Origin of the sequence: Pseudoalteromonas sp. SG44-8, from assembly GCF_014164125.1 — a bacterium.
Lineage (GTDB): Bacteria > Pseudomonadota > Gammaproteobacteria > Enterobacterales > Alteromonadaceae > Pseudoalteromonas > Pseudoalteromonas rhizosphaerae.
The window spans coordinates 115,344-230,686 of sequence record NZ_JACJEQ010000004.1 but is presented as its reverse complement, the minus strand read 5'-3'; the positions used below and the strand labels follow the sequence as shown (position 1 = coordinate 230,686).

Genomic DNA, 115,343 nt, shown 5'->3' with positions numbered 1-115,343 from the left:
GTAATGTGCTTGAAACCGAAGCGGTTATGGCAGGGGAAGATTTTGGTTTATATGGCCGCACAGATAAAAACATCCCTATCACCTTATTTTGGTTAGGTGGTGTAGAGCAAGCTCAATATCAAGCGGCACAAACATCAGGGGCAACTTTACCTTCACTACATTCAAGTAAATTTGCACCTGACTATAAAGTTGCAATCCCCACAGGTATCACTGCGATGAGTAACGCTGCGGTGGCTTTGTTTAATCAATAATCTTAGCAATGGATGACTAAGCCGATTTTGTTTTTGGTTTAGTTTTTCTTGTAAAACGCCGCTTTTGCGGCGTTTTTGGTAATTGTGCAAATACGTTGCTATCACAATTTTTGGCAAGTTCCACAAAAGCCGCTAAATCCACTAATAAAGGATTTAAAAATTGTTGATAACTCATTTGTTGTTCTGCTATGTCGCCCAACGATGCTTCCCATTTTGCGGTTAGGTCTGGGCTGGCTAAACCATGCGGTAACGCACTGATCAATGCTTTACCTGTATCGGTTGCTAAAATGAGTTTACCTTGACGTCTTAAAAATTGTCTTCTAAATAATAACTCTAAAATACCCGCTCTGGTTGCTTCGGTTCCTAAGCCGTCTGTTTCTTTGAGTATTTTTTTGATTTCTGGATCTTTAACGTACCGACTAATACCTGTCATTGCACTAAGCAGCGTTGCATCATTGAAATGAGCTGGCGGGCTGGTCATTTTATCAATTACTTCACCGCGTTCACACTGCAACTGTTGCCCTTTAATTAATGGCGGCAATATCTGCTCATCTTTTAATGCGGTTTTTCCCATTAACGCTTTAAAGCCTAAACTTACATCTTGTTTTGCGTTGGCTTTAAAGATACCACCATTAATTGTTATTTCAGCCTTTGTTTCATTGTAAATGTAGTCTGGATAAAACTGGATCAGATAATGACGGCTAATAAGACCATACACTTTACCTTCTTCAACGCTCAAACTTGCTGACTTTTGCTGCTTAGCGGTAGGAATAATGGCGTGATGCGCAGCCACCTTAGCATCGTTAAAACACTTACTGCGTTTACTCACATCTGCGCCTTGGCAATGAGTGTCATTTTGCCCGCCATTGATGGCAATTGCCTTTATTATACTGGCTGCTTCTTGGTGATGATCTTTGGGCAAGTAACGATTGTCTGAACGTGGATAGGTAATTAGCTTGTGACGCTCATATAAATTTTGACAAATATCCAATACCTTTTGTGCAGGCATTGAAAAAGCTTTCGCAGCATCAATTTGTAACGCTGACAAATTATACGGCAAAGGTGCTTGTTGCTTTTTCTGCTTTTGTTCAAGCGCAGTAACTTCACCTGATTGATTAGAAATTCGCGACGCAACATTCTCAGCAAGGCCTCGATGGAGCACTCGCCCCTCTTCATCTTGATAAGGTTCACACGCTTTGCTTGGTTGCCACTTTGCTGTAAACGGCTCTTTATTTTCGGTACTTAAATGAGCTAATACTTCATAAAAAGGTTTTGGCACAAAATTAGCAATCTCGTTATCACGCTGGACAACCAATCCTAATATCGGTGTTTGTACACGCCCTACTGATAATACATTACCAAACCCTGCTTTTTGACCTGCAAGCGTATAGGCGCGCGTTAAATTCATACCAAACAGCCAATCAGCTCGCGAACGCGCCAAAGCAGATACACTAAGTGGAATAAATTCACGGTTAGAGCGAACGTTTTGCAGCGACTTTTTAACCGCGCTAACATTCAAATCACTGATCAATAAACGTTGAATTTGCTGTTTTTTGGCTTGGCTAAGTTTAACTTGCTCAATCACCTCATCAACAAGTAATTGCCCTTCTCTGTCTGGATCACCAGCATGAACAAGTTGATCAGCTTGTTTGATTAACTTTTTAAGTACCGTAAGTTGCTTACGAGTTTTAGATTTTGCTTTTAACTGCCATTGCTGTGGGATAATCGGTAAGTCATCAAAGCGCCATTTTTTATATTGCTCATTATAATCATCAGGCTCTGCTTGCTCGAGCAAGTGACCTATACACCAAGAAACACAATCGCCATTAGCCACTTCAATATAGCCATCATGTTTTTTATGAGGCTTTGGTAGCGCATCAGCAATGGCACGACCTAAAGATGGCTTCTCGGCTATATAAAGTTTCATAGGGCACTATCAACAACTGGTTATTTACACAGTAGTTTAGCACACGTAATTTAATCTACAAATAGTTAATGATTAGCTCTTTAGACTGCGATTTTTTCGCATAAATAAATACAACAGAGGAAGGTAGCACACTACGACAGTGCCAATATTGATTAACGGTAATAACGTTTTATATAGCATAGTGCTATACGATAAATCCCAAAGGTGGCGATCCACTAATCTAAATAATTGTAAGATAGGCGCACTAATTACAACCAACTGACCAATCACACTTTGCCAAAGATACACTTTATCTTTAATAGCCCAGTAAGCAATCAAAGCCATCCAAGCAATATCATTAAAAGCCCAAACTACATAACGCCAAATATAAGGGTCATCTAACTCTCTAAGGCTATTATGTATCAAGGTTCCATATAAAAAAAATAATGCAGTCGTTAAGGTAAAACGCAAAGCAAGCCAATCTTTGCGAAGATAAAAAACAAAAATAGCTGGGCTTAAAATAAACACCCAGCTTTTAGTTAGTATTGATATAGCACTTATAAACCAATCAGGCATTAGCTAGTCTGGCTTTTTATCATCGTCACCATCACCATTGCCCGGCATATAGCTATATTTATCAACGTTTTTCATCAGACACTCCGTTACACTTGTTAAAAAACTACTTTAAGCTAAATTAGGTACTTTGCCAAGCATCTTAACGCACATCTATCGGATCTGATTCCTTAGCCTTGCCTTGCATTATTGAAATTTCCACGCGGCGATTTCGTCGTCTATCCGCATCAGAATCATTTGGAACAAGTGGTCGAGTTTCGGCATGACCGACAACAACCATTCTGGTTTTATCAAAGCCTTGTGCTTTTTGCATTTCAGTTGCAACCGCAACTGCACGCTTCGATGATAAATCCCAGTTATTAGTATACAGCTCATTCGAAACTTGAAAATCATCAGTATGACCAGACACCGTAATTTCACCTGGCACATCTTTTAGTAACGCAGCTATATCACGAATAATTGGTTTAAACTTAGGTTGTAAAAATGCACTCCCAGATGGAAATGAACCATTTTCACGAATACGAATAATAATTTGCTGACCTAATGATTCCAACTCAACAGCACCATCCATGATTTGTTGTTCCAATTGCTGGGCTATCTTTTTAACTAACTCATTAACCTGCTCTTGATCAGCTGCAGAAATAGATTGTTCTGATGCTTGTTGTTGCGCCGTACTTTGTGACTCACCGCCACGCTTATTACCGCGTTGCTCTTGACGACCGCCAGCTGAGCTTTCATCACCAGCCTGAAACTCAAGCATTTGCTGGGTCATTTCGACAGTTTGCTGTTGAATGGTTTCGATTGGAGTAGGTTCAGGTTTACCTGGGGTGAACTCCATCGCGATAACGGATGTTCCTTTGGGAATATCTTTTACTTCTATTTTATTTTGTACACCAAAGGCAAACTTCATTGAGCCTGCGATTTGTTTAAATTTAAGTACATCCATTTCTGAAAACGCGAGTAAAAGTACAAAGAAGCACATCAATAGTGACATCAAATCCGCGAAGGTACCCATCCATGCTGGTAACCCGGGTGGTGGACACTTGCACTCTTGATCTGACATGCTTACTCCTCAGTATCCACTTTTCGTTTTGATTCAGCTAGGTAGTTTTTCAAAATACCTTCGATGACTTTTGGGTTTTGGCCATCTTGTATACCTAATACCGCATCTAAAATTAGCCGCTGATTCATTGCTTCTTCGTCTTTACGCAATTCCAATTTTACTTGGATAGGAATTGCCACCACGTTTGCTAAAAACGCACCATATAATGTTGTTAAAAGCGCTACCGCCATCGCAGGACCAATCGCTTTAGGGTCATCCATATTAGACAACATCGCAACTAGACCAATCAAAGTACCGATCATACCCATCGCAGGCGCAATATCGGCAAGCGCTTTAAACAAACCGGCCCCCGATTCATGACGAGTAGAAGTAAGAGAAATATCTTTTTGCAAGGTGGCACGAACAACATCAGCGTCATGACCGTCAACAAGCATATCAACCCCTTTACGCATAAACGCATTGGGTATTTCTGCTTCCTCTAGTGCTAAAAATCCGCCTTTACGGGCCGAGTCTGCAAGTTCAACTGCTTTTTCGATAAGCTCTTCAGGTGACTCTATTTTGAACATGAAGGCTTTAGCCGCGACTTTACCGATACCGAGGAATTGACTCATCGTATAGTTTGATAACACTATAAAAATCGAACCACCGAAAACAATAACCACCGATGGCGTGTTATAAAACATAGCCACTTCGCCGCCACTACTTAGTACCATTGACATAGCAATAAGACCAATAGCTCCGAGAATACCTATAATGGTTGCTAAATCCACTTACCCCTCCAGAGGAATCGATGCTTTGTTGCTACCAGCAACAAATTTTTATTATTAACAGCTTATCGGCAATCTATTGAATTACTTAAACCATTTAATGAAAAAAATGAAATGAAAGTTTTCAACCCTATTTGGCATTTTAAGCTACCATTGATAACCTGCAAGGTTTAAGCAAAGGTATAAATAATTAAAAGTGGCAAGAAAACAATTAATTATTCAAAAAAAATGCATCACCCTTTGACCTAGTTTAGCATTCCCCCTAAAATTGGCCTCACATTTCTATCATCTAAGTTAAATCAGTATGGCGACGAAAAAACCAGAGAACCTAAGCTTCGAGCAAGCGCTTGATGAATTATCCTTAATCGTCACAGAAATGGAGCAAGGAGAGCTTTCCCTTGAGCAGTCATTAAAACAGTTTGAACGCGGTATTGCTTTAGCCGGCGCATCTTCAAGTAAGTTACAACAAGCTGAACAAAAAGTAGCGATTTTAATGGGTAGTGATAGTCAGTCACCACTTACTAACTTTGATAATGATTTGGAATAACGAGTGTTAATAACAGAGCAAATAAAATGTGCTCAACAAGATGTTGAAGCCACTCTCAATCGGTATTTTGAGCAACCGCTCGATACCGAGCAAAGCATCAAACAAGCCACCCACTACAGCGTTTTAAATGGCGGTAAACGATTACGGCCATTTTTAGTGTATGCCACGGGAAAAATGCTTGGCGCAAATAAACAAGATTTAGACGTGTTGGCTGCTGCTATTGAATGTATTCATAGTTATTCGTTAGTTCATGATGATTTACCCGCGATGGATGACGACGACCTGCGACGTGGTAGACCGACTTGCCATATTGTCTATGGCGAAGCTCATGCTATTTTAGCTGGTGATGCGCTGCAAACATTAGCGTTTGATTTAATTGCTAACCATTCATTTAACGTTCCTGCACAGCAACAGTTAAAAATGATTGCAGCACTTGCCAAAGCATCGGGTATTGAAGGTATGGTCGGTGGTCAAGCACTGGATATTGCAGCGACTGACAAATTAGTCAATTTAGCTGAGCTCGAACGTATCCATAAATTAAAAACAGGTGCTTTGTTAAATTGTGCAATAACTTTAGGTGCATTATGCGCAGCTGATACAAATCAACAAACATTATTACAATTAAAACAGTTTGGTGATGCAATTGGACTGGCTTTTCAGGTGCAAGACGATATTCTTGACATCGAAGGTGATACCCAAGTCTTAGGTAAACCACAAGGCTCCGATGTTGCAGCAAATAAAGCGACCTACCCTGCTCTACTTGGGCTTACAGGTGCAAAACAAAAAGCACAATCATTACTAAAATGCGCACTCGATGCGTTAGCAGCAATAGATGCTGACACTTCTGAGCTAGAAAACTTGGCAAAATACATTGTTGAACGCGATTATTAATTCTAGGCTCTAGCTTGAGCAAGTAATGATGTACAAAATAACTAAAGAATCAGAGTAATATTACGCTATAATGACCTCTGGTTAGCGAAGGATGTATTAAAAATCATGACACTTGATAGTAGCAAGTATCCATTATTAGGTTTGGTTGACGAACCAGCCCAGTTGCGTGATTTAGCGCAAGACAAATTACCTGCTTTTAGTAATGAGTTACGTGATTACTTACTAAACTCAGTCTCGCAAAGTAGTGGTCACTTAGCATCAGGTTTAGGCACAGTTGAGCTTACTGTAGCGCTTCATTATGTATATAACACCCCTGAAGATCGCTTAGTATGGGATGTAGGCCATCAAGCATACCCACATAAAATTCTCACAGGGCGCCGTGATAAAATGCACACGATCCGCCAAAAAGACGGTTTACATCCGTTTCCATTTCGTGAAGAAAGCCACTACGACACTTTTAGTGTTGGCCATTCAAGCACCTCGATCTCTGCTGCTTTAGGCATGTCAATTGCGGCGCAAAAAGAAGGCAAAGGACGAAAAACAGTAGCGGTTATTGGTGATGGTGCGATTACCGCGGGTATGGCGTTTGAAGCAATGAATCACTTAGGTGATGTTAAATCTGACATGCTGATCATATTAAACGATAACGAAATGTCGATTTCTGAAAATGTCGGTGCACTAACTAATCATTTCGCTCGTATCTTATCAGGCAGTTTTTACACTAACATTCGTGAAGGTAGTAAAAAGCTGCTATCTGGCGTGCCACCAGTAAAAGAATTAGCCAGCCGCATGGAAGAGCACTTAAAAGGCATGGTTATCCCAGGCACCTTTTTTGAAGAGTTAGGCTTAAATTACATTGGCCCAATTGATGGTCATGATGTAAACATGTTGGTTGATACACTGCGCAATATGCGTAACCTAAAAGGGCCGCAGTTACTGCATATCAAAACCCAGAAAGGTAAAGGCTATAAACCAGCAGAAGCAGATCCAATAGGCTATCACGGCGTACCTAAGTTCGACCCTGCGATTTCCAGCCTACCAAAATCAAAACCAGGCGCTGCGACTTTTTCTAAAGTATTTGGCGATTGGTTGTGTGACATGGCAAGTCAAGATGAAAAGCTTATGGCAATCACCCCAGCTATGCGTGAAGGTTCAGGCATGGTGCGTTTTTCAAAAGAATACCCTGAGCAATATTTTGATGTTGCCATTGCCGAGCAACACGCGGTTACTTTAGCCGCAGGTTTTGCCTGCGAAGGCTTAAAACCAGTTGTCGCTATTTATTCAAGCTTTTTACAACGTGCCTACGATCAGCTTATTCACGATGTTGCTCTGCAAAACTTACCCGTGTTATTTGCAATTGACCGTGCTGGTATTGTTGGTGCTGATGGCGAAACTCATCAAGGCGCATACGATTTAAGCTTTATCCGTTGTATCCCCAATATGATTATCATGGCACCGAGTGATACTAATGAATGTCGTCAAATGCTGTACACTGGTTATCGTTGTAACAGCCCTGTTGCAGTTCGTTATCCTCGTGGTAGTGCTGGCACAACTGAAATCTGCGAGCAAATGACTGAGCTTGAAATTGGTAAAGGTCGTGTGATTAAACAAGGCGCTAAAATCGCAGTTTTATCCTTTGGTACTTTACTTGAAAACGCTCAACTGGCAGTCAATGAATTAAATGCTAGCCTCGTTGATATGCGTTTTGTTAAACCTCTTGATAGCGCACTAATCGACACTTTATTAGCCGATCATGACGTCATTGTAACCCTTGAAGATAACGCGATTGTTGGTGGTGCAGGCTCTGCTGTTAATGAATATTTAGCAGCTATAAAAGCAAAAGTAAGCATCCTTAATTTAGGTATTCCTGATGAGTTCATCAAGCATGGAACACAAGAACAAATGCATGATGAAATGGGCTTAGGTGAACAAGGTATCTTAACCTCAATCAAAGCCTTTATAAGCTAACATCCTATTTAATAAAAAAAGGAGCCGCTGGCTCCTTTTTTATTCTCACGTGATTAGAGCTAGCGCATCCACACTTTGATATCTGCTAAACCATTGGCTTGTAATACGCTCAGTTGTTGCTCAACATTATTGGTTTGCTCAAATTCAAAGGCATCTAACTGTTCATCAAAGGTGATGTTTGCAATACCATCGCCACCGCGCTTTTTAACTTGATGTAGCGCGATATCCGCTAAGTTGACAGAGGTTTCCCAACCAATAACCTGACCACCTAATAATGGTAATGGGTAAAATGAAAAGCCAATCGATGCAGTCAAGTTTATACTGTCACCACTGGGCAACTTAAATGTGTGATCAGCAATTACTTTACACAGCTGTGCAACATAACTGTCGATTGCAGTGCGTTTAAAGTCACGTAGCAGTAACAAGAATTCATCACCACTCCAACGGGCAACATAATCGGATCCCTGCGTACGAGAGTTAAGCAATGCAGCCATTTGCTGCAAACAACTATCACCACCAATCGGTCCATAAGCGTCATTAATGCGGCTAAAATTATCAAAATTAATGATTAGCAACACCAAGGATTTCCCCTGCGCTTGTAATGATTGTGAGTTACGCTGGAAGTGCTCTATATCTTTTGGTAGTTGATCAAATAAGAAGCGGCGGCTTCTCAGCCCAGTAAGTTCATCAGAGTGACTCATAAGCTTTAGCTGAGAGTTAACTTGATTAAGCTTATCATTAGCTTGGCGCAGCTCCCCGGTGCGTTCTGTGATTAAACTTTCAAGCGCGGTTTGCTTACGGCGTTCTTGCTTTCTAAATACCCAAAACACTAAATAAAATAATAAAATAAAACTACCAGTGATCAACAGCCGAAAATAAATTGTTTCATCAAACCGTCTTGGTACTACAAATGAATATTCCGTACTTTGCGCTTTTTGCCAACCTTCACCTTGTCGTTTAGCCTCAAGTTGAAACAAAAATGCACCAGGCGGTAAATTGGTATAAATAGCTTCACGGCGGGTATTAGCATAACGCCAATCGCTGTCTAAACCAGTTAAACGATAGCGAAACTCAATACTGGTCGGTGCATAATAGTCTATCGCAGTGTATTTAAGGGTGATATCACGCTCATCGATTTCTAATTCAGGATTACGCCCTAATGCAGCTGTTGCAAGTTTACGTATCCCAGTATTTAAACTCTCAACCTTTGGCTGTAATGGTTTAACGCCAAACAGCTCAATATCTTTAGGGATCTCCACGACCCCCTGTAGGCTCGGATACCACATTGAATTGCCTAACTCCGCCACAGCATCATGGCCAAGGCCGGTACAACACTGGCTGGCCTTACCGTCTAGTTGACGATCGTATGACGAAATAACCTGCTCTACTTTTAAGCTTTCAATATCGTTACTAAACTGCTCAACCGGCATTCGGTAGACACCTTTCATGGTACTAACCCATATGCGCTTGAGCTTTTCATCATAACGTAAACTAAAAATAGAACCGTAAGGTAAGCCATTGGTAGCATCTAACTGACGCCAATGCCCTTGTGTGCTTCGATAAAATAAACCATCATTTAATGAGCCGATTAATATACCAACTCCATCAATGTTTAAGATGCTTGTAACATAAGCACTTTCAAGACTCGTTTGATCGCCAATTTTTTCAATACCACGATCAGTAAAGTAGTAAGCGCCTTTGCTAGTGCCAATTAAACCAAAATTAGCTTCATCAACGACATAAGTAATAAACTTACTGCCTAAAAATGCGTTATAAGCAAATGGGGTTAAACCACCGTAACTAAGCCGATACATACCCCGGCCAGTACCAAGCCAAAAGCCTCCTTTGCTGGAGCGACTAATCGCAAACACCGGGTTATCTTTTAAAGCGCGTCCAGGGACAGTGAACAAGGTGTTGTTTTCATAAATATACACACCACGCCCAGTGGCGATATATAACCGTGAGCCATCAAACTGTAAATCATGCACGGCTGCACGTCCGTATTGATTACTTGGGATTTGATTGATAAAGTTTTTATCTAAATCAAAGTAGCCTACACCACTGCGGTTAGCGACCCACAATCTCCCATCGGGCGCTTGGCTAATGGCCATAACCGCTTCGGTCATTTGTGATATAGCTGAGTGACGTTCTATTCTGCCTTCGTGCGCAAGCCATAATCCTTCACTAAAACTCGCAAGCCAAATATTATTATCATTATCGCGATATAAATCAGCAAACCAAATACTTTGGTCAAGTTGGCTCGGCTCAACCCATTGCCAATCGCCGGAGTTGTCTCGAAACAGTAAGCGCCCATAGGTCGAAATCCACAGTGCTCCATTTGAGTCACTCATAAATTTATAAACCGCTGAGTTATTCGCATTGGGAAGTGGAAAAGGCCTTAACTCGTCATCTAAATCTAAAAAGTAAGCACCGAGCTCTGACGCTAAATATAAGTTTCCTTCCAGCCATGCTAAATCGTGAATAATCGTTTGTGCTAAACGCTCAGGTATCGATACCTTAGCAGTTAGTTCTAAGCGTAACTTTGCAAAATCAGAGGAGGAATTAGTTAACCGTAGCAAGTATCGTTCATTCACCAGCCAGATCCCTTCTGGCGATAATGCCAGCTGACTGACAGTACCAACAATCTGCTTTACTGAACTGGCACTCATCACAGGGACTAGTAAGTCATGCACTGCGCTGACATTGATCTGATTGCGAGATACAAAGTACAGGCCATTCGCTGCTATCCAAATACTGCCTTTCGCATCTTCGATAACATCGCGTACAGGGCCTTTTACACTAAACTCTTGCGCTGCCATAGTGGTGGGATCGATGACCACAATACCATCTTTAGTACCAATCCATAAATAGCCTTCGCTATCGACAAGTAATTTATTAATGCCGTTACTGGGTAAAAAATTACTATTTAAGGTATTGTAATTAGTGAATGTATTGCCATCAAAGCGACTGAGGCCAAACTGAGTTCCCAGCCACATATAGCCTTGCTTATCTTGCACGACACTTTTAAGTGACTGCGATGGTAAGCCATTTTGCATATTCCATTGTTTTACAACATAGTCGGTAATTGACGCCTTACTTGGCATACTGCAGAACAGCACAATAATAACCAATAAAAATCGCATCATAACGTCAATACCTCGTTGCAAAACTAAGGTTAAAAGGGCAAATAACCCATTTTAAACAATGCCTGAACACAAATTAAAGAAAATATACCAGCTAAAACATCATCCGCCATAATACCTACACCACCATGAACCCGCTTATCAAGAAAGCGAATAGGACCTGGTTTAGCGATATCAAAAAAACGAAATAACAAAAAACCCACTAACAAAGACTGCCAACTTAATGCAGCTCCGATCATGGTAATGTAAAATCCGGCAACTTCATCCCATACAATCGCGGGATGATCATGTACGCCCAGATCATCAGCGGTTTTGCCACATGCCCATATACCAAAAATACTAATAACCACCGCAAATACAATTTGTAACCACAGCGGGAAATACATAGTAGTAAAAATAAACGGTAGCGCAGCAAAGGTACCAAACGTACCCGGCGCTTTAGGCGCTAACCCTAAACCAAAGCCCAAACCAAAAAATTGATGAGGGCGCTTTAAATTAAATAATGCAGGTTTATTCAAACCGACTCCTTGGTGAAGTGTTCAAAACCAGCATCATCATATGCTAATTTTTCGCCATCGAGCATCAGCTCAACTTCGCCTTCACCACTTTTTATTTGTCCAATGCAGGCTGCATCTACACCATACTGGCGCAATTTCATTTCCAGCATACTTTTATTGCTATCAGGTACCGTAAATAACAACTCATAGTCATCGCCATAATTGAGGATAAACGGCAGTTGTTGATCTCGTTCTAAAGTAGCACGCAATGCATCCGAGGTTGGTATTTTATTCACATCAATACAAGCGCTAACTTGCGACAGAGCTAAAATATGTCCAAGATCTGCCAATAGACCATCTGAGATATCAATCGCTGATGATGCTAAACCGCGTAATACTTGCCCCGCAGCAACACGCGGAGTTGGGTAATCAAATCGTTGATTAACGTACCTTAAGTGCTCTGGAGCAATCTTAATATCTTGCTTACGAGCTTCAATCGCAAGCCCGGCATCACCTAGCGGCCCTGTAACATAAACCCAGTCACCTACTTTAGCACCGCTTCGGCGCAGTGCTTTACCTGCAGGCACTGTACCTTTAGCACAAATAGTAATTGTTAACGGCCCTTGCGTGGTATCGCCACCAATGATTTGCACATTAAAATACTCTGCGATTTCATGCATGCCTTCGGTGAATTCTTCCAGCCACTCAACATCAATATTTGGCAACGTTAAAGCAACCGAAACCCACGTAGGCTCAGCCCCCATAGCAGCTAAATCACTTAAGTTTACGGCAAGAGCACGATGGCCTAATGCACGCGGATCGATGTCATCAAAAAAATGTACGCCTGCTACCAGTGTATCGGTGGTAATCGCTAACTGACAATTTTCAGGAACAGTAACCAATGCACAATCGTCACCAATCCCTAAATTAACATCGCGACGAGTTATGCCACGACCTTTAAAGTAGCGATTTATTAATTCAAATTCCTTCATACACAAAAAAGCCGGCCTATGCCGGCTCTCCTTTTACGGTCGCATTACTTACGTAAATGCTTTACCGCTTTATCAAGTACACCATTAACAAATTTATGGCTGTCTTCAGCGCCAAATATCTTAGCAAGCTCAATACCTTCGTTGATAGCAACCTTATAAGGTACATCTTCACGGAATTTCAGCTCATAGCTGCTTAAACGTAAAATAGCGCGTTCAACTTGGTCTAACTCGTTAAATGGACGAGTTAAATGTGGCGATACTGCTTCGTCTAGTTGCTTATGATTTATAGCAACACCACGCGAAAGATCTTTAAAGTATTCAACATCAATTTTAGTCACATCGTTTTCGATCAACATTTGTTGTTCGATATCGGCAATGGCATTGCCACTTAATTGCCAAGAATAAACGGCTTGAAGTGCTAAGATACGTGCTTTACGTCTTGCTGCTGGTTTCACAAAAATTCCTTAAACTTAAATTTTATCTAACACATTAACCATTTCAAGTGCGCCTAAAGCAGCTTCGCCGCCTTTGTTGCCCATCTTAGTGCCAGCGCGTTCAATCGCTTGCTCAATGCTTTCAGTGGTTAATACGCCAAATGCAATCGGGATATCATACTCAAGCGACACTTGCGCTAAGCCTTTATTTGATTCGCCAGCGACAAGATCAAAATGTGGTGTACCACCTCTGATCACAACGCCTAAAGCGATGATTGCATCATACTCTTTTTTTGCTGCAACGCGTTTCGCCGCTAAAGGTAATTCTACCGCACCTGGTACATAAACTACGGTAATATCATCATCAGATACACCACCAGTACGTTTTAATTCATCAACAGCACCAGCTAATAGGCTGCTACCAATAAAGTCATTAAAACGAGAAATAACGATAGCGAATTTCTTGCCAGGAGCGTATTTATTACCTTCAATAATTTTCATTCGATAACCCTAAAAAATAAGTTCAAGCGGTTGCGATTGCGCAAAAATTGCTGCGCATCATACCATATAAATAAAATAATAGCCTAGTTTAAGCGTTGTGCTTATTGTGGCTCTACGTAGTCAACCACTTCTAAGTGAAAGCCCGATAACGCATGATACTTTTTAGGCAAGCTCATCAAACGCATTTTTTCAATGCCCAAGTCAGCTAAAATTTGTGACCCTACGCCTACGGTGCGTGAAGTACCTTGGAATTTACGATGCGCTACCGTCTCACCAGCATCTTCTGCAGCAAACGCTTTGACTGTCGCTTCTAGTTCTTCGGTGCATTCTTGCTTACCTAGAATAACTAACACACCTTGATGCTTTGCAATATAAGCCATGGCATCTGACAAGCCCCAGCTTCTATCGGCACTGCGATCAGATAACAAAATATCATTGAAGGTACTTTTTAAATGAACCCGTACTAAGGTTGGTTCATTAGTTTTAACCTCACCATTTAACAGCGCATAATGTAACTGGCCGTCAATGGTATCTTTATAAGTAACTAAATCAAACTCACCATGTACGGTTGGCAACTTACATTTTGCCACTTGCTCAATGGTGGTTTCATTCATGTTACGGTATTCAATTAAATCAGCAATAGTGCCAATTTTGATATTATGTTGCTCAGCAAATACTTCTAAATCAGGACGACGCGCCATGGTGCCATCAGCATTAAGAATTTCCACAATTACTGATGAAGGCTCTAAACCGGCTAAGCGGGCTAAATCACAACCGGCTTCAGTGTGACCGGCACGCGTTAATACGCCACCTGGTTGTGCCATAATAGGAAAGATATGCCCAGGTTGAACGATATCACTTGGTACAGCACCTTTGGCAATCGCAGCTTGCACAGTACGAGCGCGATCAGCAGCAGAAATCCCCGTAGTCACACCTTTCGATGCTTCAATCGACATCGTAAAGTTAGTCGAAAATGCCGCACCATTGTTTTTTACCATTAATGGTAAATCAAGTTGCTCACAGCGCTCTTGAGTCATTGTTAGGCAAATTAAACCACGACCATGAGTGGCCATAAAATTGATCGCTTCAGCACTAATGTGCTCGGCTGCGATAATTAAATCGCCTTCATTTTCTCTGTCTTCATCATCCATTAAAATAACCATTTTACCGGCTTTAATGTCATCAATAATTTCTTGTGCGCTGTGTAAATTCATAATCTGCTCGTGTAAGTTGTGGAGTGCGTTTATTTAATAAAACCGGCTTGGGCGAGTAAACTCATTGAAATATCTGAACTAGCTGGCTGCTCTGCCCCTTTGATCAAACGCTCTAAATAACGCGCGATTTGATCTACTTCTAAGTTCACTTGCGTGCCTACTTTAAAATCAGCAATAGTTGTTTGCTCACTAGTGTGCGGCACAATTGTCAGTTTAAATTTATTATCTGCTACTGCATTTACTGTTAGGCTGATACCATCAATGCATACCGAGCCTTTATAAGGAATATATTTCATTAGTTGTACATCGGTGCTTAACCAGTACTCAACGGCACGCGCATTAGGCGTAATTGCGGTAATAGTCGCGATGCCATCAACATGTCCTGAAACTAAGTGACCACCTAAACGAGATACTGGCTGCATGGCTTTCTCAAGGTTTACAGTTTGCCCTTGTTTATAGTGAGCAAATCCCGTTAAACTAATAGTCTCATTTGATAAGTCAGCGCTAAATCCATCACTGTGCTTGGCCACAACCGTTAAGCAAACCCCATTAGTTGCAATGCTATCGCCTAAATTTACATCGGCCATATCAAGGTTATTACTTTTAATGCGGATAGCTAAATCGCCTTGCTTTTGTTGTAACTCGCTAATAGTGCCCGTTGCTTCGATGATCCCAGTAAACATAGTGGTTACTCTTTAGTTATTTGGTTTAGATGAGGCTTTGCGTGGTGTCGCCGTGATACGAATATCGTCACCGATACACACACACTCATTAATTGATAAATTAACAACGTCCTGCATACTTGTCAGCTCTGTAAAGTTTAGTAAGCTTTTGCCGTCATTCCCTAACAACTTCGGCGCCAGATAAACAATATATTCATCAATTAAATTACATTCAGTCATTTGGCCCGCTAAGGTTGCCCCTGCCTCTAACCAAATATGATTAAACTGTTGCTGCGCTAAAAGTTTCATGGCAGCCACTAAATCAACTTTATTATTTTTTTCTGGTACTACAATATGGCTTACGTAATGAGGCCATTGCTGTGATTTATCAAGTTCAGTGGTAAGAATAATTACTTCACTGGCAATGCTAAATAATGCTAGCTCAGGTGTTAAACGATTTTGTGAATCAATAATAATACGTACAGGTTGGCGTACAGGTAATTGCGTTGGTAACGGCTCTGGCAGCTCATCAACACGAACATTGAGTTTTGCATTATCAACTAATACTGTGTCCGCGCCGGTTAAAATAGCGCAGCTTTGTGCGCGCTGTAGTTGCACATCTTGGCGAGCCTTAGGGCCCGTTATCCACTTACTTTGACCGTTTTTAAGTGCCGTTTTACCATCAAGGCTTGCGGCCATTTTGCAGGTAATAAATGGCATACCTTGCTCCATGCGCTTTAAAAAGCCACGGTTTAACAGCCTTGCTTGTTGTTCTAACAAACCTGACGCAACCTCAATGCCCGCGTCCGCTAAAATAGCTAAACCTTTACCGGCTACCTGCGGGTTTGGATCAACCATAGCAGCAATTACTTTTACCACGCCAGCAGCTTTTAAACCTTCGGCACACGGCGGTGTGCGACCAAAATGGCTACAAGGTTCAAGCGTGACATAAGCAGTTGCACCAAAGGCTTGGCTACCCGCCATTGCTAATGCATTCACTTCAGCATGGCCTTGGCCGGCAACTTGATGAAAACCTTCACCAACAATAACGTCATTTTTTACTAATACACAGCCAACGTTTGGGTTTGGGGTGGTAGTAAAGCGTCCTTGTTTGGCAAGCTCAATCGCTCGGGTCATATAAGAGAAATCTTGTTCGCTAAACTGATATTGGTTCATATCACTCTCCCAAACGGGCAATTTCTTCACCAAATTCACGAATATCTTCGAATGAACGGTATACCGATGCAAATCTGACGTAAGCGACTTTATCGAGTTTTTTCAACGCTTCCATAATGCATTCGCCAATCAGGTGACTGGAAATCTCACGCTCGCCGGTGGCACGTAATTGCGATTTAATAATATTGACCACTTCATCAACTTGCTCGGTACTGACGGGGCGTTTTTCTAATGCGCGGTGTAGACCATTAAGGAGTTTATCTTCATTGAAAGGTTCACGGCTACCGTCTTGTTTGATCACCCGAGGCATTACAAGTTCTGCGCCTTCAAAGGTAGTAAAGCGTTCATGACATTCATTGCATTCACGGCGTCGCCTTACTTGGTGGCCACCTCCCACTAAACGCGAGTCAATCACTTTGGTATCTTTTGCGGTGCAAAATGGACAATGCATAGGTATCAGCTTCCGTTAAAAACAAAAAAGGCCGCTTTTAGGCGGCCTTTATAATAGCAAAAAACTAAGCTATTGTGATCTAAATTACTGTTTGTAACTCAATTAAGCGTAAACAGGTAATTTTTTACAGATTGCTTTAACTTTCTCTTTTACTTGTGCTTGTACTGACTCATCGTTGATGTTGTCTAGTACGTCACAGATCCAGCCAGCAAGCTCTTTAGACTCAGCTTCTTTAAAACCACGGCGTGTGATTGCCGGTGAACCAATACGTAAACCAGACGTTACAAACGGTGAACGTGGGTCATTTGGTACTGAGTTTTTATTTACGGTGATATTAGCATTACCTAAAGCCGCATCTGCGTCTTTACCAGTGATGTCTTTATCAATTAGATCAAGTAAGAACAAGTGGTTTTCTGTTTTATCAGATACGATCTTATAACCGCGCTCTTGCATTACTGCAACCATAGCTTTAGCATTTTTCACAACTTGAGTTTGGTATACTTTAAACTCTGGTTGTAATGCTTCTTTAAATGCCACTGCTTTGGCAGCGATAATGTGACATAAAGGACCACCTTGACCACCAGGGAATACTGCACTGTTAAGCTTTTTATAAATAGCTTCGTCGCCACAAGCAGAAATAATCAAACCACCACGAGGGCCGGCTAATGTCTTATGCGTAGTTGTAGTAACAACGTGTGCATGTGGTACTGGGCTTGGGTAAACACCAGCAGCAATAAGACCTGCAACGTGAGCCATATCAACAAACAAGTAAGCGCCTACTTTGTCAGCGATTTCACGGAATTTAGCCCAATCAACAATACCTGAGTATGCTGAGAAACCACCGATGATCATTTTTGGTTTGTGCTCAAGTGCAAGTGCTTCAACTTGTGCGTAATCAATCTCGCCAGTCGCTTCGTCAAGTCCGTATTGGATTGCGTTATAAAGCTTACCAGAGAAGCTTACATGTGATCCATGCGTTAAGTGACCACCATGAGCTAAGCTCATACCTAACACTGTATCGCCAGCATCTAATAAAGCTAAGAACACAGCAGCATTTGCTTGTGAACCTGCGTGAGGCTGAACGTTAGCATAATCTGAACCAAACAATTCGTTTGCACGGTCAATCGCTAGTTGTTCAACCACGTCAACATGCTCACAACCACCGTAGTAACGCTTGCCCGGATAACCTTCAGCATATTTGTTTGTTAGCTGTGAACCCTGCGCTTCTAGTACGCGTGGGCTACAGTAGTTCTCAGATGCGATAAGCTCGATGTGTTCTTCTTGGCGAGCAGTCTCTTTAGTGATTGCTTCAAATAACTCTGGATCGAAATCCGAAATATTCATGCTACGTTCTAACATGGGGGCTCCTAGGGCAACGTGTATGGTATTTTGAAGGCTGAATTATACGCTGAAAACGTCAATTTGCCTATGGTGTAAAGATGAACATATTTAAACAGGGATTGAATTTAATTCACAGTGTTTTTGTAATGATATTTTTTTATTAAAGCATCAGAAATTTTAATGAATAAAAGCAAATAACATTTACATTATTTATACCTTAATCTGTTGCATTCGCGATTGTTTACACTATTATGATACCAATGTAATCATGGATGATGAACTAATTTACTATGCTATCTAAACCTATCTACGAATCAATTCCTTATTGTTATGTCATTGTTGGCGGACTTTGCATTTTACTTTTCAGTACTGTTTTACCAACAGCCATTGGTATTTTTTTATTCTTCAATGGTGCCAACATTTGGCGATTACGCTCAAATTCACGGCGTAAAGATCATAAAGTAAATCGCATTAAAGTTAACAAACACTTTTATTATTATGAATTTAAACCATTTATTTTATTTATGTGCGGATTACTCCTAATCCATTGGGTAGCGAATGAATTAGTTATACTTGCAGGGATTATGATCTGCCTTATAGCCATTTTAATTTTTTGTTTACGAGTGCTAAACCGCCGTTCACGTTCAATAGTTTAATTTTCCATTACTGCTATTAAGTACAATTTAAAGCAATAAAAAACGACATTGCTTTCACATATGCCGTTTATTTTTAGTTTTACTGAGCGGGTAAAAACTAACCTAGTTTAGCTAATAATATTTCACGCAGGATATCGTAATCATCTGCGATATCTTCGGCTAAGCATGGTTTAGCTAATGCATCAGCTAGTGGTTTTGGCATTTCAAGTTCAATATTTAAAATCTCTTCAACACTTTCTTTAAACTTAGCCGGATGCGCTGTTGCCAGAAAAACACCAGCAGAATCAGTTGCTAAGTTAGCTTTTAGGCCCTGATAAGCAATCGCTGTATGTGGTTCAGCAACATAGCCTGTTTGATGAATTTTTTTCATCACTGCTTGGGTATCATTTTCATCAACACTAGTTGAATAAAAATCATCATAACTAAACCATTTGTTATCAAGCATGGTTTGTACACGTGGCCAATTATTAGGTTTACTCACATCCATGGCATTAGACAATGACTCGATTGTGGCATTAGGCGCCCAGTTTTTATCAAGGATAAAGCGCGGTACAGTGTCATTTTGATTGGTTGTAGCGCTAAGTTTAGCGACCGGTAAACCAATCACCGCACCGATCATCGCCGCACATACATTACCAAAGTTACCACTAGGTATTGAGATATGTGCTTTGGCGCGCTGCTCTTTTGGTAATTGCGCTATTGCTTCAAAGTAATAACATACTTGTGCAACAAGGCGACTTATATTGATAGAATTAGCTGAATTTAAACCTAAGCGAGATTTAACTTCATCATCTAAAAAGGCATTTTTAACCATCGCTTGGCAATCATCAAAGCTACCATCTACAGCGTAGCAATGGATATTATTACCCAAAGTAGTAAACAATTTTTGCTGTGCTAATGAGATTTTACCTTTTGGATACAGGATAACCACATCAATATTTGGCTTGTTATAGAACGCATGCGCAACTGCTGCCCCAGTGTCCCCTGAGGTTGCTGTGAGTATTGTGGTTTTTTCACCTTGGCTAAATTGTGCCAAGCACTCAGCCATAAAGCGACCGCCAAAGTCTTTGAATGCAAGCGTTGGCCCATGGAACAACTCTAAACAATAAATATTGTCTTCAACTTCAACTAATTTAACAGGAAAGTTAAAGGCATTTTGCACCATTTGTGCAACCGTATCAGCAGGTAATTCATCACCAATCAAATGCGATAAAATCTTACTGCTACGAGTAACAAAGTCCATATCGAGTAAACTATCAACATCAGCTAAAGGCGCGAGCGATTCAGGGAAAAATACCCCTTGATTACGTCCTAAACCTGTTTTAACCGCTTCAACAAACGACACTTTTTGAGAATCATCTTTTAAATTATGTAATTGCATTATTAGTTCCTTAAATTCTTATAGCTGACGCGTGCCGGCGTTATCGAGTTTACAAATGTGGCAGAAGCCTTGCTCATTAATATAGTTTTGTTCAAGCCACTGTGCGCATTGCTGTGCAGCTTCAAGCGTTTTGCACACGGTAAATAATGTAGGACCAGCACCTGAGATACTGACAATCTCAGCACCAAACTCTGGCAGCGCCGCTTTAGCTTCACTAAAACCGTTGATCAGTGGCGCACGATGCGGCTCCGCTATTTCATCACTCATGATGGAGAGTGCTTCATCAAATCGGCTAGTTAACAATAAAGTACTAAACGCTGATAAGCGCTGCGCAAATTCAACGCTCGCATGCATACTTAGCTGTTTTGGTAACACTGAGCGCGCTTTAGCGGTATTAAGTGAAAAACCAGGAAAAGCCGCTACGTAATACCAACGCTCATCAACCGGTAAAGCAATTGATTTATTTGGAATTAAATCACCAGTAAGCTGCAAACCACCCAAGTAACACGGAGTGATATTGTCGTAATGACGACCGCCACTGACAATCGCTTCAAAATCAGCCATTAATTCAATTAACTGCACTTGGCTCAGTGCAGTACCTGCAAACTGATCCAGCGCCGCAAATGTGGCTACTACAGAGCAAGCACTTGAACCAAGACCCGAGCCAATTGGTAAGTTCTTTTTTAATTCCAGTTTAACGCTTGGCATGGTTGGCGCTACATGTTCACGAAAATGCACTAAACACTGATACGCTAAATTTTCACTGGCATCGCTTGGCAGTTTATCTGCGTAATCGCCAGAGCATATAAATTCATCACGCTCGCTAGGACTTACCGCAACAACATCACCTAATAACGTGCCATCAATAGGAGCAAGCGCAGCACCTAAGGCATCAAAACCAACTGCAAAATTACCGATTGAGGCTGGAGCATATACTTCGATCATTATACTCTCCTAGCGCGATAACGTTTTTAAAATGTCAGCAAATACCCCGGCCGCAGTCACTGCTGAGCCGGCACCATAACCACGAATAACAAATGGACGTGGTTGATAGTATGCACTCAAAATTGCTAAGGCATTTTCGCCGTCACGAATAACAGCCAGAGCATGCTTTTCATCTACCGCTTCAATACCTACTTTGCAGTGGCCTTGTTTGATAGTACCAACATAACGCAACACTTTGCCTTCACTTGCAGCACTTTGAATACGGTCATTAAACGCAGCATCTAAACTTGGCAATTTAGCCATGAATTCGTCAACGTTATCACCTTGAGCAAAGCCCGAAGGAAGCACTGATTCAACTTCGATATCGCTCAACTCTAATTTCATACCTGCTTCGCGGGCAATAATTAATAACTTACGCGCGACATCAGTGCCCGATAAATCATCACGTGGATCTGGCTCAGTAAAACCACTCTCTTTTGCTTTAATGGTTGCCTCAGACAGTGATAAACCATCTTGCAATGCGCCAAACATATATGACAATGAACCGGATAAAATTCCGCTAAATTCAAGTAACTCATCGCCAGCACCAAACAGTGACTGTAAGTTATCGATTACTGGAAGACCTGCACCGACATTTGTTTCGTATAAAAACTTACGATTATTTTTTTGCGTTGCTGTAATTAAATCTTGGTAATAAGCATATGAACTTGTATTGGCTTTTTTATTTGCAGCCACAACGTGGAAACCGGCATTCAAAAAGCCTACATACTGAGCCGCTAAAGCATCTGAAGACGTACAATCAACCAGCACTGGATTGATTAAATGATTTTGCCTAACAAATTGTTCAACCAGTTTGAGGTCAAACGGTTGTTCTGATGCTGCCAACTTTTGCTGCCAATCGTCAAAAGCAATTCCTTCGCTATCAAGATGTAATTGACGTGAATTAGCAACACCATACAAGTTTAGTTTGATATTACGTTTTTCAAGCCATGCTTGCTGACGCTCTAACTGCTTAATAAGTTCTTGGCCAACTAAACCACAGCCTAATAAAAATACATCAATTGATGGGATATGAGTGAAGAAGTTTTCGTGACACACTTTTACAGCATCATTACACAGCTCGCCGTCAATCACTGCTGAAATTGCACTTTCAGTTGAATCCTGGGCAATAGCGACAATGTTAACTTGTGCTTGGGCAAGTGATGCGAAAAATTTAGCAGCTAAGCCTTTATGAGCGCGCATATTATCACCCACTAAAGTAACGATTGCTAAATTACGCTGCACTTGTACAGGTTCAATTAGTCCCGCCTGTGATTCAAGCTCAAACGCAGTTTGCAATGCCTCAAGAGCCAATGGCAAATCTGATTCATGGACACAGAAGCTGATACTAAATTCACATGACGATTGAGTGATCAGTACAATCGAAACATTATCGTGAGCAAGGGCATTAAAAACTTTTGATGCCATGCCTACTTTACCTTTCATGCCGGGGCCTGAAACCGTTAGCATCGCAAGATTTTGTAAACTAGATAACGCTTTTACCGGCTCCGATGACACATTATCATTACTGATCAGTGATCCTTGTGCATCCGGATTATGGGTATTTTTAATTTCACACGGCACGCCAGCTTTAGCGCACGGTAGAATTGTTTTAGGATGGAGAACTTTGGCACCAAAGTAAGAAAGCTCCATAGCTTCTTTATATGATAAAAAATCAACTTTAGTGGCTTTTTTGATATAACGCGGATCAGCACTGTACACACCATCAACGTCAGTCCAAATTTGACATACTTCAGCTTCTAAACACGCTGCGGCAATTGCGGCTGAATAATCTGAGCCATTACGTCCCAGTGTAGTTAGCTGGCCTTGTTCGTTGCTAGCTGTAAAGCCAGGCATAATATAAATAGTCGCAGGATTAGCTTTTAAAGCCGTTTGAAAACGAATTTTACTCGCCACTAGATCAGCTTCTGCATCAATATGACCATTAGTTGATGCAATACAATCGGTTGCTTCGAGGTAGTGGGCGTTATGTGAGCTTAATAGACACTGCATCAGTGATACACTGATGCGCTCACCAAAACTAATAACATAAGCACGCACTTGATCTGGACAACATTGGATGAGTTTGACACCCGCTAGCTTATTTTGCAGTTCGTTTAAATCAGGCCAGTTTTGAACACTACCATATTCAGCTTCAACGGCTGCTTTTAAGCTTTGGCAACGCTCAATTAATGCGTGCCACTGTGTATCATAATCAAGTCCTTGTTCAGCAGCGCTTGCCAGTGCAACCAATGAATCGGTCATGCCACCTGGAGCCGATAGCACCAATAACATTTCGTCTTTTAATTGTGCTTTAACTAACTGTGCTACCTGTTGTAGGCAGGCAAAGTCAGCAAGTGACGACCCACCAAATTTTAATACTCGCATTTTTTATGTTTCCTCATCCCATAAAACGAAAAAAGGCCTGTGTTCGTTGTGAACACAGGCCTTTAAATTTGTTGCACCGACCTATGCCACTATCCAGTAAGAATGGTGGTTGTAATAATAATGGTCAATGCGTGATTATTTGTTTTCATAGCCCTTAGACTGCCTTAAACAGGGCTATTCTGTCAACCCCAAATAAAAAGATAAATTATGCCTTTTGATTATAAAGAAATCTAATGAATGCCAAATTTATGCAGTATTTCATTTAATCTTGTTTTATCTATCGGCTTATCAACGAAGGCTATAGCTCCCAACTTAGCGACGCGTTGTTTCATTTCAAGTTGAATATCTGCCGAAATTACCAGCACAAAGCATTCAATTTTTTGTGCTTTAATACCTTCAAGAACTTGTACTCCATCAACTTCGGGCATAGTTAAGTCAAGACACAGTAAATCGAAGTTATGTATATGCATTAACTCTAACGCTTCACGGCCATTTTTTGCTTGCATAATATCTGCTGAGATACACTCATTTAAACAGCGTATAACTTGTTTGCGTGCTACTGTTGAATCATCACACACCAGTACGGAAAAATTCATAATATAGACAACTAAAAATACGGATAATAGATTACTGAGCAGACAACTTATCACTCAATAAATAACGATGTTGTAGTAATGTTGTGATTTTATAACACAAAAATTTAACAGCGATAAGCTTAAGTTTTTGCTAAAAAAAGAAAAATTAACAATGTTTGTACTGTTAAATAAGATTATTTTATTTATTTTTAAACATTTATTAGCTAACTTTAATACTGAGTGTACTCGTTGCTAGGGTATTAATTAAGCTTTGTAAAAAAAATAAAGGAGCTATAGGCCACCGATGCTACAAAAAAGCCTATCAAAAAAGCTACTTACCAGCGTGTTATCCGTCTACTTTTTATTAACTTTTGTAGTCACGTGCGGGCAAGTTATTGCAGAATATGTAAACACGAAAGATTATATACGTGACGAACTGACGACCTTACAAAAAACATTTAGTCGTAGTTTAACCCGTGCTATTTGGGAGCTAAACACTAAACAAACCATCACCACAGCAGAAGGCTTATTAGCAATTCCAATGATTGAAGGTATTATTGTACGTGATGATAGCGGCGAGATAATCTCACAATTAGGTCGCTCACTCGATATTCGCGAGCTATATAGCCAACAATTAGTACAAGAAGAAGCGATTATCGAAGATACTCCATCTGGCTTATTCGGTTATACCTTTCCATTGATCTTTGAATTTTCTGGCCGCGCCACCCAAGTTGGTGATGTCACGCTATTTTCGAGCCGAGAAGTGGTATTTAGTCGCATTATGATCTCAATTTATTTTTTAATTGGCAATGCGATGATCAAAACTACATTTTTAATCATCTTATTCTTAATGGCATTTAGAAAACTACTCACTGAACCTCTAGCACAACTAACAGAGCAAATTGAAGATCTTCAATTAGATGACCTCGAAGGTCAACATATCGAAATTGAAACAACTGAGCACAACGAATTAAAAGTAATGGAACAATCATTCAATAAGTTGATCGATAAAGTTGTGCAATACCGCAAAGAGCTTGAACAAACTCAAAAAGCATTGATAATAAGTAACGAAAAGCTCGATCAGCAAAATCTACAACTTGAACAAGAAGTGGCACGTAAAACATCAAATTTAAGTCAAGCTATGATGGATTTACAGCAACAAAAATACGAGTTGGAAAAACAAAAACTAACGCTCACCGAAGAAGTTGATTTGCGTCGCCATACTGAGCAAGAGCTACTAACTAAACAAACTGAAATGCAACGTTATGTTGATGAACTCAATATGGCGCAAGAGCGTTTAGTCAGCTCAGAAAAAATGGCCGCTTTGGGTGGTTTAGTTGCCGGTATTACCCACGATATCAATACCCCGGTCGGTATAGGGGTTACTGCCACATCCTTTTTGCAAGAGCGTTTAATACAAATTGAAAACGCTTACAAAGAGAAAACACTCTCGCCTAAAGCACTTGAGGAGTTTATTAATGATGCCAAACAAAGTACTAGCCTATTAACCACTAACCTAGACCGTGCTTCAGAGCTGGTTGCCAGCTTTAAGCAAATTGCGGTTGATCAAGCCAGTGAAGCTGTGCGAACTATCAACCTAAAAGAATATCTAGGTGAAATTATTCGCTCATTACACCCTAAGATAAAAAATACCAGTCATCATATTAATTTAGATTGCCCGGTAGATTTAACCTTAAATCTACCTGCTGGTGCTATCAGTCAAATTTTTACCAATTTGATTATGAATTCATTGATCCACGGATTCGATGGTGTCAGCAATGGCATTATAGACATTGCTATTAAAGATGAAGATGACCAAGTGATTATCGACTTTAAAGATAATGGCAATGGCGTTACCGAACAGCAACTTGAAAAACTGTTTGATCCGTTTTTTACGACTAAACGCGATCAAGGCGGCAGTGGTCTGGGCACACACATTACTTTCAATTTGGTCAAGCAAACCTTGAGCGGCGAAATCGATGCGACAAGCTCACCGGGGAACGGCTTGCATTATCATATTAGTTTCCCTAAAGACATGCCAAAACCTTTGTCTATATTTAATAACTAATGCGCCGAGACTGTTTGCCTAACACTTTGCTTAATTGCTAAACGTTTGGCCAATCAGTCATTTGCGCATCAGCTTTTTATTGTTATGATTGGGTAAATTTACCGAATGGATCAATCTCCCTATGTGGTTTAGTAACCTTATTTGTTACCGCTTTAAGCAAGACGTGTCGTACACCCAAGAAGACTTTGAGAAAGCCTTAGAGCAAGATTTATTTCGCCCTTGCGGTAGTCAAGATTTAAGTACATTTGGCTGGACCAAAGCCTTTGGTAAACATGGTGATACCCTTTCCCATTTCTCGCAAAAGAGTATTTTGGTTTGTGCTAAACGTGAAGAAAAAGTACTTCCTGCATCCGTTATCAACGATATGGTTGCTGAAAAAATAGAACTTATCGAAGCAGAAGAAAATCGCCCTGTTAAGAAAAAAGAAAAAGACGAGCTCAAAGAAAATATCCTCCATAGCTTATTACCGCAAGCCTTTAAAAAGTCGAGTTTACAGTTTGCCTTTATTGACCAAGAAAATGGCTGGGTAGTCGTCAACAGTGGTAGCTTTAATAAAGCAGAAGAGTTACTAGCACTACTTCGCAAATCACTAGGTACATTGCCGGTAGTTCCTGCATTTGCAAACTATGACTTAGATGTGTTTTTAACGGACTGGTTAACTAACTTCAGTACACCTGAGGGCTTTGCTATTGGCTCTGACGCAGAGCTTGAAGAAGCAGACGATAGCGGTGCTCAAGTTAAGCTTAAAGGCCATGATTTAGCCTGTGATGAAGTTAAATCGCACCTTGAAAGCGGTAAGCGAGTAACAAAACTTGCACTAGATTGGCAAGAGCGCCTGAAGTTCATGCTGCAAAATGATGGCTCTATTAAGCGCTTAAGCTACTCTGAAACATTAAAAGAAGAAAACGCCGACATCCCTAAAGAAGATATGTTGGTCAAACTTGATGCTGACTTTATTCTCGCCTCTGAAGAAATTAAACTAATGCTAGAAGAACTTACGGCTGGTTTAGGTGACGTGGAAGATTTAGCCTAAATTTTGACTAAGTTTTAAATACTAAAAAAGCGCCCTATTGGCGCTTTTTTTAACTGACGAATTAACTTAACTAAATACCGATTTCACATCATCGAGCATATCGTTATATTCATCACTTGAGAAGATATCAAGTGATGGGATCACACCTTTATCAATATAAGTTTGTAATGCTGCAGACTTATCTGAAACTTGTAAAATACCTTCCATAATCGCGCCAATACGAATGAAATCAACATAGCTAATATGCTCTGGGCGATAGTTAGGATTGGCCCAGCTTTCTGCTACTTCAACAAATTCATCAGTAAACTCCCAAGCACGCATGATGGCTCCCCCTACTTTACCGCTAAGCTTTTGAATCGCATGCGCTAAAAAGCTTGGATTGGCAAATACTTCCGGGTGACGTTCCGCTTCAGTCAAAATAGGCAATACACCAATATTATAAACTAGTGATGCCAGTGTAATGGTGTCACGATTCAATGAGGTCTGCTTGTTTTTCTTAAGGAAAAACTCCATCACAGTAATTGAGTGACATGCTACTTTTAAGGTCTTCTGCCATGCCTTATCCATGTAACCTTTGATCAGCTCATTATTTGAAACAAACAGTTGCTCCATCGCCATTGCTGTTGCGATATTTTTGATTTGACGCAGACCAATACGCGTTACCGCTTGATTTATATTAGAAACTTTAACTGTTCGCCCCATAAAAGCACTATTTGCGACTTTTATCATCCGTGCTGCTAATGCCGGATCATGAGAGATCACATCAGCCATTTGCGCTAAGTTTACATCTGGATTATCGGCAGCTTGACGTACACGAACCGCAACCTCAGGCAAGGTGGGTAAAACTAACGTGTCATTATTTATACGATCAACCAAAATGGTCAGTAGTGCGTTTTCTGTTGACATAAATGTGCCATCCTTTTGTATTGATTTGTTAATACACCCAAACCATGGAATGTTTATTTTTTATAAATACAGTATTGTCTAAGTTACCGCTAAAGTTAAGAAAATTACAGAAATTATATTAGTTTATTTTTCTACTACACTTTATATCCCTTCGCTAAGACCATCACAACACAGGAAACTTGCTATTTACGCATAAGATTTGCTTTAATGCTGGCATAACAAGGAAGCGAAATACCCTCTCAAGGGTATCTATAATTAAACTTACTTTTTAACAGGCAATATAATGACTCTCAATAAAATTAGCCAAGCACTTATTCTCACCGGTGCCGTTTTTCTTAGTGCATGTTCAGATCAAGCCAGCGCACCTAAAGCGTCAACTGACGCAGCAGCCTCAATTAAGCAAGTACAAGATAGCGGCCCACAACTTGTTAACGCTGACACTAGTCGCCTTGATATCTATACCGATTTTAGTTTAACGACTGATTTATCACATTTAAGCGACAACCAAAAAGCGTTAATAGCAAAACTTATTGATGCGTCTAAAATTATGGATGATCTATTCTGGCGCCAAGCATTTGGTGAAGATAAAGCGGCATTTTTAGCCAAAATCAATGATCCTAAAGTACAAAAATTTGCCGATATTAACTATGGACCATGGGATAGATTAAATGGCGATCAAGTCTTTTTGTCAGGCTATGAAGATAAAACAGCCGGAGCTCAATTTTATCCAGCCGATATCACTAAAGAAGAGCTAAACAAGGCTGACGTAGCAGATAAAAATGGCCTGTATTCAGTCATTAAGCGAGATGAGCAAGGCAAGCTATATAGCGTTGCCTATTCGGTTGAATATGCTCAAGCCCTTGAAAAAGCGGCTAACTTATTACGTGAGGCGAGCAAGCTTGCCGATGATAAAGAGTTTGCTAGTTACCTGAATTTACGTGCAGATGCACTACAAAACGATGATTATCAAGCATCAGACTTTGCTTGGATGGACATGAAGAACAACCCCATCGATATCGTTATTGGTCCAATCGAAACCTATGAAGATCAATTGTTCGGCTCTCGCGCAGCCTTTGAATCGTATGTATTAGTGAAAGATTTAGCTTGGTCAGAGCGTCTTGCTAAATTTGCAGCATTTTTACCAGAACTACAAAAAGGCCTCCCTGTTGATGCCAAATACAAACAAGAAGTGCCTGGCTCTGATGCGGACTTAAATGCATATGATGTTGTTTACTACGCAGGTCATTCTAATGCTGGCAGTAAAACTATTGCTATTAACTTACCAAATGACGAACAAGTACAACTTGAAAAAGGCACTCGCCGTTTACAACTGAAAAATGCTATGCGCGCTAAGTTTGATAAAATATTGGTGCCAATCGCTGAGCAGTTAATTGTTCCTGAGCAACGTAAACACATTACTTTCGATGCATTTTTTGCCAATACCATGTTCCACGAAGTCGCTCATGGTTTAGGGATCAAAAATACTATCACAGGTAAAGGCACTGTTCGTCAGTCTTTACAAGAACATGCCAGTGCTTTAGAAGAAGGCAAAGCCGATATCTTAGGCTTGTACATGGTTGAGCAGTTACTCAAAAAAGGTGAGATCACTGAGGGAACACTTGAAGATTATTACATCACTTTTATGGCCGGTATTTTCCGCTCAGTGCGTTTTGGCGCATCAAGTGCCCATGGTAAAGCAAATATGATCCGCTTTAACTTTTTCGCAGAAGAAGGTGCATTCTCTAAAAATGAGCAAGGCCTTTACAGCGTAAATATGGAAAAAATGGGCCAAGCAATGGCCAAGCTATCTGGTTTGATCTTAACCTTACAAGGTGATGGTGATTATGAGAAAGTTGATCAACTGATTGCCACACATGGTGATATCAAAGTGGAACTTGCTAAAGATTTAGAAAAACTAAGCCAAGCAAATATTCCTGTAGATGTCACATTTAAACAAGGTAAGAAAGAGTTAGGTTTAGAATAATATAATTAATACTAAAAAGGCGTTTTAGGGGCTCACCTAAAACGCCTTTTTTAATTCAATATTGCTATTACGGGAATGCTAAACCATATTTTTCACTCATTTTTTTTACTTCACCATTAGCAATCATATTATTTAATTCTTTATCGAATGAGATAATAAACTCATTTAAATTACGTTTTTTTGAAAAACCAAAATAGCCTTTATTAACAATTAATGGTGGCTGTAACTGTTTCACTTGATTGGCTAAACTTAACTGCTTAATAACGGGCTGTGCGGCTCTTGGATGAGTCACTATAATATCGACACGGTCATGAATTAATTGCAAAAAACTGGCTTCAACAGTACCCACTTCAGAAATTTCTAACTGACTTTTATATCGCTCAAAATCGTCACCATAGTTCCAACCTCGGGTTAACCCTATCGATAACTCTTTTAATGTCTCTAAATTATTATGCCACTGAAATTCATTACTATTTTTGACATAAAAAACCAGCGGGTCTTGATAGAAAGCAGCCTCACTATAAACCATATACTGCTCTCTAATAGCCGACTTATAAGGACCTATGAATGCATCAGCCTTACCAAGCTCAACCATTTTTAGCGCCCGTTTAAATGGCAAAATATCAATTTTAATTTGGCAACCTAAACGCAGGCAAATTTCACCTGCGATGTCGGCGCCTAAGCCTTCTATTTGACCTTGTTCATTTTTTTCAAGTACCGACGGAAAGGTGGTACCAACAAAGTAAAATATATTTGCAGCACTGTGATGCGAAAATACACTTAGCAAGGTAAACAATACAAAAGCTTTCATCAGTTAGTTTGCAATCCCTATATACTGAGTGTAATAAACAGCCACGATTTAGTGACCCTAAGCATAGTCTATTTTCACCCAACTAAAAGTCATAATTCCATGATAAAATTCTGTTATATAAACACTCAACCACGATTAAAAATGTGTTTTTAAACGTGCCAATTGCTCTTCACTGTAAGGCACGGCGGGATACTTCCCCCATACTGGCGCAGGCCATGCGACATCGGTTTTATAGCGGGCAATATGATGAATATGTAACTGTGGAACCATGTTACCAAGAGCCGCGACATTTAGTTTATCTGGATTAAGTACCTCCTTGAGTAGCCGACTTAACTTCGCTGACTCTTGCATTAGCAATACCTGTTCAGACTCGCTTAGATCAATGCTCTCTTTTAAATTCGCTTTACGAGGCACTAAAATAAACCACGGGTATTGACTATCATTCATAAGTAACACTTTGCATAATGGCCAATCGGCCAGTTCAATACAATCACGTGCAAGTTCTGGGGCTAAAGAGAATTCAACGGTCATTTTTATTCCTTACAAATTAAGTGCATTACATTTTCGCTACTTTATAGCATTTAGTTGCAGTTGCCCACGCTTGGCTTTACCATCGTTGCAGTTTTTATTCGAGCGAAGGTAAACACGTGTTAAAAAAAATTAAACACCTCTCATACTTGCTACCTTTGGTGGCAACAGCCATCACAGTGCAAGCTAAGCCTCTTACTTTAGAACGTATTTTTGATGATCCAAGTTTAGCGGGTAAAGCACCTGTACAGCTTAAGTTTTCACCAGACGGTAGCCGAGTTACCTACCTGCAAGGTAAAAGCGACGATTACAACCGTTATGATTTATGGGAATATAATTTAAAAGATAACAAAAATCGTATTTTAGTCGACTCTGCCAAACTTTTTTCAGGCCCCGAAAACCTCTCAGACGAAGAAAAAGCACGCCGTGAGCGCCAACGTATTTTTGGTAAAGGTATTTTAGAATACAAATGGTCTAAAGACGGTAAAGCCTTGTTATTTCCACTTAATGGTGACCTCTATTATTACGAGCTAGGAGCAGGAAAAAGCCGTAAACTGACCGATACTGAGGCATTTGAAACCGACGCACGCTTTTCACCAAAAGGAAACTTTGTCTCGTTTGTCCGTGAACAAAATCTTTATGCGCTAAATCTTAAATCAGGTAAAGAAATTCAGCTGAGTAAAGATGGCGGCGGTGTGATCAAAAACGCCATGGCGGAGTTTGTCGCGCAAGAAGAAATGGGCCGAATGACAGGTTATTGGTGGTCTGGTGATGAATCAAAAATAGCCTTCACTCGCATTGACGAAAGCCCAGTTAAAGAAGCTATCCGCAATGAAATTTACGCTGATGAAGTGAAACTGTTTAACCAACGCTACCCATTTACCGGCACTAATAATGTAAAAATTCAACTTGGTGTGGTTAAGCTCGATAATCAAAAAACTGATTGGGTTGATTTAGGTAAAGACGAAGACATTTACATTGCCCGTGCAAAATGGTTAGAAGATGACAAAACCCTATCATATCAGTGGCAAAACCGCTCACAGCACAACTTAGAATTGCGCTTTTATAACAGCGAAACAACAGAGCAAAAAGTCGCCTTAACAGAAACTAGTGATACCTGGATCAACTTACATTTTGATCTACAGTTTTTGAAAGACAAAAAACATTTTGTTTGGGCCTCTGAGCGCAATGGCTTTAAGCATTTATATCTATATCGTACCAATGGTAAGTTAGTGCGTCAGATCACCGATGGTGACTGGGTGGTTGATAGCTTAAAAGGTATTGATGAGAAAAAAGGCATTGTCTACTTTGCCGGACGCAAAGACACGCCTTTGGAAAGCCAGCTATACAGTGTTCCACTGTTTAAAAAGGGCGATATTAAACGTATCACTGAGCAAGGTGCTTATCACAATGTGGTAATGGCAAAAGACAGTAAAACTTTTATTGATAACAGTTCATCGGTCAACAAGCCAAACTCAGCTGCACTGCGTAAAGTAAACGGTGAATTTGTTACTTGGTTAGAACAAAATAAACTTGATGAAAACCATCCTCTGACCCCTTATCTTGCTGATCTAGCTGAGCCTGAATATGGCACTTTGACTGCTGATGATGGTCAAGTGATGCACTATCGTTTATTTAAACCTGCAACGGTAAATGATGGTAAAAAACACCCTGTTCTTGTCAATGTCTATGGCGGCCCGCACGCACAACGCGTAACCAATAGTTGGCGCAGCAAAAACTTATATTTCCAATATATGGCACAGCAAGGTTATGTAGTGTTCCAATTAGATAACCGTGGTTCGTATAATCGTGGTAAAAAGTTTGAAGATGCCATTTACAAACATTTAGGTGTGGTTGAAGTGGCTGATCAAATAAAAGGCGTCGAATTTTTACGTACGCTTGATTATGTTGACCCACAACGTATTGGTATTTATGGTCACAGTTACGGTGGCTATATGGCATTAATGACCATGTTTAAAGCTGGTCATTATTTTCAAGCAGGCGTATCTGGAGCGCCAGTGACTGATTGGGCACTGTATGATACTCACTATACCGAGCGTTATTTAGGACATCCTGATACAAATGCCAAAGGCTATGTAGACAGTGCGGTATTTCCATACGCAGATGGCTTGAAAGGGCCATTAATGATCTACCATGGTATGGCCGACGATAACGTATTGTTTACCCATGCCACTAAGTTATTTAAACAATTGCAAGATAACGAAAAGCAATTTGAAATGATGACTTATCCTGGTTCCAAGCACAGCTTACGGGGTAAACAAGTGCAAACTCACTTGCATCAAACAATCACTAACTTCTTTAATCGTCATTTTGATGTAGAGTAAATCAGTAATGACCGCATAAAGGCTGATTGAAAAATCAGCCTTTTTTTTGACTTAATGATAATCCTATTTATTTAAAAACTTTAGACCAAAACAAGGGACAGTTAACTAGATTTTAAAGTAATATTTACTACGCTTAATATATGCGCGCCTTCTGCGAGCACTTCTAAAGGATTTTTTATGTCGTACCTACGCCGTTTTACTATTTTTCAGCGCTTAGCTATTTTGGTAAGTTTGGTCGTTGTTGGTTTACTTTTTTTAAGTATTACTAGTTTAACTCAGCAATATGGTTCACTCAAAGCAGGCCAATATACGAAAACTAAAAATCTGGTTGAAGCTGCTTATAGCGTTATTACCCATTATCATTCATTACAACAAAGCGGCGAACTCACCGAGCAACAAGCCCAACAAGGTGCTCTAGCTACAATAGCTAGTATTCGCTATGACAATGACAATTACTTCTGGATCAATAATTTTCAGCCAGCCATGGTTATGCATCCTTTTAAACCAGAATTAAACGGTAAATCACTCAGCAACAGTAAAGACCCAGATGGCGTACCGTTATTTGTTGAAATGGTTAAAATAGTTAAGCAAAGTGGTGAAGGTTTTATCCCTTACAAATGGCCTAAACCAGGTAAAGATCAACCAGTTGATAAAATAGCCTATGTGAAAGGTTTTACCCCGTGGCAATGGATAGTCGGTTCAGGTGTTTATATTGATACTATTGATAACGCTTTTGCCAGCTTACGGAATTTAGTTATTCTCAATGCCGCAGTGATTATTTTGCTATTAATTAGTTTAAGTTACTTAATCGCCAGAAGTATTTTACTGCCAACTCGGCTTGCTGCAAATATGATGAAAAGTATCTCTCAAGGTGAAGGGGATTTAACCCAAACCTTAGATGAAAATGGTAATGATGAGGTATCACGATTATCTCGCCACTTTAATTTATTTACTACCAAAATGCGTGAGTCACTTAAACAAGTGGCAAATAATGCCAATGATGTTAACCAGCATGCCCAAACAGTGGATGATGCGAGTAAAACCAATCATTCTTTTATTGAACTGCAAAACGATAGCTCAACGCAAGTCGCTGCAGCAATGGAGCAAATGACCCACCAAATTCATGATGTAAGTCGCAATGCCGAAGCGGCTGAACAAGCCGCTAACCAAGCCGCGGTGAATGCATCTGAAGGTAAAGAAGTCGTTGCTAAAACAATTCAATCCATAGAAACACTGTCCAAAAACATTGAAACTGTGAGTCAAGTTACCGCTGATTTAGCTCAAGAAAGTAATAATATAGGATCGGTACTAGACGTGATCCGCGGTATTGCGGAGCAAACCAATTTACTGGCACTCAATGCTGCAATCGAAGCGGCACGTGCTGGCGAACAAGGCCGAGGGTTTGCCGTTGTAGCTGATGAAGTACGCACTCTTGCAAGTCGCACAGGCAAGAGCACAGACGAAATTCAGGCGATGATAGCCAAATTACAAAAAGGCGCACAGGCGGCTGTAGAGGCGGTAACAGCTAGCCAACAATTATCCACCAGCACAGTACAACAAGCTGGCTCTGCCAATACCTCATTAACTGAAATTGAACGTCTGGTGTCGGTTATCACCGATATGAATGGTCAAATAGCCCGTGCGACTGAGCAACAATCAAGTGCTGCGGATGAAGTCAATTTGCGAATTAATGAACTATCGCAATCAACCGAACAATCTCTGGCCAATACATCACAACTTTCTGGTGCAAGCGATAATCTTAAACACAGTAGCCAACAGCTAACTGATGTGGTTAATCGCTTTAAATTAGATTAATTAACAAAAACAAATTACAAAAAAGCCCCGTCATTTTATATGACGGGGCTGTTGTATTTAATACTGCTTATTATAAGCAGTAACGAGCAAATAAACTGCTTAAGCCTGCTGCAGTTGGTTTACCGTGCTGCCAATCACCACCTTCAACACCACTACCGGCAATATCCATATGCACATAAGGTAAAGGCTGTGCTGACTCACAACCATGCTTATCAAGGCCACCAACAATAGCTAAAAATGCCATAGGGAACTGATGACCACGTGCGGTAACTGCTGATGCTGCATTGTTACTTGATAATACGTCATCAGCTAAAGTACGCGGTTTAATAAAATCATAGTCTTCGCGACGGCTGCGAGAAACTTCTGCACCATCAGCCCATAAGTCACCACTGTCAGCCAGCTTACGAGAAATATTAGCCGCACGTGCAGGGCCATTTTCAACGTATGCACTGTAAGGTCCCATTGCACGAGCTGCATGTCCGGTTAACGTTGCGACCGTAAAGATTTCAGGATTAACTTCTCCTTTTGCTAAATCTTTCATCTCGCTGAGTAAATCCCCCATAGCTAAGCGCCCTTCTGCATCCGTATTACCGATGCGAACACGTACGCCCTCACGGCTAGTAATAATTTCATCTGGTACAAAACAATCAGAACCAATTGAATTACGAACTACCGCTAAGTAAGCAATAACTTTAACTCCTTGTGGTTGAAAGTCTGCCACTGATTTCATAAAACCAGCAACAGAGGCTGCGCCGCCTTTATCACGGCTCATACCGGCCATATGCCCGCCCACTTTTAAATCGGCACCACCGGTGTCATATACTAAGCCTTTACCGACAAACATTAAGGTACGTGTTACTTCGCCCTCTGGTACATATTCAAGTTTTACAACACGAGGGTGATGACGCTCAACCGCATATGAAGCGCGAGCCACGGTACTCATCATCGGGTACTCTTTATCAATCGTGGCAATATCTGCAATCACTGCAACATTGACCTTGCTGCCTTTAAATAAATCTACACAGTAATCAGCAAAACGTGGTGGCGCCATACGCTCAGGCTCAGTGCCACATAAATCACGAGCAGCATACTGCCCTGCGGCAATGGCATTTACTGCTTTAATTGTTTGCTCATTAGCACCAAACAAGGCTATTTGAGTGATCGGTTCAATGCTTTCACCATGAAACTCGCGCGCCTCAAGCGGCTGCCACAACGCTTGGCAAGCACCAAGATAAGCAACTTCTAAGGCATACTGATAACGGCTATCTTGGCTTGCTTGTGGTAAGTAAATAGCAGGTTTTGTACTGCCTGATGCTTTAGCTTCATTGATAGCCAATTTAGCTGCATCAAAATAACGACGTACATCGTCATAATCACGATTTAATGGACCTGTCGGCGCTAAAATTACCCTTTTAGAATCAACAACAAGCAGCGTGACTTGCTTACCAATACGTGCATCAACCGCCATTTGCGCTTTAATAGCTTGGCTTAGATTCGGGTCGTCTAACTCAGAAAAGTTATCGGCAATAATAATAAGCGCATCATGTTTTGCGTTATCTAATTGCGGGGCTGCAACTGCGTGAGGATATGCCATAAAAAAAGGTCCTGTTGTCAAAATACGTAGGAGCTTATTATCATTGATTTAAATAGCTATTGCCAGCAATGTACGACGAGCTAACATAACGCTGGCAACTTGGAGTTACAGTGTAAAATACAGCAGTTACTCACTGCCCACTTATCATTTATTGAAGCAAATAGCGCGCAGTATCTTAATCTAATATACTCAGCTGTACATGTTGCTGCGGTTCATTTTTAACACCGACCCCTACACCGAGTAACCGCACTGGCTGCTGCAAGCCACGTTGATATGCTTTGCTCAGCAGCTCAGCCAAGATAGTTTCATCAAGTCGGTGGCAAGTTTGATCGGCCGATGTCACCACAAAATTAGCAAACTTCACTTTGACACTGAGTTTATTTATGCGTTGCTCTAATTGCTGTTTTGTTAATCGACGTTGAAGCTCAGCCAATAATATTGGCAATTGATCTAAACACGCTTGTAAGCTGGTTTTATTATATTCATAGGTATGCTCAACACTGAGCGATTTACGGGTACGTTCTGTGGATACTTTACCAATATGTAAACCGGCACATTTTTGATACAGCGAGACCCCAAAGTTACCAACGTGTTGCTGCATCCAATTAACCCCTTTAGCGCGCACATCAGCACCGGTGTATAAGCCTTTTAAATTGAGTTTTTCAAGGGTAACCTTACCGACCCCGGGTATTTTACCCAAAGGTAATTGCGCTAAAAAGTCATCCACTTGCTCAGGCAATACTACAAATTGACCATTCGGTTTATTTTCATCACTGGCAATTTTGGCAATAAATTTTATCGGCGCAATTCCAGCCGAAGCAGTTAAACCGGTGGCTGCAAAAATATCGGCGCGGATCTGCTCTGCCATTAAGGTCGCACTACCATGGCATGCATTACTGTCAGTCACATCAAGGTAAGCTTCATCTAAAGAAAGAGGCTCGATAAGGTCGGTATAGTGCTGAAATACAGCACGAATTTGCGAAGAGGCTTGTTTATAAACTTGCATACGCCCTGGTACAATCACTAAATCTGGGCATAATTGTTTAGCACGGTAGTTAGACATCGCAGAGCGCACACCGTATTCGCGGGCGATGTAATTTGCTGTAGAGAGCACTCCACGGCGACTATTGCCACCAATTGCCAAAGGTACATTAGCAAGCGCGGGGTTATCGCGCATTTCGACCGCTGCATAAAAGCAATCCATGTCAATATGAATAAACTTTTTCATTCCTCAAACCAAGCACTGTACAAATGAACAGTTATTATTCATTAAGTTTGATTTATTAGCAAGTCATCAGCTCGATGATTCTTGCTGTGAGGATTTTTTACGATTAAATAACCTCGCACCGAATAACCAAAAAGCACCTTCTAAAATAAAACCAACTACGATTAGTATCACCATCCCAGAAGCATTACTCATCGCATAACAAACGAATGCCAAACAGATCACCACCAGTAGCGCTAAGCGTTTCATTATTTTTGCTGTCACTGTATTCATAATTAGCTCCTTTAAATCAGATTAAAGTATTCATTTACGTAACCGTGAACTACTAAAACTAGCACATTTTCACTGTTTTCCTAATTTTCTTGAGCTAAACAGCACCAATTGCTAATCTACGTTTTTACTTTAAAGAGCTGTCGAATATGCAATCATTCATAGAACAACATCCTATCCATACAGCAATTAATGTTGCTTGGGGAGAAATGGATGCCTTACAACATGTCAATAATGTGGTGTATTTTCGTTATTTTGAAACTGCTCGAATTGATTTTTTTAATCAAATAAATTTACTCGAAGATTTACAAACAACAGGTATTGGTCCTGTGATTAGTGAAAATAACGCGCGTTATAAACGCCCAGTCACATTTCCTGATACAGTGTTGGTAGGCGTTACCATCAGTGATATTCAAAAAGACCGTTTTATGATGCACTACAGCGTATTTAGCCAAGCGCAAAATGCCTTGACTACATTAGGGTCATCGCAAGTGGTGATGTTTAATTTTAAAACGGGTAAGAAAGCACAATTAAGTGAGCCATTATTGGCTGCATTACATAAGTACAGCCGAGAATCATAAAAGTAAGGAATCATTATGCGTTACAACCCACTTGGTAGCAGTGGTCTAAATGTGTCTCGTGTATGCTTAGGCAGCATGACGTGGGGCGTACAAAATAATCAAGCAGATGCTGATGAGCAAATTGCTTATGCCTTAGAGCATGGCGTAAACTTCATTGATACTGCAGAAATGTATGCCATACCTCCCACTCCTGATACCTACGGAAAGACAGAGCAAATTATCGGTAATTGGTTAGCGCGTAATCCAGGTAAGCGAGACGATATTGTGCTCGCCACTAAAATTGCTGGCAATGGCCTAGCTTGGATACGCGATGGCGGCGATATTACTCGTCAAGCAGTCGTTCATGCAGTTGACGAGTCATTAAAACGCCTACAAACCGATGTAATTGATTTATACCAACTGCATTGGCCGAATCGTCAATCACCGCACTTTAGCAAACATTGGCCAGGTATGATCCGTTTTAGTGACGCTAATACAGAGCAACACACAGCGGGTATGCTCGATATTCTTGAAGGTTTAAACGACTGTGTTAAAGCTGGTAAAATTAAACATTGTGGTCTCTCTGACGACACGCCATGGGGTATTAGCCAATTTTTACGGTTAAGTGAACAACACAATTTACCGCGCATGGTCTCTATTCAAAATGAATTTAGTTTATTACACGCTAAAGATTGGCCTTATCTAATAGAGCAATGTATTCACGAAGATATTGCTTATTTACCTTGGTCACCCTTAGCAGGCGGTATGTTAAGTGGTAAATATTTAAATAGCGCACGTCCCGATGGTAGCCGCTGGACACTGGTGCAGCGTAATGGTTTATTCCGTGACACAGCGCAATCTCAACAAGCAATCAGCCACTATGTTGAAATTGCCCAGCAATACCAAATAACCCCAGCACAATTAGCGCTTGCATGGTGTGACCAAGTTGATGGCGTTACTTCTTCAATTATTGGTGCAACCAGCTTGGTACAACTAAAAGATGACATTGCCGCGTTCAACATCGAATTAAGTGAACAAGCTCTAACTGATATCGGTAATGTATTTAAGCAATACCCAATGCCATTTTAATCAATAAAGCCCAATCATTATCAATGCTTGGGCTTTCCACCGGATTAAAATACTTGAAAAACGACTTCTCACAAATAGTGAATCAAAAAAACACCACTAAAGTATTAAAAAATCAACTTACCGTAATAACTTACCAGTCTTTAGTAGCGCAAAATATTAGTTATTGTATACTCGATTTAAATTATTAGCGGATAAAGTAAATATAGCTATGCGTATTGTCTATTACATCGTTGCATTATTCTCTTTTTTTTCAAGCGTCTATGTACTTGCTAATACTACCGATGAAGTAACCCATATAACTTGGCTACAAAGCAATACAGCGCCTTTTCATCTGGCCAAAACAGCACAAACTCCCGATGGTGGCTTATGTGATTACTTAGTCGAACAGCTCATCAGTGAATTACCCGATATAAAGCATACCCGCCTCATGTTGCCGCAAAAACGTATAGGTAAGTACCTCGATGAAGGTCAACAAGCATGTTTCCCTTGTATGATCCATCGTAAAGTTAACACCCCGCGAGTGTTCTACTCGGTGCCAACTACGGTGTACCCACCATTTGCTATCATTGCCTCAGCTAAAACAGCGAAAGTAATTAGCCAACAACACAGTTCACCGATAAATTTAGTTAAACTACTGACAGATAATAAATTTATTTTTGGTCAATCCGCTGCGCGTAAATTTACTCCAGAGTTAAATACCATCGCTCGAAATACTAAAAGCGACCAACATACATCATTAAGTTGGAACAGTGAAAACGAAAGCAGCTCGGTGATCAATCGGCTCAATCATGGGTATATTGATTACACTATCGACTATCCTTTTTTAGCCGATTACTACAACCGCTTCAGCGAATTTGATAATGTAGTAACCTTACCTATTGCCGATCACGCCGATAAGCTGGTTTTAGGTGCGATTGGCTGCTCAACCAATGCCCCTAATAATTTTGCTAATAATGCTTTAAAAAAAATAAATCGAGTGCTAACAAATAGCATACTGCCGTCTGCAAAGTACCAGCAAACACAGCGTGTATTGCTTGAAAATACCTTTGCAGAGTTTGATCAACAATATCAACAACAGATATTAAAACTTACTCAGCCAACCACTCTTGCTGAACCAATAAGTCTGAGCCCAAGTGTAACTGAGCAATAAATTTACTTCCTGCGTTCACAGCTCCTACCCCTGCAGGTGTGCCAGTCATAATAATATCGCCATCAATTAAAGTCATAAACTCACTAACTTGGGCTGAAATAACCGCAGGTTTATAAAGCATTAACTCAACGCCGCCTTGTTGTCGCACCTTATTATCTATCAGTAAGGTTAAGCTTAAATGCTCAATAGCTTGTTCGTCTATTTGTACAAACTCACTAAACAATGCAGAGCCATCAAAGGCTTTCGCGCGTTCCCACGGTAAACCGCTGGCTTTTAATTTACTCTGTAAATCTCGCTTAGTTAAATCCAGTCCCACCGCCACAGCAGCTAAACAGCCATTGTTAACTTGAAAACAAATTTCAGTCTCAAAATGTAATTGCTCATCCTTATGAGTACACATTAAGGTATTTGTTATCGCGCTTGGCGGCTTTAAAAACACCACCATTTCGTCTGCCTCTTGATTACCAAGCTCAGCAATATGCGCAGCATAGTTACGACCAATACAAATGACTTTTGATGGATTCACTGGTTTCATTTCGATCTTTCCTATTCAATAAAAAGCAGCCTAGACTACTTTTTATGACGTTTATTGGCAATTAACTTCGTATTGCTATTTATCTAGATCGATGTCACTGGTATTAAGATCAACAAAGGCATTACTGGCATGAAATAACCTCAGTAGATACATGCTCGCTGGTGATGTTGAGTTTCGCAATCGATACCTGCCATGGCGCAGCTGTACTTAACTGCCAAGGTGAAAATACTTGACCTAAATTAACACCTTGCTGTGCAAAACACCGTAAATCAATGTTTAAAGTCTGCCATTCGTTGGTTGCATTTAGCTGCTTAGCAATATCCAATTTACCTTGGCAATCATCACCACATTGCATACCAAGCCAAAGCGGGGCATCGGCACTTTGCTCAACCTTAATTTGCATTTGTAATTGCCCTGCTTTTTCAACAAACGAACGTAAATCAGATGGGAATGCCGCACTTAAACGCACTGCTGCTAGTTCATCGCCGCTGAAGGTAATTGCACGCGCATCTTCTTGAACGTCTTTATCAAAGGTTTTAACGCTAACAGCTCCGATTGATTCGCGACTACTTGCCATCACTTTTTGCTGCTCACCACTTTGTAAATGCAGACTCCATGGCGCTTTAACCGCGCGCTCAAACAATACTAAATCATCAAGCTGCTGTGATATTCCTGTTTGCTTAACAAGATCATCTTGCAAGGTGTTTTTATCTGAATAAGTTAAGCCAAAACCATACGGTAATAATGGCGAATAATCTTTATCACCACGATTTTCGTTATCAACTGGGTTATTCGGCCAAGAAAACGACAGCTTGCCTTTAAAATCATGATTTACTGAGCCATCTACATTTGCAAATAACACATCGCTAATTGCATCCCCTTCGCTACCTGGCAACCACGTCGCGACAAACGCATCACTGGCATTAAGTTCTGCGTTTACCCACATTGGGCGGCCGCTAATAAATAATGATACAACGGGAATACCGGCTTGCTTTAATTTTCGCAGTAGCGCTAAATCCGTTTTATTACCCCGCTGATATTCAAGATTATCTAAATCCCCATTGCCTTCTGCGTAAGGTTGCTCACCAAATACTACAATAGCGACATCTGGACGAGTATTGAACTCACCGTTTAAGTCATGCTGAACTTGCCCGCCCGCTTGCTTAACAGTGTGTTCAATACCATCCAAAATCGACGTGCCACCTGGGAAATCGCTATTTTGATTCCCCGTACCTTGCCAAGTAATGCTCCAACCGCCAGATTGCATACCGATATTATCAGCACCTAGACCAGCTACTAACACATTTGCTTTTGGCGAAAGCGGCAGTAACTGTTGTTTGTTTTTTAGGAGTACTAAAGATTCGCGAACTGCTTGTTTTGCGATTTTACGATGTTCAGCACTACCAATGACCTCTGTTTTTCCTGAAAGTGGACGATTTGCAGGACTTGGTTTATCAAATAAACCCGCACGCATTTTTACTCTCAGAATACGCGTTACCGCATCATCAATTCGTGATTGCGCAATTGTGCCATTGTTAACTTGTGCGATAAGGTTTTCATAAAGTGGCTTCCATGCATCAGTAGGCACCATGTATACATCAAGGCCGGCATTAGCGGCTTGTGCACAGTTTCCATTGGTACAACCAGGAATTTGTCCATGACCATTCCAATCACCCACAACAAAGCCATCAAAACCCATTTTGCCTTTTAGCACATCAGTTAAGAGATATTTACTGCCATGGATTTTTTCGCCATGCCAGCTATTAAACGACGCCATAACTGTTTGTGCTCCAGCACCTAAGCCTCCCACATAACCTTGCGCATGAATGGTAAATAACTCTGCTTCGCTGGTAATATTATTACCTTGGTCATCACCGCCTTGTGTACCACCATCACCAATAAAATGCTTAACCGTACTGATCACCCGTTTATCTGATAAAAAGTCTTGATCAACTGCGCCTTGTAAGCCTTTTACTATTGCGGCTGAATAATCTCTAACAATTTGTGGATCTTCTGAATACCCTTCATAAGTGCGGCCCCAGCGGTCATCTCGTACCACAGCAACGGTAGGTGCAAACACCCAATCTATACCGGTTACCATCACTTCTTGCGCGGTCGCTGCAGCAATTTTTTCAATCAATTGTGGATTGTTAGCCGCACCTAAACCGATATTGTGTGGAAATAACGTCGCACCAATAACATTATTATGACCATGAACTGCATCGGTTCCCCACATAGTTGGGATACGGCTACCATCAAGGGAATCATCTACTGATGCTTGGTACATTTTTTCGGCTAGTTCAATCCAATCAGCAGCCGTGGCATGTTTATTATTATTAGGAAAAGCCCCACCGCCATTAAGGTAAGAACCAAAACCATATTGACGCATATCTTCCACTGTAATATCGCGAATTTCAGGTTGGATCATCTGGGCTATTTTTTGTTCTAAGCTCATTGAGCCGAGCAAGTCAGCAATTTTTTTCTCCATATTGGCATCGTCTTTAACACCGCTTTTGATCATCGGCCAAATATCATTGGTCGCTGCTGTTTGTTCTGATTGCGAACAGCCATTCATCGCCATTGCTGCAATCATCATTACCAAAAGAGTACGTGGTTTTGTTATTGTCATGTTGTCCACCTAGTTATCAATGACGAGTTGAGGTTGTTACTTTTGAGCCAAATAGCGCAAAGTAAGTAATATATAAATAGCAGCCGATCGGCAGTAATAGTGCTAATTGCACACCAAAATTGTCAGCTAGGACGCCTTGTAATAATGGAATAATTGCACCACCGACAATAGCTAAGCATAAAATACCTGAACCCTGAGAGGTATATTTGCCAAGGCCTTGTAGGGCTAAACTGAAGATGGTTGGGAACATAATTGAGTTACATAATCCGACCAACAAAATAGCCCACATTGCTAATGCCCCTTGTCCTGTCATCGCCATTAACACCAGTACCATGGCAAGTAGTGCATGACATGCCAATACCTTACCTGCATTGAGTTTTTGCATGATGGCAGCACCAATAAAGCGACCTATCATGGCGCCAGCGAAGTAATAACTAATATAATGTGCTGCTTGCTGCTCAGTAAAACCCGCAATATGATCTAAGGTTAAAAAGCCTACTAAAAAGCTGCCGATTGCGACTTCAGCACCGACATAAACAAAAATGCCAATGGCTCCTAAAATTAAATGGCGATACTGCCAAACACTACCTAAATCAATAAAGTTCTCAACATATTGATTTTCACTCTCAGCATCTGCTGCTTTGCCAAGTTTAGGTAATTTTAAAAAAGCAAAAATAACCGCAAGTACCAGCAAGCTTGCTGAAAGCATTAGATAAGGAAGTTTAACTTGCTCTGCGGTTGCTTGGCTGACTTCGGTTAGAATAAGCCAGCCACCAAAGATTGGCGCAACCGTAGTACCTAACGAATTAAATGCTTGGGTCATGGTTAAACGCGACGACGCTGTTTTTGCAGCGCCAAGTACGCTTACGTATGGATTGGCTGACACTTGTAAGATGGTAATCCCCGAGGCCAGTACAAATAGCGCCAATAAAAACAGCTCATAAACATGCGCTACGGCTGCGGGATAGAATAATGCACAACCAACCGCTGCCACCACCAAGCCCACCACAATACCAAATTGATAACCTATTTTACTCACCAACTTACCAGCGGGTATCGACATCACAAAATAAGCCCCAAAGAAACAAAATTGGATTAACATCGCTTGGGTATAATTGAGTGAAAACATCCCTTTTAAATAGGGGATCAGAATATCGTTTAGACACGTAATAAACCCCCACATAAAAAATAAGGTGGTCAACGACGTTAAAGCAAACGTTTGTTTGCCCATTGGTTGTAGGCTATGTTCATTCGTTGCCAAATTGTGTGTGACGTTTGCCATATTAAACTCTCTAATTATTTTAATTATCAGTTCGTTACGTTTATTAAAGTACTTTTTCATTACTTAAAAAAAGCAAATAATAGTTGCAACATAAAATGTAAGCGCTTACATTTATATCATATAAATCGAAATTAGCAATTTATTTACAAACATTCTGTAAGCGCTTCCATTTTAATAACTATGCTGCGCTTAATGTAAAAGTAATTGCCAAAACTGAATGTTAAAGGATGCACCTAATCGTGTTTAAAACTATTTCTCTGCCGCCTAGCTCTGCGCTACTTAAACCTCAGTTTACCTTTGGTGTAGCCACAGCCTCATTTCAAATTGAGGGAGCTCGCAACGCACGCCTGACATCTATTTGGGATACTTTTTGTGACCAACCAGGGGCTATCACCGACAATAGCAATGGCGATACAGCCTGTAACCATGTTGAACTATGGCAACAAGATATCGCAATGATTGCTGACTTAGCCGTTGATGCGTACCGATTATCTATTTCATGGCCGCGCGTATTGCATCAAGATGGCAGTATTAATCAGCAAGGCATTGGCTTTTATCGTGATTTATTAACGGCTTTAAAAGCACGCAACATCAAGACCTATGTCACCTTATATCACTGGGATCTACCCCAACACTTGGAAGATAACGGTGGCTGGTTAAACCGTGACACCGCCTATGCATTTGCTCACTATACTGATTTAGTTACCAAGCAGTTGACAGGTTTAGTTGACTCTTATGCGACTTTAAATGAACCTTTTTGCAGTGCCTATTTAGGCTATGAAGTGGGTGTACATGCACCCGGTATTAAAAGCCAACAAGCAGGTCGTCAGGCGGCTCATCATTTATTGTTAGCCCATGGTCTTGCCATGCAAGTACTGCGCGCCAATTGCCCTAATATAGAAGCTGGTATTGTTCTTAACTTCAGCCCAGCTTATCCAATGACAGAAAACGATACACAAGCAGCATTATTAGCCGATCAATATCACAATCAGTGGTATATCAAAGCAGTTTTAGAAGGTCAGTATCCGGCGCTTTTAAATAGCCTCAGTAGTGAAGTGCAACCCCATATAGCTGCTAATGATATGGCGATAATCAGTCAAAAAATCGACTTTATTGGCGTTAATTACTATACCCGCATACACTACAAAAACACTGATGATAACTGGTTTGCCGAAGCACAAATCAACAACATAGCTGTGACTGACATGGGCTGGGAAGTCTATCCACAAGGTTTAACTGAGTTGTTAGTATCATTAAATGAGCTATATCAACTACCTAAAGTTTATGTAACTGAAAATGGTGCGGCCATGGCAGATACACTACGAGATGGCCAAGTACTCGATACAGAGCGCGTTAGTTATTATCATACCCACCTCAATGCAGTGCATGACGCAGTTGAGCAAGGGGTTGATATACAAGGCTATTTTGCATGGAGCTTAATGGATAACTTTGAATGGGCATACGGCTATGAAAAACGCTTTGGTCTCGTTTATGTTGATTATGAAAACCAGCAACGCATACTAAAAGAGAGCGCAATACAATATCGCGCATTGCTCACACAGCGCAAAAAATAATAACAACATGAGTGCCAATTATGCTAACTAGAAAAGAAAAAATAGCCTATGGCTTAGGTGATACTGCAAGTAACATCATTTTTCAAACCGTGATGCTATTTTTAACTTTTTTCTATACCGATATATTTGGTATTTCTCCGGCCATCGTTGGTACTCTGTTCCTAGTGGTGCGAGTTATTGATGCAATCACCGATCCGTTAATGGGGGCGCTCACCGATGCAACCCGAACCAAATATGGTAGTTACCGGCCTTACCTATTGTGGCTCGCGATCCCGTTTGGGCTGGTTAGTGTAATTACTTTTACCACACCAGATTTAAACGCGACAGGAAAAGTCATCTACGCGTTTGTCACCTATACGCTATTAATGCTGGTTTATACCGCAATTAATATTCCTTATTCAGCTTTGGGTGGAGTACTAAGTCGCGATCCGAGTGAACGCGTATCCATTCAATCTTATCGTTTTGTATTTGGTATGCTCGGTGGCTTACTCGTCAGTGCTTGCACATTGCCATTAGTAAGCTGGTTTGGTAAAGGCGATAATGCTCTTGGCTATCAGCTTACTATGATACTGATGAGCTGTTTCGGTGTGATATTATTTTTGACCTGCTTTCGCTTTACTAAAGAACGCGTGGTTGCACCACAGCAACAAACCCTTAGCCTCAAAGCACAAATGGCAACGTTGTGGCAAAACGGTCCTTTTAAAATACTCTGTGGTGCTGCCATTATGCTGCTCACGAGTATGGTGCTGCGTACGACTTTAGCAATTTATTACGTAAAATATGTTCTTGGTGAAGGCGACTTAGTTACGCAATTTGTTACCTTGGGAATGATCGGTAATATCCTTGGCTGCGCCTGCGCACAACCACTGAGTAAACGGGTTGATAAAAAAGCAGCATATATATATCTCCAATACATCTCTGCGGCCATAAGCTGTTTTGCATTTTTCTTATCTGACGACCAATTAGTGCTCGCGTTTGCTGTCTATTTTTTATGGTGTTTTTTCACCCAAATGGCAACTCCATTGTTATGGGCAAAAATGGCAGATGCAATTGACTACGGACAATGGCAAAATGGCCATCGGCTAACTGGCTTGGTCTATGCAAGCGTGGTGTTCTTTATTAAACTAGGCCTTGCATTGGGCGGAGCTATTGCTGGTTGGTTACTGGCTTACTATGGCTATCAGGCTAACACTGAGCTTAATGAAGCAACTAAAGCCGGTATTTTAACCTCGTTTACACTGTTTCCTGCAATTGGTAGTGTACTTGTCGCGTTGATCATGAAAAGGTATATTCTTGATAATAATACCTTAGAGAAAATAAACGCTGATTTAGCCCAAAGAAGTAGTACTTAACAAGGAATATCATGGCGACCATTTATGAGGTGTCAAAACTTGCTGGGGTCTCATTAGCGACCGTTTCAAGGGTAATGAATAATAATACTAATGTCAGTGATGCAACGCGAAAAAAGGTAACCGTTGCGATGACACAGCTTGGTTACCGGCCTAATTCCATTGCACAATCTCTCGCATCTAACTGTTCAAATAGTGTTGGTTTATTAGTTTCCGAACTACAAGGCCCTTTCTATGGCCCAATGATGAGCGGCATTGAGACCGCTTTTCGTAAACAAAGCAAGCATGTGATCATTGCTGCAGGTCACAGTGACGAAGAACGTGAACAACAAGCAATCGAGTTTTTAATTAGTCGTAATTGTGATGGCTTAATTTTGCATGTTGAAGCAATTAGTGATGACTACTTAATAGAGTTGAGCAAAGGGAAAACTCCTTTTGTACTGATCAACCGATACATTCGCGAACTAGCATCGCGCTGCATTATTTTAAATAACGTAAAAGGCGGTTATTTAGCGGCTAAACACGTATTAGAGCAAGGCCATACGAATATCGCTTATATCAGCGGCCCACTGTGGAAACAAGATGCTCAAGATCGCCTTGCAGGGCACAAACAAGCTCTAGCAGAGCACAACATTAGTTTTAATGAGCAATTACTATATCAAGGTGATTTTATGGAAGACAGCGGCACTGCAGGCTTTCAGCATTTATATAACGGTAATTCAAAATTTACAGCGCTAATTTGTGCCAATGATGAAATGGCAACCGGCGCTATGGCCAGTGCCCGTGAGTCATCATTAATCTTGCCTGAGCAACTTTCTATTATGGGCTACGATAACGTATTTTTTACCCGTCATGTGTATCCACCACTTAGTACCGTCAATTACCCAATCAACGAAATGGGCCAAATGGCTGCTAACTGGATTTTAAGTGAGGTGTATAAAAAAACCACCCCAGCTTTACAAACTCTTTTTGAACCTGAGTTAGTGGTGCGTCAATCAATTATTACTAACCCTCAATAAGTTGGGTTAGTAATGCTAAATTAATCGGTTTAAGTAATACTTGCTCTATCTCAAGGAGTTCAATTTGCTTCGGATCTGGCTGTATACCACTGACGATTACTCGCTTTAGATCTGGATAATACTGCTTTGTATAACGAGCTAAATCCAAGCCACTGCCATCAGGCAAATGCATATCTAATAACACTTTATCAAATTGAGAGTCATTTTTTAGAATTGCTAAAGTATGCTCATAACTAGTTGCAACAACGGTTTCAACCCCTAAACTTTCCAGTAATAACTGGGTGATTTGCGCCGCATCTGCATCATCTTCAACCAATAAAAAACGCGCACAACTTTTTACTCGCGCTGGTTGCGCTAATTTATCAACGGGCTTATTAGCCGCCATAGAGTAATTAGTTAAGCACTGATAAAGTAAGCTTGAATCAACAGGTTTGCCTATCACATCGTTAAAACCCAGCGCCAATAACTCGCTATGTATACCTTTCATCGTGGCAGCAGTAAGCGCTATTACCGCCCCCTTAAAACCCATTTTTCTAAGTTCAATCGTGGTTTCTTTGCCCCCCATCACCGGCATATGAATATCTAAAAATATAATGTCGTACGGATCACCTTGCTGTTGTGCTTTAGTTACTTTATCAAGTGCTTGCTTACCGTGTTCAGCATAATCAACCTTTGCACCAGCAGAAGAGATCATATGCCCAACTAACACCCGTAAATCTCGTAAATCATCCACCACCAATACTCGGCCACTGACTTTACAAGGGGCCATTTTTTGCTGCATATTAGGTGTCAAATCGAGCTTTAATACACTGCGCTCTACATATTGAATATTGCCCGGATACACTGAAATAGTAAATTCAGATCCATGACCGATAGCAGACTCTAATGTGATCCCGCCCTGCATACGACTCAACAATTCAGAGCAAATAGCTAAACCTAACCCCGCGCCGCCAACTGAGCGCGATTCTACATCGGCTATTTGTTCAAATGGTTTGAATATAAGTGCTTGTTTCTCAGGGGCAATACCCATTCCAGAATCTTTAATACTAAAAAACAGCATTTCACGGCCATCAATAACTTTTGTCCATGCGCGAACAATGATATCGCCTTGCTCGGTGAACTTAATCGCATTATTGATGATATTAATTAAAATTTGCCGAAACCGTGTCGCATCAATACTAATTACAAGGGGCAAAGGTTGTAATGACTCAAAACGCAGCGACAGCCCTTTATCCAGCGCAGATACTCGCATTAAGGTAAACACATCAGCCATTAAACTATCAAGGTTGACATCACTGCAGCTGAGCTCCAGTTTATCGGCAGCTATTTTTGATAAATCGAGAACATCATTTAACAAGCTAAGTAGATGCTTACCATTACGATAAATAACCCCTAACTCATTATTGGCATGATTGTTAAATTCACTTTGCATAAGCAACTCGGTATAGCCCAAGATTGACGATAACGGAGTGCGTAGCTCATGGCTTAAATGTGCTAAAAAGCGGTCTTTAGAACGATTTTCGGCTTCTGCTTTGAGTCGTTCAAGGCGTTCATCTTCAACATCGCGTCGGGCTAATGCGTAGCGAATAGAGCGGGCAAAGCGACTTGAACTCATTTCACTTTTTACGAGGTAATCAACAGCTCCGGCATCCAAAGCGGCTAAATCAAGGGCGTCGTTTGATTGCCCTGTGAGCATAATGATAGGGCCATTAAAACCATTTTCTACAGCTTGCTTTAAAACTGCTAAGCCGTCTGAAGCCCCTAAGCGGTAATCAAGCAGGCAAATATCGTGCTGATTTTTACTCAGTACCTTAACTGCCTGCTTGGGATCACTGATCCACTCTATATCAAATGTATGCGAACTCAGCTGCTCTAGATAATCACAGGTTAAAATATAATCATCTTCATCGTCTTCAACAAGTAACAGTCTGGTTGCCTTATCTAACATAGCGTCTCCAGTTTTTTATTTAGTCATTAAACGTACTAGGTAACTCTACAAACTCCACCCAATACTTACCTAACGTTTTCATTAGTTCAACTAAGCCATCAAACGTAACTGGTTTAGTAATGTATGAAGCCGCGCCTAAATCGTAACCCTTAACCATGTCTTCCTCTTGCTTAGACGTGGTTAAAATAACTACAGGAATACCTTTTAAGTTTGAATTGCCTTTAATCGCTTGCAACGCTTCGCGTCCATCCATGCGTGGCATATTCAAATCCAATAAAATCAACCCAGGTCGTGGCGATGAGTTTTTGTCTTCAAACTTACCTTTACGCTCTAGGTACTCCAAAAGCTCCACACCATCTTCAACAAAGTATAACTCGTTTAATACACGGCTTTCAGCGAGTGCGTCTTGCGTTAATAAACGATCATCTTCATCATCATCAGCCATTAAAATGGTGATTGGCTTTACTTTAGAAAATGGCATTTAAGCCTCTCCTTGCAATGTGAAAAGCTCGCTTTCCACAGGTAGTTTTATGATGAAGGTTGCTCCCTCACCGGTTTCACTTTGTGCCGCTATCGTACCGCCGTGACGCTCTACAATACGTCGGCACACGGATAAACCAATCCCCGTGCCTTTATATTGCGAACGCCCATGCAGACGTTGAAACGGAACAAAAATTTTGTCGGTATATTCTGGCGCAAAACCAATACCGTTATCTTTCACTGTAATGATTTGCCATTCCAGCTCTGTATTATAATCATCATTAAATTCAGTATGATGCTGATACTCAATAGTGATAATTGGTGCCACATCTGGACGTCTAAATTTCACCGCATTTGAAATCAAATTCAAAAATAGCTGCTGCATTTGGCTCAGATCAGCTTGTATTACTGGCATTTCACCCACGTTGACCTGCGCATTTGACTCTTTAATCGCAATTTCTAAATCGCTTAGCACATCATCAAGTACTTGCTTTAAATCCGTATCGGCAAAGTCTTTACCACGTGTTGTCACTCGCGAAAACTCTAACAAGTCATTAATTAAATTAGACATTCTTTGCGCTGCATTTTTCATACGCGCGATATAATCAACACCTTTTTCACCCAATTCGTCTTTAAACATGGTTTCTAAGCGATCACTAAATGCTTGAATTTTGCGCAGTGGCTCTTGCAAATCATGACTCGCTACAAAGGCAAACTCTTCAAGCTCACGGTTACTGCGACTTAGTTCATCAGAGTACAAGGTCAGCTCTTGTGTACGCTCGGTCACTTTACTAGCCAGTGTTTCGTTTTGATATTCAAGTTCCTGCTGATATTTTGCCGCTGTATGTAAGTTAATACGCGTGAGCATAAACATACCAAGGATCAATAAAGCACTGGTTACGGCAGTAATTGCAAAAGTGAGTTTAGCTTCTTTTTTAATTTGCCCTAACTTTCGAAACTGCACAGTTTTAAAAGCAGATTCCGCATCTTGAATTTCATCAGCTAACACTCTAATTTGTTCGTAAAGCTTACGGCCTTGATGCGTCTCTAGTAAATAATGGGCACGTCGTTCTTTATCTGCTAACGCTAAATCAACGGTTCTGGTTAATACCGCAACTTTATCATCAACCAAAAATAGTAAACGCGCTACTTTATCTGCTTGGCCTGCAATTTCAGTACGTAAATTTTTAACCAGTGTAGCTTGTGAATTGAGCTGCATAATAGCGTCGTTGTAGGGTGCTAAATAATCTTTATCGCCCGTTAATAAGTAACCACGTTGTCCTGATTCTGCCTGCACAATTGAAAGGTGAAGCTTCTCAATTGCGGTGTTTAACATATTAGTATCATCTAAACGCTGTTGGGTTTGAGTCAGGCTTTGAATGGTATTCATTGCCAAAATCGCATTCCCCACCACAATACACAGCAGCACCGCGATAAAACTGGCCCAGGTTACCTTGACCTTACCTTGTTGCTTTTGCAGCTTCATTTATAATCCTTTTATATTATCTTATTCAACGACGCCGAGATTCGATATTTGTTCCAAGCTGTCACTGCATTGCTGACAATTACTTATTATTTTATCAAGTGCTGCCAATGCTTTTTCTTTTGGCATATCATTTTCTAGTACTAATTTGATCAATTCTGCATTCATCGATATACGATTCAGTGGTCCGCGTGCATCATGAATCAACTTATTGATTTTATCGTTATTAGCCATGCTACCCCTTTGTTGATTACTTGAGTTTAATTTAGCTATATTCGCCAATGCCACCATAGGCATTTAGACGGTTGTATAAAGTTTTAGTACTTATACCTAGCATTTGTGCTGCAAGCGTTTTATTGCCTTGTACTTTCTCCAACGTAGCGTGGATCAGCTCTTTTTCAACTTCTTCGATAGTTTGCCCTGCAGTCACTTGATTTGCTTGAGTTTGCTTATTCACTCGTGAAAATGGTGACTCTAAGTTATCTGGCAAAGTAATCGCTTTACCTTTTGGATCACTCATAATAAAAGCACGATGAATGCCGTGGCGCAGTTCTCGAACATTGCCTGGCCAATCATAGCTTTCAAGTAACTTTAATTGTGCAGTTTGCCATTGAAAGTCAGTATTATTTTCTTCGTTTAATTGATTTAAAAAAGCATTGGCTAATAAGGCAATATCTTCTTTTCTTTCACGCAATGGTGGAATATCAATAGGAAATACCGCTAACCGAAAGTAGATATCTTCACGAATAACATTATTTTGCGCTAAATCTTCTAATGAGCGGTTAGTCGCAGAAATAACTCGGCAATCTACCGCACTTTCTTTACTGCCACCTACTCGGGTTACTTTTTTAGTTTCTAACACTCGCAATAGATTAGGCTGCATATCTATTGGCATTTCAGTCACTTCGTCTAGAAATAATGTTCCGCCGGTTGCTTGTTCAAACACCCCATCTTTACGGGCAATAGCGCCAGTAAACGCGCCTTTCTCATGGCCAAATAATTCGCTACCAATAAGTTCTTTCGATAACGCACCGCAGTTAGTAGCCACCAAAGGTCCTGTACATGCGCTAGCATTATGAATCGCTTGTGCGACAACTTCTTTACCAGCACCACTTTCACCCATTAACATTACGTTGGCGTTGGTGTTAGCAACGCGCTCAATCATGGTATACAAATGCTGCATTTGCGGCGATTCACCTATTAAGGTGCCAAAATGCTTTTTAATACTTGGCTCGGCTTTTTTCTTAGCCGTGGTTTTTTTAGGGTTGAGAAGGCGCTCAATATCTTCGCGCTGCAAGGGCTTAACTAGATGACCAACGTTAGGCTCACACATTTCAGCCAACTTACCTTTGACTGAAGGATGACCTGAAATAAGGGTTATTTTTGGTTTTTGACCAATACTTTTAAGATGCTCAACCAAATGTAAACCACTTCCGTCAGGCAGCATAAAGTCTAACAATACATGGTCAAAGGTATTATTTACAAACCACTGCTCAGCCTCTGCTAAATTAGCAGCAGTATTAATGTTATGTCCTAAAAACTCTACGATATGACAAACGACATCACTAAACTCGCTATCATCATCAACTAACAGTATGTTTAACATGATAAATCCCTATGCTTATTATCATTGCCCAGCCCCACATCTTAACTGCCTTATTCTACAAAATCGATGCTTAACTGGAAATTTACGCTATCTAAATAGATTTAGATCTTTTTTGAGATATAATTTTTAAATTAAATTTTAAGGAACATTCTGATGCGCTTACTTAAAAGCACCGTTCATCCCAGTGTGAGTGCCAGCGAACCACGTCAATTTACTCGCCTAACGAGCCGTGCTATCGCCTTAAAAGGCACTGATATTTTATTAATGTACACTGCCCGCTATGAAGATTTCAGCTTGCCTGGCGGCGGCATTGATGAAGGTGAAAGCATAGAGCAAGGATTAATCCGCGAGCTACAAGAAGAAACTGGCGCACAAAACATCAAAGTACTCGGTGAATTTGGGCTTTATGAAGAATACCGCCCTTGGTATAAAGACGATTTTGCAGTGATCCATATAAAGTCTTATTGCTATTTTTGTAGTCTTGATACGCAATTAGGGCAAGCCCAACTAGAGCATTATGAGCAACAAAATGGCATGGTTGCTAAATGGGTTAACATTCATGATGCTATTGCTCATAATGAGCGAACGCTGGCAACCAGTGATAAACAAGGCCTATCAATCCTGCGCGAAACCTATTTACTAAAAGAGATTGCCAAACATATTACTAATTATTGATAACTATCACGCAGTAATAAGTTAGGGCTTTGACTCATTTAAACCAATCACTTTTTCATAAGTAAATGAGTGATCTCTACCGCCGACATATCAACACGAGGCACATGCTTTTGGCCACACCAAAGTGGTGAAAAATCATCGCGCCCTGCTTTTTCAGCGCTTGCTCTAAGTGCCGTTATCGCGGTACTGGCATGAGGGAATTCAGGCACACCTATAGCCAAAGCGCCTAACTCATTCATTACACGATTTTGAATGCCTCGTGCCGCCCGACCAGAAAATAACGTAGTAAGCGCAGTATTATCCGTTTTCTGATTTAAAATTGCTTGCTTATGAGGCACTGACGTTTGCGCCTCGCGACATAATAAGTAAGCACTCCCGACTTGCACAGCGGCTGCACCTAAAGCTTGCATTTGCTCTACATCATCAGCGGTTGCAATACCGCCTGCGGCAACAATAGGCAAAGAAAGACGTGCCACACAGTTTTGAACTAACTGCACAGTTGATTGCTGCAAACTTAAATCCATTGATAAAAAATGCCCTCGATGGCCACCTGCTTCTAAACCCTGCGCAATAATAGCATCAGCGCCATTTTCACTCAGCCAAATAGCTTCATCTAAAGTGGTAGCAGTTGAAATCACTTTAGTGCCCCAGCTTTTGATTTGCGCCATAATCGTTTGCTCGGGTAAACCAAAATGAAAACTCACCACTGCGGGTTTATAAGGGGCAATAATATCAACAACCGATTGACTAATAGGTTGACGAGAAGCCCCTGCAGTTAAGCTTTCAGCATCAATACCATACTCATCAAAATAAGGCGCTAGCAAATTATGCCATTGCTGCTTTTGTTGGCTGGTGTAATCACCGACCGTATGACAAAAAAAGTTAAGGTTATAGGGATTACTTGTCGCTTGAGTCAGTTTATCAAGCTCGCTCACTAACTGTTGTTTTGAGAGCATTGCACAGGGTAATGATCCTAAACCACCTGCGTTACTCACCGCAGCAGCTAAACGAAAATCTTGCACACCCGCCATCGGCGCTTGAATAAGCGCTAAATGCGTATTAAAAAAAGATAACGCCACAACATACTCCTTGTAACTTTTTCAGTCGCCTGCACTTTTTACCGACATAAAACTAAATGATCACTAAAAATAATAATAGAATGAATCAAAAATTATAAAAAAACCAATAATTACAGCACATTAAAAATATAAAACAAATTAATACATAGTTGGTGTTAGCTTTGCACACTCCCTACATACTATTCGTAAGGAGATTATGATGACTAATACAGTAACAACGATCAATCCAAGTACTGAACAACCCATTGCAGAATATACGCTGCTTACTTTAGCACAAGCAAAAACCGAGATAGATAAAAGTCATGAGGCTTTCTTAGATTGGCGTCATATTTCACTCACTGATCGTGCCAAGTATTTAAACCAGCTAGCCTATCTGTTTGAACAACACAAAAAATCATTAGCCACACTTATGACTAATGAAATGGGTAAGTTGTATCAGCAAGGTTTGCAAGAGGTCAAGCTCTGCGCAGCAATTTGCCGCTACACCGCCGAGCACGGTCAAGTTCAATTGGCTGATGAAGAACGCCCAATGGAAAATGGTCACGCCGTTATTAGCTACCAGCCAACAGGCGTTTTATTAGGCATTCAACCTTGGAACTTTCCGCTATATCAAGTTGTACGTTATGCCGTTACTAATATCATGGCAGGCAATACCACTGTACTAAAACACGCTAGTAACGTGTTTGGTATGGCTGAAAAAATCGAAGCATTGTTTATTGAAGCAGGCTTTCCAAGCCATGTGTTTAAAAACTTATTAATCGATGGCAAAACTGCCAGCGAGCTAATAAGCCATAAAGCAATCCGTGGTGTTACCTTTACTGGCAGTGATGGCACTGGTAAAAAAGTAGCTGAACACGCTGGTAAACACGTTAAAAAAACCGTATTAGAACTTGGCAGTAACGATGCCTATTTAGTGCTTGATGATGCAGATTTAGAGCTTGCGATTAAAACCTGTGTGCAAGGGCGGATGATTAATAACGGGCAAACCTGCGTATCAGCAAAACGTTTTGTGGTAGTAGAAGCCTTATACGATGAGTTTAAAAAAGGCATAACAGAGCAATTTAACGCCTTAATAGTTGGCGATCCTATGGATGAAAACACCGATCTTGGTCCAATGGCACGCGAGGATTTAAGAGACAAAATTCATAAACAAGTAATGCAATCAGTTGAGGCTGGTGCGTCTATTGTGACTGGTGGCGAAATACCTAAGCAAACGGGTTATTTCTATCCAGCCACATTACTTGAGAACCTCTCTCCCGGCATGCCGGCCTACGACGATGAACTATTTGGCCCGGTCGCTTCACTTATCAAAGCTAAGAATAATGGAGATGCAATGCGTATCGCTAATGACTCACGTTATGGCTTGGGCGGCGGTATTTTTTCTAAAGATGAAAAGAAAGCCATTGAGCTTGCTAAAAAGCATTTTGATACCGGTATGGTTAACATAAATGGTTATGGGCTGGCCCAGCCAAACTTACCATTTGGTGGTGTTAAAGACAGTGGTTATGGTCGTGAGCATGGCGGCTTTGGCATTCGTGAATTTGTTAACATCAAAACCATTATGATCAATAGCTAATAACTCTCAATAAAAAATACTCTAAAGGGCCTTAATTGGCCCTTTTTTTATGACTAAATAAGTTAAGTGTACAATAACGGTTATTAGCTATATTTTACTTACTTCATCATTAAAGGTAGGCACTTCTCGGCTAGAAGTATTCTCCATTTGCAATTCATTAACCGCCTTTTGAATATCCATGTCGTCATCTAGTTGCTGGTTACTATTATCAGGCTTATGCACTAACTCAGTTAAAAGAGCAAAATGATCCGAGCCATATTTTTCTAGCCTTTTTATACGTTTAACAGTAAAGCCATGGCTATGGAATAAGTGGTCAAGCGGCCAGCGCATAAAGAAATACCCAGCATGAAAGGTATTAAAAAAACCTCGGCCTTTGCGTGGGTCTAAAAAGTCACTGATTTCCATAAATAAACGGGTACTTCTTGACCAAGCAACGTCATTTAAATCGCCAGCAACAATTGTTGGACGTTTGTTGTTCTTTAAAGCCTTAGCAAGCAAAATAAGTTCGGTATCTCGTGGCCTAGAGGTATCTTCTTCAGTAGGACTTGGAGGAGCAGGATGAATAAAATGACCTTGTACTTCAAGACCTTCTACAGTCTCAAATAGAACGTGAATTGAGGGAATATCGTTTTCTACAAGCTCACATACTTGTTGTTTTTTTATCTTATATTTACTGTATAAATGCATGCCGTAGCGATTATCTTTCGGGCAAAATATTTTGTATGGATAATCTTCTTCAATGGCTGCAAGTTGCTGTTGCCATTTAGTATCTGACTCAAGCGTAATAAGTAAATCTGGCTGGTGTTCATGGACTAAATCTATTAAGTCTTGGTAGCGAGTGTTCGACATCAACACATTAGCCGACATAATACGAATACTATGCCCACTGCCTGCGGGACTTTGCGCCACTTCTTTTTTAGCAAGCCAAGTATAAGGATATATCCATTTACCTTGAATAAGCAAAATTACAGTTGCCATGATTAGCGACGATACAACCAAAGGCGATAGTCCACTTAATGCAAAATAAACACCTAAAAGCAACCCAGCCAATGCAAGATAAAAAACCTGTAAACGAACAAAGTCGCAACTACGAATTAAATAATGCTGGCTGAAAGACATAGGTAAAAGTGTCACAACTAATAACACACTTAATATACTTACCAGCACAATTAGCATTCAATAATCCTTTATTAATAACGACTTAAAATTGACAAAATTTCGCGAGTATCATGCACCATATGAATGATGGTATCGTCTATTTCAATCGTAATACGACCATCACGGTCTATCGGTTTTACTACTCGACCATGGCGATAGATATCGTAATCTAATCTGTCACCTTTGTGGTACTTTTTTTGCCAACCAGGAGGCAATTGACCACCATTATCAACTTTTTTTTGTAATCCTGGCGGTAAACTCCCTTTACCTTTATTTTTGTCTTTGTCATGGTTATCATTTTTTGCAAAAGCTGCGCCGCTGCAAAGTACTAAGCCAAGCAAAGCAGTAGATAGAAGTGCTTTCATATTTTACTCCCTATTTAGTTCATTTAAAGAATAGCAATAATTCATGAACTCGTTATGAAGTAAATTAAATAACCCTACATCAAGTTGTGACTTGGTAAAAATTTAGTGACGAGTAACAATAGAGAGAATCTCTCGAGTGTCATGCACTAAATGAATTAGCTGATCATCAACTTCCAGTAAAATTATCCCCTTTCGGTCATGACGCTCAACAACTCGACCACGGCGGTAAATATCTCTATCAAGGCGATCGCCGCGATGATATTTTTTATACCAACCCGGCGGTAAGCCATGCCCGTAGCCTACTTTCTTGTATAAACCCGGCGGCAACTTTTTATAATCTGCTGACTTATGGTGTTTTTTATAATATTTTTTATGGTACTTTTTACTGTGCTTTTTATGCTCATGATGATGCTCATGGCGATGTTCATAACGATCATGTTCGCGCTCGTGCTTAGCATTTGCTGCAAACGGTAATAGGCTCAAACCAAGTACAGCCAAAGACAGAGGGATTAATTTATTCATAGCTACTTCCTAGCATAATCTGTGTGAATAACTAAAGCCTAACAAGTCAGCCTGAATGAAAGATGAAATGAATTGTAAACTTTGTAAAGGTAGTGAGTGCTTACAGTTTTGTGTTTTAACAAACAATTAGTTAGCTATATTAAAGAGAATAAATAATAAAAACTGGCTGACAGCTCACAACATATTCGTATATTATTAACTCACTTACCTTACTGGAGTTTGCGCATTAATGAATAACTAACACCTGTTGAAATTCGTTTTATTTTTTGAATTTACAGGGTTAGTGGGCGCAAAATTCGTCATATATCTTGCTATCGACTTAACGATACCTAATTAATTTTAATTGCTTTGCGCGCCATGCCCTGAACACTCCAGAGGCATTATGCATACATTACACATCCACAATTTAAGCTATCAACACCCTGATGGCCAAACTCAATTTAAACAACTTAGTTTTTCAATAAATGAAAAGCTCACCGCGATCATTGGTGCTAATGGCAGCGGTAAATCAATATTGTTGAGTATATTGGCAAACCAACAACAACCTAGTACGGGACATGTTGAATTTAGTGGTACTCGCGTGCTTATTTCACAGCAACAATTAAGTGAGCAGCACCTTCAAACATCGTCATCCACAATTGCACAACTATTAGGAGTTGATAAAAAGTTAGCCGCCCTTAATCGTATTGAGCAAGGAAGCTGCCATGAGGCTGACTTTAACCTAATCAATGATGATTGGTTATGCGAGCAATATTACAAACAACAACTTTTAGCCCTTGCTATTGATACCTCATTAAACCAGCCAATTAAGCATTTAAGCGGCGGTCAACAGCGGCGTTTAATGCTATTTTGCGCGTTGCAAACAAAGCCTGATTTACTGATTTTAGATGAGCCAAGTAACCATTTAGACCAATCAGCAAAGCAATGGCTAATTGACCAATTACATGCGTTTAAAGAGCAAGTAATTGTAGTAAGTCATGACCGCCAATTACTTAATCAATGCGATGCTATTATTGAGCTCAGCAGCCAAGGTGTTCATTATGAAACGGGTAACTATCAGCATTTTTGCCAACAGAAATCGCTGCAACAAACTGCGCTTACAAAGCAAATTAATAATCTTGACAAGGAGCGACAAAAACACCTTCAGCAAACCCAGCTTAATCGTGAAAAAGCCCAACAAAGAGCAGCACAAGGTAATAAAAAACGTAACACCACCAGCCAACCAAAAGTGATGTTAGACTTTAAGAAAAACAGTGCCCAAGCAAGTAAAGGCGCTTCTGAGCGGCTAGCCTCAGCCAAACGCAAAGCCCTAACCGAAAAACGCCAAACACTTCAACAGAAGTTACCAAATAGTAAAGCTAAAACAGTAAAGTTTACGCAACCGACTAGCAATAAACGCCTACTATTTATTGAAAAACTTACTTTGCCATTTTCAAGCGCTAATAAAGCAATCACCCTGCAAATTTTTAGTGGTGATAAGTTACACCTAAAAGGAGCCAATGGCAGCGGTAAGTCAACATTACTCCGGATGATTAATGACTCGGCAAATTCACCAGTATCAACAGCGCTTCAATTAAATAGTAAAGTGCTTTATATCGATCAACACAGCTCTTTTTTAGGAGCAACAGACACTTTATGCAATGCATTAGAAAAACACTGTCAGCTAAAACAACAAACAGTACGCCATTTGCTTGCGAATATTGGCTTTAAGGGAGAGAATATTTATCGGCCAATTAGTCAATTAAGCGGCGGCGAGAAAATGCAATTAGCCATGCTTATAGCGGCGCAAAATGCGCAGCACTATTTATTGTTACTCGATGAACCCGATAACCACTTAGACTTGGCTAACAAGCAACATCTTGCGCAAAATCTGGCTGATTTTACTGGCAGCTTTATATTGGTGAGCCACGATGAGGAGTTTATTAAGCAATCTAATGTACTAACTAACATTATCTTAAAATAGCACAGTGAGAACTTTTTCATCGTTCAAGGTTCAAACTCATCGGATCACTTAATTATAAAAAGGAATAATATGAAAACTCTAAAATTGGTTTTGGTGATTGTAATTACTTCGTTAGCTGGCTGCAGCACTATGCTCAGCCAAAATGCGAATCAAAAAACGCGCTCAAGTAGCTTGGTGGATTTTCTATACCCTGATGAACAAAGTCGCCAAGCCCATCAACCAAGCGTGCCAACACTCAACTTACCTGCCACTGTAGGTATTGCATTTATTCCTAACCAATATGACTCTGGCATTCGCAGTAACGACGAAATCGCCTTGCTTGAGAAAGTAAAAAAACAGTTTATGCAATATGACTACATTGACCGTATTGAAGTTATTCCTAGTAGTTATTTAAAAGGAGGTCAAGGATTTACCACTCTTGAGCAAGTATCTAGATTATATGACGTTGATATTATTGCGCTGGTATCATATGACCAAGTATCACAAACTCTCGAAAATAATGCTGCATTCTTATATTTAACAATTGTGGGGTTATACGTTATTCCTGGCAACGAAAACACCGTACAAACTTTTGTTGATACAGCTGTTTTCGATGTGAAAAGTAGAAAAATGCTGTTTCGAGCTCCGGGAATTAACAAAGTAGAGCAACGCAGTACAGCCGTCGGTATTGATGAAACCTTAAACGAGCAGTCGCAAGGCAGCTTTAGCTTAGCTGTTGATGACATGATCACAAACTTAGATGCTGAACTTGGTTCATTTAAAACCCGTGTCAAAGAAGACAAAATAGCCAATGTTAATCATAAAGACGGCAGCAGTGGTGGCAGTTTATATTTCTTATTAATGTTACTAACTGCTATGTTAATTTTAAAACAACACGAGCAAATAACTAAACAGCTCTACATTAAACTAACAAGCGTTTATCGCTAAAGCTTTAGAATTCCTAAAAAAGGTTATATCCTGCCCTTTTGAAATATCTTAGATAAAGGGCTTTCATGCTTTCTCGATTATTATCTCTGGCGCTGATCACACCTACAGCCTTTAATTCTTTCGCCGCGCAAAACGACATTGAACGCATTACCACTACAGCATCTCGTGCTGAGGTACGCGCCGATCCTCTTCCTTTAGTAATAAGCAGCATCACTAAAGCACAGTTAGATTTAATCGCACCGACCCATATCGAGCAAGTGTTAAAGCAAGTTGCAGGTGCCAATGTGCAACATGGTAACGGTCAAGAATATTTGCCCGCACTGCGCTCTCCGGTGCTTTCTGGCGCTGGCGCCTGTGGCGGTATTTTAACAGCCGAAGATGGCATCCCCCTGCGTGCGGCAGGCTTTTGCAATATTAACGAATTGTTTGAAACGCACACCGAAATGGCGCAGCGTATTGAAGTTTTAAAAGGCCCAGGCTCTGCCCTTTACGGCTCAAATGCTGTGCATGGCGTAATTAATGTGATCACCCCAGATACCACTTATGATGAACATTTGCTCGGCGTTGATTTAGGCTCTTACGGTTACAACCGATTCAAACTGCGCAGCGGAAAAGATTTAGGCAATCAAGGATTTGGTATCAATGCCAGTATCACTCGCGATACCGGATACCGTGATGATGAAAGCGTAGACCAAGAAAAGCTCAATCTGCGCCATCGCTATACAAGTGATGATCTATCCGTCACAACAGGATTGAGCTATACCCACTTAGATCAAAAAACTGCCGGATTTATTGAAGGCTTTGAAAGCTATAAAAACGATGAAATAGCCCAGCAAAACTTTGATCCTGATGCATTTAGAAAAGCCCGCTCATTTCGGCTTTGGTCAAAAACACAATGGCAAACAGCAAAAGATACGCTAACCATTACCCCGTATGTGCGCAATCAAAGTATGACCTTCTTTAAGCATTTTTTACCGGGCACACCGCTTGAAGAAAACAGCCAAAATGGCGTTGGCGTGCAATCACTTTGGCAGCATGCGTATTCAAACGAATTAACTGTTAATTTAGGGCTAGACAGCGAATACACCCGTGCAGATTTTTTGCAATATCAAGACGAGCCAACTCAAGGTTCAGCATTTTTAGTAGCAACTGTGCCACAAGGTAAGCATTACGATTACGATGTAACCAGCACCCTACTCGCCCCTTTTATTAGCCTTGATTGGCAATGGCAGCAACTCGCTATCAGTTTAGGCGCACGCTTTGAGCAGCTTGATTACGACTACACCAATAATATGCTGGCTGGTCGCACTGACGAGAATGGCAGCGAATGTGGATTTGGCGGTTGTCGTTACTCGCGCCCGCCAAGTAGTAAGAATACCTTTACCAATACATCGCCTAAACTTGGCTTGAGTTATCAATTAAGTGCTGATAATTATTTATATGCAAACCTATCTCGCGGTTACCGTGCGCCGCAAGCGGCTGAACTTTATCAGCTACAGCGCGAACAACAAGTGGCTGATCTCGAATCTGAAACAGCAGACAATCTAGAAGTGGGCCTCAAAGGGCAATATCAACAACTGCACTATGTAGTCTCTGCGTATGCGATGAATAAACAAAACGTGATTTTTCGCGACAGCGACTTTTTCACCATTAATGATGGCCAAACTCATCATCGTGGCATTGAGCTGGAGCTGGATTATCAACTTACTCAGTCGATTCAACTTGCCCTAGCAGCAAGCCATGCAATACACACATACGACTATGACCAAGTTTTATCTGAAGTAAACATTAACGGTAACGACATAGACACAGCACCGCGTAATATCGCCAACCTACAAGCTAACTGGCAAGTCACCAATAACACCTTAATTGCTATTGAGTGGCATCATGTCAGTGACTATTTCACCGATCCTGAAAACCAACACAGTTACGCAGGCCATGACTTACTAAATTTACGCGCAGCATGGCAACTGACTGAACAATTGAAACTAACCGCGCGCATTAACAATCTATTTGATACCGCCTATGCAGAGCGTGCCGATTACACCAGCTTTACTGGCGACCGTTATTTTCCTGGGCGACCACGTAATATAATGTTCTCAGCAAGTTACGCTTGGTAAATATTGAATTAAGTGATTTCTGCTATTACTCAAACTTTTTCTTTTTATCATGGCGATATGATTTTGAGTTGTAAGTTGCAGTCATCACTTTATCAACTCCAGCTAAAATCGACTCTTTTAAACCACTTAAGAGCAAGGCTTCATGTGAGCTCGAAACATATTCGATAATCCCTTGAGCTAACGATTCAACAATCTCTTGCGCATTCCTAATTACGATATACCCTTGATTAGCTAGCTTAATTAAGTGCTCACAGTCTGGGAACTCTTTGCTCTTACAAATATTAAGTGCCATTTTATTATTAATGGTTGGATAAATTAATGTATGAGTAATATCAAAAGGTGGAGAAACAAAAATATTGCTCATATCTGGCGTGTACTGCAGCGCAAAATTTTTAAGATGGGCGTCACCGTTACCAATTAAACAACTGAAAACAATGTACTTATACATTTTTTCAACTTCGAGCATATTATTCGTGTACAAATAGGTTGCTTTCAGTAAGGTTTCGTAACTTCCTCGATATTTTTCATCGGGATCTGAAGAACGCTTCATCAAAGTTGAAAAGTCTTCATAACCTAGCAACTGAGTGCCACTTTCACCACGATCAAAGCGTTCGATCACAAATGTTTCAAGGTTATCAGATAAATACGTATTTGGCGGTGCTAGACCGCAATATTTAGCTGCTTGCATGCACACATATTCATTAACAGTAAGCAGCTCAAACTCTTCATCAAATGATTTTACGATCAGATCTTTTTGATGAACTGTTCGCTCAACACTTGGAATACTTACTTTGGGTTGCATTCCTGACAAGGTATTCCTGAGATAGTATTTTTCTAATAACTGCGGAAATAAAGGCTGTGCATCAGAATACGTAAGAATATCGTTAAGTGACACGCTATCAACTTGCGGTAATTTAAAGTCACCTTGATAAGATAACATACCAATACCATCACTTCCTTGCAAAGCTAATAAGTACATATCGTTAACTTTGGCGTAACGAGCAAGCCTTTGTGCAATGTATCTACGGTTATGTCCTTCAGGTAAGTTTTGCGCAAAAATAGGGTGTAATGCACCAGATCGATAACTATCATCCATGCCTTTTTCAGTCATAGTTAATGATAGATTAAACTCATTTTGCGTTTGCTTATAATCGTGTATTGCATCATGAGTTAGCACACCCAGCTCTTTGTCATCTATACACACTGTCAACTTTTGTACTTTTTCAGGTAGGTTAAAAGCCATCACTAGCTATCCTCACTAAAAAGCTCGTTTAATTCATCCCAACGAGGTAACCGTGATTTAGACAAAGTTCTTGGTACTACAGCTAGCTCATAATCTAAATAATGAGTATAGCGCTCAAGGATATCCAATGATCCTGTAAATTTACCGTTTTCAATTTCAGATAGTGTGCTTTTATTAATGTTCGTCAATTTTTGCACTTCTCGTTGTGTTAGTTGTTTTTCTTTTCGCGCCTGAGCAAGCGCTTTTCCTATTTCTATTCTATTCATCGCAGCCACCAAAAACTCGCCATATAGCGAACATGGTAGTATAAAACAAAAAATATAGCTATATAGCGAACATAACTAGATTACCTTTTACTGTAATAGCTGTTTATACTGCTCAGTTAAGTGCACCTTGAGTTCTGGGTGCGCTACTAATAACTCAGCAAGCTGAGCTTTAGCGGCGGTTGTTTCACCATCAGCAATAAGTGTATCTATACGTTTAAATTTATTTGCTACCTCTGCGGTGATAATTTCAAGCTCTAATAATACTTCGCTTTTAGCGGTCATGCTTTGCGACTCAAATTGCCGTCCTGCCATGTAAGATTGTGTACTGCGTTGAAGCCTTTGAGTTTGCTTTAATTGCTCTAGCTGCTTTTGTTCTAGCACTTCGCTTTGCATCATTTCAGACGAGGCTGCAGGTGCTAAAGCAGTCTGTTCATCGGCTAAAATTTGTAGATCATTCATTGCCTCTGACGGCTTAAGATACTGAGTAGTATTTTGCATATATAAAACCGCGACTAACACCAGTGATGCCGCAGTAGATAATTGCCCATACCAAGTTTGGTAAAAGCGTTTGCGCTTATTAATATTGGTTACTTTGTTAGCATTAGCGGCTTCAGCTGCATGTTGTAATATTTGCTCATCAAGTTGTAAGCTTGGTTGCTCCGTTGCACCTCGTTTATAAAGTGAAGCAATATCATGATCGGTTAACTTATCGCTCATTGTTAGTCTCCATTTTATACTTGATACATTGCTTTAGCTTGGCTAGCGCGTAACGGATGCGGCTTTTGATATTTTCAGTTGTTTCTACCGCTAGTTCGGCAATTTCTTTGAGGGTAAAATCAGCTTCGTGTTTAAGTAAAAACGCCTCTTTTTGCTCACGTGGCAATTGTGCTAGGCACACTTTTAACTGCGCTGCTTGCTGAGCCTGCTCGAGCTTTTCAGCATCTGGTCGACTGTTATGATCAGCAAATTCGGCAATTTCAATGTCTTGATTATCACCGTCTAGCCATTTGTTTTGCGTACCAGTGCGGCGGTAATGATCAATCAATTCATTGTGCGCAATACGATACAACCAAGTGGTAAACTTAGCGCTCACTTGATACTGTGAGCGCGCTTTTATCAGCTTATTCCAGACTTCTTGATAAAGCTCTTCAGCCACTTGCGGGTTTGCGCACTGACGTAAAAAATAACGATATAAGCTATTTTTATGGCGTAGGTACAGCTGGGTAAAAGCCTGTACATCACCTTGTCCATAACTCAACATTAATTGCTCATCAGCTAGTTCTGTCATAACATCCTTTACTTAAATCATACCAATCGTGTTAAGTTATTAGTCATTTATAGCGACATATAAATAGAGTGATAACAAGGCATAAACTTTGACATATAGTTGTTCTATTTGAGAAATTTATAACACAGTTAGCGCTTTATTTAGCGCGCTAGAATGACTAAATATTTAAGTTGATTGGTATCACAGTGCCGCAGCATTATTAACGAGTTGCACAAACTCACTACGATAGCCAAATGTGTCTATGCCTTTGTTAGCGGTTGCCAATTTAGCGCAATCTTCATACTGCCAGTCTCCGGTATATTTTGCACCTTTTAATAACTGCGCAAAACCAGCCACTGCGGCGGCAAATTTAAAGTCTTGGCTGGCTTGCGATAAAGGCAGCTCACCTTTAGGTGTTGCTACAGCTTGAGTGATCAACTTACTTTGCTCAGCGTCAGGCTGTTTATAACGCACTTTTACAAAGGCGAGTTCATTGCTGGTAGCCAGTTTTTTGTCTTCTTTAGATTGGTAACGCAGCTCATCTATTTGTTTATGGTCGGAGTTGACTAAGGTTATTTCATACAGCGCAGTCACGCTATGCCCAGCCCCTAACTCTGCGGCATCGACCTTATCGTTATTAAAATCTTCATTAGCGAGTACGCGATTTTGATAACCAATTAAACGATATTCAGCCACCTGCTGTGGATTGAATTCCACTTGAATTTTTACGTCTTTGGCAATAATTTGCATAGTACTGCTGAGTTCATCGACCAGTACTTTGCGTGCTTCGTTTATGTTATCTATGTAAGCATGCTGGCCGTTACCTATATTTGCCAGTTGCTCCATTAGGCCATCATTATAATTACCTTGGCCAAATCCCAAAGTAGTTAAGGCAATCCCCGTCTTGCGCTTAGATGCCACCAGCTCTTTGAGCTTATCGATTGATTGGGTGCCCACATTAAAGTCGCCATCAGTGGCTAAAATCACCCGATTAATACCTCCTTTTTTAAAATTTTCGGCCGCAATTTGATAAGCCAGTTCAATACCTTGCTCGCCATTAGTTGAGCCGCCTGCTGCCAGTTTATCTAACGCGGCGCTGATAGTTTGTTGATCATTGCCTTTCGTTGCTGGCAAAACCACGCCTGCGGCACCGGCATACACGACAATGGCAACTGAATCATTTTCATCTAATTGTTTAGTTAACATGGTTAAACTGGTTTTTAATAAGGGTAAATTATTTGGTGCATTCATAGAGCCAGATACATCCAGTAAAAACACTAAATTCGCTGCCTTTAAATCGGCTTTTTCAATCTCAAAACCTTTAATGCCAATTTTTAACAGTTGCCGATGCTCATTCCAAGGAGCTGTTGCCATCTCGGTATGAACATTAAAAGGTGTAGCTATGCTATTGGGTGCACTGTAATCGTAGTCAAAATAATTAATAAAAGCTTCTTCTCGCACTGCGTCATTAGGTGGTAATTTCCCCATATTGAGCATACGCCGAGTATTGCTGTAACTGCCCGTATCAACATCAATTGAAAAGGTTGAAACCGGTTCAGTACCAACTTGTTTTACTGGGTTTTGCTGGGATTTCAAATAGTTTTCACGTTCTTGTTCAGTAGTAAATACCACATCATCAATAGGCATTGGTTGTGGCATTTGCGGCATTAACATAACACTTGCATGCGTTAAACCTTGAGGGCTTGCTGCGTAGCTTACCGGGTGCAATCGTTGTCGTTTTTGCAGCTGAACTTGCTGCTCAAGCCCCTGTTGACTATCTACTTCAGTTTGCGTTACTTCGATCGCATCTGTTTGTTGCTCTTGCTCTTTAACAGAGCTACGTGATGTGTGATCACAGCCAGCTAAACCAGCCAAAACCGCGATACTTAATAGCGTCAAACGCAAATTGTTTTTACCATAGTGGTAACATGTAGTGTGGTTCATAAACTCACCTTGTTATTAATTAGGATTACTAAACCTATTAACGGATGACTTTAAAAAGTAGGGTTAATTATTTTTAAAATACCCTGCTGAACAAGGAATTGTTAAGAATAAGTTATTCAAATTTAAAGAGTAATCAGCTGGCAATTTAATATCAACGTCAGTTGCGTTGGGGTATAATTACGCTACCTGCCATCTACTTGGTGACTTTAGTTTTGTATTCAACTCCAATTAAACGGACTTTATTTTCCACTGCGATTTTAATTTTAGGCATTATTTTTATTGCCGCTAACTTACGCGCCCCCGTTACAGGGCTTGCTCCTGTGCTTGAGCAAATAATTTTGACCTTTAACTTAAGCCCTTCGCAAGCCGGTATGCTCACAACACTGCCGTTAATTGCCTTTGCTTTAGCCAGCCCGATGGCGGCAAGTCTTGCTAAAAAACAAGGGCTAGAAATATCATTGTTTATTGCGCTTATTCTGATTGGTTTGGGCCTGGCTTCACGACTGATTGACTCTATGCCAATGCTTTACTTAGGCACAGCAGTCATTGGCATCGGTATCGCAATTGGTAACGTACTGTTACCGAGTTTAATTAAACGCGACTTCCCACATAAAGTTGCAGTGATGACCTCTACTTACGTACTAGCAATGGGAATTTTTGGTGGTAGTTATGCCGCGCTTATTATTCCGCTGGCTGAATATAAAAGTATCGGCTGGCAATTAGCCCTTGCTTGTTATGGCTTACTTACCCTAGTGAGTATTGTTATTTGGCTACCACAGTTAAAACTTCATACTAAGCCAACAAAAGATCTACTGGCGAGTGTCAACACCAACAAAGTATGGCACGAGGCGCTTGCGTGGCAAATTACCTTATTGCTGGGGTTAAATTCATTTTTTACCTATATTATGATTAGTTGGTTGCCGAGCATTTTGATTGAAGCAGGTCATACAGCACAACACGCGGGAGCTTTGCAAGGCGCATTTCAGGTAGCCTCAGCAACCCCTGGCATCATCTTAATACCGCTACTTGCCAAGCTTAAAGATCAACGCATATTAACTAGCTTATTAGCGCTGGTAGCCGCATTTTGCTCATTAGGATTACTGTTTATCCCTGAGTTTGCAGCAATGTGGGCTATTACCTTAGGATTTTGTTCAGGAGCATGTTTTATTCTAGGGTTATCGTTTATTAGCTTACGTACCCATGACACCCGTCAAGCTACATCACTTTCAGGCATGGCACAGTGTTTGGGTTATTTGCTTGCAGCCTCTGGGCCTATTATCGCAGGCTCATTACATAGCTACTTTGGCAATTGGACAACCACCTTATGGTTATGTGCCTTCGCCAGCGCTTTATGTGCTGTATTTGGTTATCTAGGTGGGCGTAATATCACTATGAGAAGTGCTCATTAAACCAATTAAATAATGAGCAAAGATAAAATTAAAAATGCGCTATATGGGTAACCACATAGCGCATTTTTTAACTCTATATAATGTATTAGCGAACGGCTAAAACAATTAGACCAGGTAGAACAAAGAACGACCCCAACACATAACCCAATGCAGCCGATTTATTCTTCGTACCAATTTCAGCCAGCTTTTCAGCCAATTTAATTGGGATTTCGCGTAAGACCGGAATGCCATATATAAGTGCCACAGCAAACACATTAAACATTACATGTACTAGCGCGATTGTTAGCGCTACTTCAGCCATAGGCCCAGTGATAGAAGTTGCTGCTAATAATGCAGTTATAGTTGTACCAATATTAGCACCTAATGTGAATGGGTAAATTTGGCGCGTTGTAAATACACCACTACCTGCAAGCGGAATCATTAAACTTGTTGTTGTTGACGACGATTGCACCATAATCGTTACAGCGGCACCAGATGTAATACCAGCCACCGGACCACGGCCTATTGCACCGTGCAGTATGTCTTTCGCCTTACCAACAAGTGCCTTTTTAAGGAGCTTACCAAGTGTTGTTACAGCGAATAAAATTAAGCAAATACCGGCAATAACCATCGCTGCCCCCAACATTTTTGTATCTAAAAAGCTAAATGCATCTTTGATTACACCTACCACAGGCTTAACCAATGGCTTAATAAAGTTGTAGCTATTTAATGATAAGTCAGCATCACCTACAAATAAGTGCGACAACATGGCGGAGAGTTTCTGTAGTAAACCAAACATGATTTCAAGCGGTAAAAATATCGCTACAGCAAATAAGTTAAAAAAGTCATGAACCGTAGAGGCTGCGAATGCACGCTGAAACTCTTCTTTTGAGCGAATATGGCCAATAGATACCAAAGTATTTGTAATAGTTGTGCCAATATTTGCCCCCATCACCATAGGGATAGCAATACTTAAAGGCAGACCACCAGCAACAAGCCCAACAATTACTGACGTTACCGTAGAAGATGATTGTACTAAAGCGGTTGCTAAAGCCCCCAGTAGTAAAGCAATAAACGGATTTGTTGCAAACGCAAAAATTTCTTGTGCGCCCTCGGTACCACCGGACGCTAGCTTGAAGCCACCACTGACAGTGCCCACGGCAACCAATACTAAATAAACTAAAAAGGCAATGGCAGCCCAGTTAAGTGTTTTAATTAATAGCGTGCTCTGCTTTGATTCACTCATGTTTAAATCTCAATTTTTGTCTTGCCGATTGTGGCATTTTGATGACGTTTTTGTTTCAAAGCACATTAGAACATCCGAATATTACAGAAATATTTCACTCAAATTAACGCGTGTTCGAAATTGGTTAAATTACGAAATAAAAGTAACTTACATTTCGCGCTAGTTTTTTAAAAAATAAAAATAAACAATATATTCAAAAGCTTAAATATAGAGCAACCCTTTACATTGATTTACAGAGCAGCCAAAAGAGCTATTGTCTACTGTTAATTAAACACTTAAATACTCTTTTAAAATGATGGAAAAATTAATAACTAATTTTAAAAATTGTAATATGACACATAAGACAACTAGCTCATAAAGCAATCGTACATTTTACCTTATTGACTGTTAGGTTAAACTTCACTCAACCACACAAACTAATCTTAAAGCATTGCCTTTAATAAAATAGCAGGCAAAGTACTTGATCCCTTTAATGAGAGTAAGTATTTAGCATCTTTTGATGCTAAATAACGGCATAAGAAAAGTACTAACGGTTTTTATACTGGGTTTTACAGTGGCTGCGCATAATAGCGGGATTGCGTAACTTTAAATGTTTTGTTGTACGGCCAGCATGGCGCTTGCGCCAAACTTTAAACGAACCCGATGAGATATTGTCGCGCATAAAATTAACTAACTGGGAATGATTTAAACCATAAAGGTTTTCAATGGCTTCAAATGGCGTGCGATCTTCCCATGCCATCTCGATAATTCTAGACACTTGGCTACTATCAAACATAACAGACTCTTCTACAAAATATCTTTATACCCGACATAGCAAGAATACGATCAATCTGTAATTTCAACTCGCCATGGTGGATTCAGCCGATTACACCCCGCCCAATAAAGTTTAATTTTATTACCTGATGGGTCTTTTAACACAGCTTCTCGCCATAAATAACGCTGCTCGGTGATCACTGATTCAAACTCAAAGCCCTTATCTTTTAAGGAGGCGACCCACTTTTCTAGTTCTGCGCTTTCAAAATATATAACCGCGCCATTACTAAACACATCATCGGTTAATAATAAAGAAAATGTAGCTTTATTAGGGCACTCAAAGCGTGAATAATGATCCATTTTTACAATTTGTGTAAAGCCCATGGCCAGGTAAAATTGATTTGCTTTTTCGATGTCAGAGACAGGTAAAGTGATTTGATTAAGGTTCATAGTCGTTACCTAAATATTGAGTTAGATAACGACTTTAAAACCTTAACTTAACTTGAGGTCAATTAGTAATTGGTATCTTGATATTAAGAAGCTTGATAGCGATTTGCTTGTTTGATGCTAGCAAAATCGTTAAAGCGAACACCGTGTTTTTTCATTACCTCAAGCACTTTCTTGCTGATCATTTGGCGTAAATAAAACGGTTGATTCGGCACAAAGTGATGAATTGTATGGGTATGGCCAAAGTTAAAACAAAACAAGTTAAACGGTGCAAACAAGCGACTCGTTATAACATGCGTTTGCTCCAGCATGTTATTAACGCCGCCATAGTAATGCATTGATGAAGTCACAAAATTTAATGAGCTTGAACGCACAATATTAGGCACAATCAACACCACCATTAAAAACTCAAACACCGCCATAGTGTCCAGCAACAACGCCGGCGAATTAGCCGCAAGTGGGGTAAATAAATCAACTAAATGGAACACAATTACGCTGTATAAAATAGCAAAGTACGCTGTGGTAACCGGAAACCCTGCGTTAAATACCTTAAAAAAGCTAAACCCTTTGATTTCTTTACTAAAACGTTTAGCGTTAATTAACAAGCCGAGTAAGCCATCAACAATTACCAACGCCCGTAACAATGGCTTTTTAATGCCATTACCCACTAAGCGCTCTTCTAAGTCTTGCTCAGTACCCGACACTTTATGATGATGTAAATGCATTTTACGGCGATACCATGGGCTAATAGTATTTGGGCGCATTAGCCACACTGTTAGCATCATAAAGTTATGTAGAAAAGGCTGGTTACTAAAGTACTGTTTATGGATCAGGTCGTGTTCAAGCTCGTGGGAAATTGACGCTGCAATGGCTGCTAAAATAATACATAGCCACGCAGGGATAATAGCGAAGTAATAAAGTGCACCAACCCCAATTAACGCACTGAGTGATAATAATAAAATAGCCATCCCGATAGTATTTTGATGGGCTAATAACGGGTGCTTTTGACGAAGCTTAGCTTCTTCAGCTTTAATCGCCATAACAATGGCTTGAATATTTGCCTTAGCAATTAAAGAGGTCATAACTAGCAACGGATAATCAAAATTGCGCAAATGATATCCGAAAAAGTACAACGCTGAAAGAGCAACGAGCAACGAAAAAATAAAAGTGCCGTTAATTTAAGTCAAGCATGTTTTTTTAATATAACTACAATTGGTTAAGTTAGCCGTAGCTAAATCGACTTAAATTAAAATAGCAGTCTTTTGACCTGTAAGAATTATTATGGCGACAGAGTGCCATGAACGGACGTTGCCGATCCTAATTGCTTGTTATAAGCATTTTAATTCTGGGATCCTGTTATATAAAGCTTCTCTTACTCTATCTTCTAGTTCAAACGCTTCAGCTTCCCACGGTTGATATTTAGAGCATGAGTAATTTGAATCACTAGCTGACAAGTTGGGATAGCTTTTGCCTTTTCAGAGACTATAACCTTCGCATGGTTCCGTCGGCAGGTCTTTCTTTTTGACTTTTATAATAAAATGCAAGATGCAAGACCTGATGCTGTTTTTCTTCGATATGGCGCGCGGGTTTGCAGTCTCAGCCCAAATTGTTGGGCGAACATAATCGACTTGTTAGAGTTTTTTTGCCAACTTATTATGAATTGCACTGTATGACGTCTCTAGTCTTTTTAAATGCTTACTGACATTTTTCCATTCCCAAACTAAAAAAGACCCAAACTCTGGATAAGTATCCTGCCACTCTTTTGCTTCCTTTTTATCTCTTGCATGAAGCGAAAACAACACGAAGTAATCTCCTTCAATAAAAATATTGAAATTGATTGTGCCCCAGCCATCTGCTGTATATCTATAGGTAGCACCATCACACTTATCTGGAACCAAATCATGTTTCTCAATGTAAACCTCCCCACCAGTGTCAGAGTAGTGGAGAGTCAAGTTGATATCTTTACACCTAAAGTCATTCTCAGAGAGTTTGAAATTAGCATATTCATTCAAATCCTTCCGATTAGAAAAAAATTGTATTTCTTTATCGAAATCTGAATAAGCTTCGTAAATAAGAACATCATCTTCAAAGATAAGATTAAGAACCTTTGGTAGTTCTGAAATTGGAATTCCGTTTACAATAGACATACAGAAAACTCTAACGAGCCTGTAGAATAACTCGTTTTTAATTTATTTTTATTGATGCATTAACCATAGCCCAGTTGCTATTTTGATTCAATCGACAACTGGCTTTCACGTAAAATATAAAAAGAGGGCTTGGTGTTGTTTTAATTGGCATTTTTGCAGGTGTTTGAGTGGCTTATTTTAGGTGGTAAGTGCCTAGCCTTATCAGTACATCGTGATTACAGGAGGTGAACCGCCCACTGCACTTACTGTAAATAAAAAGCGCATATGGGTGATGTTGAAAGAGCTCAGGCTACCCGATTAGTGTAAGCTACATTTGCAACAAGAACTTACGTAAATCACGCTCTTGTCTCATTATGTGTAAAATAAAAACCTTATCATTGTCTATTTTGTAAAATATACGACAAGGATTAACTATCACTTCACGGTAATTCAGATTTGATAGTTCAATCGGTGTTTTCCCTGATTCAGGGAACTCTTCAAGGCGTTCAACTTTAGCAAAGATTTTCGCCACCAACTTTTTAGCTGACAGCAAGTTACTCAATGCAATATATTCAGCGATATCGTTTAGATCTTCCAGAGCAGGATTTGTCCAGATTATTTCAGCCATTTATTCATTTTCTCTTTAGCTTCAATATTAGACGTAGTTTCTCCTCTACTTATTGCCTGCTCGCCTTTAGCTAACGCCTCAAGGATTTGCATACGTTTTTGCATGAATTCGAAGTCATCAACATCAACAAGATACGCTGACGGTTGCCCATGTTCGGTGATTAATACGGGCTCTTTAGTTAAATGCAGCTCAGATAATATTTTCGTCGCTTGGCGTTTCAATGTTGTTACTAACTCTACTCTCATAATAACCTCCACAAAAATGTATCACTATAGTAGCACTGAGTAAGCAATTTAGGAAACACAGCTAACGAGCCTGTAGATTAAAATTAGACTAAACTAGACTGACATATTCGATTGATGAAACCAGCCCTCTTGAGTAGTGCCATGATGAAGTTAACCGATGAATGTCTCGGCTCTGGCATACTGCTTCGCTCTACCTTCTAAATCCATTTGGTCGTAGTGCCCCAGTGACCCCAAAAGGATATGGGAAAAACCTGGCTGCGATAAAAGCGCCTCTATATGTGTTTGCCGTAAGCTACTTGCTTAACAGCCGCATCGACAGACGAAGTAAACGAATTTGTTTATTGAGTTAGAGTTAACCGCCACTAAATGAAAACTGTCAAATAGAACACAAGTGCCTATGAAATGAGTTCAGGCTCATATGTGTTAAATTTTTACTTGGCATATTGTTCAATATATTTTGTGGTAGTTTCTTTTGCTTGGTTTAACTCTGCCTCAGACATTGCTTTGGTTAGCCGAGCCAAACCCTCTTTTGCGAACTCTGTGTCAGTACCTGCTCGCGCAATAACCACTTTGTACCAAGCATAAGACTCAACACTATTTTGTACTGAGACAGGGCTAGACTCTAGCAAATATGCATACTCAACTTGTGCTGTGTAAAATCCTAGTTTTGCACTCTGATCTAGGTATTTTTGAGCTGATGCAAAATCACCTTTCGATGCTGCCTCCACACCTTTGTGGCGAAGTTCAACTGCCTCACTTGCTAAAGTGCTAGCAGAAAATACTAGCGAAAGGATTGTTACTAGAATGAGCTTCATTGTTTCTCCTGAAATTTAACACACCCGCATAAACTGCAGAACATGTTGGATGCTTTTTTGCGTCATTTTCTCTTAAGCAAAAAACCGGAAAATATGAGATGTCAGATTTAATACGATTGTTAGGTTTTATCTCTACAAACTTGCTAAGAAGCTTTGTATTTCAGGAGCTCTTTTAGATGCATATTGATATCCATCTAATAACTTTTTTAGCTGCTGTTTTGAGTTGATTGGCATATGATAAGAATTAATACACACTCCTTGTGCGAAATTTCCGATACGAATATACATATTCATCTTACCTTGCTTTGAAAAATCACCACCACTAGGAATAGTTGCTTTTAGTTTCTCAAACTCTTCCCAGTTTTCATTAAACGCTGCAATATATTTATTGATTTCCCTTCCTAGAACAGAAACAAATGTACCGTTGTATCTCATATCAGGACCAGAGAAATAATAAGAAATTTCCCATGAAGACTTTGTGACCTTCAATTTACCTCCACATGGAAGAGGCTCCTCGTATGTTCCTGTACTCATCACACCTCCGTTGATAAATTGATACCAATGCCCAATTAACAGGCTAAAAATAGTTGGCTAAAATAAGCGACGAAGGAGCAAAAGCCAACTGTTTTTTGTCCTTGTTAAATTGTTTGTTATAAGCTGTCACCTAATATTTTTTATAGCTTCATTGATGTCTTCACCTAATTTATGGACTTGCATAAATAAGTCTGAAACTGATTCAACTGAAAGATCAATTTTATTGCCTTCTTTGTCATAACCCGCCCGATGAACACAGTGATGACGTAATTCAACAGCTTTAAACAACCATGATAGATTTGACAATTCATATCCAAGAACCGACTTATACATCGGTTTAATTTTTTTCAAATCATGAAATATTAAGTCTTTTAAATAACTTGCTACCGTAACTTTTAAAGCGTCCTGCTCTTGATATATTTCTCTTAATGTAAATTTTCGTTTAGAAAATTCAGGATCACTTTCAATTAACTTCCTAGTGAGTACTTCAGAATTACATACTTGATGAATAAATACCCCAGCGAGATAACCCTCTATAGCTGATACAACATGCGCATGAATCATTACGAGGAAACTAAACTTTGCATCGTCAGGAACAGTTAAATTCAAAATTTGATCTACACTGTCTAGTTGTTCCGTTAATAAATCATGATGATCCTTATTCTCATTTTCTTCATACCATTCATAGTCATCTTCATCTAAATTAGAATCTCTTGAAACCTCATCAACCAAATCATCTATAAAATCAGGATCACTTGCTTCTCTTCCATACATTTCACATAAATCTTGATAATCACTCATCGTATCACTCTAAAGTTGGATAAAGCTTATAACATTTTAGTATTTATGCGACACGCACATCTTTCTACTCCGACCACACTCACATTAATACTTTACACAGTTTTAACAAATTAGCTAAGGTATTACTATCACTAAGTTTTCTATTATCTTTAAGCAAAGCTAAATGAAACAATATACGCGCGCCGCTCATATCCTTGAATATGTGCGCAAACAACAGTTTGAGCACTTAATTAGCTATTATATTTAGTCAATTTCAATGTCTGGCTATCACTATTAGCCGAACTTCGTCAAAGTGGCAATAGCGTTAAGTCAAACAGAAAGTAGCAAAATTAAAAAAGGGAGACTGAATCTCCCTTTTTTAAATTTTTATTCGCTGTTATTTTTTCGGCAAACGCATTCGTGCAACCGTATTATCAGATAAAACATAATGGTGGAATAAGGCGGCGGCGGCATGTAATCCAATCAAGTAATAGCCAACTTCCCCAGCGGTTTCATGCAGCTCTTTGATGGTTTTAGCCAAGTCTAAATCTTTACTGGCCAATGGCGGCAGCTCTAGACCAAAAAACGGAATTGGTTTGCCTGCCGTGCTCAAAATTAACCATCCCGCAATAGGCATAGCAAACATGAAACCATACAAAATAACATGCACTAGTTTGGCCAGGTTATTTTGCCACTTAGCTGGTTCTGGTTTTATATCAGGAGCCGAGCCACCCACTACGCGAGCAATTAGCCTAACGCTTACTAAAGCTAAAACCGATAAACCAAGCATAAAATGCCACATTTTAAAGGCATCTCGGGTTGTAGTCCCTTTGTCGAATAATTCGCGCAGTTCAATGCTTGCGTAAACAGCTACAATCAATATGAACATAAGCCAATGCAAAGCAATGGAGAGCGTATTGTAATGAGTTGTCGTGTTTTTTAAATTCATAATGCCTCTCGAAAAATGAAATTATACCAATCGTGTTAAGTTACTGACCATTTATAGCGACAGATAAATACAGTGATAACAAGGCATAAATTTTGACATGTAGTTGTTCTACTTGAAAAAATCATAACGCAGTTAGCGCTTTATTTAGCTCGCTAGAATGGTTAAATATTTAAGTCGATCGGTATTACATGGCTACTCATCAACCTACCTCTTATGTTTTGAGAGCTTGAAGAGGTAACCTCTACCCTTGTACGTATTAAATACTCCACATACAGTAACCTATCGTTACTAAGTATTTAGTGATCTAAAACATAAAATTTGTATTTCAAAAATCATGTTTAAATATGGTTGGTTAAGCGTAAACAGTAAAACTTAAAATAAACTTAAGTGATTGGCATAACAAAATAACAACCGTTGGTTACCTTTCGATAAGTATTTGCTAGTTAAACTAATAATTGAAAAGAAATTGAATTTACAACGTTTTTTACACTGTGGCTTTTGAATCAAACAATGCCAGTTCGAATCATGGCTAGCTTTTCAATACCGTGATCGGGCGTCCATCTTTTAAACTCAACAAAGTCATGCTTTTTATATAACTTAATAGCGGGCTCGTTAACTACTGCGGTTTCAACTATCGCTGTTGATGCTGTTTCAATAAAGTTAGTTAACGCATAGCGGATTAACTTTTCGGCGATGCCTTTTCTAAAATGCTTTGGGTCAACCGTTAAGCTATTAATTTCTAATCGCTCATTGATAATTACCAGTTCAATAACCCCTCCAAGCTGAGTATCGTCATAAAATCCATAAAAAAGCGTTTGCGAATTGTGTATATCATTAACAGTGCGCGATAAAGGCGGAAAATTCTGCGTACCTATTAATTCAGCTTCTATTTTATAAGAGCGTTGAAAGGTGGTGTAAATTTGCTTTGCGACTGCCTCATTTGCATTATCTAACTTTGCAATCATTGACTGAAATCCCTGTTGTAGCATTTTTAGTTGTATAGATTGCAGATAATAACATTCAGCCCATACCATATTTATAATTATTATTAACTTATCAACGTGCCAAATTTTATAAAGTGTTTTTTAAAAGAGCTAGTTGAAGGAGCTGATTTAAGCCTTTTACTCAATCAGTCCCTCCTAAACTACACACTTTACTGTTGTGATCCTTGTACACCGTAAATTGCAGGGCGCTTTAGCTGGGCACTTAAAGGTAAATAACACGCCAGTGCGCCAAGGCTAATTACAAACAATAAAGTCATGAATAACATACCAAGCTGCATAATTTGCGGTACTCCATCCGCAATCAGTTGTAGTGGTTGTTGTAAAGCCAGCAATAACGCAATACTGAGTATTATACCCGTTACGATTGCGCTGCCATTTTGCTTAAATACTAACAAAAACAATGCCAGTGGCTTTGCGCCAACACACAAATGAATACCAATTTCAGCACGCCTTAATAACACTGAGTAGCGCATAATACCTATCAAACCAATACTGGTTAAGGCAATAGTGGCAGCAATGATCATCAGCGTTGTCGCCGATACTACATATTGACGAAACAGTGCTGTATCGCGCTGTGCATTTAATGGCGCTAATTGATGAACTGATAAGCCTGAATCAATAGATTGTAATAAGGTGTTAAGCGTATTTTTTGTTAAGTGCTGAGCACTTTTAAACTCGATAATAAATGAATTATAACCAGCACGAGTCAAATAAGCTTTAGGCTCAAGCGACGTTTTCCCCGGTATAAGCATTGTTTTAACTATGCCTATTATTACTAAATCATTTTCGCGCCCTGAAGTTATATCAAAACTCAAATGCATACCCAATGCATTACCATCATTTGATAATTTTTCTGCTAGTACATCATTAATAATAATAACATTCGCATTACTTTTAGTATCCTCGTTTGTAAAACCACGTCCTTGTAATACGGGTTGTTTAAGTAATGAAAAATACTGCTCATCAACTGATTTACCATAAGGTAATACGTTTTGATTGCTTGCTACCTCAACCAATGACCAAGTAATTAAATTATCGTTTATAGGTGATGATGAACGACTTACTTGCCTAACCTCTGGCAGTAAAGCAAGCTCGTTAGCTACTTGCTCTAATAGCTGATTTGCTTTGTCTCTATCAGCCGCTACATGGCTTGCTACATTAACCTTTAAACTCGTTAATTGCTCAAGTGGCAGTGTGAAAGCCTCGTCAATATTACTTTTATTAACGCTAAAAACTAAAAAGTTAATAAACAATAATGTACACGCTACAGCTACTTGAAAAGCGACCAAGCCTTGCCATACGCGCTTGCCCACCTGCACTGTCGTCCCTTTACCTGCTGACTTTAAACTACTTATCAGTTGTTGGTAATTTACTATTCGCGTACATAAAAAAGCGAACAGCGTCGTTAATATTAAGCCGCTAACCAGTGTGATAAGGAATGATACTGCATTAATAGAAAGCTCATTGGCGCGCGGTAATATTGCCATGGCAAAATCGCTTAAGGTTGCTAAAAAAATCGCCGCTAACGCAAGGCCTATTATACTTGCTAAGCCTATTAGCAAGGCAATCTCCAGCCAAAACTGTTTAAACAAAGTAAACCGTGTTGCGCCCAGCGCCGCACTCAGTGCTAATGTGTGTTTACGCGCTGCAGTTCTTACAATAAACACGTTACTAATGTTTACACAGGCAATAATAACCAACCCCGTTACAGCTAAAATGAGCCAATAAATATTCTGCGGTGTCTCTTTTAATATTACTGTTTGCAAGGTGTTTAGCTCAAGTTCGATATGCCAACCTGCAAAGAATGCTTCGGTCGTAATATGCTGTTGCCATACATCATCCACATACTGCGATAACCTTTTACTCGCCTGCTCAATGCTTACATCGCTTGGTAATTTAGCCACAAAATGGCTGCGCGAGTAACGGTTCCACCAAAATGGTTTAGCCTCTGCAGAGGTTAAATTATAATCCCACGGCAACCATACGTCAGTGACCTGCCCTGTTTTGATAAGTGCAGGCGATTTAAAGTTGGCTGCAGCCACACCTATAATTTTGAATTGCTGAGCGCCCACACTAAGTGTTTGACCTATTATGTTTTCTTTACTGGCAAAGTCATTTTGCCATGTTCGATAACTTATAACGGCAACGGGGTTAAAACTATCAAGAGCTTCGGTTTGCGTAAAACCTCGTCCTAAATGTAGCTTAATTGCAAACATTTCAAACCACTGAGGGGTAACAAATGAGGTGTTTACTATGGGTAAGCCCGCTACATCATCAAGGCGTTGTTCACCGTAATACACCAACGCAGCTTGCTCAAATAATTTATGATTTTTATATAAATCAATCAGTGCAGGGTAATTAAAAGCGCGGGTATTAAGCGCCCCGGTTTGGTCTATTTGAGCATATTCAGCTTTTACTAACCGCATTTGCTCAGGGTATGGCAATGGTTTTAACAGCATAATATAGGCAAGTGTTAATACAGTAATTAATGCAGCTAAAACAATACTTAACGTCGCTACAACACTTAAACTGTAAACTTTATGATTAGTTATATTAAGTAATGCATTTTTTAAATTATAAGTCATTATGGCACTCCGTTAAGTTATCCCTTAATAGCCATTGACGTTTTATTATTTTTGGATATTCCATTTTACTCTCACTAAACAGGTTATTTAAGCACTTAGCTGATCTTTTATACCCACAGCCCCTAGCATCTCACCATCCAATAGCTTTAGTTGCCTTGTAGCCATATCACAGTAACGCGGGTCATGTGTCACCATGCAAATAGTGGTGCCGGCTGCATGTAGCTCACTTAATACGTGCATAACTTGATCTCCCGATTTTGAGTCTAAATTACCCGTTGGCTCATCAACTAATAATATTGCCGGTTCAGTCACCAGCGCTCGGGCTATCGCCACGCGTTGTTGCTGTCCTCCTGATAATTGGTTAGGTTTATGACTCATACGATGCCCAAGCCCTACTTTTTCAAGGCACGCTTTTACTTTTTCAGCAATTATTTGCTTGTTTGGTTTACAGTGGTGATAACGCAGTGGTAATGCCACGTTGTCGAACACACTTAACTCATCAATTAAATTAAATGATTGAAAAATAAATCCTATTTTTGCATTGCGAATTTCAGCAGCCTGATTTAGCGAAAGTGCAGAGACGTCTTTACCGTCAATTAAATATTCACCGCTGGTTGGCATATCAAGTAAACCCAATAATGAAAGTAATGTTGATTTACCACAGCCAGATGGCCCCGATATCGACAAGTATTCACCGCGATAAATACACAAATCAATACTACGCAGTGCATAGGTTTGTAACTCTTGGGTTTCAAATACCTTACTAATTCCTTTCATTGCTAATACGACATCGGCTTGGGTGTTCGTTATTTTTTGCTCTGTCATTATTTTTGTCCTGTTCATTAGTTAATTAGAATTTCGCTATTGCTGCGAGTAAGGTTGGTTAAATCTGAAATAATTAATTGCTGATCTAACTGTGCGCCGCTTAGTATTTCGATAAAGCGCCCAGCCTCGCGACCAAATTTGATATCAACCAAGCGTGCGCTTTGCTGCTGTGAGTTTACCTGATACAGCTCTCTTACACTGTGCGGTTTTACGTTTGCTGGGCGCTCGATATAAGTAACATCTTTTAGCTGTGCGACCTTAATATTGGCATCGACTGTTAATTGCGGCCGAACATTTTCAGGGAGCTCTTTAGGCAACGATAACTCTACCTCTACTGTATTATTACTCACCACAGGGCTGATGCGTGACACCTTTGCCATAACAACACCGCGGCGTGTATCTACTTCTGCGAGCTGCCCTAACCGAATATCATCTACTTGATTTTGTGGTACTTGAATAATTGCAATTAACGAATCAACCGAGCCGATAAGCGCAATTTCTTGCCCTGCATTTACGCTTTGCCCAAGCTCAATCGGTAAACGCTGTAATACCCCATCCATTCCCGCTACTACAGATAGGTTGGCCAATTGTGTTTGTGCCATAACTACTAACCCTTGTTGCTGTTTAATTTGCTCAAGCTGAATGTTTTCAGATTCTATGTGTACGGCTTTTAGTTGCTCTGAACGTTGCTTAGCTATTGCTAATTGCTGGCGAAGTTGTTGCTCGTCTAACACGCTACGCTGATAATTAAGCGTTGAGACTATGCCCTGTTCAACCAAACTGGTTTCAGCTTTTAATTTTAGTTTGGCATTTTCGTAAGCGGCATGGCTTTGTGCCACATGAGAGCGCTCGTTTAATAACTCGCGAGTATTGTTTAATCTTAACTGGCGTAAGTTAGCATTGAGTTTATTAAGTTCTTGCTGCGCATTTTCGAGCTGTTGCTCAAGCGCTGGATTGGCTAACTGCACAATCACTGAGTCACTGGTCACTATTGCGCCTGGTTTTAATAAAATAGCCTGCACAGTGGCCAACGTTTTTGCCGTAAGCAATTGCTGCTGCGCAGATTTAAGTTCACCATAACCTGTAACCGTAATCGCAAGCGCGCCTTGGCGTACATCACTAATAATAATATTACTGCGCGATACTGACACACCTACTTGACTGCTGCGCTGATAAATCACTGCCACAATTAAAATAACAGCCAGTAATAAAATTAGCTTATGCCAAAGCGATAACTGCTTGACTACTTTTGTTTTTACTATGTCCATATTGCACCGCATTATGCTTTGTATATCTAAGCTATAGCGAAACACGTGCCAACATTAAAAATCAATAAATACAAGGAATTACAAGTATTTACTATTCAAGAATTCTTATTGAGCGGCGATACCGGACTCCTCAGTATCAATTTGAGACTGGCCCTAGTTAAAGGCTTTCACTTCGACAGACACGCTAACCCAAAATCGGACGCAAGCAGTCCGTAATCGGACTGGAACACCTACTGAAATCACCTTTAAATAGCTAACAAGCTGAAATACAAAAATAAAATCACTGGCATAGAAATCGCTATACGCTACAATCAACCTGTGCTTATTCACCTATTTGGAAGTTTATGCCTGCCACTATTTTGATCATTGAAGATAGCCCCGAAATCCGCCTAAGCGCGCGCTTTATTTTAGAAGATAACGGCTACCAAGTGCTCGAATGCGACTCACCTTTTAGCGCGCAAGCAGTAGTTAAAGATAGCCAAGCGATTGACCTTATTTTGCTCGATATGAATTTTACCCGCGACACCACATCAGGTGACGAAGGTTTGGCGTTTTTACAGCACTTACATAAACAACAGTTAGATATCCCTGTCATCGCAATGACTGCGTGGTCGAGCGTAGATCTAGCGGTTCGCGCTATGCAACACGGTGCGTGTGACTTTATTGAAAAGCCATGGCAAAACCAGCGCTTATTAAAATTGCTCGATCAGCAACTCACACTTAAAAAGTTAAACAAACAAAATCAAAAGTTGCTGCAACAGCTTAACGATCATGCCTCGCCTGCATTTGTGTATCAGTCACACGCTATGCAACAACTGATAAGTCAGTTAGCTAAGGTGGCTAAAACCGATGCTAACATTTTACTAACCGGTGAAAATGGTACGGGTAAGAGCCAATTAGCACAATGGCTTCATCAGCAGTCAACGCGCCATACACAACCGTTTATTGCAGTGAATATGGGGGCTATTGTTGAATCGTTATTTGAAAGCGAAATGTTTGGTCATAAAAAAGGCGCGTTTACTGATGCTAAAAATGAGCGCATTGGCCGCTTTGAACTGGCCGATAACGGCAGTTTATTTTTAGACGAAATAGCCAATATACCACTACCACAACAAGCAAAATTATTACGGGTACTCGAAAGCCAAGAGTTTGAGATGGTTGGCGCGAGTCACACTAAAAAAACCAATGTACGCTTGATCAGTGCCACCAATGGCGATATTGCCACACTGATAAAACAAGGCCAGTTTAGAGAAGATTTATACTATCGGATAAACACTTTGGAGTTTGTAATACCGCCACTACGCGAACGCATTGAAGATATAGTGCCTTTGTGCGAGCACTTTATAAATTTACATGCTAAAAAATACTCAAGCACCATACTTACATTGAGTGAATGCGCTAAACAGGAATTAAACCACTATACTTGGCCGGGCAATGTACGCGAGCTAAGCCATGTGATTGAACGGGCAATATTGTTAGCAACAACCGACACATTGACCGCCGATGACTTAAACCTGCACAGCAGTCAAATCAATAACACATTACCACTAATGACACTAGAGCACGCAGAGCGCCAATTAATTGATTTAGCCCTCAAGCAGACCCAAGGCCATATTCCTAACGCCGCTAAATTATTAGGTTTAGGTAAATCTTCTATGTATCGTCGCCTTGAAAAATACGGGATTACCGTATGAAAAGCAGTATGACACTTAGTTGTCTTTATCACTCATCGCTGGAACGCAGTTTAATTGGCTTTGCATTTTTTAGTAGCACTTTAGCAGCGTTGGGGTGCTATTTTATTGGCCAATATTTTGCTTTATCTGTTGTTACTTCTGCCGTTATCTCAATCCTATTTTTAGCTATTTATCTTAAGCTGTTTATTCGTACCTATAAAAAAGTGATCAACAGCTTTAACCGCAATTACGCCCACCTAGATGCCATTTTAAACGAAGATTATAACCAGCTCGTTAAGCCCAGCTATCAGGCGGGGAGTATTCACCAATTACAACAAAGCTTGATTGAGTTAAGTGAAGAGTTATTTAAAAAGAAGTCGCGATACGATCAGCATGTTTTTTTGGTGTACCAATTAATTGAGCATTTTAATGTGCCGATCATGGTGCTCGATCAACATAATAAGCTCAGTTATGCCAATAATGCGTTTAGCGAATTTAAACAGACTCAATGGCAAACCTTACGCTATGCAAGCGCTGAACAATTAGGGCTTACAAAGCAAGACGCACATTGGCAATTTAGCGATGTTATTACAGCCCAGCAATGGCAAATACGCCACAGTGAATTTATAGAGCAAGGCAGCTGTCATCAACTTATTGTTATGATCGACATCACCTCAGCCCTTCGCGAAAGCCAACTGCAAGCATGGCAGCAAATTATTCGCGTACTCGGTCACGAAATTCGCAACTCACTCACACCAGTTACTGCAATGGCTGAAAATCTCGCCGTGAAGCTCACCGAGCCACGACAAATACAAGCACTTAATGTTATAAGTGAGCGCTGTAATTATCTTAATGAATTTGTCACGCGCTATGGCGATATAAATAAACCACTGGCACTTAATATAGTAGCAATAGACACCGACACATTTTTAAAACAAGTGTGCGCAATATACCCTGACGTTGCATTTAGCTGCGTAACAGACGCCGCAACTTTTAAGGCCGACCGCACGTTTATTCATCAAGTCATGATCAATCTAATAAAAAATGCCATCGAAGCAAGCACCCCGCCCGTTAAAATAACATTAGGTGTGCATAAGCAAGGAAAAGTAAGCTGCATCACCATTGATGATAACGGCCAAGGCCTTGCCAACCCCGATAACATATTCGTGCCGTTTTACACCACTAAACAACAAGGTCAAGGGATTGGTCTAAGCTTTTGTCGCAACGTGATAGAGCAGCATCATGGTAGTTTGAGCTTAGCGAATAAAGAAAAACACCAAGGTGCAGTCGCAACAATACTATTGCCAGTGTAGCTAGCTTCGAAAAGAAATACTAAAAAGAACATTTAGTTTAATCAGCGAATACTTTGTAAAAGCAGCCCCTATTCTAAAAAACAACGATAAAAAAACCTGTACGCCCTCAAACTCAACTTCATGTAATACGCTGTAATATGTCTTTTGTGGTGGTCATTCTACAATTTCACTCGGTTACTTAGTAACCATATAACAGTGCGAATGCAATCTACAAAAGGAACAAGAAAATGTCTGATGAAAGCTTATATCTCGTTAAATTACAATTTCAATCTGGTGTTGTTGGTGGTGGCTCTATGGAAATTCAGTTTGCTGTAGATCCAAAAACAGGTTCATTAAATGGTCGAGCGAATGGCAGCATCCAAGAAGGAACGCAGCATTCACCTCATTTCACCGCTAGCGCATCGGGCCATATGCATGCAACTGGCTATAATGATGTAACTAAAGTTGGCGCGCTAACAGGTCAAGCAGTGGTGTCTTTTCCACCACCTGCAATTGGTAGTTACCAGTCACCTTTTACGGCAAGCTTTGGCGTTGATAATCAATGGAATGGCAAAGGCAGTTTTTCAGTGGGTGATAATACCTACCAATGCAAAGTGACTCTAATTGACTAAATAGAACATAGTTTGCTCTACTAGATTAAATTAAGCGGCGTATAGTAACTTTGAACGTCGCTTAGCTCTCACCTGTTTAGGTTTTCTTGGCTCACGTTTTAACTAAAGCTGAAGGTAAACAAGTCCGCACGACTAAAACTATATTTAAAGTATCTGTTGATTTAATACTGAGCAACTTGCTTCTATTTGATAAGTGCGCTGAAGAACAGTGTGAATTTGCTTTACGACTGTCCTTGTATGCATTACCTAGATTTTTAATCAATAAGTTAAGTTCTCTGCCAACTTGTTTTATGGCTCAACTTATCATGTATCGCGTTTTTAAAAGGCTTATTACCGTAACTCATAAACACTAGATAAATTTACACTTATATAATATAGAGCTTATTAACCATGCACTTCTGTGATGCAAGTAAATGCTGCGATGCTCTAAACATAGAACAACACAGCTTACTGGTTAAATGCTATTGTACTAATCCGCCATCAGCAATATTCCATTCATGTATGTTAGTGAGAATATCGCGTCCAGTTTTTCCAGCTTCAGAATACTGGCTATTACCAGCATGAAAACCAATTTTTAGCGGTGGAGTCGATAACTTACTCCAGCCATTGAGGAGAGCATCGTAGTTTTCAACCGACAATGCAATCCCTTCAAACATGCTACGCATATCACTGAGGTTAGAAATATCCCAATCACTTAAGTTCTGATCAAATGAAACCGCATTGCGAAACATACTGTTCATATAGGCAACGTCGGACACATTCCAGCGGCCAATGTCTTGATTAAATGCTGATGCACCATCAAACATATTGCCCATATAAAATACAAACCCAACTTTCCAATCACCTAAGTCTTGATTAAATGACACTGCATTAGCAAATAGTCCTGTCATCCTATAAACACCGCCAACTGTCCATCTGCCTATTGGTTGGTTGAATTGACTGGCATTATTAAACATGCGTATCATGTCTTTTAAGCTCGCTGTATCCCAATTGCTAATATCTTGATTAAAGTTCGTTGCACCATCAAACATATGCCCCATTCTTACGACACGAGACACATCCCAGCTTTCAAGAGCTTGATCAAATAAAATAGCACCTTGAAACATACCGGTCATATCAGTAATAGTAGAAACATCCCAATCGTTTATGTCTTGATTGAACGATTGCGCATACGAAAACATGTAAGAGAGATTCGTGACGTTTGATAAGTCAGGTGTATCTAAGGCATTAATAACAAGGTTAGAGCAGTTTATAAATGCACGCTCCATTGATGACCAACGAATATCACCCCACTGCTCTATGGTTAATAATTTGTTCCAATCAGCTTGCGTTTCATCAAAGTAAAAACGTGGGAAGTCACCACTTATTTTAATAATATAGGTTCCGCTGGTGTCGTATGTGTGGGTAATTGTATTAACAACATTGCGGTCGATAGTGCCATCGCCCCACTCTATCTGGAAGTTATAACCTTCACCTTTCGTTGCAATTTTAATTGTATTAGCATCTGTTGAGAACAGTTGTGTATTATCCGTTTTCCAGGTTGTGATAAATTCACGAGGTATAACCACCTCAACAGTGCGCTCAATACTTGCCGTGTTTCCTGCTTTATCTGTTGCAGTATAGGTAACTATGTATACACCTGTGTTCTTAACGTCCACTTCACCAAATACTGTTGCACTGATTGCACCATCAAAGTCATCAAGTGCCGACGCCCCTTGCTCTGAGTACTCTTCATTTAAAAATAGCTTAATATACTCTTTACCAATGAGAGTAAGCAGCGGTGGCGAGGTGTCTTTAGCCTCAAGTACTGTCACTTTTCGGGTAATTGAACCCGTATTACCAGCGGAATCGACTGCAGTATATGTAATTGTGTAGTCGCCGTGCGTACTTTCGTCCACAGAGCCTGAAATAGCGACACTGACTGTTCCATCCACATTGTCTTGTGCTTGCGCCCCTAGTTCTTGGTATGATTCGCCCAGCTCAAGAGAAATAGACTTTTCACCATTCAACGTTATAGTTGGCGCTTGTGTATCGTCGGGTGCAACCACTGTAATTGTTCTAATTACACTTGAAGAGTTTCCCGCGCTGTCAGTAGCAGTGTATGTAAACGTATATACACCAGCTTGATTAAGGTTCAAAGAGCCTGACACGCTAACACTTACGCTACCGTCTTTATCGTCTGAAGCAGATGCACCTAACTCTTGGTAGCTATTGCCTATATTGAGCGTAATAGCTTGCGAACCGTTTAAAGTAATAACAGGCGCTGTTATATCTAGGTTTGAATTAGTTCCTGTGTCAGATTTTTCTGCACTACCAGAGCCACCGCCACAAGCAGATAATGTAAACAGAATGCACAAAATAAAAATATGCTTAAAGATAAATAAGCGATTAGTCGTCATTTTTTTTCCTTTAAAATGCCTCAATGTACGAACTTTGAGTAAGGGTAAGTAATAAAGTAAAAATATATTTAGGGCGCGCATTCTACTATACCCACAATAGGTAATCTGTATTTATTTACCAATAGACTATTGTTGATAAGTTTTTTAATCAGCATGAGGGAAAGTTAAAACGATACGGATTGGCTAAAAAAGCTATGGTTCATCGTCAAATATTGGTTTGAGTGGCGCTCGAGTCCGCATTTCACTTTTCTATAGGCATAAAAAAACCCTTGCTAAAAAGCAAGGGCTATCAAAAGTGGTACCAGCGGCCGGACTTGAACCGGCACGCCTTGCGGCAGGGGATTTTGAATCCCCCATGTATACCAATTTCATCACGCTGGCATCATTTTTCTTTAACCTTCTAACATGAGAAGATAAAGAAAAACCACTTTAGAGCTAGGACTTATCAAGCTGTCTTTGTCTCTATGCCATGCATTATACAAACAATAAGAGGAGCAGCAAGCGTTTTTTACAAAACCACGATCAACCGCTTAACAATTGAGCAACCATTAACATTCACTCATAAAAGCGACTAGCTAGTATTTGTCTCGCTATTTGCTAAACTAGCGCACATATTAACTTTGTGAGTTTATTTATGTCTGCTGAATTTCCGCGTGCGAGCTTTTGGCGTCGCTTTGCGTCGTTAGTTTACGATACGTTAGCTATTATTGCATTTGCTATGCTAAGCGTTGTTTTGTATTTGTTTGCCGTACAAGGGCTTATTTCACTTGAGGTTATTAGTTTAAATGGTGCTGAGGATGTGTCTGCGCTAATTCAAAATTCACTATTGTTATCAGGTCTTCGCAGTACACTTTTAGTCGTTGTAGCGTTAGTGTTTTTTGGCTATTTTTGGACTAAGAGTGGCCAAACGATTGGTATGCGCGCATGGCGTTTAAAAGTACAAACTCGCGATGGTAAGCTAATTAGTTGGTCACAAGCCGTTATTCGTAGCGTAACCGCATTACTTGGCTTGGGTAATTTAGTGGTATTAGTTGATTTTAAAAACAAACGAGCGCTGCAAGATTACCTGTCTAAAACCGAGGTTGTTGCGCTAACAAAAGAAGAAAACAAACGAATTTATCGTTCTTTAGATTAGCAATAAGGAGCTAGGCTGCTAGCTCCCCATTATCAATTTCGCTTATTAAGCAAGTAAGTCGCAAAACCTATAAATATTATGCTTGGTAAAGTCGCCCCGATTATCGCAGGGATTTGATACACCATCACCACAGGACCAAATATTTCATTGGTTAGGTGAAATGCAATACCGGTTACTACGCCCATTACAATCCGCGCGCCCATCGTCACTGTACGCAGTGGGCCAAATATAAACGACAGCGCCACTAATAACATCACCGCTATCGATACTGGCTGCATAATTTTACGCCATAAAGCCAGCTCATAGGTGCTGGTATCTTGCTCATTTTGTTTTAAATAACCTAAATACGACCAAAGTCCTGTGAAAGAAAGCGCCTCTGGTTTTACCGATACTACACCCAGCTTTTCAGCTGTAAGTTGTGATTCGTAAAACTCTTCATCTTGTTGCTGTGTACTGATCAACTCTTCACTGAGTTGCAGTTTACTTACATCACGAAGTAACCAACCATCTTTACGGCCTACTGCTTCGCGAGCTTTAGTAATTTGTGTAAGTTGTAGTGATTTATCAAAATGATACATGTTCACACCGTGTAATACGCCGTTTTGGTCAACATCTTCTATATTAATAAAGTTATTACCATCTTTAGCCCATACACCTTGCTGAGCGTTAAATACATCGCCACCGTGTATAGCTTGATTACGCATTTCTTTCGCTTTGAGCTGTGCGGCCGGTGCGCCCCACTCGCCTAATACCATCATACAAAGCGCCATAAATATTGCAGTTTTCATCACTGAGACAATAATTTGCAAACGCGACATACCAGCAGCTTGCATAACCACCAGTTCACTATTTGACGCAAGTGCTCCAAGACCTGTTAAGCCACCAATTAAAGCGGCCATTGGGAAGAACACCACAAGATCGCCAGGCATGCTATATAATGTATATAACAATGCAGTTGCAATATCATAGCTACCGCGACCGACTGATTTAAGCTGCTCAATAAATTTAATCAGGGTACTGATCCCCACCAAGACCATCAAAGCAAAACCAGTGGTTTGCAAGATGCTACGGCCTAAGTACCAATCAAGCATTTTCATCATGCGCCATACTCCCGCTTAGTCAACACAGCTTTTAGCCAAGCACCGAGTGGCCGCCCTTTAATGATCAAAAAGCCGCCGATAAATAACGCCGTAAAGTGGATCCACCATAGGCCAATTGAAGGCGGAATTTTACCATCCTCAACTGCAAATTTTGCTGCATTCAATAAGATGAAATAACCTAAATACAAGCTTATGGCAGGTACTAACTTGGCAAACTTACCTTGGCGCGGATTAACGACACTCAGCGGTACTGCTAATAAAGTAAGTAGCGGAATAGAAAGCGGAATAGCAAGACGCCACTGCCACTGAGCAATCGCATCAGTCGTTTTCATCGCAAACAAATCAATGGTCGGCACAGCTTCAAGTTTGCGGCGTTGATGTTCTATCTCTTGCTCACGGATTTGTACACTATAGCCATCAAATTCGGTTAAATTGAGCGCTGGCGTTTCACCGTCAGTTTCGTAACGCTTACCGTCACTGAGCACCAATTCCTGCTCACCGCTTTCTTGCTCGACCACCACACCCCGCTGCGCATATACTAACCGTGCGAGATTGTCTTTTTCACTATCGGGTAGTTGTGCTACAAATACTTTGTGTAATTCTTTGCCGCCGTTTTCGATATTGTGAATAAACACCACCGCTTTTTCGTTCCCTGTTTGTTGAAAGCGCCCAGCCCGCAGCGCTGATAACCCGGCATCCGCTTTGGCTTGTTCTTTCAATTGATATTCTTGTTCACTCGCCCATGGGGCTATATATAAAGTCAGTACTCCCGCCAATAGCGCTAGTACCACACTAGAAACTAAGGTTACACGCACTACGTACCATTCACTAACGCCACAGGCTTTGAGAACAGTCATTTCACTGTCGGCATAAATGCGACTGTAGGCGAGAATAATCCCTAAAAAGATACTTAGCGGTAGTATTAATGATGCCAATTGCGGTAACTTTAGTGCAATCATCGACAGTACTAACTTAGCAGGAATACCGCCTTCAGAGGCGTCGCTTAGAATAACAACAAACTTTTGCGACAAAAAAATTGTCATCAAAGTTAAAAATACGGCGACCTGAGACTTTAAAACTTCAGTGGTCAAATAACGGAAAATTAGCAATGATCGCCCCTGTTAAACATGATGTTTTACTTCAAGAGTAAGAAAATTTGAGTAAACTTAGGGTTTTATTATATGTCATCAACATTAAATATCATACCTAGCAACTCGATATATTGTCGCATTAGTGGTATTGATGGCTACAAAAGTATAAAGTTCAAATACACATAATGAGTCAGCGTTTATAAGCTAATATTAAGCTAGTATCTGGATTTTTATTTTATTACCCTTATTTAAGGGTTAAATGACTCAAAATTAGGAGTGACAATGGAATTTAGCGTAAAAAGTGGTAGTCCTGAAAAGCAACGTAGCGCATGTATTGTAGTTGGCGTTTATGAGCCACGTCGTTTATCCCCCATTGGTGAACAACTCGATAAAATCAGTGATGGTTATATCTCTAATTTATTGCGTCGCGGCGACCTTGAAGGCAAGCCGGGACAAGTGCTGTTATTGCATCATGTACCCAATGTGTTAAGTGAACGCATACTATTGGTCGGCTGTGGTAAAGAGCGCGAGCTAGACGACAAACAATACAAACAAATTATTTCAAAAACTATCAATACCCTAAATGAAACTGGGTCGATGGAAGCGGTATGCTTTTTAACTGAGCAACATGTTAAAAGTCGCGACACCTACTGGAAAGTCCGCCAAGCGGTCGAAACCACCCAAGACTGCTTGTACACATTTAACCAATTAAAAAGCAAAAAAAGTGACCCGCGTCGCCCGCTGCGTAAAATTGTGTTTAACGTGCCAACTCGCCGCGAACTTACCATTGGTGAAAGCGCCATTGAACATGGTCTAGCGATCGCTGCAGGTAGTAAGTTATGTAAAGACGTAGCGAACATGCCGCCAAACATCTGTAATCCTGCATATTTAGGTGAACAAGCGCAAGAACTTGCAGCTAACTTTGACAACGTTACAGTTGATATAATTGGCGAAGATAAAATGGCAGAGTTAGGTATGAATTCATACTTAGCAGTTGGTCGTGGTAGTGATAACGAATCTATTATGTCGGTAATTAACTACCAAGGCGGCGCGAAAGATCAAGCCCCAATCGTGCTAGTTGGTAAAGGTTTAACCTTTGACTCAGGTGGTATTTCACTCAAACCAGGCGAAGCCATGGATGAAATGAAATACGACATGGGCGGTGCAGCCGGTGTTATTGGCGCAATGCGTGCTTTGGTGCAAATGCAATTACCGATTAACGTAATTGGTGTACTCGCAGGTTGTGAAAACATGCCAAGCTCGAATGCTTATCGTCCGGGTGATATTTTGACCACTATGTCAGGGCAAACAGTTGAAGTACTAAATACCGACGCTGAAGGCCGCTTAGTATTATGTGATGCACTCACTTATGTTGAGCGCTTTGAACCTGAAACCGTGATTGATGTCGCTACTTTAACTGGCGCTTGTATTGTTGCCCTTGGCGCTCATGCAACGGGGTTATTATCTAACCACAACCCACTGGCACATGACTTGTTAAAAGCATCTGAGCAAAGTGGCGACCGTGCGTGGCAGTTGCCACTGTGGGATGATTATCAAGATCAACTAGAAAGCCCATTTGCTGATTTTACTAACTTAGGCGGCCGCTCTGCGGGAACGATAACAGCAGCATGCTTCTTATCTAAGTTTACTAAAAAGTATAACTGGGCCCATTTAGATATCGCAGGCACTGCTTGGCGCAGTGGTAAAAACAAAGGCGCAACAGGTCGACCGGTGCCAATGCTTACGCAATATTTACTCAACCGTGCCGGTGTAAGCGAAACCAGCCAAGATTAAACCCCGCGTTTAACAATACATTGTAAATTTAAATAAGGCGCTTTTTAGCGCCTTATTTATTCCCCACTTATTAACGTATAAATTAGCGTATTAATTGAAGCAAAACGCGTTATATGGCAAAATCCCTGCTTTGATTTAAGTATTATTTTCAATACTGTGGGAAGCCCCGATACAATGAGCATGAACGCCCAGTTTTTCGTTCTAAAGCAACAAGATGAGTCATTAGCCAAGGCTGATGATCACTTTAGCTTAGCGGCTGATATTGCTGCTGAACAGTATCGTCTTGGTCATCGTATCTTTATTTACGTTGATGATCTTGAAATTGCCCATGCCATTGATGAAACTATTTGGTCATTCGACCCCGACAGTTTTGTGCCTCACAATCTCCAAGGTGAAGGTCCAAAAGGTGGTGCGCCCGTTGAAATAGGTACTACCCCGCCAGTCGGTAATCGTAAAGTTTTAATTAACTTGGCTGCACAATTGCCGGACTTTATTCGTCGGTTTAACCAAGTTTTTGATTTTGTGCCCGTTGAAGCCACTGCTAAACAAGCTGCCCGTGAGCGCTTTAAAAAGCTACGCCAACTCGGTGCTAATATCACCACGCAAGATATTAATAGCTAACATACCTTTTGTATAAATAGCTAACTAACTCATTTAAGTACTTATTTAAGGTTCTGTGTAATGGATAAAACCTACAATCCGCAAGATATTGAACAGTCGTTATACCAAGACTGGGAACAAAAAGGCTACTTCAAACCATCAGGTAAAGGCGATGCATATTCAATTATGATCCCGCCACCCAATGTCACTGGTAGCTTACACATGGGCCACGCTTTCCAAGACACCATTATGGATACCTTAACGCGTTTTAAACGTATGCAAGGTAATAACACATTATGGCAAGTAGGTACTGACCACGCAGGTATTGCTACGCAAATGCTGGTTGAACGTAAACTCTCTGCTGAAGAAGGTAAAACACGCCACGACTTAGGCCGTGAAGCTTTCATCGACAAAATTTGGCAGTGGAAAGAACAATCTGGCGGGACTATCACAAAACAACTTCGTCGCCTTGGCGCATCGGTTGACTGGGATCGTGAACGTTTCACTATGGATGACGGCTTATCAGAAGCAGTTAAAGAAGTGTTTGTACGCTTACACAAAGAAGATTTAATTTATCGTGGTAAGCGCCTAGTAAACTGGGATCCAAAGCTACACACGGCTATCTCTGATCTTGAAGTTGAAAACAAAGACAAACAAGGCCACATGTGGCACCTACGTTACCCATTGGCTGATGGTGTTACAACCCAAGACGGTAAAAACTACATTGTAGTGGCAACGACTCGCCCAGAGACCATGCTTGGTGACTCAGGTGTTGCAGTAAACCCAGATGACGAACGCTATCAAGACTTGATCGGTAAAGAGATTTTACTGCCGATTGTTAATCGTCGAATTAAAATTGTTGCTGATGAACATGCCGATAAAGACAAAGGCACTGGTTGTGTAAAAATCACGCCAGCACACGACTTTAACGATAACGAAGTTGGTAAGCGTCATCAAATGCCGTTGATCAATATCTTCGATAAAGATGCCGCAATTCTAAGCCAAGGCGAAACCTACACCTTTGATGGTAAAGAGCTTGAGTTTGATGCACCAATTCCTGAGCGCCTGCATGGTCTTGACCGCTTCGATGCACGTAAAGCAATTGTGGCTGAATTTGAACAATTAGGCTTACTTGAAAAAATTGAAGATCACGCTCTAACCGTACCTTACGGCGACCGCTCTGGTGTGGTTATTGAACCGCTACTTACTGACCAATGGTATGTACGTGTTGCACCACTGGCTGAGCCTGCAAAAGACGCAGTAAAAAATGGCGATATTCAATTTGTACCTAAGCAATACGAGAACATGTATTTCTCGTGGATGAACGACGTACAAGATTGGTGTATTTCGCGCCAGTTGTGGTGGGGTCACCGCATTCCAGCTTGGTACGACAGCGAAGGCAACGTTTTTGTTGGCCGTGATGAAGCAGAAGTACGTCGTGAAAACAACATTGCTGATAGCGTAACACTTAGCCAAGACGAAGATGTACTCGATACCTGGTTCTCATCAGCACTTTGGACTTTTTCAACCCAAGGCTGGCCTGCGAACACAGATGATTTGAAAACTTTCCACCCGTCTGACGTATTGGTAACTGGTTTTGATATTATCTTCTTCTGGGTAGCGCGCATGATCATGATGACCATGCATTTCATCAAAGATGATAACGGCAAGCCACAAGTGCCCTTTAAAACGGTTTACGTTACGGGTCTTATTCGCGATGAAAATGGCGATAAAATGTCAAAATCTAAAGGTAACGTACTTGATCCAATCGATATGATTGACGGTATCGACCTTGAAAGCTTAGTAACAAAACGCACCAGTAACCTGATGCAAGAAAAAGTCGCTAAGAAAATCGAAAAAGATACTCGTAAAACCTTTGATAACGGCATTGAAGCCCACGGTACAGATGCACTGCGCTTTACTTTAGCGGCAATGGCATCGACTGGTCGTGACATCAACTGGGATATGAACCGCCTTGAAGGTTACCGCAACTTCTGTAATAAGTTGTGGAACGCCAGCCGTTATGTACTAATGAACACCGAAGAGCAAGATTGTGGCTTTACAAATGATGCAGTTAAAGAGTATTCACTTGCTGATCGTTGGATCTTAGGCCAATTTGAAGCAACTGTTAAAACCTATACTGAGCACTTAGATAACTACCGTTTTGACCTTGCAGCAAATACGCTTTATGAGTTCACTTGGAACCAATTTTGCGATTGGTACTTAGAGCTGACAAAGCCTGTATTATTCAAAGGCAATGAAGCACAACAACGTGGTACGCGTCATACACTGATCACTGTGCTTGAAAGCCTACTGCGCTTAATGCACCCAATGATGCCATACATTACCGAAACGATTTGGCAACGTGTTGCGCCACTGGCAGGTCTTGAAACAGCGAACACTAGTATCATGGTACAAGCCTTCCCTGTTTACAATGAAGCTAACGTTGATGCAAAAGCAATGGATGATTTAGAGTGGGTAAAGCAATTCATTTTAGCCATTCGTAACATTCGTGGTGAAATGGATATTAGCCCAAGCAAGCCGTTATCAGTATTACTAGCAAATGCATCTGCGGATGATGTACGTCGTATTGAAGAAAATAAATCTTTCTTAGCATCACTTGCTAAAATTGAAGAATTTACGCTGCTTGATAACAAAGATGACGCACCTGCATGTGCAACATCTTATGTTGGTAACCTTGAGATCATGATCCCAATGGCAGGTCTAATCGATGTTGACGCCGAACTTGCACGTATTGCTAAGCAGCTTGAAAAAGCCGAAAAAGGCCTAGCTCAAGTGCAAAATAAACTAGCAAACGAAAAGTTTGTTAACAATGCACCTGAAGCAGTCCTTGCTAAAGAAAATGAGAAACTTGCAGAGTTCTCAGATGCGAAAGCAAAACTACTTGAGCAAAAAGCCAAGATCGAAAGCTTGTAACTAGATGCGGGGAACCCCGCACAGCTAGACACAAAAAAAGCCGCGTTAATAAATAACGCGGCTTTTTATTTGCGCGGGATAAACCCGCGCCTACAAATTAAAACGTGTAGTTATACTGCGCACCAAATAAGTATGCATGGCCTTTTGATTCAAAGCCCCACTGCTGACCTAAGCCATCAGATTCAGTAAAGTTTTGTGTTTTACCACGGAGAATACTCATACCAATATCTAGGTTTGCTTGTTCGCTCATGGTGTAGTTAACACCAAACGAGTACCAAAAACGGTCAGTATCAGGGATAGAAATCGACAGGTGTTTTTGATCGGCTGGTGATTCATCATAAGCAATACCAGCACGTAATAGTACAGCATCGTTAAACTGATAATCGCCACCGATTGAGTAACGCATTGAGTTTGAGAAGTGCTCATCTTTAGAGAATACAGGTGTATCTTTGCCTGGAACATAAGCTTCTAGCTTTTGGAAACTATCCCAACCAGTCCATAATACACTGTAGTGTAAGCCTGTTTTCTCATCTAACTGGTGTGTACCAGAGAACTCAGCAATCGCAGGGAGAGTGATTTCAACACTTCCAGGTACACTTACGCCAGCTAGGCCACCGATTTGTGCAGGTAATTGGTTAGAAAACTCGCCATCAAATGTGATATCTGTCTCGCTACGATAGTTAAAACCAAAGCGACTATTTTCATCAATCTGATAGCTAGCTCCTAAGTTCCAACCAAAGCCAGTATCATCGCCTTCTAAATGTACTGCTTGAGTTTGTGCTGGTAAACCTAATGGATTAGCACCAAAGTTACGAATGATTTTCGCATCTGCATAAACATAGTTTAAGCCAAGGCCAACACTAAATTGCTCATTGATTTTGTATGAACCACTTACGTTCATATTTACAGTAACAATCTCTGTTTCACCAGCAAGCTGGCCTGCAGGGTAATCTGCTTCAAATTCAGTTGATAAACCAAAATTTGAAAACGCACCAAAACCAACAGCAAACTTGTCATCGATAGGCATTACAAAATAACCTGCAGGAACAAAAGCGGCTGGCGCAATACTGCTGTCGTTTAGTTGACCAGGGTTAACTGATTGATTACTAGCTTCAGTGCCACGAAGGCTGACATCTGGAATGACAGCAATACCTGCAATACTTAGCTGCTGCTCTTTAAATACAGACATAAGAGCTGGATTACGCGCAACTACAGAGGCATCATCAGCCACTGCTGCTTCACCAGCATATGCACGCCCTAAGCCAGAGGCATTTTGCTCTGCAAGCTGGAAAGCCGCTGCAAACGTATCTGCAGACATAACAGCAAGTGATGCTGCAATTAAAGTTTTTGTAAATTTCATTGTGTTTCCTTAACCAAACAAAATGCTTGGGTTCCCATGTGTTGTCTCTAATTATTAGGAGTAAGTTACTTCAAAACCTTTGCACAGTACCTTACTTTTAAATAAAAAACTGTAACAAAGCGTTAAAAAACCCCATAAAAACCATTTTTTAACAGCAAAGTAACAGTTTTTTAAAACTCATCGGATAAGCTGCTGCGAAAAACTCATTTGCAATTAATTATCATTTAGATTGACTTGTTTAATAAGCACTATTAGACTGCCAAACAGGACTAGCAAAGGAGATGAAGCGGTGGAAATAGGATTAATTATTGCTGCGTTGGCTTTTTGTGGGGTAAGTGTATATTGCTTTTGCAAAGCTAATTTTTGTGCCTGCACTAGAGCTGGTGAATGCGATAACCCTGTTAACCATTATTGGTTAGGTGCTATTGTTTGTGCTTTAGTCGCACTAGTGTGCTGCTGCAGTGCGTTACATTCAGAGAATGGGACTTTATTGTGGCTATTATTAATGGTGAGTTGCTTCAGTGGTGCGCTATTATCGGCTAAGCAATCAACTAAAGAACACTGTAACAAAGCAATAACCAAAAAACCGCTTAAACCAACAGATGCTCTTTTAACAAACGAGCCAAATTAAGCTGATAATCTAATGGTTTGATACTCGCTAAAATCTTTAAGTCATGATCTGGTGAAGTTAAATCAACATCTTTTGCCGTAATATGATGACTATGCTTAGCATTATAGAAAACTTTAACTTTAGGTTGAATGGGGTTCTGATGATTACCTTCAGTTACTAATGCCAATCGTTCATTGGTTAATTTAACAATCGTACCGACCGGATGCACACCTAAACACTTAATAAACCGCTGTACTAACTCACCATCAAACATGTGTTTATTAGCTAATAAATAGCGCAATGCGTTGATCGGTTCATCACCAATTTGATGGGGTCTATCTGCGGTCATTGCATCATAAACGTCAACTATCGCCATAATTCGCGCTGGTCGACTAAGTTTTTCGCCCTGCAGACCTCGAGGATAACCACTGCCATCTAAGCGCTCATGGTGATTAACTATCATATCAAGCATTAATGGGGTAATGCCTTTTTCGCCTTTTACCAAGCCTAAACTTTGCGCTACATGCTTTTTAATCGCTTGCATCTCAAGCTTATTTACTTTCTCAGGTTTAGAAAAAATCCCTTGTGGTAATTTAGCTTGGCCTAAGTCATGTAGCAAGGCCCCCATAGCCAGCTCTTGTACAACACTTTCTTTGTAACCTAAGTACTTGGCAAATACAGTGACAAAAATGGCGCAGTTAGTCATATGTCGCCAATTGTACATATGCTTATCTTTAATACGAGTTAAAATAGTCATTGCATTATGATTACGAAATACCGATGCCACGATATCTTTGGCAATGCCATCAAGCAATGCGATATTCATCTTTAAGCCTGAAGTAACATCGCCATATAAACTTTGTAAATTACGATTATGTTGCTCATAGCTCACACTCGCTTTGGCAAACTCTTGCTCAACTGTAATAACCTTTTTTATTTTTGATTTTTTAGGCTTGTCGGCTGCCACAGTCGCGACTTCAGGTTTAAGCTGATATTTGGCAGGAACACTCACGTCACTTTGCGTAAAATCTATCAGCAGCTCTTGCACTCCTTCTGATACCAAGCGCTTGATGATCGATTTATCGCGAACTAGGCCGCGAGTTTTGATTTTTATACTATCAACCCCCTCAAACTGCTTGCTAACACTGTCAACAAACATTCCTGGTACGAGTTCAGAAATTGGAAGGGTAATAAGCATATAAAGTGATTAATTCATTTCAAACAATAATAATTACTGATTATCAACGATCCACTACAAATGTCTATAACAAAAGTAACGAATACGAAATAAGCACTAGGAAATGGCGAGTTGGCGAGTTGGCGAGTTGGCGAGTCAATAATAGGTATGAATTACACTAGGTCCTAGTGGTTAGGACCTAGTGGATAACATATTACTCTTGAAAGTAAGTGCCCCAGCCGTCGTATTCTACGTCGGTGTCGATCGCAAGTTGTGCAAGTTTATCAACATCTTCCATTATTACGTCAACATCTAACTCAGCTTCAACAACGATGTCAAAGCCCCAAATCTTACTGCCGTCTTCAAGCTCAAGTTCTGCAGGCTCTTCAACATCATAGCCTAGTTTAAACGCAGCTAGTGCAGCTTGCTCAAGCTTGACAAAGTCTTCGCAAACAAAGTGATGTTCTACTTCGTATAAGATCTCAGGATCAGAACCATCTTCTAATAACGAAGTTACAATGTCTTCACTAATTTCACGCCAATTTTCCATTACTTTTCTCTCACTTGAGCATCTAATTCAGTTATTCTAGCAGCCATTTTGCTATGAATACGCTTTGCGTGTTCACGTGCTCCAATCGTTTTATCAAGTGGCTCTGGCGCTAACATGTCTATGTAGATTATACCATTGTCCCAGCGATTTAGCTTAATGGTTTTATATGTTGTGCTCATACATACAGGTACTACAGGTACATCCGCATTTAAAGCCGTGTGAAATGCACCTGTTTTAAATGGTAATAAGCCACGTCCGTAACTGCGGGTTCCCTCTGGGAAAATCCACACTGACAAGCCTTTTTGTTTGATTTTATCGGCCGATTTAGTGATCGTGCTAGCCGCTTTAGAACGATTTCCCCGATCAATTAAAATATTGCCCGAAAGCCAATATAGCTGTCCAAAAAATGGGATCCACTTAAGACTTTTTTTACCTAAACTGACACAGTTTTTTGGTACCGCCGCCGGTAAAGTGAAAATATCGTAATTATTTTGATGGTTTGCAACATACACTGCAGGGCCACAATTTTGCGCGTCAGGATGGCGTGTAATAACCACGTTTACACCAAGCATTTTAGCCACTGTGCCAAACCAACTTGAAATAATATGTACATTATTTATATGAAAAGGTTTTACTAAACAAAGGAGTAAACCAAATACACAGCTTAATAAAATAAACAATGCCATAATAACAATACGAATAATAGCTAACAAAGAAAACGCTCCAAAAATAATAACGCCAGCATTATAGCGTTATTTTTGCCGCTAAACGAGTGTTTAGCGAACACATGTAAGCTTAAAATAATTTTCTGCTTTAAAAACAAACGACCTGCAATAGCAGGCCGTTTTATTCATAGATATAAAAAAATACTTACTCGGTTTCTGTCGGCTCAATATCATCATCAATCGCCGTCAGCTCTACAACCGCTTCATCGACACGCTGTAAACCACGCGGTAGTTTGTTACCTCGACGGCCACGCTCGCCATGATAGTGCTCCAAATCAGTAGGTTTAAGAGTCAGTTTACGCTTACCTGCATGCAAGGTAACACTGGTACCTTCAGGCACCACTGCCAGCACTTTAACAAACTCTTCACGCGCTTGTACTTTGGCACTTGGGATAGAGATTATCTTGTTACCCTTACCTTTACCTAGTTTTGGTAAATCACGTAATGGGAATAACAACATCCGGCCCTCATTAGATATCGCCATACAGTAATCGTTAGCAACATCATTAACCCGAATTGGCGCTAATAATTGCCCACCTTTAGGCACACTGACCAGGGCTTTACCGTTTTTGTTTTTACTTACTAGATCTACAAAATCAGTAATAAAACCATAACCTGCATCTGATGCCATTAACAACACTTGTTTGTCTTCGCCCATCACTACATGCTCAAAATTAGCACCTGCAGTAAGGTTAAACCGACCTGTCATTGGTTCACCTTGGCTTCGTGCCGACGGTAACCCATGCGCATCAGTGGCAAATGCACGCCCAGCAGAATCTAAGAACACCGCAGGTTGGTTACTCTTACCACGCGCAGAGGCTTTATATGCATCGCCAGCCCGGTAACTGAGCCCTTCAACATCTAAATCATGGCCTTTACCAACACGCGCCCAACCTTTTTCAGACAACACAACGGTTACTGATTCTGATGGGATTAAATCTTTTTCGCTTAATGCTTTAGCTTCAAGACGTTCGACAATCGGTGAACGGCGCTCATCACCATACAGCTCTGCTGCTTCTTGAATCTCTTTTTTTAGTAACGTCGACATACGACGTTCAGAGCCTAAAGTCAGCTGTAATTTATCGCGTTCTTTGGCAAGCTCATCTTGCTCACCTCGAATTTTAAACTCTTCAAGTTTCGCTAAATGACGTAGTTTTAATTCAAGGATTGCTTCGGCTTGGATGTCTGTAATACCAAAGCGTTCCATTAACACAGGCTTTGGCTTGTCTTCGCTACGAATAATCTCAATAACTTCATCAATATTTAAAAAGGCTGCAAGTAAACCTTCTAAAATATGTAAACGAGCCAATACTTTATCTAAACGATATTGCAGGCGACGGCGCACTGTTTCACGACGGAACACCAGCCACTCAGTTAAAATGGTTCGTAAATCTTTTACCTGCGGACGGCCATCAAGGCCAAGCATATTGATATTAACGCGGTAATTTTTTTCCAAGTCCGTAGTGGCAAATAAATGAGCCATTAACGGCTCCACTTTAATACGATTAGAACGCGGAATGATGACAATCCGGGTTGGATTTTCATGATCTGATTCGTCACGTAAATCAGCGACCATAGGCAGCTTTTTGGCATTCATTTGCGCTGCGATTTGCTCAAGTACTTTACCACCAGAACATTGATGTGGCAGTGCAGTAATGACAATATCGCCGTGCTCCTCTGTATAAATAGCGCGCATTTTTATCGAACCACGGCCGGTTTGATAAATTTTACGAATATCCGCTTTTGAAGTGATTATTTCAGCTTCAGTTGGGTAATCGGGAGCTTGTACATGCTCAAGCAATTGATCTAACTCAGCTTTAGGGTTATCCAACAGCAAACAACAGGCACTGGCTACTTCGCGCACGTTGTGTGGAGGAATGTCAGTTGCCATACCGACTGCAATACCCGTAATACCATTGAGTAAAATATGTGGTAAGCGTGATGGTAATACTTGTGGTTCATCCATTGTGCCATCAAAGTTTGGCGTCCAATCAACAGTTCCTTGGCCAAGTTCTTTTAACAGTACTTCTGAGAACTTAGATAAACGCGCTTCGGTATAACGCATTGCCGCAAATGACTTTGGATCATCTGCAGCACCCCAGTTCCCTTGCCCATCAACTAATGGGTAACGATAAGAAAATGGTTGTGCCATTAACACCATCGCTTCATAACAGGCGCTATCACCATGAGGATGATACTTACCGAGTACATCACCAACGGTACGGGCTGACTTTTTATACTTAGCCGTTGCCGATAAACCCAGTTCACTCATGGCGTAAATAATACGACGTTGTACTGGTTTTAGACCATCGCCAATATGTGGCAATGCCCTATCCATGATCACATACATGGAATAATTCAAATAGGCGTCTTCAGTAAAACGCCCCATTGTTTGTTGCTCAATTCCTTGCAATAGCAAGGTATCTGTATCACTCATCAAAGCCTACCTAATTTTTTTTATAGCTTACACGGTAGATCACATTGGCATAATCATCGGAGATCAATAAGCTGCCATCGGCAAGTTCTGCAAAAGCAACCGGACGACCCAATGTTTCTTCGTTTTTCATAAAGCCCGTAATAAACGGCGTGTATTTTATCACACGTCCTTGCTCAATAGTGGCAACTGCCACTTTATATCCAGATTTTTTACTGCGGTTCCACGAGCCATGTTCAGCAACAAATAATTGCTGCTTATAAGTAGCAGGAAATTGTTTACCTTGATAAAAATGAATCCCTAATGGAGCAACATGCGCACCCAAAGCTAAAGCTGGGGCACTGTAATCGGCAATATTTTTACCTTTACCAAATTCAGGATCTAAGATGGCACCTGCATGCACATAGGGAAAACCAAAATGTTCACCTTCGGTTGTTAAGCGGTTTAGTTCATCCGGTGGAAGATCATCCCCCATCATATCTCGGCCATTATCACTAAACCACATAGCCTGGGTGCTAGGATGAAAGTCAAAACCAACAGAGTTACGCACACCTTGTGCTAACGTGGTCATTTGTTTGGTGTTTACATCCAATGAAAATATTCGCCCATAGCGCTCATCTTCGCCGCAAATATTACAAGGTACACCCACAGGAATGATTAACTCGCCAGTTGGTGAAAAGCGTAAGAACTTCCAACCGTGGTGACTTTCTGTCGGTAATGCGTCGTATACCACTTCATATTTAGGTGCTTTTAATTGTGTATCAATATTCTTGAAGCGGATAATACGTTGTACTTCAGCAACATACAGGTCGCCATCTTTGATTGCTAAACCCGATGGCATAGTTAAACCACTGGCCACCAGTATTTGTTTATCAGCAACCCCATCACTATTGTGATCAATAAGTGCATATACGTTTCCCGCTCTGCGCGAGCCAACATAGACAATACCTTTTTTAGATACTGCTAATTGCCGTGCATTTTCCACATCACTGGCAAATATGTTTACAGTAAAGCCATCAGGAACACTGAGTTCTTTAAGGATTTCTTTTGCTGCTAAGGACGGGCTTAGCAAGCCTAAAGTTAGTAGAGAAACTAGTAATTTATTCATCGATTTTACCCTATTTGGCCATGCTGCTTCGCTGCATATAACGCTTAATCTGCTTTCTATTAAAAATCTTTGAGCGACGTTTTTTCATCACAGCAAACTTGCCATGACTTAGAACTCACCGCGAACACTGATTATACGAGCTTTAATTAAGTAATCAGGACTTTGATTACATAGTCGTTTGTCAGCAAATACCAATTGCATTAAATTAGTGAGCTATTTTACCTTAGGGGGATATAACTCACTAAATAATCATGTTTTTAATAAATTGGTATAAATCGAGTTACAGCTTTATACGATACAAGTACAAACAACTTTAAAAATCACACTTGAGCACGATTACCATGATCTTCTAACCATTGACGACGATCTGATGAGCGCTTTTTCGCCAGCAACATATCCATCATTTCCATGGTTTCCACTTCATCCTCTAAGGTTAGCTGGACTAAGCGGCGAGTATTAGGATCCATGGTCGTTTCGCGTAGTTGCAGTGGGTTCATTTCACCCAAGCCTTTGAAACGCTGTACGTTTACTTTACCGCGTTTTTTCTCTGCTTCAATACGCGCTAGGATGCCGGATTTTTCATCTTCATCAAGGGCATAATAAACATCTTTACCAATGTCGATTCTAAACAACGGTGGCATAGCTACATATACGTGACCCGTTTTCACCAACGTTGGGAAATGACGAACAAATAGTGCACACAACAAAGTCGCAATATGCAGTCCATCGGAGTCAGCATCCGCTAAGATACAAATTTTATTATAGCGTAACGAAGAGATATCAGTTGAGTCAGGGTCGATACCCAGCGCCACAGAAATATCGTGCACCTCTTGTGACGCTAAAATTTGCCCTGATTCAACTTCCCACGTATTCAAAATTTTACCACGTAGTGGCATTATTGCCTGAAACTCACGATCACGTGCTTGTTTAGCTGAGCCACCAGCTGAGTCACCTTCTACTAAAAACAGCTCAGTACGGTCGTTATCTGCAGCGCTACAGTCGGTTAATTTACCCGGTAATGCGGGGCCTGCGGTAACACGCTTGCGCACCACTTTTTTGGCTGCGCGAAGACGTTTTTGTGCATTAGAAATACATAACTCTGACAGTAACTCAGCAGTATCGGTGTGCTCATTTAACCATAAACTGAATGCATCTTTTACCACCCCAGATACAAATGCCGAGCACGAACGAGAAGATAATTTCTCTTTGGTTTGACCAGCAAATTGTGGATCTTGCATTTTCACTGATAAAACGTAGCTACACCGTTCCCAAATGTCATCGGGGGTGAGCTTAACGCCACGCGGCAGTAAGTTTCTAAATTCACAAAACTCACGCATAGCCTCAAGTAAACCTTGTCGCAAACCATTTACGTGAGTACCGCCTTGCGCAGTTGGTATTAAGTTAACGTAACTTTCAGCTATCGATTCACCGCCTTCAGGTAACCAAACAACCGCCCAATCAGCACCTTCCGTTGAACTTGAAAACTCACCGGTAAATGGGTCTTTTGGCAGTACTTCGTAACCTTTAACAGCTTCGTTTAAGTAGTCTTTAAGGCCTGTTTCGTAATACCACTCTTGGGTTTCTTTGGTTTGTTTATTAACAAACTTAATACGTAAGCCTGGGCAAAGTACGGCTTTAGCTTTTAATAAATGATGTAATTTAGTCAACGAGAAATTAGCTGAGTCAAAGTAGCTTACATCAGGCCAAAAACGTACAGTTGTACCTGTATTACGTTTACCTACGGTGCCTATAACATGAAGATCTTCAACTTTATCACCGCTTTCAAACGCCATCATGTATTGTTGTGCATCGCGGCGCACAACCACTTCAACGCGCGTTGATAATGCATTAACCACGGAGATCCCTACCCCGTGCAAACCACCTGAAAATTGGTAGTTTTTATTAGAGAACTTGCCACCAGCATGCAGCTTGGTAAAAATCAATTCGACCCCAGGAATACCTTCTTCTGGGTGAATATCGATAGGCATACCACGGCCATCATCGCTAACTTCTAGCGAATTATCTTCATGCAAAATGACATCAATTCTAGTGGCATGTCCGGCCATGGCTTCATCGACACTGTTATCAATAACCTCTTGTCCTAAGTGATTAGGACGGGTGGTGTCGGTGTACATACCAGGACGGCGTTTAACAGGTTCTAACCCATTTAATACTTCAATGGCTTCGGCGTTATAATTTTGCTGACTCATAGTTTTTATCTTTTATGCGCTTAGCTATGTTTTACGTGATTTTAAGAAAATCTACAATACTAGCAATGGAGTCTTCAAAGCCAACAAAGCTATGATCACCACCAAATTCTATCTGTTGCTTGCATTGTGAATAATATTTAACGGCCTGCTGATAATCCAGTACTTCATCACCCGTTTGCTGTAATAAATACAGTAATGATGGGCGCTCTAAGCTAGGTATCGACAGTGATTTTAACGCGTTAATATGACTATTGTTGAGCTCGTAATGGCTATTCTGATAGGGATTATAGTTCGGCCCTAACAAAGAACTCAATAATAAATAAGGCTTAACCGCAGGGTTTATAACCACTGCTGGTAACTGATATTTTTGCGATAAATAAGTGGCGTAAAAACCACCTAAAGAACTACCAAGTAATACAGTATTTGGCGTTAATAATTGTTCAATTTGAATTATCGCATGAAACGGTTCATGGCTTAGCCGTGGCACACAATAATCAACGTCATAGTGTGCCATATACTCACCAAAGCGGACAGCTTTAAATGAATGTTCGCTGCTATTAAAACCATGAATATAAATTACTCGTTGGGCCACATCAGTTCCGAGTTAATTAATAGTTTTGCACTGTTTGTTGGCTTTGATATTGTCAACAATCGATAACCAGGCCCCGCATTATGTTGCTGCCAGTCATCGGTGTATTTAGTAAACTGCACTGAGCTTGCTGGCGTAGCAAAAATCTCAATACTTCTGAATTTAAATTGATAGTCATTATGAACATGACCATGAAATAACTGCCTTACTAGCGCGCTATTATGCAATAAATTAAGTAATTGCGGGCCATTTTCGAGCATATGCTTGTCTAGGTAACCATTAATAGGTAATGGATTATGGTGGCAAAAAGCCACGCTTGGCGACTGTGAAGTCGCTAATAAATCAGCGAGTTCATTTAAATCGGCTTCGCTTACCCAACCTGCTGGTGTTGGCCCTTTAGAGCTAATTAATAACACTTCAAACCCATCGGCAATTAACCGTTTTGCGCTATTGATTTGACCACCAGAAATACGCTGCATCGCACTGATATCATCATGATTACCTGGCAGCCAAAAGACTGGGCAAGTAAGCGCTGAATCGGCAATCAACTGAGCAAACAACAAATATGATGCAAAACTGTGATCTTGGGTTAAATCGCCACCAAAGATCACGGCGTCTAGTGACTGGTTTGCCATATCTGCAAGCGCGCGAGAAAAGTGCTCAGCGGTATTGACCGCAAAATACTCCCCTTGTGGGTCTGCAAATAAGTGACAATCGGTAATATGTGCTAAGCGCAGCTGAGTATTATTGAACTGCGCCGACTCATCAAACCAGGCCATCATTTATATCCCAGTTAAGTACTGCTCGACCACTTTCAACACACGCCACTAACCAATCATACAAAAACGCATTGAGTTGATATTTTTCATCTTTTTGATGCATTTGCGGATTAGGGTAACCATATGAAGGTTTGATCCTTTGATGGTAATCATGGTGAATTATTTCAGCAACTTTTGCATCGTGATATAAACGCACAGTTAAAAACAGCGGATTAAACCCTTTTAACATACCGGTTAATTGCGTTATTGAAATATCCATCGTGTATTTAGCACAGCCATCAACCTTAATTATAAACTGGTTATTACCCAGTTGTACATGACGTGTATTGCCTTCTTTGCGCTCATTGGGCAACAATTTTAAAGCACGTAGGTAGTTATGCTCACATAACGTCAAGTATTTAGGAAGACTCTGAATATATCGTTGTTTCACTGCAAGTGCTGTCACATTACCGCCATAAAGTTAGAGGTTAAGGGTAGTCTATTACTATTTTAGCTGCGCTGATTATTAATTATACGTTCGCGATTAAGGGCTAACCACTGCAATGAAATTACCGAGGCAGCATTATCTATCTCACCGGTTGCTAAACGCGCCATTGCATCATCAAAACTGAGAATATGCGTTTTAATATCTTCACCTTCAGTTGCAAGTCCATACACGCCACTTTGCAGCTGGCTTAAATCAGTCTTTGCAAGGTAAAGATGTAACCGCTCAGTAGTCCCACCAGGGCTTGACAGATACGATAGCATAAATTCTAATTCACTCAGTACTAAGCCCGCTTCTTCAAATGCTTCGCGCCTAACGACATCTTCATAATTAGTGCTGCCATCGGTCATGCCTGCTATACATTCTAATAACCAAGGTGACTGTTTACTTTTTATCGCGCCAATACGTATTTGTTCGATCAGCAAAATACAGTCTGTTACGGGATCATACGGTAAAACCGCAACAGCGTCACCGCGTTCAAGTATTTCACGGCGGATCGTCGCTGATTGGCCCCCCGCAAATAATGCATGTTCAAACTGATATAAGTTAATCTTAAAAAAACCGTTATAAAGTACCTTTATAGGAGCTATTATAACGTCTTGCTTGGTAAATTTTGTGAGTATTTCATCAGCCATGAAGTTTCCTATTACACATATTATTACTTGAGTTTCAACCTAGATACTTACTATCATGTCCGGGATATTATATTCTGTTACACTTGTTTACGCTGTTTTACGCAAATTTTTTTTTGTTCTTATGTAAAACAGGTTACCATGCTTTTAGAACGTAAATTGTCTAAGGACTGAACGAATAATGAAAAAGAACATTCTTGCTGCGCTGATTGGTATATCTTGCGCATTAACAGCTACAGCGTCAAATGCTGAAGACTTATTACAAGTTTATGAAATTGCCACTGCTAACGATCCTACAGTTTTAAAAGCAAAAGCCCAAGCAAATGCACAAGCTTATAACAGTGACCGTGCGATGAGCGCATTATTGCCACAAATCGGTTTTTCTATGGGGTATGAGAAAACCGATAGCACATCATTTAACGGAACTGATGCGGCAGGATATACCAAGATCGATAGCGATTCAGATACTTTCAGCCGTGGTCTTAGACTAAGCCAAACTCTGTTTGATTTAGGTGCATGGAATTCACTCGGTATTGCAGACAAACAAGCGTTGCAAGCAGCTGCTCAATATGATTTTGCCAAGCAAGACCTAATTGTTCGTGTTGCAGATGGCTATTTCAGCGTATTAAGTTCAATTGATAACTTAGAATTTGTACAATCTGAAAAACGCGCTATTGAACGTCAACTTGAGCAAACCAAACAGCGTTATGCTGTAGGCTTGACGGCAATTACCGATGTGCATGAAGCGCAAGCACAATTTGATAACTCGGTTGCCCGCGAAATCGTTGCCAGAAACGGCGTTGAAACTGCCCGTGAGCAGCTTCGTGAAATTACCGGTAAATATCATGCTAAGCTTGATGTATTAAATACCGAAACATTTTCTACGGTACAACCGACAAAAAAATCACCCGATTACATTAAGCTTGCAGAACAAAATAATTTAAACCTGCAGGTCTCCAAGGTAACGGTTGATATCGCTAAAGATCAAATTGATTTAGCACAAGCAGGCCATTATCCTAAGCTGACTTTAGATGCCAGCTACGGTGATACACTAACTGATAGCAATAGCAACACTGCCCGCCCACGTGGTGATAGTACAAATATTGGCATTAACTTTAGTGTGCCAATATATTCAGGCGGTGCTACTACTGCAGCGACTGAGCAGGCACGTGCTTTTTATGTTGCTGCAAGTGAAGATCTAGAAGCTAGTCTGCGTGGCGTAACCCGCTCGGTGATCACCTCTTATAATCAAGTAGTATCAGATATTGCGACCTTTAAAGCGCTTGAACAAGCCGTAGTTTCTGCTGAAAGTGCATTAAAAGCCACTGAAGCTGGTTTTGAAGTGGGTACTCGTACTATTGTTGACGTACTGGTCAGTACACAAAACTTATTTAACGCCAAACGTAACCTCGCTGATGTACGTTATCGCTACGTTGTATCAACGCTACGCTTAAAACAAGCAGCGGGCACGTTAACAAGTAATGATTTACAAGCCATCAACCAAGGTTTAAAAGAAATCCAATAAAGATAAGCTTAACATTACTCATTTAAAAGCCAGCAACTTGCTGGCTTTTTTGTATTTTTTTATTCATCCAGTTAAACTAGCTACTTTTCGTATGTGAGATATTTCCGTGGTCAACTCTTCTGAATTTAAATGGTCCTTTCTGGGGCCTCGCTATTGGCTTACTTG

General features: G+C 40.4%; 101 protein-coding genes and 1 tRNA gene (2 of these 102 cut by a window edge). 31 read left to right on the top strand and 71 right to left on the bottom strand.

Going from position 1 to position 115,343, the window contains the following annotated elements:
- Positions 1–251, top strand: the 3' end of a protein-coding gene (locus tag H5163_RS05720) for a M20 family metallopeptidase (protein ID WP_182734636.1). It extends 1,060 nt beyond the left edge of the window; only the last 251 of its 1,311 coding nucleotides appear in the window; its start codon lies beyond the left edge, outside the window; the stop codon is at positions 249–251.
- A 16-nt stretch (positions 252–267) separates the two neighbouring features.
- On the opposite strand, the gene H5163_RS05715 is transcribed toward H5163_RS05720, so the two are convergent.
- The 4 genes from H5163_RS05715 to pomA form a co-directional block, all read right to left on the bottom strand.
- Positions 268–2,178: a DNA topoisomerase III gene (locus H5163_RS05715; protein ID WP_145241111.1), complete on the bottom strand. Its 1,911-nt coding sequence runs from the start codon at positions 2,176–2,178 to the stop codon at positions 268–270.
- Between the two features lie 72 nt (positions 2,179–2,250).
- Complete coding sequence (locus tag H5163_RS05710; protein WP_182734635.1) at positions 2,251–2,733, bottom strand: hypothetical protein; 483 nt, start codon at positions 2,731–2,733, stop codon at positions 2,251–2,253.
- Between the two features lie 139 nt (positions 2,734–2,872).
- The gene (locus H5163_RS05705; RefSeq protein WP_145241115.1) at positions 2,873–3,793 is read right to left on the bottom strand and encodes a flagellar motor protein MotB; all 921 of its coding nucleotides are present in this window, start codon (positions 3,791–3,793) and stop codon (positions 2,873–2,875) included.
- A 2-nt stretch (positions 3,794–3,795) separates the two neighbouring features.
- Entirely contained in the window at positions 3,796–4,563 is a 768-nt protein-coding gene (gene pomA / locus H5163_RS05700; RefSeq protein WP_145241117.1) for a flagellar motor protein PomA, read from the bottom strand.
- A 301-nt stretch (positions 4,564–4,864) separates the two neighbouring features.
- Between pomA and H5163_RS05695 the strand changes: the two genes are divergently transcribed.
- From H5163_RS05695 to dxs, 3 genes are all read left to right on the top strand, one after another.
- Positions 4,865–5,107, top strand: coding sequence for an exodeoxyribonuclease VII small subunit (locus H5163_RS05695; RefSeq protein WP_145241119.1), 243 nt, complete (start codon positions 4,865–4,867; stop codon positions 5,105–5,107).
- A gap of 3 nt (positions 5,108–5,110) precedes the next feature.
- The gene (gene ispA / locus H5163_RS05690) at positions 5,111–5,998 is read left to right on the top strand and encodes a (2E,6E)-farnesyl diphosphate synthase (RefSeq protein WP_145241121.1); all 888 of its coding nucleotides are present in this window, start codon (positions 5,111–5,113) and stop codon (positions 5,996–5,998) included.
- Between the two features lie 105 nt (positions 5,999–6,103).
- Entirely contained in the window at positions 6,104–7,966 is a 1,863-nt protein-coding gene (dxs, locus tag H5163_RS05685; RefSeq protein WP_182731836.1) for a 1-deoxy-D-xylulose-5-phosphate synthase, read from the top strand.
- Positions 7,967–8,025: 59 nt separating this feature from the next.
- Here dxs and H5163_RS05680 read toward each other — a convergent pair whose 3' ends face one another.
- The 14 genes from H5163_RS05680 to H5163_RS05615 form a co-directional block, all read right to left on the bottom strand.
- On the bottom strand, positions 8,026–11,112 hold the full coding sequence (locus tag H5163_RS05680) for a ligand-binding sensor domain-containing diguanylate cyclase (protein ID WP_182731835.1): 3,087 nt from the start codon (positions 11,110–11,112) through the stop codon (positions 8,026–8,028).
- A 29-nt stretch (positions 11,113–11,141) separates the two neighbouring features.
- Complete coding sequence (locus tag H5163_RS05675) at positions 11,142–11,627, bottom strand: phosphatidylglycerophosphatase A (protein ID WP_145241127.1); 486 nt, start codon at positions 11,625–11,627, stop codon at positions 11,142–11,144.
- Positions 11,624–12,598 carry a thiamine-phosphate kinase gene (gene thiL, locus H5163_RS05670; RefSeq protein WP_145241129.1) on the bottom strand — a complete coding sequence of 325 codons (975 nt, stop codon included), beginning with the start codon at positions 12,596–12,598 and terminating at the stop codon, positions 11,624–11,626. Before thiL ends, H5163_RS05675 begins: the two co-directional genes overlap by 4 nt.
- 44 nt (positions 12,599–12,642) lie before the next feature.
- On the bottom strand, positions 12,643–13,053 hold the full coding sequence (nusB, locus tag H5163_RS05665) for a transcription antitermination factor NusB (RefSeq protein WP_145241131.1): 411 nt from the start codon (positions 13,051–13,053) through the stop codon (positions 12,643–12,645).
- A gap of 15 nt (positions 13,054–13,068) precedes the next feature.
- The gene (gene ribE, locus H5163_RS05660; protein WP_145241133.1) at positions 13,069–13,533 is read right to left on the bottom strand and encodes a 6,7-dimethyl-8-ribityllumazine synthase; all 465 of its coding nucleotides are present in this window, start codon (positions 13,531–13,533) and stop codon (positions 13,069–13,071) included.
- A gap of 101 nt (positions 13,534–13,634) precedes the next feature.
- Positions 13,635–14,747 carry a bifunctional 3,4-dihydroxy-2-butanone-4-phosphate synthase/GTP cyclohydrolase II gene (gene ribBA / locus H5163_RS05655; protein ID WP_145241135.1) on the bottom strand — a complete coding sequence of 371 codons (1,113 nt, stop codon included), beginning with the start codon at positions 14,745–14,747 and terminating at the stop codon, positions 13,635–13,637.
- 29 nt (positions 14,748–14,776) lie between these two features.
- On the bottom strand, positions 14,777–15,430 hold the full coding sequence (locus tag H5163_RS05650; RefSeq protein WP_145241136.1) for a riboflavin synthase: 654 nt from the start codon (positions 15,428–15,430) through the stop codon (positions 14,777–14,779).
- Positions 15,431–15,442: 12 nt separating this feature from the next.
- The gene (ribD, locus tag H5163_RS05645) at positions 15,443–16,585 is read right to left on the bottom strand and encodes a bifunctional diaminohydroxyphosphoribosylaminopyrimidine deaminase/5-amino-6-(5-phosphoribosylamino)uracil reductase RibD (RefSeq protein ID WP_145241138.1); all 1,143 of its coding nucleotides are present in this window, start codon (positions 16,583–16,585) and stop codon (positions 15,443–15,445) included.
- 1 nt (position 16,586) lies between these two features.
- Positions 16,587–17,036, bottom strand: coding sequence for a transcriptional regulator NrdR (nrdR, locus tag H5163_RS05640; RefSeq protein WP_016708083.1), 450 nt, complete (start codon positions 17,034–17,036; stop codon positions 16,587–16,589).
- 102 nt (positions 17,037–17,138) lie between these two features.
- Positions 17,139–18,395 carry a serine hydroxymethyltransferase gene (gene glyA, locus H5163_RS05635; protein WP_145241140.1) on the bottom strand — a complete coding sequence of 419 codons (1,257 nt, stop codon included), beginning with the start codon at positions 18,393–18,395 and terminating at the stop codon, positions 17,139–17,141.
- Between the two features lie 735 nt (positions 18,396–19,130).
- Complete coding sequence (gene thrC / locus H5163_RS05630) at positions 19,131–20,414, bottom strand: threonine synthase (protein ID WP_182734634.1); 1,284 nt, start codon at positions 20,412–20,414, stop codon at positions 19,131–19,133.
- Between the two features lie 18 nt (positions 20,415–20,432).
- A complete protein-coding gene (gene thrB, locus H5163_RS05625; protein ID WP_182734633.1) occupies positions 20,433–21,359 on the bottom strand; it encodes a homoserine kinase in 927 nt (308 codons plus the stop codon).
- Between the two features lie 9 nt (positions 21,360–21,368).
- The gene (gene thrA / locus H5163_RS05620) at positions 21,369–23,786 is read right to left on the bottom strand and encodes a bifunctional aspartate kinase/homoserine dehydrogenase I (protein WP_182734632.1); all 2,418 of its coding nucleotides are present in this window, start codon (positions 23,784–23,786) and stop codon (positions 21,369–21,371) included.
- A 230-nt stretch (positions 23,787–24,016) separates the two neighbouring features.
- Complete coding sequence (locus tag H5163_RS05615) at positions 24,017–24,382, bottom strand: response regulator (protein ID WP_182731831.1); 366 nt, start codon at positions 24,380–24,382, stop codon at positions 24,017–24,019.
- Positions 24,383–24,665: 283 nt separating this feature from the next.
- On the opposite strand from H5163_RS05615, the gene H5163_RS05610 reads away from it, so the two are divergent.
- Positions 24,666–26,429 (top strand): HAMP domain-containing sensor histidine kinase, encoded by a 1,764-nt coding sequence (locus H5163_RS05610; RefSeq protein WP_145241149.1) that lies wholly within the window; start codon positions 24,666–24,668, stop codon positions 26,427–26,429.
- 121 nt (positions 26,430–26,550) lie between these two features.
- Positions 26,551–27,462, top strand: coding sequence for a recombination-associated protein RdgC (rdgC, locus tag H5163_RS05605; protein ID WP_145241151.1), 912 nt, complete (start codon positions 26,551–26,553; stop codon positions 27,460–27,462).
- Between the two features lie 66 nt (positions 27,463–27,528).
- On the opposite strand, the gene H5163_RS05600 is transcribed toward rdgC, so the two are convergent.
- On the bottom strand, positions 27,529–28,368 hold the full coding sequence (locus H5163_RS05600) for an HDOD domain-containing protein (RefSeq protein ID WP_145241153.1): 840 nt from the start codon (positions 28,366–28,368) through the stop codon (positions 27,529–27,531).
- A 283-nt stretch (positions 28,369–28,651) separates the two neighbouring features.
- On the opposite strand from H5163_RS05600, the gene H5163_RS05595 reads away from it, so the two are divergent.
- Positions 28,652–30,352, top strand: a complete 1,701-nt coding sequence (locus H5163_RS05595; protein WP_182734630.1) for a dipeptidyl-peptidase 3 family protein — start codon at positions 28,652–28,654, stop codon at positions 30,350–30,352.
- Between the two features lie 67 nt (positions 30,353–30,419).
- On the opposite strand, the gene H5163_RS05590 is transcribed toward H5163_RS05595, so the two are convergent.
- Together H5163_RS05590 and H5163_RS05585 are read right to left on the bottom strand one after the other, a co-directional pair.
- On the bottom strand, positions 30,420–31,163 hold the full coding sequence (locus H5163_RS05590) for an ABC transporter substrate-binding protein (protein ID WP_182734629.1): 744 nt from the start codon (positions 31,161–31,163) through the stop codon (positions 30,420–30,422).
- A gap of 135 nt (positions 31,164–31,298) precedes the next feature.
- Positions 31,299–31,694 (bottom strand): HIT domain-containing protein, encoded by a 396-nt coding sequence (locus H5163_RS05585; protein ID WP_149981206.1) that lies wholly within the window; start codon positions 31,692–31,694, stop codon positions 31,299–31,301.
- 116 nt (positions 31,695–31,810) lie between these two features.
- Here H5163_RS05585 and H5163_RS05580 point away from each other — a divergent pair, with 116 nt between their 5' ends.
- On the top strand, positions 31,811–34,036 hold the full coding sequence (locus H5163_RS05580; protein WP_182734628.1) for a S9 family peptidase: 2,226 nt from the start codon (positions 31,811–31,813) through the stop codon (positions 34,034–34,036).
- Positions 34,037–34,213: 177 nt separating this feature from the next.
- Positions 34,214–35,851, top strand: coding sequence for a methyl-accepting chemotaxis protein (locus tag H5163_RS05575; protein ID WP_182734626.1), 1,638 nt, complete (start codon positions 34,214–34,216; stop codon positions 35,849–35,851).
- A gap of 70 nt (positions 35,852–35,921) precedes the next feature.
- Here the strand turns inward: H5163_RS05575 and H5163_RS05570 are convergent, their stop codons facing one another.
- The 3 genes from H5163_RS05570 to H5163_RS05560 form a co-directional block, all read right to left on the bottom strand.
- Positions 35,922–37,445 carry a leucyl aminopeptidase family protein gene (locus H5163_RS05570; protein WP_182718306.1) on the bottom strand — a complete coding sequence of 508 codons (1,524 nt, stop codon included), beginning with the start codon at positions 37,443–37,445 and terminating at the stop codon, positions 35,922–35,924.
- A 175-nt stretch (positions 37,446–37,620) separates the two neighbouring features.
- Positions 37,621–38,673: a DNA polymerase IV gene (dinB, locus tag H5163_RS05565; protein WP_182734624.1), complete on the bottom strand. Its 1,053-nt coding sequence runs from the start codon at positions 38,671–38,673 to the stop codon at positions 37,621–37,623.
- Between the two features lie 66 nt (positions 38,674–38,739).
- Positions 38,740–38,943 (bottom strand): hypothetical protein, encoded by a 204-nt coding sequence (locus H5163_RS05560; RefSeq protein ID WP_182734623.1) that lies wholly within the window; start codon positions 38,941–38,943, stop codon positions 38,740–38,742.
- A gap of 146 nt (positions 38,944–39,089) precedes the next feature.
- Here H5163_RS05560 and H5163_RS05555 point away from each other — a divergent pair, with 146 nt between their 5' ends.
- The 3 genes from H5163_RS05555 (at position 39,090) to H5163_RS05545 (ending at position 41,739) form a co-directional block, all read left to right on the top strand.
- On the top strand, positions 39,090–39,521 hold the full coding sequence (locus tag H5163_RS05555; RefSeq protein ID WP_145241172.1) for a thioesterase family protein: 432 nt from the start codon (positions 39,090–39,092) through the stop codon (positions 39,519–39,521).
- A 15-nt stretch (positions 39,522–39,536) separates the two neighbouring features.
- Entirely contained in the window at positions 39,537–40,589 is a 1,053-nt protein-coding gene (locus tag H5163_RS05550) for an aldo/keto reductase (RefSeq protein ID WP_145241174.1), read from the top strand.
- Positions 40,590–40,797: 208 nt separating this feature from the next.
- Positions 40,798–41,739, top strand: a complete 942-nt coding sequence (locus H5163_RS05545; RefSeq protein WP_182734622.1) for an ABC transporter substrate-binding protein — start codon at positions 40,798–40,800, stop codon at positions 41,737–41,739.
- On the opposite strand, the gene H5163_RS05540 is transcribed toward H5163_RS05545, so the two are convergent.
- From H5163_RS05540 to H5163_RS05530, 3 genes are all read right to left on the bottom strand, one after another.
- Positions 41,678–42,274, bottom strand: a complete 597-nt coding sequence (locus H5163_RS05540) for a fumarylacetoacetate hydrolase family protein (RefSeq protein WP_149981213.1) — start codon at positions 42,272–42,274, stop codon at positions 41,678–41,680. The two genes, H5163_RS05545 and H5163_RS05540, sit on opposite strands and share 62 nt — an antisense overlap.
- Positions 42,275–42,395: 121 nt before the next feature.
- Entirely contained in the window at positions 42,396–44,903 is a 2,508-nt protein-coding gene (locus tag H5163_RS05535) for an exo 1,3/1,4-beta-D-glucan glucohydrolase (protein WP_182734620.1), read from the bottom strand.
- Between the two features lie 16 nt (positions 44,904–44,919).
- A complete protein-coding gene (locus H5163_RS05530) occupies positions 44,920–46,134 on the bottom strand; it encodes a sugar MFS transporter (protein ID WP_259397251.1) in 1,215 nt (404 codons plus the stop codon).
- 290 nt (positions 46,135–46,424) lie between these two features.
- Here H5163_RS05530 and H5163_RS05525 point away from each other — a divergent pair, with 290 nt between their 5' ends.
- Genes H5163_RS05525 through H5163_RS05515 form a run of 3 tightly spaced genes read left to right on the top strand, consistent with a single transcriptional unit; the run spans position 46,425 to position 50,127 of the window.
- Positions 46,425–47,759, top strand: coding sequence for a GH1 family beta-glucosidase (locus H5163_RS05525; RefSeq protein WP_145241184.1), 1,335 nt, complete (start codon positions 46,425–46,427; stop codon positions 47,757–47,759).
- Positions 47,760–47,779: 20 nt separating this feature from the next.
- Complete coding sequence (locus tag H5163_RS05520; protein ID WP_182734619.1) at positions 47,780–49,111, top strand: glycoside-pentoside-hexuronide (GPH):cation symporter; 1,332 nt, start codon at positions 47,780–47,782, stop codon at positions 49,109–49,111.
- Between the two features lie 11 nt (positions 49,112–49,122).
- Entirely contained in the window at positions 49,123–50,127 is a 1,005-nt protein-coding gene (locus tag H5163_RS05515) for a LacI family DNA-binding transcriptional regulator (protein ID WP_149981218.1), read from the top strand.
- Here H5163_RS05515 and H5163_RS05510 read toward each other — a convergent pair.
- Genes H5163_RS05510 through H5163_RS05490 form a run of 5 tightly spaced genes read right to left on the bottom strand, consistent with a single transcriptional unit; the run spans position 50,114 to position 55,644 of the window.
- Positions 50,114–52,075, bottom strand: a complete 1,962-nt coding sequence (locus tag H5163_RS05510; protein WP_182731821.1) for a hybrid sensor histidine kinase/response regulator — start codon at positions 52,073–52,075, stop codon at positions 50,114–50,116. The two genes, H5163_RS05515 and H5163_RS05510, sit on opposite strands and share 14 nt — an antisense overlap.
- A 19-nt stretch (positions 52,076–52,094) precedes the next feature.
- The gene (locus tag H5163_RS05505) at positions 52,095–52,556 is read right to left on the bottom strand and encodes a response regulator (protein ID WP_145241192.1); all 462 of its coding nucleotides are present in this window, start codon (positions 52,554–52,556) and stop codon (positions 52,095–52,097) included.
- Positions 52,557–54,041, bottom strand: coding sequence for an ATP-binding protein (locus tag H5163_RS05500; protein ID WP_182734618.1), 1,485 nt, complete (start codon positions 54,039–54,041; stop codon positions 52,557–52,559).
- Between the two features lie 21 nt (positions 54,042–54,062).
- On the bottom strand, positions 54,063–54,272 hold the full coding sequence (locus H5163_RS05495) for a histidine kinase (protein ID WP_145241196.1): 210 nt from the start codon (positions 54,270–54,272) through the stop codon (positions 54,063–54,065).
- 31 nt (positions 54,273–54,303) lie between these two features.
- A complete protein-coding gene (locus H5163_RS05490) occupies positions 54,304–55,644 on the bottom strand; it encodes a sigma-54 dependent transcriptional regulator (RefSeq protein WP_182734616.1) in 1,341 nt (446 codons plus the stop codon).
- 153 nt (positions 55,645–55,797) lie between these two features.
- On the opposite strand from H5163_RS05490, the gene H5163_RS05485 reads away from it, so the two are divergent.
- A complete protein-coding gene (locus tag H5163_RS05485; RefSeq protein WP_182734614.1) occupies positions 55,798–56,319 on the top strand; it encodes an NUDIX hydrolase in 522 nt (173 codons plus the stop codon).
- A 47-nt stretch (positions 56,320–56,366) separates the two neighbouring features.
- Here H5163_RS05485 and H5163_RS05480 read toward each other — a convergent pair whose 3' ends face one another.
- Positions 56,367–57,398 carry a nitronate monooxygenase family protein gene (locus H5163_RS05480; RefSeq protein WP_182734612.1) on the bottom strand — a complete coding sequence of 344 codons (1,032 nt, stop codon included), beginning with the start codon at positions 57,396–57,398 and terminating at the stop codon, positions 56,367–56,369.
- Between the two features lie 199 nt (positions 57,399–57,597).
- Here H5163_RS05480 and H5163_RS05475 point away from each other — a divergent pair, with 199 nt between their 5' ends.
- Positions 57,598–58,974, top strand: coding sequence for an NAD-dependent succinate-semialdehyde dehydrogenase (locus H5163_RS05475; RefSeq protein ID WP_182734639.1), 1,377 nt, complete (start codon positions 57,598–57,600; stop codon positions 58,972–58,974).
- A gap of 87 nt (positions 58,975–59,061) precedes the next feature.
- Here H5163_RS05475 and H5163_RS05470 read toward each other — a convergent pair whose 3' ends face one another.
- The 3 genes from H5163_RS05470 to H5163_RS05460 form a co-directional block, all read right to left on the bottom strand.
- On the bottom strand, positions 59,062–60,150 hold the full coding sequence (locus tag H5163_RS05470; protein ID WP_145241206.1) for an endonuclease/exonuclease/phosphatase family protein: 1,089 nt from the start codon (positions 60,148–60,150) through the stop codon (positions 59,062–59,064).
- Between the two features lie 14 nt (positions 60,151–60,164).
- Positions 60,165–60,497: a hypothetical protein gene (locus tag H5163_RS05465; RefSeq protein ID WP_145241208.1), complete on the bottom strand. Its 333-nt coding sequence runs from the start codon at positions 60,495–60,497 to the stop codon at positions 60,165–60,167.
- A 102-nt stretch (positions 60,498–60,599) separates the two neighbouring features.
- Positions 60,600–61,019: a hypothetical protein gene (locus H5163_RS05460; RefSeq protein WP_145241209.1), complete on the bottom strand. Its 420-nt coding sequence runs from the start codon at positions 61,017–61,019 to the stop codon at positions 60,600–60,602.
- Positions 61,020–61,401: 382 nt separating this feature from the next.
- On the opposite strand from H5163_RS05460, the gene H5163_RS05455 reads away from it, so the two are divergent.
- The 3 genes from H5163_RS05455 to H5163_RS05445 all read left to right on the top strand — a co-directional run bounded on the left by H5163_RS05455 (position 61,402) and on the right by H5163_RS05445 (position 66,029).
- Complete coding sequence (locus H5163_RS05455; RefSeq protein ID WP_182734611.1) at positions 61,402–62,982, top strand: ATP-binding cassette domain-containing protein; 1,581 nt, start codon at positions 61,402–61,404, stop codon at positions 62,980–62,982.
- A gap of 69 nt (positions 62,983–63,051) precedes the next feature.
- The gene (gene rhlP / locus H5163_RS05450) at positions 63,052–63,909 is read left to right on the top strand and encodes a rhombotarget lipoprotein (RefSeq protein ID WP_182731815.1); all 858 of its coding nucleotides are present in this window, start codon (positions 63,052–63,054) and stop codon (positions 63,907–63,909) included.
- A gap of 65 nt (positions 63,910–63,974) precedes the next feature.
- On the top strand, positions 63,975–66,029 hold the full coding sequence (locus H5163_RS05445) for a TonB-dependent receptor (protein ID WP_182734610.1): 2,055 nt from the start codon (positions 63,975–63,977) through the stop codon (positions 66,027–66,029).
- Between the two features lie 25 nt (positions 66,030–66,054).
- Here H5163_RS05445 and H5163_RS05440 read toward each other — a convergent pair whose 3' ends face one another.
- The 5 genes from H5163_RS05440 to H5163_RS05420 all read right to left on the bottom strand — a co-directional run bounded on the left by H5163_RS05440 (position 66,055) and on the right by H5163_RS05420 (position 70,749).
- The gene (locus H5163_RS05440) at positions 66,055–67,272 is read right to left on the bottom strand and encodes a type II toxin-antitoxin system HipA family toxin (protein WP_182734608.1); all 1,218 of its coding nucleotides are present in this window, start codon (positions 67,270–67,272) and stop codon (positions 66,055–66,057) included.
- Between the two features lie 2 nt (positions 67,273–67,274).
- Positions 67,275–67,538, bottom strand: coding sequence for a helix-turn-helix domain-containing protein (locus H5163_RS05435; protein WP_182731812.1), 264 nt, complete (start codon positions 67,536–67,538; stop codon positions 67,275–67,277).
- A gap of 87 nt (positions 67,539–67,625) precedes the next feature.
- Positions 67,626–68,255 (bottom strand): hypothetical protein, encoded by a 630-nt coding sequence (locus tag H5163_RS05430; protein ID WP_145241221.1) that lies wholly within the window; start codon positions 68,253–68,255, stop codon positions 67,626–67,628.
- The gene (locus H5163_RS05425; RefSeq protein WP_145241223.1) at positions 68,245–68,826 is read right to left on the bottom strand and encodes a sigma-70 family RNA polymerase sigma factor; all 582 of its coding nucleotides are present in this window, start codon (positions 68,824–68,826) and stop codon (positions 68,245–68,247) included. The genes H5163_RS05430 and H5163_RS05425 overlap by 11 nt, the downstream gene beginning before the upstream one ends.
- Positions 68,827–69,006: 180 nt before the next feature.
- On the bottom strand, positions 69,007–70,749 hold the full coding sequence (locus tag H5163_RS05420; protein WP_182734607.1) for a VWA domain-containing protein: 1,743 nt from the start codon (positions 70,747–70,749) through the stop codon (positions 69,007–69,009).
- 212 nt (positions 70,750–70,961) lie between these two features.
- Between H5163_RS05420 and H5163_RS05415 the strand changes: the two genes are divergently transcribed.
- Positions 70,962–72,158: an MFS transporter gene (locus tag H5163_RS05415; protein ID WP_259398236.1), complete on the top strand. Its 1,197-nt coding sequence runs from the start codon at positions 70,962–70,964 to the stop codon at positions 72,156–72,158.
- An 85-nt stretch (positions 72,159–72,243) separates the two neighbouring features.
- On the opposite strand, the gene H5163_RS05410 is transcribed toward H5163_RS05415, so the two are convergent.
- The 15 genes from H5163_RS05410 to H5163_RS05340 form a co-directional block, all read right to left on the bottom strand.
- Complete coding sequence (locus H5163_RS05410; protein WP_182734601.1) at positions 72,244–73,383, bottom strand: Na/Pi symporter; 1,140 nt, start codon at positions 73,381–73,383, stop codon at positions 72,244–72,246.
- Positions 73,384–73,909: 526 nt separating this feature from the next.
- Positions 73,910–74,158 carry a TIGR03643 family protein gene (locus H5163_RS05405; RefSeq protein ID WP_182734599.1) on the bottom strand — a complete coding sequence of 83 codons (249 nt, stop codon included), beginning with the start codon at positions 74,156–74,158 and terminating at the stop codon, positions 73,910–73,912.
- Between the two features lie 50 nt (positions 74,159–74,208).
- Positions 74,209–74,586, bottom strand: a complete 378-nt coding sequence (locus H5163_RS05400) for a VOC family protein (protein WP_182734598.1) — start codon at positions 74,584–74,586, stop codon at positions 74,209–74,211.
- An 83-nt stretch (positions 74,587–74,669) separates the two neighbouring features.
- A complete protein-coding gene (locus H5163_RS05395; RefSeq protein WP_182734638.1) occupies positions 74,670–75,665 on the bottom strand; it encodes a fatty acid desaturase in 996 nt (331 codons plus the stop codon).
- Between the two features lie 549 nt (positions 75,666–76,214).
- Entirely contained in the window at positions 76,215–76,730 is a 516-nt protein-coding gene (locus H5163_RS05390; protein WP_182734596.1) for a hypothetical protein, read from the bottom strand.
- A gap of 307 nt (positions 76,731–77,037) precedes the next feature.
- Positions 77,038–77,337, bottom strand: a complete 300-nt coding sequence (locus H5163_RS05385; protein ID WP_145241241.1) for a type II toxin-antitoxin system RelE/ParE family toxin — start codon at positions 77,335–77,337, stop codon at positions 77,038–77,040.
- The gene (locus tag H5163_RS05380) at positions 77,325–77,582 is read right to left on the bottom strand and encodes a type II toxin-antitoxin system Phd/YefM family antitoxin (protein WP_149981240.1); all 258 of its coding nucleotides are present in this window, start codon (positions 77,580–77,582) and stop codon (positions 77,325–77,327) included. The genes H5163_RS05385 and H5163_RS05380 overlap by 13 nt, the downstream gene beginning before the upstream one ends.
- 431 nt (positions 77,583–78,013) lie before the next feature.
- Positions 78,014–78,397 (bottom strand): hypothetical protein, encoded by a 384-nt coding sequence (locus H5163_RS05375; RefSeq protein ID WP_182734594.1) that lies wholly within the window; start codon positions 78,395–78,397, stop codon positions 78,014–78,016.
- A gap of 132 nt (positions 78,398–78,529) precedes the next feature.
- Positions 78,530–78,931: a hypothetical protein gene (locus tag H5163_RS05370; protein ID WP_182734592.1), complete on the bottom strand. Its 402-nt coding sequence runs from the start codon at positions 78,929–78,931 to the stop codon at positions 78,530–78,532.
- 126 nt (positions 78,932–79,057) lie between these two features.
- Positions 79,058–79,732: a hypothetical protein gene (locus tag H5163_RS05365; protein ID WP_182734591.1), complete on the bottom strand. Its 675-nt coding sequence runs from the start codon at positions 79,730–79,732 to the stop codon at positions 79,058–79,060.
- Between the two features lie 376 nt (positions 79,733–80,108).
- On the bottom strand, positions 80,109–80,660 hold the full coding sequence (locus tag H5163_RS05360) for a cytochrome b (protein ID WP_145235009.1): 552 nt from the start codon (positions 80,658–80,660) through the stop codon (positions 80,109–80,111).
- 503 nt (positions 80,661–81,163) lie between these two features.
- Positions 81,164–81,625: a GNAT family N-acetyltransferase gene (locus tag H5163_RS05355; protein WP_182734589.1), complete on the bottom strand. Its 462-nt coding sequence runs from the start codon at positions 81,623–81,625 to the stop codon at positions 81,164–81,166.
- A gap of 188 nt (positions 81,626–81,813) precedes the next feature.
- A complete protein-coding gene (locus tag H5163_RS05350) occupies positions 81,814–84,249 on the bottom strand; it encodes an ABC transporter permease (RefSeq protein ID WP_182734587.1) in 2,436 nt (811 codons plus the stop codon).
- 87 nt (positions 84,250–84,336) lie between these two features.
- Entirely contained in the window at positions 84,337–85,074 is a 738-nt protein-coding gene (locus H5163_RS05345; protein ID WP_182734586.1) for an ABC transporter ATP-binding protein, read from the bottom strand.
- A gap of 17 nt (positions 85,075–85,091) precedes the next feature.
- Positions 85,092–86,342: an HlyD family secretion protein gene (locus H5163_RS05340; RefSeq protein WP_182719469.1), complete on the bottom strand. Its 1,251-nt coding sequence runs from the start codon at positions 86,340–86,342 to the stop codon at positions 85,092–85,094.
- Between the two features lie 344 nt (positions 86,343–86,686).
- Between H5163_RS05340 and H5163_RS05335 the strand changes: the two genes are divergently transcribed.
- The 3 genes from H5163_RS05335 (at position 86,687) to H5163_RS05325 (ending at position 89,939) form a co-directional block, all read left to right on the top strand.
- Complete coding sequence (locus H5163_RS05335; protein ID WP_182734584.1) at positions 86,687–88,036, top strand: sigma-54 dependent transcriptional regulator; 1,350 nt, start codon at positions 86,687–86,689, stop codon at positions 88,034–88,036.
- Positions 88,033–89,328: a PAS domain-containing sensor histidine kinase gene (locus tag H5163_RS05330; RefSeq protein WP_259397442.1), complete on the top strand. Its 1,296-nt coding sequence runs from the start codon at positions 88,033–88,035 to the stop codon at positions 89,326–89,328. Before H5163_RS05335 ends, H5163_RS05330 begins: the two co-directional genes overlap by 4 nt.
- A 227-nt stretch (positions 89,329–89,555) precedes the next feature.
- A complete protein-coding gene (locus H5163_RS05325) occupies positions 89,556–89,939 on the top strand; it encodes a DUF1842 domain-containing protein (RefSeq protein WP_145234995.1) in 384 nt (127 codons plus the stop codon).
- A gap of 461 nt (positions 89,940–90,400) precedes the next feature.
- On the opposite strand, the gene H5163_RS05320 is transcribed toward H5163_RS05325, so the two are convergent.
- Together H5163_RS05320 and H5163_RS05315 are read right to left on the bottom strand one after the other, a co-directional pair.
- Positions 90,401–92,338 carry a BspA family leucine-rich repeat surface protein gene (locus H5163_RS05320; RefSeq protein WP_182734582.1) on the bottom strand — a complete coding sequence of 646 codons (1,938 nt, stop codon included), beginning with the start codon at positions 92,336–92,338 and terminating at the stop codon, positions 90,401–90,403.
- Between the two features lie 296 nt (positions 92,339–92,634).
- Positions 92,635–92,719 (bottom strand) — tRNA-Leu (locus tag H5163_RS05315).
- Between the two features lie 253 nt (positions 92,720–92,972).
- Between H5163_RS05315 and H5163_RS05310 the strand changes: the two genes are divergently transcribed.
- A complete protein-coding gene (locus tag H5163_RS05310) occupies positions 92,973–93,473 on the top strand; it encodes an RDD family protein (RefSeq protein WP_145234991.1) in 501 nt (166 codons plus the stop codon).
- A gap of 32 nt (positions 93,474–93,505) precedes the next feature.
- On the opposite strand, the gene lptG is transcribed toward H5163_RS05310, so the two are convergent.
- Positions 93,506–94,573 (bottom strand): LPS export ABC transporter permease LptG, encoded by a 1,068-nt coding sequence (gene lptG / locus H5163_RS05305; RefSeq protein ID WP_145234989.1) that lies wholly within the window; start codon positions 94,571–94,573, stop codon positions 93,506–93,508.
- A complete protein-coding gene (gene lptF, locus H5163_RS05300; protein ID WP_145234987.1) occupies positions 94,570–95,682 on the bottom strand; it encodes an LPS export ABC transporter permease LptF in 1,113 nt (370 codons plus the stop codon). The genes lptG and lptF overlap by 4 nt, the downstream gene beginning before the upstream one ends.
- 264 nt (positions 95,683–95,946) lie before the next feature.
- Here lptF and pepA point away from each other — a divergent pair, with 264 nt between their 5' ends.
- The 3 genes from pepA to H5163_RS05285 all read left to right on the top strand — a co-directional run bounded on the left by pepA (position 95,947) and on the right by H5163_RS05285 (position 100,995).
- Positions 95,947–97,458 (top strand): leucyl aminopeptidase, encoded by a 1,512-nt coding sequence (gene pepA, locus H5163_RS05295; RefSeq protein WP_145234985.1) that lies wholly within the window; start codon positions 95,947–95,949, stop codon positions 97,456–97,458.
- A gap of 174 nt (positions 97,459–97,632) precedes the next feature.
- Entirely contained in the window at positions 97,633–98,079 is a 447-nt protein-coding gene (locus H5163_RS05290; protein ID WP_145234983.1) for a DNA polymerase III subunit chi, read from the top strand.
- A 60-nt stretch (positions 98,080–98,139) separates the two neighbouring features.
- The gene (locus H5163_RS05285) at positions 98,140–100,995 is read left to right on the top strand and encodes a valine--tRNA ligase (protein ID WP_182734581.1); all 2,856 of its coding nucleotides are present in this window, start codon (positions 98,140–98,142) and stop codon (positions 100,993–100,995) included.
- 97 nt (positions 100,996–101,092) lie between these two features.
- Here the strand turns inward: H5163_RS05285 and H5163_RS05280 are convergent, their stop codons facing one another.
- The gene (locus H5163_RS05280) at positions 101,093–102,355 is read right to left on the bottom strand and encodes an outer membrane protein transport protein (RefSeq protein ID WP_145234979.1); all 1,263 of its coding nucleotides are present in this window, start codon (positions 102,353–102,355) and stop codon (positions 101,093–101,095) included.
- A gap of 289 nt (positions 102,356–102,644) precedes the next feature.
- Here H5163_RS05280 and H5163_RS21250 point away from each other — a divergent pair, with 289 nt between their 5' ends.
- The gene (locus H5163_RS21250) at positions 102,645–102,986 is read left to right on the top strand and encodes a hypothetical protein (RefSeq protein WP_310736639.1); all 342 of its coding nucleotides are present in this window, start codon (positions 102,645–102,647) and stop codon (positions 102,984–102,986) included.
- On the opposite strand, the gene H5163_RS05270 is transcribed toward H5163_RS21250, so the two are convergent.
- The 10 genes from H5163_RS05270 to H5163_RS05225 all read right to left on the bottom strand — a co-directional run bounded on the left by H5163_RS05270 (position 102,946) and on the right by H5163_RS05225 (position 113,656).
- Entirely contained in the window at positions 102,946–104,163 is a 1,218-nt protein-coding gene (locus tag H5163_RS05270) for an HD-GYP domain-containing protein (RefSeq protein ID WP_145234975.1), read from the bottom strand. The two genes, H5163_RS21250 and H5163_RS05270, sit on opposite strands and share 41 nt — an antisense overlap.
- Positions 104,164–104,356: 193 nt before the next feature.
- Complete coding sequence (gene rraB, locus H5163_RS05265) at positions 104,357–104,692, bottom strand: ribonuclease E inhibitor RraB (protein WP_064667208.1); 336 nt, start codon at positions 104,690–104,692, stop codon at positions 104,357–104,359.
- Positions 104,692–105,405 carry a 1-acylglycerol-3-phosphate O-acyltransferase gene (locus H5163_RS05260; protein ID WP_145234973.1) on the bottom strand — a complete coding sequence of 238 codons (714 nt, stop codon included), beginning with the start codon at positions 105,403–105,405 and terminating at the stop codon, positions 104,692–104,694. Before H5163_RS05260 ends, rraB begins: the two co-directional genes overlap by 1 nt.
- Positions 105,406–105,562: 157 nt before the next feature.
- Entirely contained in the window at positions 105,563–107,854 is a 2,292-nt protein-coding gene (gene parC, locus H5163_RS05255) for a DNA topoisomerase IV subunit A (RefSeq protein WP_145234971.1), read from the bottom strand.
- Between the two features lie 10 nt (positions 107,855–107,864).
- Positions 107,865–108,959, bottom strand: a complete 1,095-nt coding sequence (locus H5163_RS05250) for a sorbosone dehydrogenase family protein (RefSeq protein WP_182734571.1) — start codon at positions 108,957–108,959, stop codon at positions 107,865–107,867.
- A gap of 320 nt (positions 108,960–109,279) precedes the next feature.
- Complete coding sequence (parE, locus tag H5163_RS05245) at positions 109,280–111,169, bottom strand: DNA topoisomerase IV subunit B (protein ID WP_145234966.1); 1,890 nt, start codon at positions 111,167–111,169, stop codon at positions 109,280–109,282.
- Between the two features lie 31 nt (positions 111,170–111,200).
- The gene (locus H5163_RS05240) at positions 111,201–111,761 is read right to left on the bottom strand and encodes a YqiA/YcfP family alpha/beta fold hydrolase (protein ID WP_182734569.1); all 561 of its coding nucleotides are present in this window, start codon (positions 111,759–111,761) and stop codon (positions 111,201–111,203) included.
- Entirely contained in the window at positions 111,746–112,537 is a 792-nt protein-coding gene (locus H5163_RS05235) for a metallophosphoesterase (protein ID WP_182734637.1), read from the bottom strand. Before H5163_RS05235 ends, H5163_RS05240 begins: the two co-directional genes overlap by 16 nt.
- Positions 112,524–112,982 (bottom strand): DUF1249 domain-containing protein, encoded by a 459-nt coding sequence (locus tag H5163_RS05230; protein WP_182734567.1) that lies wholly within the window; start codon positions 112,980–112,982, stop codon positions 112,524–112,526. The genes H5163_RS05235 and H5163_RS05230 overlap by 14 nt, the downstream gene beginning before the upstream one ends.
- A gap of 44 nt (positions 112,983–113,026) precedes the next feature.
- Entirely contained in the window at positions 113,027–113,656 is a 630-nt protein-coding gene (locus tag H5163_RS05225; protein ID WP_145234960.1) for an NUDIX domain-containing protein, read from the bottom strand.
- A gap of 178 nt (positions 113,657–113,834) precedes the next feature.
- On the opposite strand from H5163_RS05225, the gene tolC reads away from it, so the two are divergent.
- Positions 113,835–115,178: an outer membrane channel protein TolC gene (gene tolC / locus H5163_RS05220; RefSeq protein WP_182731346.1), complete on the top strand. Its 1,344-nt coding sequence runs from the start codon at positions 113,835–113,837 to the stop codon at positions 115,176–115,178.
- A gap of 106 nt (positions 115,179–115,284) precedes the next feature.
- Positions 115,285–115,343: the 5' end (the start) of an LpxL/LpxP family Kdo(2)-lipid IV(A) lauroyl/palmitoleoyl acyltransferase gene (gene lpxL / locus H5163_RS05215; protein WP_182734566.1), read on the top strand. It continues 868 nt past the right edge of the window; the window shows 59 of its 927 coding nt (coding positions 1–59); the start codon lies at positions 115,285–115,287; the stop codon falls past the right edge of the window.

Bases quoted from the DNA above. Each gene is read 5' to 3' on its own strand.
- H5163_RS05715 (WP_145241111.1), bottom strand. From the start codon at position 2,178: ATGAAACTTTATATAGCCGAGAAGCCATCTTTAGGTCGTGCCATTGCT.
- H5163_RS05710 (WP_182734635.1), bottom strand. From the start codon at position 2,733: ATGCCTGATTGGTTTATAAGTGCTATATCAATACTAACTAAAAGCTGG.
- H5163_RS05705 (WP_145241115.1), bottom strand. From the start codon at position 3,793: ATGTCAGATCAAGAGTGCAAGTGTCCACCACCCGGGTTACCAGCATGG.
- H5163_RS05695 (WP_145241119.1), top strand. From the start codon at position 4,865: ATGGCGACGAAAAAACCAGAGAACCTAAGCTTCGAGCAAGCGCTTGAT.
- dxs (WP_182731836.1), top strand. From the start codon at position 6,104: ATGACACTTGATAGTAGCAAGTATCCATTATTAGGTTTGGTTGACGAA.
- H5163_RS05680 (WP_182731835.1), bottom strand. From the start codon at position 11,112: ATGATGCGATTTTTATTGGTTATTATTGTGCTGTTCTGCAGTATGCCA.
- thiL (WP_145241129.1), bottom strand. From the start codon at position 12,598: ATGAAGGAATTTGAATTAATAAATCGCTACTTTAAAGGTCGTGGCATA.
- ribE (WP_145241133.1), bottom strand. From the start codon at position 13,533: ATGAAAATTATTGAAGGTAATAAATACGCTCCTGGCAAGAAATTCGCT.
- ribBA (WP_145241135.1), bottom strand. From the start codon at position 14,747: ATGAATTTACACAGCGCACAAGAAATTATTGATGACATTAAAGCCGGT.
- H5163_RS05650 (WP_145241136.1), bottom strand. From the start codon at position 15,430: ATGTTTACTGGGATCATCGAAGCAACGGGCACTATTAGCGAGTTACAA.
- ribD (WP_145241138.1), bottom strand. From the start codon at position 16,585: ATGAACCAATATCAGTTTAGCGAACAAGATTTCTCTTATATGACCCGA.
- nrdR (WP_016708083.1), bottom strand. From the start codon at position 17,036: ATGCATTGTCCATTTTGCACCGCAAAAGATACCAAAGTGATTGACTCG.
- glyA (WP_145241140.1), bottom strand. From the start codon at position 18,395: ATGTTAGAACGTAGCATGAATATTTCGGATTTCGATCCAGAGTTATTT.
- thrC (WP_182734634.1), bottom strand. From the start codon at position 20,414: ATGCAATTACATAATTTAAAAGATGATTCTCAAAAAGTGTCGTTTGTT.
- thrB (WP_182734633.1), bottom strand. From the start codon at position 21,359: ATGATCGAAGTATATGCTCCAGCCTCAATCGGTAATTTTGCAGTTGGT.
- thrA (WP_182734632.1), bottom strand. From the start codon at position 23,786: ATGCGAGTATTAAAATTTGGTGGGTCGTCACTTGCTGACTTTGCCTGC.
- H5163_RS05615 (WP_182731831.1), bottom strand. From the start codon at position 24,382: ATGAATTTTTCCGTACTGGTGTGTGATGATTCAACAGTAGCACGCAAA.
- H5163_RS05610 (WP_145241149.1), top strand. From the start codon at position 24,666: ATGCTACAAAAAAGCCTATCAAAAAAGCTACTTACCAGCGTGTTATCC.
- rdgC (WP_145241151.1), top strand. From the start codon at position 26,551: ATGTGGTTTAGTAACCTTATTTGTTACCGCTTTAAGCAAGACGTGTCG.
- H5163_RS05600 (WP_145241153.1), bottom strand. From the start codon at position 28,368: ATGTCAACAGAAAACGCACTACTGACCATTTTGGTTGATCGTATAAAT.
- H5163_RS05595 (WP_182734630.1), top strand. From the start codon at position 28,652: ATGACTCTCAATAAAATTAGCCAAGCACTTATTCTCACCGGTGCCGTT.
- H5163_RS05590 (WP_182734629.1), bottom strand. From the start codon at position 31,163: ATGAAAGCTTTTGTATTGTTTACCTTGCTAAGTGTATTTTCGCATCAC.
- H5163_RS05585 (WP_149981206.1), bottom strand. From the start codon at position 31,694: ATGACCGTTGAATTCTCTTTAGCCCCAGAACTTGCACGTGATTGTATT.
- H5163_RS05575 (WP_182734626.1), top strand. From the start codon at position 34,214: ATGTCGTACCTACGCCGTTTTACTATTTTTCAGCGCTTAGCTATTTTG.
- H5163_RS05570 (WP_182718306.1), bottom strand. From the start codon at position 37,445: ATGGCATATCCTCACGCAGTTGCAGCCCCGCAATTAGATAACGCAAAA.
- dinB (WP_182734624.1), bottom strand. From the start codon at position 38,673: ATGAAAAAGTTTATTCATATTGACATGGATTGCTTTTATGCAGCGGTC.
- H5163_RS05560 (WP_182734623.1), bottom strand. From the start codon at position 38,943: ATGAATACAGTGACAGCAAAAATAATGAAACGCTTAGCGCTACTGGTG.
- H5163_RS05555 (WP_145241172.1), top strand. From the start codon at position 39,090: ATGCAATCATTCATAGAACAACATCCTATCCATACAGCAATTAATGTT.
- H5163_RS05550 (WP_145241174.1), top strand. From the start codon at position 39,537: ATGCGTTACAACCCACTTGGTAGCAGTGGTCTAAATGTGTCTCGTGTA.
- H5163_RS05545 (WP_182734622.1), top strand. From the start codon at position 40,798: ATGCGTATTGTCTATTACATCGTTGCATTATTCTCTTTTTTTTCAAGC.
- H5163_RS05540 (WP_149981213.1), bottom strand. From the start codon at position 42,274: ATGAAACCAGTGAATCCATCAAAAGTCATTTGTATTGGTCGTAACTAT.
- H5163_RS05535 (WP_182734620.1), bottom strand. From the start codon at position 44,903: ATGACAATAACAAAACCACGTACTCTTTTGGTAATGATGATTGCAGCA.
- H5163_RS05530 (WP_259397251.1), bottom strand. From the start codon at position 46,134: ATGGGCAAACAAACGTTTGCTTTAACGTCGTTGACCACCTTATTTTTT.
- H5163_RS05520 (WP_182734619.1), top strand. From the start codon at position 47,780: ATGCTAACTAGAAAAGAAAAAATAGCCTATGGCTTAGGTGATACTGCA.
- H5163_RS05515 (WP_149981218.1), top strand. From the start codon at position 49,123: ATGGCGACCATTTATGAGGTGTCAAAACTTGCTGGGGTCTCATTAGCG.
- H5163_RS05510 (WP_182731821.1), bottom strand. From the start codon at position 52,075: ATGTTAGATAAGGCAACCAGACTGTTACTTGTTGAAGACGATGAAGAT.
- H5163_RS05505 (WP_145241192.1), bottom strand. From the start codon at position 52,556: ATGCCATTTTCTAAAGTAAAGCCAATCACCATTTTAATGGCTGATGAT.
- H5163_RS05500 (WP_182734618.1), bottom strand. From the start codon at position 54,041: ATGAAGCTGCAAAAGCAACAAGGTAAGGTCAAGGTAACCTGGGCCAGT.
- H5163_RS05495 (WP_145241196.1), bottom strand. From the start codon at position 54,272: ATGGCTAATAACGATAAAATCAATAAGTTGATTCATGATGCACGCGGA.
- H5163_RS05490 (WP_182734616.1), bottom strand. From the start codon at position 55,644: ATGTTAAACATACTGTTAGTTGATGATGATAGCGAGTTTAGTGATGTC.
- H5163_RS05485 (WP_182734614.1), top strand. From the start codon at position 55,798: ATGCGCTTACTTAAAAGCACCGTTCATCCCAGTGTGAGTGCCAGCGAA.
- H5163_RS05475 (WP_182734639.1), top strand. From the start codon at position 57,598: ATGACTAATACAGTAACAACGATCAATCCAAGTACTGAACAACCCATT.
- H5163_RS05470 (WP_145241206.1), bottom strand. From the start codon at position 60,150: ATGCTAATTGTGCTGGTAAGTATATTAAGTGTGTTATTAGTTGTGACA.
- H5163_RS05465 (WP_145241208.1), bottom strand. From the start codon at position 60,497: ATGAAAGCACTTCTATCTACTGCTTTGCTTGGCTTAGTACTTTGCAGC.
- H5163_RS05460 (WP_145241209.1), bottom strand. From the start codon at position 61,019: ATGAATAAATTAATCCCTCTGTCTTTGGCTGTACTTGGTTTGAGCCTA.
- H5163_RS05455 (WP_182734611.1), top strand. From the start codon at position 61,402: ATGCATACATTACACATCCACAATTTAAGCTATCAACACCCTGATGGC.
- rhlP (WP_182731815.1), top strand. From the start codon at position 63,052: ATGAAAACTCTAAAATTGGTTTTGGTGATTGTAATTACTTCGTTAGCT.
- H5163_RS05445 (WP_182734610.1), top strand. From the start codon at position 63,975: ATGCTTTCTCGATTATTATCTCTGGCGCTGATCACACCTACAGCCTTT.
- H5163_RS05440 (WP_182734608.1), bottom strand. From the start codon at position 67,272: ATGGCTTTTAACCTACCTGAAAAAGTACAAAAGTTGACAGTGTGTATA.
- H5163_RS05435 (WP_182731812.1), bottom strand. From the start codon at position 67,538: ATGAATAGAATAGAAATAGGAAAAGCGCTTGCTCAGGCGCGAAAAGAA.
- H5163_RS05430 (WP_145241221.1), bottom strand. From the start codon at position 68,255: ATGAGCGATAAGTTAACCGATCATGATATTGCTTCACTTTATAAACGA.
- H5163_RS05425 (WP_145241223.1), bottom strand. From the start codon at position 68,826: ATGACAGAACTAGCTGATGAGCAATTAATGTTGAGTTATGGACAAGGT.
- H5163_RS05420 (WP_182734607.1), bottom strand. From the start codon at position 70,749: ATGAACCACACTACATGTTACCACTATGGTAAAAACAATTTGCGTTTG.
- H5163_RS05410 (WP_182734601.1), bottom strand. From the start codon at position 73,383: ATGAGTGAATCAAAGCAGAGCACGCTATTAATTAAAACACTTAACTGG.
- H5163_RS05405 (WP_182734599.1), bottom strand. From the start codon at position 74,158: ATGTTTGATAGTAGCCAAGTGTCTAGAATTATCGAGATGGCATGGGAA.
- H5163_RS05400 (WP_182734598.1), bottom strand. From the start codon at position 74,586: ATGAACCTTAATCAAATCACTTTACCTGTCTCTGACATCGAAAAAGCA.
- H5163_RS05395 (WP_182734638.1), bottom strand. From the start codon at position 75,665: ATGACCTCTTTAATTGCTAAGGCAAATATTCAAGCCATTGTTATGGCG.
- H5163_RS05390 (WP_182734596.1), bottom strand. From the start codon at position 76,730: ATGTCTATTGTAAACGGAATTCCAATTTCAGAACTACCAAAGGTTCTT.
- H5163_RS05385 (WP_145241241.1), bottom strand. From the start codon at position 77,337: ATGGCTGAAATAATCTGGACAAATCCTGCTCTGGAAGATCTAAACGAT.
- H5163_RS05380 (WP_149981240.1), bottom strand. From the start codon at position 77,582: ATGAGAGTAGAGTTAGTAACAACATTGAAACGCCAAGCGACGAAAATA.
- H5163_RS05375 (WP_182734594.1), bottom strand. From the start codon at position 78,397: ATGAAGCTCATTCTAGTAACAATCCTTTCGCTAGTATTTTCTGCTAGC.
- H5163_RS05370 (WP_182734592.1), bottom strand. From the start codon at position 78,931: ATGAGTACAGGAACATACGAGGAGCCTCTTCCATGTGGAGGTAAATTG.
- H5163_RS05365 (WP_182734591.1), bottom strand. From the start codon at position 79,732: ATGAGTGATTATCAAGATTTATGTGAAATGTATGGAAGAGAAGCAAGT.
- H5163_RS05360 (WP_145235009.1), bottom strand. From the start codon at position 80,660: ATGAATTTAAAAAACACGACAACTCATTACAATACGCTCTCCATTGCT.
- H5163_RS05355 (WP_182734589.1), bottom strand. From the start codon at position 81,625: ATGATTGCAAAGTTAGATAATGCAAATGAGGCAGTCGCAAAGCAAATT.
- H5163_RS05350 (WP_182734587.1), bottom strand. From the start codon at position 84,249: ATGACTTATAATTTAAAAAATGCATTACTTAATATAACTAATCATAAA.
- H5163_RS05345 (WP_182734586.1), bottom strand. From the start codon at position 85,074: ATGACAGAGCAAAAAATAACGAACACCCAAGCCGATGTCGTATTAGCA.
- H5163_RS05340 (WP_182719469.1), bottom strand. From the start codon at position 86,342: ATGGACATAGTAAAAACAAAAGTAGTCAAGCAGTTATCGCTTTGGCAT.
- H5163_RS05335 (WP_182734584.1), top strand. From the start codon at position 86,687: ATGCCTGCCACTATTTTGATCATTGAAGATAGCCCCGAAATCCGCCTA.
- H5163_RS05330 (WP_259397442.1), top strand. From the start codon at position 88,033: ATGAAAAGCAGTATGACACTTAGTTGTCTTTATCACTCATCGCTGGAA.
- H5163_RS05325 (WP_145234995.1), top strand. From the start codon at position 89,556: ATGTCTGATGAAAGCTTATATCTCGTTAAATTACAATTTCAATCTGGT.
- H5163_RS05320 (WP_182734582.1), bottom strand. From the start codon at position 92,338: ATGACGACTAATCGCTTATTTATCTTTAAGCATATTTTTATTTTGTGC.
- H5163_RS05310 (WP_145234991.1), top strand. From the start codon at position 92,973: ATGTCTGCTGAATTTCCGCGTGCGAGCTTTTGGCGTCGCTTTGCGTCG.
- lptG (WP_145234989.1), bottom strand. From the start codon at position 94,573: ATGATGAAAATGCTTGATTGGTACTTAGGCCGTAGCATCTTGCAAACC.
- pepA (WP_145234985.1), top strand. From the start codon at position 95,947: ATGGAATTTAGCGTAAAAAGTGGTAGTCCTGAAAAGCAACGTAGCGCA.
- H5163_RS05290 (WP_145234983.1), top strand. From the start codon at position 97,633: ATGAGCATGAACGCCCAGTTTTTCGTTCTAAAGCAACAAGATGAGTCA.
- H5163_RS05285 (WP_182734581.1), top strand. From the start codon at position 98,140: ATGGATAAAACCTACAATCCGCAAGATATTGAACAGTCGTTATACCAA.
- H5163_RS05280 (WP_145234979.1), bottom strand. From the start codon at position 102,355: ATGAAATTTACAAAAACTTTAATTGCAGCATCACTTGCTGTTATGTCT.
- H5163_RS05270 (WP_145234975.1), bottom strand. From the start codon at position 104,163: ATGCTTATTACCCTTCCAATTTCTGAACTCGTACCAGGAATGTTTGTT.
- rraB (WP_064667208.1), bottom strand. From the start codon at position 104,692: ATGGAAAATTGGCGTGAAATTAGTGAAGACATTGTAACTTCGTTATTA.
- parC (WP_145234971.1), bottom strand. From the start codon at position 107,854: ATGAGTGATACAGATACCTTGCTATTGCAAGGAATTGAGCAACAAACA.
- H5163_RS05250 (WP_182734571.1), bottom strand. From the start codon at position 108,959: ATGAATAAATTACTAGTTTCTCTACTAACTTTAGGCTTGCTAAGCCCG.
- parE (WP_145234966.1), bottom strand. From the start codon at position 111,169: ATGAGTCAGCAAAATTATAACGCCGAAGCCATTGAAGTATTAAATGGG.
- H5163_RS05235 (WP_182734637.1), bottom strand. From the start codon at position 112,537: ATGGCCTGGTTTGATGAGTCGGCGCAGTTCAATAATACTCAGCTGCGC.
- H5163_RS05225 (WP_145234960.1), bottom strand. From the start codon at position 113,656: ATGGCTGATGAAATACTCACAAAATTTACCAAGCAAGACGTTATAATA.
- tolC (WP_182731346.1), top strand. From the start codon at position 113,835: ATGAAAAAGAACATTCTTGCTGCGCTGATTGGTATATCTTGCGCATTA.